This window comes from Marvinbryantia formatexigens DSM 14469 (genome assembly GCF_025148285.1).
Classification (GTDB): domain Bacteria; phylum Bacillota; class Clostridia; order Lachnospirales; family Lachnospiraceae; genus Marvinbryantia; species Marvinbryantia formatexigens.
In genome coordinates, this window is the sequence record NZ_CP102268.1 from 509,647 (window position 1) to 624,989 (window position 115,343).

101 protein-coding genes and 2 pseudogenes (2 of these 103 only partly in view) are annotated in these 115,343 nt (G+C 48.8%); 10 read left to right on the top strand and 93 right to left on the bottom strand.

Annotated features, from left to right (window positions below; translation table 11 throughout):
* The 31 genes from NQ534_RS02770 to NQ534_RS02920 all read right to left on the bottom strand — a co-directional run.
* Positions 1 to 316, bottom strand: the 5' end (the start) of a protein-coding gene (locus tag NQ534_RS02770) for a sensor histidine kinase (RefSeq protein ID WP_040784678.1). Its footprint begins 1,070 nt before the window's first position; the window shows 316 of its 1,386 coding nt (coding positions 1–316); it begins with the start codon at positions 314 to 316; its stop codon lies beyond the left edge, outside the window.
* Between the two features lies 1 nt (position 317).
* The gene (locus tag NQ534_RS02775) at positions 318 to 1,010 is read right to left on the bottom strand and encodes a response regulator transcription factor (protein WP_040784676.1); all 693 of its coding nucleotides are present in this window, start codon (positions 1,008 to 1,010) and stop codon (positions 318 to 320) included.
* A gap of 35 nt (positions 1,011 to 1,045) precedes the next feature.
* Positions 1,046 to 1,708 carry a PepSY domain-containing protein gene (locus NQ534_RS02780; protein WP_006863517.1) on the bottom strand — a complete coding sequence of 221 codons (663 nt, stop codon included), beginning with the start codon at positions 1,706 to 1,708 and terminating at the stop codon, positions 1,046 to 1,048.
* 651 nt (positions 1,709 to 2,359) lie between these two features.
* Positions 2,360 to 2,794 (bottom strand): hypothetical protein, encoded by a 435-nt coding sequence (locus NQ534_RS02785; protein WP_006863516.1) that lies wholly within the window; start codon positions 2,792 to 2,794, stop codon positions 2,360 to 2,362.
* A gap of 17 nt (positions 2,795 to 2,811) precedes the next feature.
* On the bottom strand, positions 2,812 to 3,606 hold the full coding sequence (locus tag NQ534_RS02790; protein ID WP_006863515.1) for a hypothetical protein: 795 nt from the start codon (positions 3,604 to 3,606) through the stop codon (positions 2,812 to 2,814).
* Between the two features lie 11 nt (positions 3,607 to 3,617).
* Complete coding sequence (locus tag NQ534_RS02795) at positions 3,618 to 4,256, bottom strand: RpiB/LacA/LacB family sugar-phosphate isomerase (protein WP_040784674.1); 639 nt, start codon at positions 4,254 to 4,256, stop codon at positions 3,618 to 3,620.
* A gap of 57 nt (positions 4,257 to 4,313) precedes the next feature.
* A complete protein-coding gene (locus tag NQ534_RS02800) occupies positions 4,314 to 5,114 on the bottom strand; it encodes a gluconate 5-dehydrogenase (protein ID WP_006863513.1) in 801 nt (266 codons plus the stop codon).
* A gap of 11 nt (positions 5,115 to 5,125) precedes the next feature.
* On the bottom strand, positions 5,126 to 5,989 hold the full coding sequence (gene kduI, locus NQ534_RS02805; RefSeq protein ID WP_040784672.1) for a 5-dehydro-4-deoxy-D-glucuronate isomerase: 864 nt from the start codon (positions 5,987 to 5,989) through the stop codon (positions 5,126 to 5,128).
* A 26-nt stretch (positions 5,990 to 6,015) separates the two neighbouring features.
* The gene (locus tag NQ534_RS02810; protein ID WP_006863511.1) at positions 6,016 to 7,182 is read right to left on the bottom strand and encodes a glycoside hydrolase family 88 protein; all 1,167 of its coding nucleotides are present in this window, start codon (positions 7,180 to 7,182) and stop codon (positions 6,016 to 6,018) included.
* Positions 7,183 to 7,238: 56 nt separating this feature from the next.
* Positions 7,239 to 7,598 (bottom strand): hypothetical protein, encoded by a 360-nt coding sequence (locus tag NQ534_RS02815; protein WP_006863510.1) that lies wholly within the window; start codon positions 7,596 to 7,598, stop codon positions 7,239 to 7,241.
* A 158-nt stretch (positions 7,599 to 7,756) separates the two neighbouring features.
* Positions 7,757 to 10,054: a hypothetical protein gene (locus NQ534_RS02820; protein ID WP_006863509.1), complete on the bottom strand. Its 2,298-nt coding sequence runs from the start codon at positions 10,052 to 10,054 to the stop codon at positions 7,757 to 7,759.
* 2 nt (positions 10,055 to 10,056) lie between these two features.
* Positions 10,057 to 11,664 (bottom strand): glycoside hydrolase family 43 protein, encoded by a 1,608-nt coding sequence (locus tag NQ534_RS02825; protein WP_006863507.1) that lies wholly within the window; start codon positions 11,662 to 11,664, stop codon positions 10,057 to 10,059.
* 97 nt (positions 11,665 to 11,761) lie between these two features.
* Positions 11,762 to 13,351, bottom strand: a complete 1,590-nt coding sequence (locus tag NQ534_RS02830; RefSeq protein ID WP_143115840.1) for an extracellular solute-binding protein — start codon at positions 13,349 to 13,351, stop codon at positions 11,762 to 11,764.
* 55 nt (positions 13,352 to 13,406) lie between these two features.
* Positions 13,407 to 14,315: a carbohydrate ABC transporter permease gene (locus NQ534_RS02835; protein WP_006863505.1), complete on the bottom strand. Its 909-nt coding sequence runs from the start codon at positions 14,313 to 14,315 to the stop codon at positions 13,407 to 13,409.
* 9 nt (positions 14,316 to 14,324) lie between these two features.
* Complete coding sequence (locus NQ534_RS02840; protein WP_006863504.1) at positions 14,325 to 15,266, bottom strand: ABC transporter permease; 942 nt, start codon at positions 15,264 to 15,266, stop codon at positions 14,325 to 14,327.
* A gap of 170 nt (positions 15,267 to 15,436) precedes the next feature.
* A complete protein-coding gene (locus tag NQ534_RS02845) occupies positions 15,437 to 17,023 on the bottom strand; it encodes a response regulator transcription factor (protein WP_006863503.1) in 1,587 nt (528 codons plus the stop codon).
* A gap of 3 nt (positions 17,024 to 17,026) precedes the next feature.
* A complete protein-coding gene (locus NQ534_RS02850) occupies positions 17,027 to 18,835 on the bottom strand; it encodes a cache domain-containing sensor histidine kinase (RefSeq protein ID WP_006863502.1) in 1,809 nt (602 codons plus the stop codon).
* Positions 18,825 to 20,153, bottom strand: a complete 1,329-nt coding sequence (locus tag NQ534_RS02855) for an ABC transporter substrate-binding protein (RefSeq protein WP_006863501.1) — start codon at positions 20,151 to 20,153, stop codon at positions 18,825 to 18,827. The genes NQ534_RS02850 and NQ534_RS02855 overlap by 11 nt, the downstream gene beginning before the upstream one ends.
* 219 nt (positions 20,154 to 20,372) lie before the next feature.
* The gene (locus NQ534_RS02860) at positions 20,373 to 21,104 is read right to left on the bottom strand and encodes a carbon-nitrogen hydrolase family protein (RefSeq protein WP_157200754.1); all 732 of its coding nucleotides are present in this window, start codon (positions 21,102 to 21,104) and stop codon (positions 20,373 to 20,375) included.
* Positions 21,105 to 21,283: 179 nt separating this feature from the next.
* Positions 21,284 to 22,816, bottom strand: a complete 1,533-nt coding sequence (locus NQ534_RS02865; RefSeq protein WP_006863498.1) for an alpha-L-arabinofuranosidase family protein — start codon at positions 22,814 to 22,816, stop codon at positions 21,284 to 21,286.
* 23 nt (positions 22,817 to 22,839) lie between these two features.
* On the bottom strand, positions 22,840 to 24,462 hold the full coding sequence (locus NQ534_RS02870; protein ID WP_006863497.1) for a GH39 family glycosyl hydrolase: 1,623 nt from the start codon (positions 24,460 to 24,462) through the stop codon (positions 22,840 to 22,842).
* A gap of 406 nt (positions 24,463 to 24,868) precedes the next feature.
* The gene (locus tag NQ534_RS02875) at positions 24,869 to 25,579 is read right to left on the bottom strand and encodes an AAA family ATPase (RefSeq protein WP_157200753.1); all 711 of its coding nucleotides are present in this window, start codon (positions 25,577 to 25,579) and stop codon (positions 24,869 to 24,871) included.
* A gap of 379 nt (positions 25,580 to 25,958) precedes the next feature.
* Entirely contained in the window at positions 25,959 to 26,183 is a 225-nt protein-coding gene (locus tag NQ534_RS02880) for a hypothetical protein (RefSeq protein WP_143115841.1), read from the bottom strand.
* A gap of 9 nt (positions 26,184 to 26,192) precedes the next feature.
* Complete coding sequence (locus tag NQ534_RS02885) at positions 26,193 to 26,498, bottom strand: type II toxin-antitoxin system RelE/ParE family toxin (RefSeq protein ID WP_006863492.1); 306 nt, start codon at positions 26,496 to 26,498, stop codon at positions 26,193 to 26,195.
* Positions 26,488 to 26,754, bottom strand: coding sequence for a type II toxin-antitoxin system Phd/YefM family antitoxin (locus tag NQ534_RS02890; RefSeq protein ID WP_006863491.1), 267 nt, complete (start codon positions 26,752 to 26,754; stop codon positions 26,488 to 26,490). The genes NQ534_RS02885 and NQ534_RS02890 overlap by 11 nt, the downstream gene beginning before the upstream one ends.
* 134 nt (positions 26,755 to 26,888) lie before the next feature.
* Entirely contained in the window at positions 26,889 to 28,010 is a 1,122-nt protein-coding gene (locus tag NQ534_RS02895; protein ID WP_006860388.1) for an ISAs1 family transposase, read from the bottom strand.
* A gap of 369 nt (positions 28,011 to 28,379) precedes the next feature.
* Complete coding sequence (locus NQ534_RS02900) at positions 28,380 to 28,805, bottom strand: PIN domain-containing protein (RefSeq protein ID WP_006864694.1); 426 nt, start codon at positions 28,803 to 28,805, stop codon at positions 28,380 to 28,382.
* A complete protein-coding gene (locus tag NQ534_RS02905; protein WP_006864693.1) occupies positions 28,789 to 29,034 on the bottom strand; it encodes a hypothetical protein in 246 nt (81 codons plus the stop codon). Before NQ534_RS02905 ends, NQ534_RS02900 begins: the two co-directional genes overlap by 17 nt.
* Positions 29,035 to 29,353: 319 nt before the next feature.
* Positions 29,354 to 30,388 (bottom strand): transposase, encoded by a 1,035-nt coding sequence (locus NQ534_RS02910; protein ID WP_157200773.1) that lies wholly within the window; start codon positions 30,386 to 30,388, stop codon positions 29,354 to 29,356.
* Positions 30,389 to 30,499: 111 nt separating this feature from the next.
* Positions 30,500 to 32,227, bottom strand: a complete 1,728-nt coding sequence (locus tag NQ534_RS02915) for an IS1634 family transposase (protein WP_040785292.1) — start codon at positions 32,225 to 32,227, stop codon at positions 30,500 to 30,502.
* Between the two features lie 116 nt (positions 32,228 to 32,343).
* A complete protein-coding gene (locus tag NQ534_RS02920; RefSeq protein WP_006862782.1) occupies positions 32,344 to 32,673 on the bottom strand; it encodes a hypothetical protein in 330 nt (109 codons plus the stop codon).
* Positions 32,674 to 33,168: 495 nt separating this feature from the next.
* On the opposite strand from NQ534_RS02920, the gene NQ534_RS21835 reads away from it, so the two are divergent.
* The gene (locus NQ534_RS21835; RefSeq protein ID WP_416389150.1) at positions 33,169 to 33,399 is read left to right on the top strand and encodes a tyrosine-type recombinase/integrase; all 231 of its coding nucleotides are present in this window, start codon (positions 33,169 to 33,171) and stop codon (positions 33,397 to 33,399) included.
* Between the two features lie 240 nt (positions 33,400 to 33,639).
* Here the strand turns inward: NQ534_RS21835 and ltrA are convergent, their stop codons facing one another.
* The 4 genes from ltrA to NQ534_RS02940 form a co-directional block, all read right to left on the bottom strand.
* Positions 33,640 to 34,923 carry a group II intron reverse transcriptase/maturase gene (ltrA, locus tag NQ534_RS02925; protein WP_157200741.1) on the bottom strand — a complete coding sequence of 428 codons (1,284 nt, stop codon included), beginning with the start codon at positions 34,921 to 34,923 and terminating at the stop codon, positions 33,640 to 33,642.
* Between the two features lie 552 nt (positions 34,924 to 35,475).
* Positions 35,476 to 36,486 carry a GGGtGRT protein gene (locus NQ534_RS02930; RefSeq protein ID WP_006864698.1) on the bottom strand — a complete coding sequence of 337 codons (1,011 nt, stop codon included), beginning with the start codon at positions 36,484 to 36,486 and terminating at the stop codon, positions 35,476 to 35,478.
* A gap of 18 nt (positions 36,487 to 36,504) precedes the next feature.
* Positions 36,505 to 37,197: an iron-sulfur cluster assembly scaffold protein gene (locus NQ534_RS02935; RefSeq protein ID WP_040785740.1), complete on the bottom strand. Its 693-nt coding sequence runs from the start codon at positions 37,195 to 37,197 to the stop codon at positions 36,505 to 36,507.
* Positions 37,198 to 37,326: 129 nt separating this feature from the next.
* Positions 37,327 to 38,028 carry a 3D domain-containing protein gene (locus NQ534_RS02940; protein ID WP_083337312.1) on the bottom strand — a complete coding sequence of 234 codons (702 nt, stop codon included), beginning with the start codon at positions 38,026 to 38,028 and terminating at the stop codon, positions 37,327 to 37,329.
* Positions 38,029 to 38,324: 296 nt separating this feature from the next.
* Between NQ534_RS02940 and NQ534_RS02945 the strand changes: the two genes are divergently transcribed.
* Positions 38,325 to 39,386, top strand: coding sequence for a ribonuclease H-like domain-containing protein (locus tag NQ534_RS02945; RefSeq protein WP_006864641.1), 1,062 nt, complete (start codon positions 38,325 to 38,327; stop codon positions 39,384 to 39,386).
* A 59-nt stretch (positions 39,387 to 39,445) separates the two neighbouring features.
* Here NQ534_RS02945 and rpsA read toward each other — a convergent pair whose 3' ends face one another.
* From rpsA to NQ534_RS03100, 31 genes are all read right to left on the bottom strand, one after another.
* Entirely contained in the window at positions 39,446 to 40,540 is a 1,095-nt protein-coding gene (gene rpsA / locus NQ534_RS02950) for a 30S ribosomal protein S1 (protein ID WP_040785688.1), read from the bottom strand.
* Positions 40,521 to 41,372, bottom strand: coding sequence for a 4-hydroxy-3-methylbut-2-enyl diphosphate reductase (gene ispH, locus NQ534_RS02955; RefSeq protein WP_040785697.1), 852 nt, complete (start codon positions 41,370 to 41,372; stop codon positions 40,521 to 40,523). The genes rpsA and ispH overlap by 20 nt, the downstream gene beginning before the upstream one ends.
* Before the next feature lie 65 nt (positions 41,373 to 41,437).
* On the bottom strand, positions 41,438 to 42,097 hold the full coding sequence (cmk, locus tag NQ534_RS02960) for a (d)CMP kinase (RefSeq protein ID WP_006864638.1): 660 nt from the start codon (positions 42,095 to 42,097) through the stop codon (positions 41,438 to 41,440).
* A 102-nt stretch (positions 42,098 to 42,199) separates the two neighbouring features.
* On the bottom strand, positions 42,200 to 43,513 hold the full coding sequence (locus NQ534_RS02965; RefSeq protein ID WP_006864637.1) for a BaiN/RdsA family NAD(P)/FAD-dependent oxidoreductase: 1,314 nt from the start codon (positions 43,511 to 43,513) through the stop codon (positions 42,200 to 42,202).
* 54 nt (positions 43,514 to 43,567) lie between these two features.
* Positions 43,568 to 44,434, bottom strand: a complete 867-nt coding sequence (locus tag NQ534_RS02970) for an LCP family protein (protein ID WP_006864636.1) — start codon at positions 44,432 to 44,434, stop codon at positions 43,568 to 43,570.
* 79 nt (positions 44,435 to 44,513) lie between these two features.
* Positions 44,514 to 45,926, bottom strand: a complete 1,413-nt coding sequence (locus NQ534_RS02975) for an oxaloacetate decarboxylase subunit alpha (RefSeq protein ID WP_006864635.1) — start codon at positions 45,924 to 45,926, stop codon at positions 44,514 to 44,516.
* A gap of 314 nt (positions 45,927 to 46,240) precedes the next feature.
* On the bottom strand, positions 46,241 to 47,389 hold the full coding sequence (locus tag NQ534_RS02980; RefSeq protein WP_006864634.1) for a sodium ion-translocating decarboxylase subunit beta: 1,149 nt from the start codon (positions 47,387 to 47,389) through the stop codon (positions 46,241 to 46,243).
* Between the two features lie 43 nt (positions 47,390 to 47,432).
* Positions 47,433 to 47,819, bottom strand: a complete 387-nt coding sequence (locus tag NQ534_RS02985) for a biotin/lipoyl-binding carrier protein (RefSeq protein ID WP_074680184.1) — start codon at positions 47,817 to 47,819, stop codon at positions 47,433 to 47,435.
* A 24-nt stretch (positions 47,820 to 47,843) separates the two neighbouring features.
* Positions 47,844 to 48,683 carry an OadG family transporter subunit gene (locus NQ534_RS02990; RefSeq protein WP_006864586.1) on the bottom strand — a complete coding sequence of 280 codons (840 nt, stop codon included), beginning with the start codon at positions 48,681 to 48,683 and terminating at the stop codon, positions 47,844 to 47,846.
* A gap of 14 nt (positions 48,684 to 48,697) precedes the next feature.
* The gene (locus NQ534_RS02995; RefSeq protein WP_006864587.1) at positions 48,698 to 50,134 is read right to left on the bottom strand and encodes an acyl-CoA carboxylase subunit beta; all 1,437 of its coding nucleotides are present in this window, start codon (positions 50,132 to 50,134) and stop codon (positions 48,698 to 48,700) included.
* A 201-nt stretch (positions 50,135 to 50,335) separates the two neighbouring features.
* Positions 50,336 to 51,547 (bottom strand): D-alanyl-D-alanine carboxypeptidase family protein, encoded by a 1,212-nt coding sequence (locus NQ534_RS03000; RefSeq protein ID WP_006864589.1) that lies wholly within the window; start codon positions 51,545 to 51,547, stop codon positions 50,336 to 50,338.
* Between the two features lie 226 nt (positions 51,548 to 51,773).
* Positions 51,774 to 52,562, bottom strand: coding sequence for a zinc dependent phospholipase C family protein (locus NQ534_RS03005; protein ID WP_157200772.1), 789 nt, complete (start codon positions 52,560 to 52,562; stop codon positions 51,774 to 51,776).
* 136 nt (positions 52,563 to 52,698) lie between these two features.
* Complete coding sequence (gene scpB, locus NQ534_RS03010; protein ID WP_006864592.1) at positions 52,699 to 53,268, bottom strand: SMC-Scp complex subunit ScpB; 570 nt, start codon at positions 53,266 to 53,268, stop codon at positions 52,699 to 52,701.
* Positions 53,269 to 53,279: 11 nt separating this feature from the next.
* Complete coding sequence (locus NQ534_RS03015; protein ID WP_006864593.1) at positions 53,280 to 54,020, bottom strand: segregation and condensation protein A; 741 nt, start codon at positions 54,018 to 54,020, stop codon at positions 53,280 to 53,282.
* A gap of 145 nt (positions 54,021 to 54,165) precedes the next feature.
* Entirely contained in the window at positions 54,166 to 54,969 is an 804-nt protein-coding gene (locus NQ534_RS03020) for a metallophosphoesterase (RefSeq protein WP_143115859.1), read from the bottom strand.
* Entirely contained in the window at positions 54,869 to 56,395 is a 1,527-nt protein-coding gene (locus NQ534_RS03025; RefSeq protein ID WP_006864595.1) for a D-alanyl-D-alanine carboxypeptidase family protein, read from the bottom strand. Before NQ534_RS03025 ends, NQ534_RS03020 begins: the two co-directional genes overlap by 101 nt.
* 162 nt (positions 56,396 to 56,557) lie before the next feature.
* Entirely contained in the window at positions 56,558 to 58,645 is a 2,088-nt protein-coding gene (locus tag NQ534_RS03030; RefSeq protein ID WP_040785627.1) for a polyribonucleotide nucleotidyltransferase, read from the bottom strand.
* A gap of 157 nt (positions 58,646 to 58,802) precedes the next feature.
* On the bottom strand, positions 58,803 to 59,069 hold the full coding sequence (rpsO, locus tag NQ534_RS03035; protein WP_006864597.1) for a 30S ribosomal protein S15: 267 nt from the start codon (positions 59,067 to 59,069) through the stop codon (positions 58,803 to 58,805).
* A gap of 150 nt (positions 59,070 to 59,219) precedes the next feature.
* Positions 59,220 to 60,173 carry a riboflavin biosynthesis protein RibF gene (ribF, locus tag NQ534_RS03040; RefSeq protein ID WP_006864598.1) on the bottom strand — a complete coding sequence of 318 codons (954 nt, stop codon included), beginning with the start codon at positions 60,171 to 60,173 and terminating at the stop codon, positions 59,220 to 59,222.
* A gap of 279 nt (positions 60,174 to 60,452) precedes the next feature.
* Positions 60,453 to 61,451: a tRNA pseudouridine(55) synthase TruB gene (truB, locus tag NQ534_RS03045; RefSeq protein WP_006864600.1), complete on the bottom strand. Its 999-nt coding sequence runs from the start codon at positions 61,449 to 61,451 to the stop codon at positions 60,453 to 60,455.
* Positions 61,448 to 62,425 (bottom strand): DHH family phosphoesterase, encoded by a 978-nt coding sequence (locus tag NQ534_RS03050; RefSeq protein WP_006864601.1) that lies wholly within the window; start codon positions 62,423 to 62,425, stop codon positions 61,448 to 61,450. The genes truB and NQ534_RS03050 overlap by 4 nt, the downstream gene beginning before the upstream one ends.
* Positions 62,400 to 62,792, bottom strand: coding sequence for a 30S ribosome-binding factor RbfA (gene rbfA, locus NQ534_RS03055; RefSeq protein WP_006864602.1), 393 nt, complete (start codon positions 62,790 to 62,792; stop codon positions 62,400 to 62,402). The genes NQ534_RS03050 and rbfA overlap by 26 nt, the downstream gene beginning before the upstream one ends.
* Positions 62,793 to 62,805: 13 nt before the next feature.
* Positions 62,806 to 66,177 (bottom strand): translation initiation factor IF-2, encoded by a 3,372-nt coding sequence (infB, locus tag NQ534_RS03060; protein ID WP_260043154.1) that lies wholly within the window; start codon positions 66,175 to 66,177, stop codon positions 62,806 to 62,808.
* A gap of 5 nt (positions 66,178 to 66,182) precedes the next feature.
* Positions 66,183 to 66,503: a L7Ae/L30e/S12e/Gadd45 family ribosomal protein gene (locus NQ534_RS03065; protein WP_006864215.1), complete on the bottom strand. Its 321-nt coding sequence runs from the start codon at positions 66,501 to 66,503 to the stop codon at positions 66,183 to 66,185.
* Positions 66,490 to 66,768, bottom strand: coding sequence for an RNase P modulator RnpM (gene rnpM / locus NQ534_RS03070; RefSeq protein WP_006864214.1), 279 nt, complete (start codon positions 66,766 to 66,768; stop codon positions 66,490 to 66,492). Before rnpM ends, NQ534_RS03065 begins: the two co-directional genes overlap by 14 nt.
* A gap of 14 nt (positions 66,769 to 66,782) precedes the next feature.
* Entirely contained in the window at positions 66,783 to 68,066 is a 1,284-nt protein-coding gene (nusA, locus tag NQ534_RS03075) for a transcription termination factor NusA (RefSeq protein WP_006864213.1), read from the bottom strand.
* A 16-nt stretch (positions 68,067 to 68,082) separates the two neighbouring features.
* A complete protein-coding gene (gene rimP / locus NQ534_RS03080; RefSeq protein ID WP_040785287.1) occupies positions 68,083 to 68,550 on the bottom strand; it encodes a ribosome maturation factor RimP in 468 nt (155 codons plus the stop codon).
* Positions 68,551 to 68,794: 244 nt separating this feature from the next.
* Positions 68,795 to 71,041 (bottom strand): DNA gyrase/topoisomerase IV subunit A, encoded by a 2,247-nt coding sequence (locus NQ534_RS03085; RefSeq protein ID WP_006864211.1) that lies wholly within the window; start codon positions 71,039 to 71,041, stop codon positions 68,795 to 68,797.
* A gap of 41 nt (positions 71,042 to 71,082) precedes the next feature.
* A complete protein-coding gene (locus tag NQ534_RS03090; protein ID WP_006864210.1) occupies positions 71,083 to 73,002 on the bottom strand; it encodes a DNA gyrase/topoisomerase IV subunit B in 1,920 nt (639 codons plus the stop codon).
* 135 nt (positions 73,003 to 73,137) lie between these two features.
* The gene (locus NQ534_RS03095) at positions 73,138 to 73,689 is read right to left on the bottom strand and encodes a DUF2812 domain-containing protein (RefSeq protein ID WP_006864208.1); all 552 of its coding nucleotides are present in this window, start codon (positions 73,687 to 73,689) and stop codon (positions 73,138 to 73,140) included.
* Positions 73,682 to 74,005, bottom strand: coding sequence for a PadR family transcriptional regulator (locus NQ534_RS03100; RefSeq protein ID WP_040785256.1), 324 nt, complete (start codon positions 74,003 to 74,005; stop codon positions 73,682 to 73,684). The genes NQ534_RS03095 and NQ534_RS03100 overlap by 8 nt, the downstream gene beginning before the upstream one ends.
* Positions 74,006 to 74,286: 281 nt before the next feature.
* Between NQ534_RS03100 and NQ534_RS03105 the strand changes: the two genes are divergently transcribed.
* A complete protein-coding gene (locus NQ534_RS03105) occupies positions 74,287 to 74,679 on the top strand; it encodes a hypothetical protein (protein ID WP_040785255.1) in 393 nt (130 codons plus the stop codon).
* A gap of 218 nt (positions 74,680 to 74,897) precedes the next feature.
* Here the strand turns inward: NQ534_RS03105 and NQ534_RS03110 are convergent, their stop codons facing one another.
* The 12 genes from NQ534_RS03110 to NQ534_RS03165 form a co-directional block, all read right to left on the bottom strand.
* Entirely contained in the window at positions 74,898 to 76,253 is a 1,356-nt protein-coding gene (locus NQ534_RS03110; RefSeq protein ID WP_006864204.1) for a sensor histidine kinase, read from the bottom strand.
* A complete protein-coding gene (locus tag NQ534_RS03115; RefSeq protein WP_006864203.1) occupies positions 76,243 to 76,950 on the bottom strand; it encodes a response regulator transcription factor in 708 nt (235 codons plus the stop codon). The genes NQ534_RS03110 and NQ534_RS03115 overlap by 11 nt, the downstream gene beginning before the upstream one ends.
* Positions 76,940 to 77,821, bottom strand: coding sequence for a CPBP family intramembrane glutamic endopeptidase (locus NQ534_RS03120; RefSeq protein ID WP_006864202.1), 882 nt, complete (start codon positions 77,819 to 77,821; stop codon positions 76,940 to 76,942). Before NQ534_RS03120 ends, NQ534_RS03115 begins: the two co-directional genes overlap by 11 nt.
* A gap of 172 nt (positions 77,822 to 77,993) precedes the next feature.
* On the bottom strand, positions 77,994 to 78,398 hold the full coding sequence (locus tag NQ534_RS03125; protein ID WP_143115861.1) for a hypothetical protein: 405 nt from the start codon (positions 78,396 to 78,398) through the stop codon (positions 77,994 to 77,996).
* A gap of 381 nt (positions 78,399 to 78,779) precedes the next feature.
* On the bottom strand, positions 78,780 to 79,964 hold the full coding sequence (locus NQ534_RS03130) for a serine hydrolase domain-containing protein (protein ID WP_040785251.1): 1,185 nt from the start codon (positions 79,962 to 79,964) through the stop codon (positions 78,780 to 78,782).
* A 178-nt stretch (positions 79,965 to 80,142) separates the two neighbouring features.
* Positions 80,143 to 82,245: a glycoside hydrolase family 3 C-terminal domain-containing protein gene (locus tag NQ534_RS03135; protein WP_006864198.1), complete on the bottom strand. Its 2,103-nt coding sequence runs from the start codon at positions 82,243 to 82,245 to the stop codon at positions 80,143 to 80,145.
* A gap of 223 nt (positions 82,246 to 82,468) precedes the next feature.
* Complete coding sequence (locus tag NQ534_RS03140) at positions 82,469 to 85,396, bottom strand: glycosyl hydrolase 115 family protein (protein ID WP_006864196.1); 2,928 nt, start codon at positions 85,394 to 85,396, stop codon at positions 82,469 to 82,471.
* 120 nt (positions 85,397 to 85,516) lie between these two features.
* A complete protein-coding gene (locus NQ534_RS03145) occupies positions 85,517 to 87,160 on the bottom strand; it encodes an extracellular solute-binding protein (protein WP_006864195.1) in 1,644 nt (547 codons plus the stop codon).
* A gap of 56 nt (positions 87,161 to 87,216) precedes the next feature.
* A complete protein-coding gene (locus NQ534_RS03150; RefSeq protein ID WP_006864194.1) occupies positions 87,217 to 88,098 on the bottom strand; it encodes a carbohydrate ABC transporter permease in 882 nt (293 codons plus the stop codon).
* Positions 88,099 to 88,114: 16 nt separating this feature from the next.
* Positions 88,115 to 89,059: an ABC transporter permease gene (locus tag NQ534_RS03155; protein WP_006864193.1), complete on the bottom strand. Its 945-nt coding sequence runs from the start codon at positions 89,057 to 89,059 to the stop codon at positions 88,115 to 88,117.
* A 331-nt stretch (positions 89,060 to 89,390) separates the two neighbouring features.
* Positions 89,391 to 93,011, bottom strand: a complete 3,621-nt coding sequence (locus NQ534_RS03160; RefSeq protein ID WP_006864191.1) for a glycoside hydrolase family 2 TIM barrel-domain containing protein — start codon at positions 93,009 to 93,011, stop codon at positions 89,391 to 89,393.
* 16 nt (positions 93,012 to 93,027) lie between these two features.
* On the bottom strand, positions 93,028 to 95,505 hold the full coding sequence (locus NQ534_RS03165; RefSeq protein WP_176944213.1) for a sialate O-acetylesterase: 2,478 nt from the start codon (positions 95,503 to 95,505) through the stop codon (positions 93,028 to 93,030).
* 191 nt (positions 95,506 to 95,696) lie between these two features.
* Between NQ534_RS03165 and NQ534_RS03170 the strand changes: the two genes are divergently transcribed.
* Positions 95,697 to 97,277, top strand: a complete 1,581-nt coding sequence (locus NQ534_RS03170; RefSeq protein WP_040785248.1) for a glycoside hydrolase family 43 protein — start codon at positions 95,697 to 95,699, stop codon at positions 97,275 to 97,277.
* 108 nt (positions 97,278 to 97,385) lie between these two features.
* Here NQ534_RS03170 and NQ534_RS03175 read toward each other — a convergent pair whose 3' ends face one another.
* Positions 97,386 to 98,297, bottom strand: a complete 912-nt coding sequence (locus tag NQ534_RS03175; RefSeq protein WP_006864187.1) for an AraC family transcriptional regulator — start codon at positions 98,295 to 98,297, stop codon at positions 97,386 to 97,388.
* A 281-nt stretch (positions 98,298 to 98,578) separates the two neighbouring features.
* Between NQ534_RS03175 and NQ534_RS03180 the strand changes: the two genes are divergently transcribed.
* Complete coding sequence (locus NQ534_RS03180) at positions 98,579 to 99,442, top strand: helix-turn-helix transcriptional regulator (RefSeq protein WP_006864186.1); 864 nt, start codon at positions 98,579 to 98,581, stop codon at positions 99,440 to 99,442.
* Positions 99,443 to 99,623: 181 nt separating this feature from the next.
* Here NQ534_RS03180 and spoIIID read toward each other — a convergent pair whose 3' ends face one another.
* From spoIIID to NQ534_RS03210, 6 genes and pseudogenes are all read right to left on the bottom strand, one after another.
* Complete coding sequence (gene spoIIID, locus NQ534_RS03185) at positions 99,624 to 99,884, bottom strand: sporulation transcriptional regulator SpoIIID (protein WP_040785245.1); 261 nt, start codon at positions 99,882 to 99,884, stop codon at positions 99,624 to 99,626.
* Between the two features lie 210 nt (positions 99,885 to 100,094).
* Positions 100,095 to 100,400 (bottom strand): annotated as a pseudogene (locus NQ534_RS21845) (transposase); the annotation flags it as partial.
* Between the two features lie 48 nt (positions 100,401 to 100,448).
* On the bottom strand, positions 100,449 to 101,321 hold the full coding sequence (locus NQ534_RS03195; protein ID WP_040785241.1) for a hypothetical protein: 873 nt from the start codon (positions 101,319 to 101,321) through the stop codon (positions 100,449 to 100,451).
* A gap of 90 nt (positions 101,322 to 101,411) precedes the next feature.
* Positions 101,412 to 102,533: a radical SAM protein gene (locus tag NQ534_RS03200; RefSeq protein ID WP_006864182.1), complete on the bottom strand. Its 1,122-nt coding sequence runs from the start codon at positions 102,531 to 102,533 to the stop codon at positions 101,412 to 101,414.
* Positions 102,534 to 102,547: 14 nt separating this feature from the next.
* A complete protein-coding gene (locus NQ534_RS03205) occupies positions 102,548 to 102,814 on the bottom strand; it encodes a PqqD family protein (RefSeq protein WP_006864181.1) in 267 nt (88 codons plus the stop codon).
* Between the two features lie 81 nt (positions 102,815 to 102,895).
* Positions 102,896 to 103,024 (bottom strand): hypothetical protein, encoded by a 129-nt coding sequence (locus NQ534_RS03210; RefSeq protein WP_006864180.1) that lies wholly within the window; start codon positions 103,022 to 103,024, stop codon positions 102,896 to 102,898.
* A gap of 313 nt (positions 103,025 to 103,337) precedes the next feature.
* Between NQ534_RS03210 and NQ534_RS03215 the strand changes: the two genes are divergently transcribed.
* Positions 103,338 to 103,523 carry a hypothetical protein gene (locus NQ534_RS03215; protein ID WP_006864179.1) on the top strand — a complete coding sequence of 62 codons (186 nt, stop codon included), beginning with the start codon at positions 103,338 to 103,340 and terminating at the stop codon, positions 103,521 to 103,523.
* A gap of 347 nt (positions 103,524 to 103,870) precedes the next feature.
* Here NQ534_RS03215 and NQ534_RS03220 read toward each other — a convergent pair whose 3' ends face one another.
* The 3 genes from NQ534_RS03220 to NQ534_RS03230 all read right to left on the bottom strand — a co-directional run bounded on the left by NQ534_RS03220 (position 103,871) and on the right by NQ534_RS03230 (position 109,673).
* Complete coding sequence (locus tag NQ534_RS03220; protein WP_006864178.1) at positions 103,871 to 106,600, bottom strand: S8 family serine peptidase; 2,730 nt, start codon at positions 106,598 to 106,600, stop codon at positions 103,871 to 103,873.
* Between the two features lie 170 nt (positions 106,601 to 106,770).
* Positions 106,771 to 109,188 (bottom strand): Ig-like domain-containing protein, encoded by a 2,418-nt coding sequence (locus NQ534_RS03225; RefSeq protein WP_006864176.1) that lies wholly within the window; start codon positions 109,186 to 109,188, stop codon positions 106,771 to 106,773.
* A gap of 140 nt (positions 109,189 to 109,328) precedes the next feature.
* The gene (locus NQ534_RS03230; protein WP_006864175.1) at positions 109,329 to 109,673 is read right to left on the bottom strand and encodes a hypothetical protein; all 345 of its coding nucleotides are present in this window, start codon (positions 109,671 to 109,673) and stop codon (positions 109,329 to 109,331) included.
* Between the two features lie 351 nt (positions 109,674 to 110,024).
* Here NQ534_RS03230 and NQ534_RS03235 point away from each other — a divergent pair, with 351 nt between their 5' ends.
* The gene (locus NQ534_RS03235) at positions 110,025 to 110,330 is read left to right on the top strand and encodes a helix-turn-helix domain-containing protein (RefSeq protein ID WP_176944214.1); all 306 of its coding nucleotides are present in this window, start codon (positions 110,025 to 110,027) and stop codon (positions 110,328 to 110,330) included.
* A gap of 125 nt (positions 110,331 to 110,455) precedes the next feature.
* Here NQ534_RS03235 and NQ534_RS03240 read toward each other — a convergent pair.
* The 3 genes and pseudogenes from NQ534_RS03240 to NQ534_RS03250 form a co-directional block, all read right to left on the bottom strand.
* Positions 110,456 to 110,560 (bottom strand): annotated as a pseudogene (locus tag NQ534_RS03240) (sporulation transcriptional regulator SpoIIID); the annotation flags it as partial.
* A 75-nt stretch (positions 110,561 to 110,635) separates the two neighbouring features.
* Positions 110,636 to 111,145 (bottom strand): YkgJ family cysteine cluster protein, encoded by a 510-nt coding sequence (locus tag NQ534_RS03245; RefSeq protein ID WP_006864171.1) that lies wholly within the window; start codon positions 111,143 to 111,145, stop codon positions 110,636 to 110,638.
* A 117-nt stretch (positions 111,146 to 111,262) separates the two neighbouring features.
* Positions 111,263 to 111,451 carry a hypothetical protein gene (locus NQ534_RS03250; protein WP_006864170.1) on the bottom strand — a complete coding sequence of 63 codons (189 nt, stop codon included), beginning with the start codon at positions 111,449 to 111,451 and terminating at the stop codon, positions 111,263 to 111,265.
* A 323-nt stretch (positions 111,452 to 111,774) separates the two neighbouring features.
* On the opposite strand from NQ534_RS03250, the gene NQ534_RS03255 reads away from it, so the two are divergent.
* Entirely contained in the window at positions 111,775 to 113,037 is a 1,263-nt protein-coding gene (locus NQ534_RS03255) for an IS110 family RNA-guided transposase (RefSeq protein ID WP_260043174.1), read from the top strand.
* Between the two features lie 85 nt (positions 113,038 to 113,122).
* Here the strand turns inward: NQ534_RS03255 and NQ534_RS03260 are convergent, their stop codons facing one another.
* Both NQ534_RS03260 and NQ534_RS03265 read right to left on the bottom strand, forming a co-directional pair.
* Positions 113,123 to 113,341 (bottom strand): hypothetical protein, encoded by a 219-nt coding sequence (locus NQ534_RS03260; protein WP_006862121.1) that lies wholly within the window; start codon positions 113,339 to 113,341, stop codon positions 113,123 to 113,125.
* The gene (locus tag NQ534_RS03265; RefSeq protein WP_006862122.1) at positions 113,331 to 113,552 is read right to left on the bottom strand and encodes a hypothetical protein; all 222 of its coding nucleotides are present in this window, start codon (positions 113,550 to 113,552) and stop codon (positions 113,331 to 113,333) included. Before NQ534_RS03265 ends, NQ534_RS03260 begins: the two co-directional genes overlap by 11 nt.
* 317 nt (positions 113,553 to 113,869) lie before the next feature.
* On the opposite strand from NQ534_RS03265, the gene NQ534_RS03270 reads away from it, so the two are divergent.
* Together NQ534_RS03270 and dapA are read left to right on the top strand one after the other, a co-directional pair.
* Complete coding sequence (locus NQ534_RS03270) at positions 113,870 to 114,127, top strand: hypothetical protein (RefSeq protein ID WP_006862123.1); 258 nt, start codon at positions 113,870 to 113,872, stop codon at positions 114,125 to 114,127.
* Positions 114,128 to 114,458: 331 nt separating this feature from the next.
* Positions 114,459 to 115,343 carry the 5' portion of a 4-hydroxy-tetrahydrodipicolinate synthase gene (gene dapA / locus NQ534_RS03275; protein ID WP_040783443.1) on the top strand. Its footprint extends 78 nt past the window's final position, so only the first 885 of its 963 coding nucleotides appear in the window; it begins with the start codon at positions 114,459 to 114,461; the stop codon falls past the right edge of the window.

Below are 115,343 nucleotides of genomic sequence, written 5' to 3' on the forward strand. Positions count from 1 at the left end.
TGCCATCCTCAAACAGCGCGGAATTGTCGAAATCATACGGCACTCTTCCGTACAGAAGCCTTCCGTCCGCATCGTAAATGGACAGATAGACGCCGTATTCCAGATCCATAATATCCGAATCAAAGGTAAGCTCCCCGTCATCGTACCGGATGTCGTCCGCCGCCCCGGCAACCTTCTGCTCCAGCCTGCTCTGGACCCCCGCGAGCAGCTCCTGCCCGCTCAGCGAAAACAGGATGCCAAGGATTCCGCAGACCACCGCCGTCATCAGAATCGTATATAAAAGCGTCAGTTTTATTTTCAGAGATAACCTTTTCACTTCATCCCTCCAGCGCCGCTCCCGGCGTATCCTTCAGGACATATCCGGCGCCGCGCACCGTATGAATCAGCTTCTTTTCATATCCGTCATCGATTTTCTTTCTCAGATAGCGGATGTACACGTCTATCACATTGGAGCTGCCCGTGTAATCGTAATTCCAGATGTGCTGCTCCAGCTTTTCTCTTGAGAGCACGATTCCCGCATTCTGCACCATGTAGCGCAGAATGGAAAATTCCTTTCCGGAAAGCTTTATTTCCTTTCCGCCGCGCAGCACCTGCTGCGTATCCATATGTACCTCCAGATCCCCCACCGTACAGATATTGGTTTTTACTGCCGCCGGTTTTCTGAGCATCACACGCAGTCTTGCAAGCAGCTCCTCAAACGCAAAGGGCTTCACAAGATAATCGTCCGCCCCCGCATCCAGACCGGTTACGCGGTCCTCAATGCTGTCCATAGCCGTCAGCAGCAGAACCGGAACATGTTCCTTTCTCTGTCTGAGCTTTCTGAGAACCTGAAGTCCGTCCATCACTGGCATCATAATATCCAGGATGACGGCGTCGTATTCCGTACACTCCAGATAATCCAGCGCTTCCTGCCCGTCAAAGCAGGAATCCACGCTGTAATGCTCCGCAGCCAGCCGGTTTGAAATCAGCCGGTTCATATCCCTCTGGTCCTCCGCCACTAAAATTCTCACGTCCGTTTTCCTCCCTGCCGCCGCAGCTTCTGTAATCAGTATTTTTCCTCGCTCCACTCCAGAAGCTCGCCGGTTTTCGCATTCAGTTCAAATTCATATTCCCGCTGCTCATATACGATGTCACCCTCATAAATCTCTCTTCCGTCATCCAGCTCATATTTTATCCGGAGATCTTTTTCGGTAGCGCCCTCCACCTTTTCCAGAACGATTGCCGACGCTTCCTCTTTTGTCAGTGCATCCGGGTCTGACGGCACATTATCATACTCTCTGTCGACCTCATAGTCGCTCTCCAGAATTGCTCCGGAAGCGGCATCCAGCTCGTAGCTGTACTCCTCGGCATCCACATACATATCCACTTCGTAAATCAGCCTTCCATCATCCCAGTCCAGCTTTACGCGGATTCCGGTCAGCTCATCCTCTGTAAGATCCGCATCCGCAAGCGCAATTTCCTTCGCCTGCTCCTCCGTAAGCTCCGCCGTCTGCTTTGCTGCACCTCCCCGGCTCTGCCCGTTTTCCGTTTCTGTCCCACCGCTGCCCGCATCTGCATCTGACGTGGTACTCTGCTGCGGCGCTTTCGCCCGGATGCCGCTCTCTGCCGCGGACTGCTCTGCCATCACGGCAACTGCGCCACTCTGAAACGCACCTGCAAAAATCATTCCTGCTGCTACTGCACTTAATATCATCTGTCTTCTCTTCATTGAAAAATCCTCCTTTTTCTGAACAATACTCTTTTAATATCTCTTCCTAAACAATGTCTCTTTGTTTCTGATGACTATACTATATATGGTCCAGATTAAAGAAAGATTAAAAATTAGATTTAAAACGCCATAATTCATTTGAATCATGGCGTTTATTCTGATTTTATATGGTATTTTATAATTCAGTTAGAATTTACCTGCTTTGCTGGCCTCTTCGATGCTAACCGCAACAGCCACAGTCATACCAACCATCGGGTTGTTTCCTACATCTGGCATGTAACCTTATTCCTCTGTGATTTAACTTTATCATTTGCAAATTATTCCCATTTTCCTGCACTTTACACGCACTGCACATTCCAATCTGATAAGATAAATCTCTTGTAAAACCTGTGCAGATTCCTGCGAATGTTGACCAAATGTTGACTTTTTTTCGTGTTAGAAATGTTGACTTGTCTTTTTAAGTATCTATCGACATTATTCTACACCAATATATACAAACAATCAATACTCCTATAATAAAAATTAATCTGCATCAAATTCGAACTCTTTGTTATCTCATTTAGACTTATCAAACCACTTCTATCTATCGTATACTGCCATTAAAAAACGGCATTTAAGGATATATGGATTATCACTTAAATGCCGTCCCTTCTATTCTATATTCTCTGTATCCAATTTCTTTACATTCGTCAGATCAGTCAAATCAAATCCCTCATATTCTTTAAGGAATTTGCATAAAGTCTCTTTTCTTACTTTGAGCCCTCCTAGTTTCAATGCCGGCAGAAATCCTCCCTTAATCAATTCATATACTCTGTTATGTCCAAGCAGATTCCTATACAGTACCATTCCTTCAGAATCCAGATGCACATTGATGAATCTCTGGATTTCTTCCAACAATTCTTCTTTATCAAGGCTATCTGGTTTTTCTAAAAAATCCATAATGTCTTCCGCAATTGAGTCCTTCTGGAATTCCTGCAGTACTAATTTTGGCACCATAGATTCACACCCCATTGCGTCAGGCAATTCGCTCTTTAGTTTTTCAAGTTGGAATAAATCAAAATCCTTTACTTCATCCCGGTCAAACACAATCCAAATCTATTTTTCTATTCCCCTTCCATTATTTCTTTCCCATAGACCTCAAGCTGCGTCAGTGCCGGAAACGGCGAGGGATCGCAGGAAGCAATCAGGTGTGACAATTCCAGCCAGCTTATTTTCTTTGCGTCAAAAACAAATTCCTGCGCCTCATCTGTCTTTCTGAACGTAAGTTCCATATTTTCTCCGTTTGAAAAAGTTACTGTGGCTTTTTCCCACCAGTTATCATGTGGGAAATCCGCCCGAAGGTAAACAATAAGTCTGTCAACCTTCACTTCTCTTCCAAATTCAAGCTTCATTCTGGCATCCGGGTTCCGGTTAATGCCCCAGGACTCAAAAGGCCATTCTCCATGGCAGTGATTGGCTGTAACTCCGTCAATGGCATTTTGGGCAGCAAAAACCGCCTCACCTCTTGTTTCCACATTTGCAGAAGCATGGGGGAACGACATGGTATTTCCGTGCTGGTCATTCACATTCAATGCCAGATTTCTATAGGTATTGATTTCAAAATCTCTTGCTTCCCTGACACTGACCAGATGGCGTTTCCCAGAAAAAGCCTTAGGGGACAGGTTCATTCTCTGCTCCCCAAAAGGCACTGTATACTGGATATCCTCCTTAACATACACAAGAGATTTTCCCAATGCGTCATCAATCTGAAGCCATACATAACAGGGCTTTTCAGAGACTTCCAGAGAAATCCTGTCACCCTCCTCATATTCCCGTGATACAGCCAGATTTACCTCATGCTCACCCCTGCTGACTGCTGCGGTAATCTGATTTTTGTCAATGATTTTCAGACAAAACATTTATTTTCCCCCTAGTCTATGATCTCTTTTACACAGTCTGCCAGACTCTCATTTTTACAATCATGGAAGAAATATTCTCTGAAATGTTCGCCGGATAAGGCGCCCCTCACCAGTTCCCGGTCAAGTTCTTTCAGGATATCTGTAAGGTTTTTATATGTGACTTTTTTTACCTCATCAAGGATCTTCTTGTTTCTCTGTTCTGGTACCGCGCGCTCTCTCGGATATCCCTGCCCGCTTTTTTCACAAAACAGTTTTTCAAAAATATATTCCAGATTCAGGTCTCCGCCCCAGCCAAATCCTTTGGCAAACGGAATGGCTATCGCGTTTCCATCATTGATCTGGGCAAATGTATAAGCATCTAATGCATCCTCCACATGACCGCAGATCACACCCGGGAAAGAATTGCAGGCAAGCATTGCCCCTTCTCCCGTACCGCATCCCGTGATCACATAGTCTGCCGCTCCGGAATTCAAAAGAACTGCCGTCAGGATCCCAACCTGAACATAGGTAAGCTGACAATCATCTTCTGCTGTATACATTCCATAGTTTTTCACCTCAAATCCCATTGGCTCTGCTACTTTTCTCAGGGCCTTTTCAATCACAGGATTTTTTGCAGCCTGGCTGTTTTCATTAATCAATGCGATTCTCATCTTTATTTTCCTCCATCTGATAACAAACATTCTCCAATTAATATAACATTTTCCGCCTTACGGCTGTTTACCAATATATGCCAGAATGCCGCCGTCTACATACAAAATATGTCCGTTTACAAAATCAGAAGCGTCCGAGGCAAGAAATACTGCCGGTCCCATCAGGTCCTCCGGATTCCCCCAGCGCGCCGCGGGAGTTTTCCCGATAATGAAACGGTCAAATGGATGGCGGGAACCATCCGCCTGAATCTCACGGAGAGGCGCTGTCTGCGGTGTGGCAATATATCCGGGACCGATGCCATTGCACTGGATATTGTACGAACCGTATTCGGAAGCAATATTTTTGGTCAGCATTTTCAGTCCGCCTTTCGCCGCTGCATATGCTGATACAGTTTCACGCCCAAGCTCACTCATCATAGAACAAATATTAATGATCTTTCCATGGCCTTTTTTAATCATTCCCGGAATGACTGCTTTGGATACTATAAAAGGGGCGTTTAGGTCAATGTCCACAACCTGCCGGAACTCTTCCACGCTCATTTCATGCATGGGTATTCTCTTGATGATGCCCGCGTTATTTACCAGAATATCAATGGTCCCAAGCTCCCTCTCAATATCCGCAACCATCTGTACTACCTGCTGCTCATCCGTCACATCACAGATATACCCTTTCGCGTCAATTCCTTTTTCCCTGTATGCCTCAAGGGCTTTTTCCAGATGCTCCTGCCCTCTGCAGTTAAAGGCAATCCTTGCCCCCGCTCCCGCAAGCGCTTCCGCGATTGCAAAGCCGATCCCATATGCCGCGCCTGTTACCAGTGCTGTTTTCCCCGTCAATGAAAACATTTTGTTCATATCCATTTTTCCTCTCCTTATCTTAAATCCCGGTTGTCAATGCTGTCCATATCATCAAAATCCTGGTTTTCTCCGACCATTCCCCAGATAAATGTATATGCCTGGGACCCACAGCCGGAATGGATGGACCAGCTCGGTGAAATGACGGCTTCTTCGTTTCGTACAATAATATGACGGGTTTCCGTCGGTTCTCCCATATAATGCATCACGAATCCATCCTCCGGAATGTCAAAATACAGATAAACCTCCATCCTCCGGTCGTGGGTATGGCATGGCATAGTATTCCACACGCTCCCCGGTTCAAGATGTGTCATGCCCATTTCAAGCTGGCAGCTTTCCACCTGACCCGGAAGGATATATTTGCAGATGGTTCTGTGGTTGGATGTTTCCAGGCTTCCAAGCTCCACCTTATTTTCAGGGTGAACGATCACTACCCCTTTCCCCGGTTCTCCCTCCGGCCTGATCAGCTTTGTGGGATAGGACATATGGGCAGGCGCGCTGTTCAGATAAAATTTTGCAGGATTCCCGCTGTCTTCGCTTTCAAAGATAATCTCCTTCGCGCCCATGCCGATGTACATTCCGTCCCTGCTCCCTACGTTCCATGTCTTTCCATCAGTCAGGATCCTTCCCGGGCCGCCGATGTTGATCACCCCAAGCTCTCTCCTTTGTAGGAAATATTCAGCCCGAAGCTCCTGGCCTGCTGTCAGCACCAGGCTTTTTTCTGCCGGCATGGCGCTTCCTGTAATAATACGGTCAATATGGCTGTATACCAGCTTGATCTCATCCCTGCAGAATACAGGCGAAATCAGGAATTCCTCCCGGAGTCTTTCTGTTGTATAATGCTTCACATCTCTCGGTGATGCTGCTGTTCTTAATTCCATAATCCTTCTCCTTTTTTCCATTACTTTTACCAGAGAAATATTCCGGTTCCTTTTAGTTTATAGATTGCCTCCGCAAAGAAATAATCTGCATAAGTCATGGTAAAGTGATGTTCCGGGCTGTGATATGCCCCTGTACAGTTCTGTACGACCGCATCACAGTCTCTGCCCCAATCCGAACGGGTTTCGTCGATTGCCCTCAGAATTTTTACCGCAGAGTTCACATACATCTCTTTTTCCTGTTCCGGCACATACTTCGCAATCTCCAGAAGCCCGCCGGCAATGACGCAGGCTCCGCAGGAATCCTCATACGCCGGTTCCTTTGGCTGCCTGAAATCCACCGGAATAATTCCATTTTCCGGGATATTGGCCATACAATAATGGGCTACTCTTTTTGCGGTATCCAGATATTCCTGCTTTCCGGTGTGGCGATAGCTGATCATAAACCCATAAACTGCCCATCCCTGGCCTCTTGTCCACGATGAATCCTCTTCATATCCCTGTCCTCCAAGGCTTCGCACCACTTCTCCTGTTTCCGGGTTAAACTCCACGATGTGGTTCACAGAACCGTCCGGTCTTACAAAATGCTTCATCACGGTATCCGCATGAGCCATGGCAATATGACGGAATCTCGGGTCCTTTGTCTCTTCCCACGCCCAGTACAGCAGGGAAATATTCATCATGCAGTCAATAATCGCCCAGCCGATAGTATCCTCATTGGAAACCTCATTCCATGCACGGATGAAATTTCCAGCAGGATTAAACCTTCCGGCAAGAAGATTCGCCGCATGTAGCCCGATCTTTCTGGATCTCTCATTCTTTGTCAGGCGATAATCTGCGACTGCGGAAAGCTGGAACATGAATCCCACATCATGATGCAGCCCGTAAAAGCCTTCAAAGCATTTCTCCATCCTGTATTCAGAAAGTCTTGCAATCTCTGCATACCGCCCATCTTTCGTGTCCTGGTAGAGCAGCCACATAAGACCGCCCCAAAATCCGTTTGTCCACCAGTTAAGGCCATCATCCAAAGCCCATTTTTTGTTTGTATCGGAGCGGTCATCGTAATCTCCCGCCTCATTGGTCGTATAGGGAATCTTATCTTTATTCTTTTCACTTACCCATTCCATCTTTTTACGGATTTTTGAAGCGATTCCTTCCGCCCATTCCTCATATCCTGTCAATCTGTTTTCTTCCATGATATTTCCTTTCCTGCCGTTTTGGCTTTTATTGCGCCTGTTCCAGGCAACGATTCTTACGGTATACTGCCGAAGCAACCGACACGTCTGTCCTGCGTTTCCATAGAATCCTTCGCTTTTTCGGACCAGTAGCGGTACCATTTTCCATCATTTCCCTTTTGATCCATGACAGACTCCCCGTAAACCGGCGGACTGAAACGGATATTCGGATAGAGATTATCCCCATTCATATAGAGTGCCATAAACTCATGCGACATTCCATTCTCTTTGATCTCCTGCTGCATATATTCCAGCATAGAGACATACGGACTTGCTTCCTTTCCCTGACACCGTTCTTCCAGATCCTCCCATGCTTTCGCATCCTGAAGGACACTGTTGAATCCCAGTCTCCTGAGAAGCCGGACGCTTTCTTTCACAAATTCCCTGTCATCATATGCCGGACGGTAAAAATTGCCGAACCAGATATTGATATAGGGTTCGCCTGTTTTTTTTATCTATCATCGTATTGATCCTGGCTCCTTTCTTTTTGTTACATTCCATTTCCTGTTCACAAATGTATCACTCATAATCAAAACTACTGTATACCAAATTTCACAAAATGCCATTCGTCTGTATGAGTTTCCTCCGGTGCATTCGGCGCATCAGCAAAATTTTTCTTTCCCTCATACTGCGCGGGACTGATGGTATGATAGTCTCCCTTGTAATAATGATGAGGTCCGTAAGTATTGTAGGTACTCGGGATTAAATCCACAGTAATCGTATGTAGTCCAGGCTCCGGGATGTCTACACGCCACTCTTCTCCCCATGTATACCCTGCTTCGCGTCCGTCCACATAGATTTTTGCTGCTTCCGCATGAATGTGTTCAACCGCGCCAAGCTTGCAGTTTTGACCAGTGCCGATATAAAATTCGCTTTCCAGCGTAATACATTCTCTCATAAACGGGAATCCAGACTCTATCAGATGTGCACAGTCTACCAGTGTCAGATCATAGTCCTCCAGGAAAAATGAGCCTCCAGTTACCAACTGTCTCTGGCCATACGGTTGAAACCTCTCCGTACTCTTTACCAGAAATTCTCCCTGAAGAAATACCAGAGGCTCCGGTTGTTCTGCTGTTCCTTCATAGTGAATAACTGCAAATCCATTTCTTTTGATCCGCCGCCGGATCTGCTTTGGTATCTCATACCAATATTCCCCTGACTCTTTCTTTTTCGGGATAAGTTCTTCTCCCATAACCTCCAGTTTTGACAATACGTCCAACGCCAAAATGTTCCATGGCTCTGATTTCCGGTCATTCCCGCCGTGATACTCGATCTTTGTATCGTAGTCCTTTAGCAGAATCTGGTTATTTCCTGCATTTTTTACAGTCCACTGAAATACCTCGGACGATCGGAACAGATCTGACCGTAGATATTCTGCCACTTTTTTTGTCTCTTCCCACAGACATTCTTCACTGTATATTACCAGATCATACGCCTGTGAATTCAGATAGAATTTCCCGTTCCTTATCGTTCCGCATCTCTCGATCATCCATTCTTCTGCTACATCAAACTGCATGCCGCGCCGATACATCTGCTCTATAAATTCACTGAACCGATTGCTGCATCCGCCGCTTTTCGTGTCCGGCACCCCTGCTCCGTTATGTTCATTTACCACCATAGCGTCTGCCGGATCATATGTGGACATCACTCTTCTTGCGGGTGCGATTATAAGAACCGGCCTTTCCTGTTCCGCCTGATCATCCCAGCGCTTATGTAATTTTTCAAACAACGCAGGAAACACATCGCGCCAGTTTACTCCGAACGGAATATCCGGCGGCCAGTCCCCGCGTATCGACGCCGTATTCTTCTGATACTGGCTGATATGAAAGACATACGTTGTAATTCCACACTCTGCCAGCCAGTCAATATTGTGTTCCACATCCTCCGGCGACAGTCCCCAGCCGCTTCCTCCCAGAATCTCCGCCATCGAATTCCCATCTCCAAACTGTCTGCCGATGGAAGCAGCGATTCTTGGATAATAATGGTTTCCCGGATCACGCCCAAGCGCATCCACTGCCGGATTATTGACCCGGATCAGATTGCGGAACGCCGAGCCGCCGGGCGATATCTGAAAAAAGAGATTTTCTTCTCCTTTTAGATGTGCTGCGTATCTTTTTCCATATGTCCTGCACCAGGTGTTGATTCTTCCGTAATAATTCTCTGCCAGAATGTCCGCCAGCAGTTCCCAGAAACGAACCCTCATTTTCTCATATCCCGGTTTTTCTACAAACAGATATTCCAGATGCTCCGGCATCGTTTCACCGTATTTTTCCGTATATTTTTCCGGCAGGTCATCTGTCCACGGAATGCCGCCTGTCTGCATGGATATTCCGTGCCCGTCCAAAAATCCCACTTCGTCGCTGAAAAACCCGGTCACATATTCAAATGCCTCCTGATCCAGGCCGTTTCGGTATCCGTCATACGTAATCCTCACAAAACATTCCATTGCCTTTTCAGACAAAGTATTCACCTGATGGAATTCTCTTTTACACACTCTGCCATCCTGATATACCAACCACTGACAGATGCAGTCTCCCAGTTCTTCCATTACCTTCCCGTCAGCGCGTCCCGACGGCCAGCCGTTCTCATCGTAAATCCAGAACTCCATTCCCAGTTCCTTCGCATACAAGATCAATTCGGACAAAACTCCCAAATATCCGGAACCAAGATATGGAGGATCATTCGGATAATATCTCGGATGAAATACTGTTCCCTGAAAACCGTAATCTTTCATCGCCTTTAACTGCTGTTTTAACCTACCGATTTCCAGAGAATCGTTGATTGCCCAGAAAGTCAGAAACCTGATAGATGTCTTTGTCCTCTTTGTTCCCATATTTACTCCCCTTTTTCCTGATATGTAAACCAGTCAAAATCCGCGTAAGCTCCGCTGCCCGTCAGATCCTGACAGCAAATCCCTACCATTGCCCCGGTAAACCAGCCCTCCAGGCACGCTTCATCCGATAAGATGCTTGCATCAAATACCGGTCCGATCTGTTCGTATACTTCTTCTCCCAGTCCATAATAGAACTGTAATTTATCGTGATCCACGGATACTTTCAAATACACCGGTTTTCCTTCTTTGATCGGAACAAATCCAACCGGATATGTGTAGGTTTTGTTTTCTGCTTTCAGGATACTGATGCATTTTCCCAAATCTTCATCACAGGTAACGTGCAGGTAAAAATAATTATCCGTATCGTACATGCAGATCAGTCCCGCCATCTGTTTAAATACATTTGGTTCAAATTCCAGTTTTGTATCCGCTTCAAACTGAAATTCCGTCCACCGTCTGGCAATCAGGCTCTGATCAAACTTCGAAGACAGTCCTTCCCGTCCGTACATGCGCAGATATCCAGGCCGTTCTTTCAGGGAAAGAAACCTTTCGTCCATTGGGATACGCAAAGACTGATATTCCAGATCCAGTGTTTCTTCTTTAAAATCGTCTCTACATGTTTTTTCCCCAAACACATACGGTTCCAGACCAGTGACTTCTATTTTCTCATCCGGAAGCTTTGTTCCATTCGCCAGACGTAGCCAGCCGTCGCTCGTCCATTCCATTTTCTGAATAGCAGTCTCCCTTCCCAGCGGATATCTGCGCTCTCCCGAAAATCTGGGAGCGTCTTTGGCATTCCTGTTTTCCAGCGGACGCCCGCACAGATGCACGGCATACCATTCTCCTTCCGGTGTTTCCACCAGATCACAATGCCCCGCTTTCTGTAATGGGAAATCCGGTGTATCCCGGGTTGTGAGGATCGAGTTATTCTCATTCCATTCATACGGTCCCCAGATATTTTTCGCGCGAAGAATAGATTGTCCGTGTGCCTCTCCCGTTCCTGTATCTGCACAGAACAGATAATACCAACCATCTCGTTTCACAATATGCGGGCCTTCCAGATAAATCCGGTCGCCGGTATAGATATACCGAACCGGACCGTACATATTCTTTGCTTTCGCGTCATACTCCTGCAAAATAATCCTGCCCTTATATTTTTTCGGGATACGGTGGTCTGTCACCATACTGACCATATATTTTTTTCCGTCATCGTCATGGAACAGCGACGGATCAAATCCGAAATTATTTAACGCAGTCGGCTCGGACCACGGTCCGTGGATATTCTCAGCCGTCACCAGATAATTGGCGGTATCATACATATTACAATAAAAAGACTTCACCACGGTATAAACCAGATAAAAGATTCCCTTATCATAAGTCAGGCATGGGGCCCAGATCCCCTGAGATGCCCCCACCCCTTTCAGATCTAACTGCGATACCCGATTCAGCGGATACTCGATCATTTCCCAGTGTACCAGATCTCTGGAATGATGGAGCCGGACGCCCGGCCACCATTCAAACGTTGAGTTCGCCATATAATAATCTTCTCCAACCCGTATGATGGAGGGATCCGGATGGAAGCCTCGTAAAATTGGATTCTCTGCTTTCATATTTCTCCTTTCCCCATCAGCCAAAAGGCTGCCATGCCGAAACCTCCCGCATGGCAGCCTGCCATCCAATCACATGCGGTTCATTACATCCCGCTTCTTATTTTCCGTCCAGAAATTCCTGAAGCTGTTTTTCTACTTCCGCTCTGACGATCTCAATATCATTCTTTGCTTTTTCGTAAAACTCGTCGATTTTTGCCTGTGTATCCGCTCCGAACAGGCCGCTCTGAAGCTGTGCCCTATAATCTCCGCCTGTCTGTTTCAGGGCTGCATATGCTATTTTTACTTCTGTCGATACGTTCGGATCGAATACAAAGCCGCTGATCGGATTCAGTTCAAAATTTTCCTTATCAGTTGCGTAAGCTTTATATTCCCGCATCTCCTCCGGCCATGTTACGTTGACTCTTGTGTATTCCGGATTCCAGCACAGCTCATATCCCGGAAATACATATTTGTTATTCGGTGTCAGATCTTCCATTGTCTTGTCGCCTGCGTCTTCCCAGTCCTCACCCTCGATTCCGTAGCAGAAAAGGTCGTGGTTTTCCTGGCTCTGGAAAATCCAGTCAAGGAATTCCATCGTTGCGTCAATATTTTCAGAATAATACGGTACTGCCACATAGTTTGCCGACAATGCCTGATTGGTAAAGGTTGCCTCTTTGTTGTTGATCTGATCCTCATAGAACCATACGCCAAGTTCGCTGTCCGGTGCGTTTTGTTTCAGGTTGGTGGCAATGTTATTATATCCGTCCAGATTTCCTTCAATGGCACCATATTTTCCTACATAGAACTTTTCTTCCGAGTTCGTCACTGTCGCTGAATCTGCGTTTCCGAAATCACCGTATTCATCTGCGATTTTCAGAAAGCGCTTTGTCATAAAGTTTTCCTGATACCCTTCGGGATAGTCTGCAAACCGTTCGTCCGGATCGCCAAAGATGCTTACGTCCTCTACCGTCTTCCCGTCATCTGACAGAAGCGCCCGGAAATTCAAGTTCGCAGTAACTCCGGTGTTATCCACTTCTACAATATTATTTTCCACCGCCGTATACCAGTCAGAAAGATAGTAGAAGTATCCGCGGTCTTTCAATCCCATTGCAGACTCAATACCAAGGGAATCCTTATTCTCATTTACCGCCTGCAGATACGCATGGAATGTTTCTTCGCTGGTGACTGGCTCACAGCCAAGCTGCTCTCTCCAGTCTTCACGATAGAAGATGCACCGCATGTCCGCATACTGTTCAAAAAACGGGATCGCATAGATCGCGCCGTCATCGCTCACCATCGTTTCCAGAATCTCCGGTGTAAATGCCTTCTTCAGCCCCGGATACTCGTCATTATCAAAATATTCCGAAAGATCTGCATACAGACCATTGCTGATATTGGATGCCAGATTTACCCAGTAGGCGTCAAAGGTCAGGTCGCATGCTTCCTGATTCATCAGCTTCAATGGCATCTCTTCCACATGCTTTGTTGTCCAGTTTACCTTGATGTCAATTCCCATGTCCTCGCCTGCACGCTTTTCAAATTCATCGAATACCTTTTCATAGTTTTCCCCTTCATTTGTGAGCCAGAATGTAAGCTCTGTCTTTTCTCCAGACGTCTCTTTTGCCTCTGATCTGCATGGCGCCATGGATACCGCCATCACAGCCGCAAGTGCGGACACCGCTGTTCTCTTCCAGATTTTTGTTGTCATAATTCCTCCTTCTCTGCTTTTACAGATGATATATATTTTTTGTTGCATTACTGCCTTATCCTTTGACGGAACCTACCATAATTCCGCCTGTGAAATATTTCTGCGCGATGGGATATACCAGTATAATCGGCCCGATCGTACAGAGCGCTGTCGCCATTTTCATGGTCGTGCTTGGCAAGGTCGCCGTATTAACCGCAGCTCCCTGTGACGCCATGTTTGCCAATGTTTCAGTTTTTCTGATCAACTGCATGATCAGATACTGTAGCGGCCATGTATTTTTGTCTCCCGCATTATAGAGCATTGCCTTGAACCATTCGTTCCAGTACCCCAGCGCATAAAACAGGCTAACGGTAGCAAGCGCTGGTTTTGAGCATGGGAGGATAATACGGAACAAAATCGTCATATCATTGGCACCGTCCAGCTTTGCCGATTCTGCTAACGAGCTCGGTATCGCCGTAAAAAAGTTCCGCAGTAGGAATACATTCCATGGAATAACCATGCTCGGCAGGATCAGCGCCCAAACCGTATTGGTAAGATGCAGATATCTGGATATCAACATATACGTGGGGACAAGACCTCCGTTGAATATCATGGTAAAGTAAATATACAGGTTGATTCTGGAACCGTATTTGATTCCTGCCGCCAACGGATATGCCAACATAGAACTTACAAGCATACTCAAAAGCGTACCAGCTACCGTGACAAAGATAGATACTCCGTAAGAGATCCAGATTTGTTTTCCTCCAAATACCACCTCATACGCCGCCGTGGTAAACCCCTGCGGAATCAGTTTAAATCCATTCTTTAGTATCAAAGCTTCTTCCGAAAATGAGCAGGCTATGATGTAAACGAATGGCACAATACAAAAGAATGCAAAGACTCCTGCAATCAGATAACACGCGATCTTGAGCGCCTGCTCGCTTTTACTTAACTTTCTGTGATTCTTAACTGCCCTTTCTTTCATAATGCCCTCCTAAAAAATAGCTGAATCCGGTTCGTATTTTCTTGCCAGCTTATTTGCCGTTACCACCATGATGAATCCAAGAACTGATTGTACCATACCGATCGCCGTGCTCAATCCATATTCATTCAGCGTCCGCATCGCCCTGTATGTATACGTATCAATGACGTCCACCGTAGAATAAAGCATGGAGTTGTCCCCGATCAACGCATAGAACATTCCAAAATCTCCGTAGAAAATTCTTCCTATGTTAAATAATGTCATCAAGATAACCGTCGGACGCAGGATCGGCAGCGTCATATATCTGATCTTCTGCCACTTTGTAGCTCCGTCAATCTCAGCCGCCTCCATGATTCCAGGATCAATCCCTGTAATTGTAGCCAGATAGACTATTGCGCCGTACCCCGACGCCTGCCATACCTTTAAAACTACCATAATGATCGGCCATACCCATGCCTCCTGATAAAAATTGATCTGAATCCCCATGCCTTCCAGCAAATTCGTCAGGATGCCGTTATCCGTACTGATTACTGCATTGTTCAAAAACAAAGACACAATCGTCCATGATATGAAGTAAGGAAGCAGTGACAGCGTCTGTGTGATCTTCTTATACTTTTTGGCTGTAATCTCACTGAACACCACTGCAAGGACTACGGATACAAATGTCGATGCTATAATAAAGATTACATTCAGCCACAGCGTATTGACTGCCGCCTTGCTTAATCCAGGCCAGATACTGCCATTAAAGAAAAACCTGAAATTATTCAATCCGCAGAAGCTGCTCCCGAATATTCCGTCTTTTACATTAAAATTCTGAAATGCGATAACCAGCCCCAGCATCGGTATGTAGGAAAAAATAAAAATCTGAAGGATTCCCGGAACCGTCATTCCATATAGGAAGCCATGCTTTTTAATTTCCTGAAAGAAACCGTTCTTTTTCTTTACCCGTTGCATTTTATTACCTCTCTTCCTCTTTCTTTATACTTATCATAGCAGTTTCAGATTTTTTTCAAATGCTGCTTTTCAAGAAAAAAGTGCAGGTTTTCAAGACGTTTTTTGCCCGTACATAAAAGGAGCCGGATATCCGACTCCCATAAATGTCCTGTATTATTTTGTATTTCCTGTTACTTTTCTGTCAGTTTTCTTTTATACTCTGCCGGGCTGCAGCCGTAATATTCTCTGAATTTCTCCGTAAACTGCCTTGTATTCTGATAGCCGACCTTTTCCGCAATTTCATAGGTTCTGAGATCTGTCGTAATCACAAGCCGTTTTGCCTCATCCATACGGAGACCTGTCAAAAAGCTTTTGAAATTCCGGCCCGTTGTTTTCTTAAACAATGCCCCGAAATATACCGAATTTACACAGGCCATTTCCGCCATTTTCCGCATATTGATATCTTCCTCAAAATGTGCCTTCATATAATTGACTACCTGTGCAATGGCCGGATTCTCCCAAAGAACCGCACGGCTGGCAATCTGATTGGTAAGCAAACCGTAATAGTCCAGAAACTCCTGCTTCAGTTCATCATAAGTAATGGAAGCACGCATTTTTTCCATAAATTCAATCTGCCTTTTTTCATCTTCTCCAAAAGCGGCGCCATATGCCTTTAGGTCGTCATTGAGTGTTCCAGAAAAAAGAATACAACGGTTAATCACAGCATAGCGGTTTCCGTAATGAAGATTTTTGATTAATTCAATACATTCTTCAAACTTCTCCGTTACTTCCGGCCTCCGGGTTACAAGCATTTCCCGGATCTCTTTTTTCAACCGTTCGTAATCTTCAAAGGAATCTGTGAATTTCTTATGGATATCGTCTGCGCAGATCACTTTCCTGTCTAAAAAATACCGCATCTCATATGCAAATTTTGCCGATTTATACATATAACCCAAATCGGACGCTTTTTCCGAAAACGATCCCACGCCGGATCGAAGTTCTGTTTTCATCTCCTGCTCCACCAAATCCAACACCGGCAGCACGTAGTCTGAGAGCAATGTTCCCTTCTCTTTTGGCTCAATCATGCAAAGAATATAAAGGCAGTCCTCTTCCCTTTTCATCGGAACTCCCTTCTTATTATCCCGGAAAAAGTTCTGGATACGGTTAAACACAGAGAATTTAATCAATTCTGCTTTTTTATAATTCTCCACTTCTAGCCGCTTTTTCCGCTTGTCATCAAGATAGAAGCAGATGCCAACAAAGGTTTTCCCTTTGTAATCGATCCCCATATTACAGAAGCTTTCATACAGTTCCTCCGGCGCATATCCATTATCACTGTTCAGTCTTGCAAGCAGTTCCTGAAGTTCATTCTTTTCTTCCCGGAATATTTCCAGCCTTTCCTGATTGCGGAGACGCAGCAGCGCTTTTTTCACGGCTCCCTCCATCGCTTCCCTTAACACCGGCTTCAGAATATAATCCACTGCGCCCAATTGGATCGCTTCCTGCACATATTCAAATTTCTGATATCCACTGATAAAAATCACCTGAGGCTCTATCTGCTCCTGCTTTAAGCGTGCCATGAATTCCAGGCCAGTCATTTCTGGCATACAGATATCTGAAACGACAATGTCCGGCTTTTTCTCTGTCACTTTCTTCCACAGTTCCTTTCCGTCCATCGCTTCATCTATGATGGACAGACCGTATTCTTCCCACGGGATCAGCTTTTTCAATCCTTTTACGATGACAGGCTCATCATCGGCTATGATTACTTTTAACATTTCTCATTCCTCCAGCACCGGCAGTGTATATTCCACAATTGTTCCCAGGTTCTCGCAGCTTGTAATCTGAAATCCGTAGCTATTTCCGTAATTCTTTACAATCCGGTCATACGTATTTTTAATGCCGATTGAGATTGTTTCCCCTTTCCTGCTCCCGATAGTGTCCTTCCCCAGCAGATCTGTGATTTCCTGCACCTTCTCCTCCGGCATCCCCACACCATCATCCATAACAGTGATGCACAGGCATCCGGATCTTCTCAGCACACTGATCCGAACCTTTCCGGCTCCTTTTTTCGGACGCAGCCCATGTTTTACCGCATTTTCAATTGCAGGCTGCAGAATCAGCTTCAACACTTTCAGGTGCAGGCAATCCGCCGGAACATCCATCTCAAGATCATAAAGATTTTCATACCTCACTTTTACAATATAAAAATACTCCCGAATGTTTTCCAGTTCCTCTTTCAGCGTTACCTGATCCGATTCATTTCCAATCAGATACCTGAGCTGTTTGGAAAGACTGTCAATCAATCTGGAGGCTTTTTCCGCGTTTTCTGAAATTGCCGTCATGCGGATTACCTCCAGTGTATTGTACAGATAATGAGGCTTGATCGTGGATTTCAACGCGGCAAGCTCCGCGTCCTTCTGCCGCAGTTCAGCCACATACACCTGATCAATGTACTGCTGCAGATGATCCGCCATCTCGTTAAATCCCTCCCCCAGAACCTGTATTTCATCATGGCTGCGGATGTCTACCCGGGTATCCAGTTCGCCTTTTTGCATCTTTTCCATCGCGTCTTTCAACGTCCTGACCGGACGGCTGGTATAACGGGAAAATCCGTAAAACGCCACAAGAATCAGCACAGCGGCTCCCAGCATCCCGAGAACAAACCTGCCGCTGTCCATATACATTCCTTCGATATTTTGCCTGCTGATACTTGCCAGTACTTTCCAATCGGTATTTTCTACACTGCAATATGCATAAATGCTGTCTTCTGTCCGATATACCCCGCTCTCGCCTTCCAAGGCTTCCAGAATGCCGCTGATGCTCTGGTTTTTCTGTGTCACCTTCTCCGAATCCCTGCTGTATATGACCGTACCGTCTTTTGCGTCTGCCACAACGACCTCGCTGTCCTCCCCCATATCCATTCCCTCTTCCAGAATCTCCAGCTCCGATGGATCGAAATCAACATACAAAGTTCCCATGCGCCTGCTCCCTGCCGTGCGCATCGTTGACACATCCATATAATTCCGCGCCATAGTAAACACCTTTTCTTCGGAATTATAATAATAGTTGCTTTCCGAATGAGTCGGCATGATATAAAGGCTGTTTAAATCTTCCTCCCGCGGTTTCCACTGCGCGTCCAGCACTTTGCGGATATCCATATTCTTTGTGGAATCCCGGCTCACATTATAAATCTTATCATAGATAAACCGGACATTTTGAATGGACCGATCCATATTCATTATGTTGTAAAGAATATTGGTAATCTGGCGTTCCCGTTCTTCTTCCTCCAGCTCTGTATCATCCAACAGCTCATAAAAGTACAGATAATCATCGGAAGTATAATCGTACAAAGACTGCGTAATATCATCATATTTTCCAATCAGGTCGGATACGTTTTTTCCCATGTTCACCGCCATCTGTGACGCGTTGCTTATCATAACCTCCTCCACACTGGATGAAAGCCGCATATAAAGGATCTGTCCGGTCAGCAAAAGCGGAATCAGGCCAATCAGAATAAAAGCAATAAACATTTTTACAAACATGCTGCTATAAATGCGCTTCTTCTCTTCCGGTTTCTTATCCTGCATCCGCAACCGCCCTTTCCCATTCCTGCTGGTATTCTTTTAACATCTCTTCTTTTGTTTTTTCCCCGTCAAGCACTTTCTTCAAACCTGCGCACAAAAAATTCCGGAAACCTTCCGGCGTATCTTCATCCCCGATTTGCATCTCAGGCTTCAGTACTCCACTGCCGACCTCTTCGCTGATTGCTTTTAGCTGCTCATTTTCTACCGGAATTTCCTGTTTTGTCACCGGAAGCGCATTCATCAGGCTGCAGATTTCTCCGTAAATTTCTTCGGAATAAAAAAACTTCAGAAAATTCACTGCAGCGTCATATTTTTTCTCATCGTTTCCGCACTCCGCTGAAATACCCCACCCGGACTGATTGTCGGTAAAGGAATATTTCCGGCCTTCATCATCCGGCATAAAGAACCAGCCAAGCCGTATCTCCGGATTCAGGCTCTGTATCTTCGGGATCTGGTTGCACAGAGAATACAGCATAACGGCATTGCCGTTAGCGATGTACTCGCAGGTCTCAGCATCGCCAGTCATGGCATAGCCGCGGCTGACGTATCCTTTTTCAAACAGTCCAGCGAACCGATCCAGCATTTCCGCCGGTTCCTCTTCCGTCCACGACACCTTCCCCAGTGTGCAATCCTTCTGCCACGATGGGTTCGATGACGTTACACAGGAATTAAAAAAATACCTGCACCAGAACATCAGATGCCAGCTATCGCCTCCCCCTACCACCAGGGGTGTATACTGCCGTTCCTTCAGCGTCTCGCACAGGACTTCAAATTCCTCCCAGGTGGAAGGCGGCGTCAGCCCCAGCGCGTCAAACACATCTTTGTTATAAATCATCCCCTGCTCCAGCCTGACGCCGGGCAGCGTATACACACAGCCGTCAGGAGCCATCCACGTATCTTGCAGAAGGTCTGTCAGCTCATCCGGAAGCGGGCAGAACATACCTTCCTCATATGCCATCCTGATATCCTTTACCTCCACCACATCCCCAAGTTCGCCAACGGCAGTCTGCCGCTTTAAATAGTCGTCGTAAAATCCGCTCTGCGTCCTTGTGGAAGGCTGCAGTCTCACCTCAATCTCCGGGTACTTTTCCATAAATGCGGCGCACACCAGACTCACTGATCTGTTCCATCCGTCGTCCCCCGACGCGAAGGTCACGATCAGTACGGTTTTCTCCTCCGTCTGCGTGTTTTCCACTTCGGCATGCCTATTATAAAAAGCAAAAATTAATGCGAACAAAGCGGCGGCTGTCAGGCATCCCACTGCAATTCTCCTGATACCACGGTTCTTTTTGATGATCCTCCGTAATTTCTCTTTTCCCATTGTCCCACTCCGAATGTTTCATTTACTCTTCTTTTACATCCTAATCTTCTTTTTGCGGTCGTAAGGCATCGTCTCCTGATGCATCGCCTCTTGTATTTCATGATAATTCCATTCTGCGGATTTTGCAATATTTTCTCATTATTCCGTAGAATTATTCGTAACGCAATTCAGCCATAACAGCCAATCCAAGCTGTTATGGCTAATCTATTTCTGATTGTACTATACTTGCAATAATTCTTGATACAATTCCGGCTTCCGTTCCAAAAGCCGCGATTCCCGGCAACGCTTTGCAGCTTTCAGATCCACCTCTCCGATAACCACGTCATCTCCTGTACAATTGCCGGACGACAGTATCCGTCCGTCCGGCGAGATGATCTGGCTCGGACTGCGGAGATCTTGAATATCCATCCAATATGGCACCCCCATCGCGGCGGCAGTATAGATTCCATTCTCATAAGCCCGTGCAGGCCCATAGATCCATTCCCATCCCCACGTTGGACAAAAAATAATATCCGCACCTTTGTGCGCCAGTATCCTTGCTGTCTCCGGAAACTGCATATCCCAGCAAATTGCAAAACCAAACTTTCCATATTCGGTATCTGTCACAGTGAAATCTTCTCCTGCCTTCAGATATGTCTTCTCGTCCCCCGCCAGATGAATTTTCTTGTAACACGCTTTCACCTCACCATCAGGATCAAGCAGAAAAGCACAATTAGAGAGTTCGTTCTCTCCATCTGCATAAAACATTCCCGCAATAAGATATGCCTTCGAATCTTTTGCCGTCTGTAAAAACTTCTCCAAAATATTGTCCTGCGTTTTTTTTATCAGCTTTTTGTAGTCACCCTGATATTGTTTTGGCTGTCCGGCAAAATTGATTGCTTCCGCAGTCACGATTACATCTGCTCCCAGACTCGCGGCCCGTTTCGCCAGCAACAGATTCTTCTCTGTCATCTCTTTTTGGCAGTCCAGAATTTCTGCTTCCGTCCATATATTTTCTCTGTGTTCAAAATCATACAACTTGTTTTGCTTTGTCTGCAGCAATGCGATCTTCATCATTCTTCCCTTTCCTCGAAATCTTTTTCACCAGTATTAATGCACAACAAGCCGTACAGGCAAAGGTATCCGAATATTCATATCAGTTCTACATTCAGGACTGCCGCGCTAAGCGGCGGAATTACAATTCCAGATGGTTCTGTACACCGGAATTCTTTGAGGGAAAGGCGGTTTGGATGTTCCAGATCATTTTCTGTATCCGGTTCTGTATTTCCAAAAAATTTCCCAGAAATCGCTCCTACCGTTTTTCCTTTTATTCCGAAACTTACCGTTACGTCTTCTTTTATATGTCTGTTTACCAGATTCAATACTAATCGTTTTTTTTCTCTGTCATAACTGCAGGAAGCATCCAGATAAGGAACTTCCTTATAATAAGCTCCCTCCCATGTCGGCGACTGTACCCAGATATCCACCGCCTCCAGTCCCTTATTGGGGAGAAATAATTCCTGTACATAAGATACCGCCGTCCGAAAGGACCTACCTCCGCCCGGTTCTACGATCACTGCCGGAAGTACGTTCACAAGCTGTGCCATGTTGCACAGCACCGCGACATCCGCATTTCGGATAAAGATGTTAAAATAGGCCGCCGCCAAAAGTCCGTCTGCTGCAGTATAGTTACAGCAGATGTTCTCATCGGCGCGATACCATGAATTATACTCGTCCAGCGCAATGCCGATGGGTTTCATGTTCCCATGCTTATGCCTGATCAGACGGATATCTTCCCGCATAATCCGGTAAGCGTCCTCTAAAATCTGCATCTGCTCATTCAGATAATAATGTACCTTTTCTGTTCCCATCTTTTCCCATGTCTGCATAATATCATCTTTGTAGTCATGTCCGATATAGTGATGCAGATCAATATAGTCCAGATATTCAAACATACGATCCAGTACTTCCCGGTTCCAATTATCAGACGGATTAGGGAAATATCCGGTTGGTGCGTCATAAATGCCATCCAGTACCGGAAAATGTGCACCACAGCCAATCAGTTTAATTGAGGGATCCGCCTCTTTCATCGCCATTGCAAATTCACGTGCCCGTCTCACATAATCTCCTGCATGATCGAAATATCCAAGCTCCCAGTTTCCGCCAACTTCATTTCCAATACCCCACAGCCTGACTCCATGAGGTTCTTTATGACCATTTTCCCATCGTTGATCCGCATAACGGCTTCCAACTGAACCGTTGCAGTATTCCACCCAGTTTCTTGCCTCTTCCGGGGTTCCGGTTCCCATATTGATACAGATAAACGGTTCGGCACCTATCTTTCTACACCACTTGATATATTCGTCTGTTCCAAACGAATTATCCGGATTATCATAATGCGTTCTGTATCGTGTCTTCGGCCGTTGTTTCTTCGGTCCGATTCCGTCTTCAAAATGATAATACGGCGCATAGCAGCCGCCGGGAAAGCGAACTGAAGTCACTCCCATTTTTTTCGCTGTTTCTATCACGTCCATCCGGAACCCATCCTCATCCGCCGCAGGACTTCCCGGATCATAAACCCCGCCATAGATACATGCGCCAAGATTTTCAATAAAACTCCCGAAAATACCGGCAGATACTTCCGATATCACCCTGTCCGGATTTACAAATACTTCTGCTCTCATCACTTTCCCTCTCCTGCTGTTTCCTACTGCTCTGAAATCAAAACAACACTCCACGGTTTCAGTGTCAGATCCAGATTCAGGATTCCCGTTTCATCCGCTTCCAGCATCTCTTCTTTCAGATTCTCCCCACAGGTTTTCAACGCCGTTTCCTGTTCCCGTGTAAGATTTGACGGACAGCCAAAAGACTCCCATAGTTTTACTACGTTTCCACTTTCCTGATCCAAAATCTCCATTCTGAAAGACGATGACGCTGCTAACTTGGTAATACACATAGAGAGCTCTGCCGTTTCTCCTTGTTTTTGGAATTCTTCAATCGTCCTTCTGTCGGGATATGCTGAGATTGGAACAGATTCTGCGACTTCTTTCGGATAATGATAAAAAAGCGCCCGAAGTTTCCCCTGTTGATTTTTTGTAATTATAGCTCCCTCTGTTTTCCAGATCACTTCTTCTCCCAATTGATTCAGAAAACGATATGCATGATATGCCGGTTTTTTAATCCCTTGCATATTGAGCAGGCCGAATCCTCCGTGAAATGGTTCCGGGCCTGGTCCTTGTTCTTCAAAGATATCGGTAAACACCCAGTAGGAGAGGGAATCTGCCAACCCTTCTGAATCCAGATTGCATTTTATAATGTATACCGCTTCGGCAAGAGAATCATGGCTACAGTCTCTTGACGTCGGACTGGAACTCCATTCCGTCAGATGGATCTCCGCATCTTTATATACACTGGCGTCTAACGTGTTCCTAAGCCATGTCAGGTCATCCTGCAGAGCATTCACATACCGCGACCTGCCTTTCAATCCGGTTCCTTCTCTTTGGTTGTCTACTGCAAAATCTGTCGGATACGGATGTGTGGACACAAAATCAACCGACAAATGCTCTGTCTCACAAAAGCGCAGAAAATCCTCAATCCATGTGCCTTTCCATTCCAGACTCTGCAGATTCTCCACCTGATTCGTCTTATGAGCGCTTACGTCTTCCACTTCTCCGTCAAATCTGGAATCCGGCACAAAATTACTGGTCGCCGGCCCGCCGACACGCAGTCTTTCGCAGATACCTTTTATTGCATTTACCGAAGTCTGATAGAGACGGAAATACTGGGATTTTGTCCCATACCAGAAAGCATGGAGATCCGCTTCGTTCCAGATTTCAAAATACCACTGCTCCACTTCCTCCAGCCCATATCTCTCGATCCAGTGTCTGACCAGATCGGCAAGCAGCCTCCCCCACGCTTCATAATCAACAGGCGGCGTTACATTCGCTCTCCACCAGAATTGGGTTCCGTCTCCGCTTGCCATCGCTTCCGGCATAAATCCGAATTCTACAAATGGCCGGATCTTCATCCCCAACAGCGCATCGAACAGCATATCTATATAGGCGAAATTATAAAATTCCTTTTCCCCTTCTTTTCGATATACGCCCATCTCATCACACAGAAGTCCGTGAAAACGGATATATCGAAATCCACAGTCTCTTACCGTCATTTGCAGCTGTTTCTGCCACACTGCCCTTAATCCCTCACCGGCTCTTCCTGCTCCGATACAGGTATTCCAGTATTTTTTTATCTTCTTTCCATTTTCTTTTGCATTTACTCTGATCGTTTCCATCGTTGATGCCTTCTTTCTATTCTGATCTTTTCTTATCATAGCATTTCCTCACCAGCAGAAAAGTCAGAAATTCAAGAAAAATCTGCTGAAAATCGTGTTTTTCCTGCACAGCAGCTCAAATTGGCAAAATCTGAATCCGGTAATATATAAGTGGCCTAATGTGAGAAAGAACCTTATGGATATTGGCGCTTTTATAATTCTGATTATTGTTTCTTTACTTCAGGAAAAATGGAGAAAATAGATAATGACTATATATATTGTTTTTGAAAACTGAATTATAGAATAAAATCACCTAAACGGACGATAACCCAGAATGCTACCGTCCGTTTTTGCCTTTTGCAAATGTACAACTACCTCACAGCGGCAGGCATGAGCAGAAAGCAGGTTACAAGGCTTCCAACTCAATAACAGCAAAATATGCAAATCTTAAAAAATCTTAAAAAAATCAGTTTTTATTGTTTTGAAATAAAGCAACCGTTTTTTTCTCCCCTTCCGGTGCAAGAAGGCATTTTTCGTGAATCAGGCAGCTCTCCTTTGTCTCCATATCCGCCCTCTCCAGACAAAGCACGCTGCTGATTTTTTCTGCAAACTCATTTTTCCATATATTCCCGTTTTCACTTCCCAAGCCATCTGAATAGGCAATCAATATCATTGCACAACCGGTATGCTTCGCAATCCCCTCCAGCTTATGCAGGATCGGATAAATCAGCTCCGGTTCATCCCCATAAACCTCATATTCCAGATATTCCTGAATAGGATCAACAATCATCACATGAATATTAAAGTCTTCAATCAGTTTTTCTATACTTTCATCTGCCAGAGTAAAGGGAAGCATGTCATTGACAGCTAATATTCTGGACAGATCCGCGCCGGATTCTATAAGCCTGGGTCCTACCATGTCGGAAAGATCATCATCCGCACTGAAATAAAGCACATTTCCCGTTGGGTGTTCCTCCATCCCTTCCAGATTCTTCTGACTTGTAAATGCTGCCATGAGCTGACAGGCAAACATGGTTTTTCCGGAATCCGGCGCACCATGGATAACCGTAATCTTTCCAGACGGTATATACGGATACCAAAGCCTGTTTAAAGGCTGTTCTTTTACTTCACTCATATTTGTTACTTCCCTGCTCTTTTCTTTTAATTGAAACATCATAATCTCCCTTCTTTTAAATCCGCCGCTTTTCTGCGGTCTTTGTTCCGTTCCATATGTCCCCGCGGGAACCGTGTTCATCTCTCCTGCATCTAATAGCCCCGGCAAGCTTTTTAAAATTACATCTGTCTTTCCGGTCTGCGAAAAAAACGGGTGCCATCACAGCACCCGTAACTTCCCGATAATCTTATTTTTTAGATACCAGACCTTCCCTGCCTGGCCGCAGGGATCTGTCTGGTATCTGTTTCTATCTTTAGAATAATCTTCTCTTTGTTTTTCTCGCCCTGTTTCTTCTCCTGTGTCTGCTTCTGATGTATTCCGTCTGTTTCGGCTGCTGCAGAAGTTCCTGCCAGAATGAGCGCAGTGCTGCACAAAGCAAAAGTCAGCGAACTCGCAACGCGCCCTTTTCTATGATTCTTTTCCCAACTATCTTTCCCCCTTCATGACCTGATATATGTTCTGGTTTCCATAGAAAACTGTCTTTTCCAACCACGCCGCATCCTTGCTTTCTGCGGCTGATCCCGGACAGACAAAAAGGAACCTGCAATGCAGATTCCTTTTTGTCCGGCCACAACCATCCTGTGACAGATAAATCTCTTTCATTCATTCCGTTTTCTTAATAAAACAGTTTTGTATACTCTGTCTGAGTATCCGCAATATGGTATACATATACTGTTTTATCAATTTTCCTGTAAATGGCAACATGTTTTTTACAAATTACCATGCGGTATCCCTGTTCATTCAGCCACGTATCTGGTATCATTGATCCAAAATCCAGGAACTGCTCCAAGCGTTCAATAACATCCAGGATATGATCGCTGACTTTAACCGCAGTTTCTACATCAAACTGTACCGCATACCAATCCTCAATCCTTTTTAAATCTTCCCACGCGGTCGGAAGAATCTCTACCCTATATGCCATTTAGTCTTTCCCTCAGTTTTTCCCTCGCTTCGGAAACAGTTAACGTCGGCTCCCCGGCAATGCGTTCCTGTTCTGCCTGCAATACTTTTGCCCGCAGTTCCAATATCTGCTCCCGCTTTTCAAAAGCTTCTATACTCATGACTACTACATCACCTTCTCCGTTCTTGGTAATGTAAATAGGTTCCTTGGTTTCTTTGGCAAGGTTAGAGATTGCTGTATAGTCATTTCTTAAAGCTGCAGATGCTTTTATAATCATCTCGTCACCTCCATATATCTTTTTTTTGATATAATTATATCATTATTCATCTATATTGTAAAGGCAATAGAATCACGCAGCACGACAAACGCATGAATGATTCCTATCGTCCAATTTCTGTTTTTCTTATTTTTTTAAGATTCCAATACTTCTTCCAAATGCTTGATTGGACGCAATCCAATTACATATCTCTTTTTTCTCATGGATAATTTATGTCTTGACACCTCTGCTGTCTTCAGTATACTTAAACTCCATTTCCTGATAATATTCAGGTTCTGTGCCGCCATCTTATCAATCGTTGTGTTTGCATCTTCCCGGAATGTCACATCCAAATGCCAGTGCATACTCTCTATACTCCAATGACCTCTTACCGCCCGGCTTACTGTTTCTATTTCTTCCTTCAGACTGCTGATAAAATACCGGTATTCTATCAGCCGCTTCCCTTCTTTTTCCAATGTCTTCCGTTCCATTATGATACTTTTCAGACCTTTCCAGGCTTTCTTCTGGCTTAGCCATTTTATTTTTTCCGTCTGGTAATACTCCCTTGTTTCAATCTGTCCATGTGCTTTTTCCTGTGTTTTCTTATAAATTCCCCTTTCCTTTATCTCCTTCCGGAACTCCGGGTCTTCAAAATATTCTCTTACATCCTCATATAATGTTCCCTGGTTTGCTTTTAACGAAAGAACATAATCTGCCCTCTTATTCCTTATCTTTTCTGCTATCGCTGTCTGGGTCCCCATTGCATCTATGGTTACAATCTGCCCTTTTACCTGTATTTTCTCCAGTAACTCAGGAATGGCTGTTATCTCATTGCTCTTTTCCCCGACAGCCTTCTGCCCAAGGCAGTACCCGTCTTCCTTACTCCACGCGGAAACAATATGGCCGGGTTTCTCTCCATTCCTCTTATTGGAACGCATGGTTTTACCATCAATACATATGATTTTTTTCAGCAGTTCCCCTTCGTTCCTGTTTAACCGCTCCTGCCATTTCCCATAAAGCTGCTGCAGAATCTCCGGTGACACCATTCCCATAACCCGCCGCAGGGTATCATGCGATGGCGGACCATTTTTCAGTTCAATGTACTTACGCAAATAATCCTGATAATCCTCAGCAAACAGGGCCATTTCTACCCAGTCATCTGCATTTGCAAGAGTCGCAAACAGCACAATTACCAGGATATCCTTTAACGTATGCCGGACTTTGCTTTGTTGGCGGCTGTCTTCAATATATTCCATCCATTCTAATAATTCCTGCATATCTTCACTCCCCTTTTCTTTTATTTTAACAGAAAAGAGGCGTGTTCACAATTTGTTTACTCATGCGTTTGTCGTGATCACGCAGCTTTCCGTTTCTTTTCCATAGTATCTCTTAAGATCCAATCATCAATCCCTTTATAGGCTCCATTCCACAATCCATCTTCTCCCACATCCCACGTCATGCGGCAGCATCGAAGGTCTAGCTCCCGGCAGATTTCATAAAGCTTCAGGCATCTCTGGCGTATCGAATCCCGTTTCTGCTGCTGTCATAATGTGAAACAACTTCAAATACATAATTTGAGTTAAAAAACCCCCTCTTTCAGCAAATCTGCTTCCAGAGGGGAATCTCAGACTTCTATCAATAACCACTTAACCTAAAATATCCTGGAACATTTCACACATCTGTTCCGGCTCTACACATGGAATATCGCTTTCTGAAAAATCTGCAACATTGCGTGTTACAATATAATCTGCATGATATTCTTTTGCACACTCCATTTGCAGGCAATCTTCGAAATCATCAAATTCATCATTTTTCAATGCATTTTGAATTTTGCCTGTATCCACGCACTCTACATCAAATAATGTACATACGGCAAACAGTATTTCTTTTCTCTCTGCTATGGTATATACCTTGCGTAAGATAAAAAACATATTAGAAACTGTATGTGCCGCAATGCACCCGGATATCTTCCGCTTTTCACAGGCTGCCACAATCTTTCTTGCTGACTCAGAATATGGCTCGCGGTTTAGTATATAATCTAAAACAACATTTGTATCAATCAACACCCGCATTCCCATATTTCTCCTCACGATAAGATGCTAACTCCTCCTTGTAATCTAAATCAACCACATCCGTTTTTCTTAGCCGCTCTAATGTTTGAAAGGCCTTTGTTCTCCGCTCATCATCCTGCCCATACAGCCCGGCTACTCCTTCCATGATCTGTATAATAAATACTAATTTGTCTTCTGGAATTTCATTTAATAGTGTTATTGCATCCTGTCTCAGCTTTGTCATTATCATCGCCCCTTCCTCTGACTTAATATTGACTATGCTTCTTTATTTTATCATACTCTGCGGCTAAAGTCATTTTCTTTTTTCTCAATATCAGCTTTGACGAGCAAAATATATTTTGTTTATATAAAGAGCGTCTTTTTGGCTTTTTTACTCATTGCATCTGGCTGTTCGTTCTCAAAAAGCCGAAACTTCCCCTCTTTTTCCCTTTATGCACCCTTCTTTTCCCCTTATCTTCCCTCATCACTTCCTTTCGTTAGTTGTACACAAATCTCACTTGTATTTTTTTCTCCAATTCTGATTCATCCTCTTTTATCCGTCTGTTTTTTCACGCATTGAGCAGGAGCCGGTGCTTTTGCTTCCTGCTCTGCTTTACTTTTTCCCACAACATCTCCCAGGCTTCTATGATTTGTGCAATCATGTGCCCAATCTGTATCAGATAATAATGGTTCTTCATCCCCTGGTAATCATGGCTGAACCGGTGTTCCAGATAATACCCTTGTTTTTTCTGTGCGTTGAATCCTTCATTTTCTATTTTCCATCTCCATCTTCCTCGTTCCGCTGTTTCTTTTACATTTCTCCCCGTGATACTCAGATCCGTTACAAACAAAAACTTCTTTTTCTCTTCCACGGTCTCGTATTCCACTACGTTGATGCTTTCTCCTCGGTAATCAATCCCTGTAACATAGTCATATACTCCTTCCGGCTTTTCCTGCAGGTTCTTTTCCTGCTTTTTTAATACCTGATACTCCTGGTTAATACTGGGGATGCTCCCTTCCTTATATCGTAAAATATATTTCCATTTCTTCCTGCGGCATTCTTTAAAAAATCCTTCACTCGCATACAAGCTGTCCCCGCAGATACAGATCTGCAGCATCGGGAATTCCTGTTTCAAACGCTCCATCAGCCGTTTTGCACCTTCCTGCTCACAGTCCTGCTTCTCCACTTCCCGCTTTTCATTCTCGATAAACCCTGTCAGAATGCTCACCTGAATCTTTTCGTGAAGAATGACCTTTGCTTCCAATACATAATAGTAATACTCCGTATATTCTCCCTCAGTTCCTTTCTTCTTTCGACAGAACAAGCTGTGTTCTCCCAGATCTTTTCTGCTCCGATACAACTGTGTCCCATCTATAATAATCTGCCAGTATTTTCCTCGAAGCCGCGCATCCTCGAAAGCTCTGCTCCGGATCAGCCTGTATACCAGCCGACATACAACTTTCTGTAATTCATCCGATGAAAACCGTTTCAGATAATTGTTGATCGTTTCCCAATAAGGCAGCTCCTTTAGTTCTTCTCCGCACAACACCCCAATATTTTCAATTACAGTTTCATCATTAAATTCTCCGCTTGTACTCCTCATGCTGTTGATATAAAATCCCATCTTTGACAGTTGAGAAGGCTAAAACACCTCGCAAACCCAGTGTTTATGCTGGTTGCAAGGTGTTTTGCTCTTGTTTTGAAGTATGGTATTTTATTTTCTCCCTTTACTTTTTTTCTGGATTGTTTTCATTTGGCTTTTTGTAATGAATTGAAAGTCTGTTTCAAAACCACATGCTTCGTGTAAGGCATCGGTTAGTTTGTCCCGTGTATAAAGTGGCATGAACCCCTGTTCCTGTACATCAGCAAAATTCATGGATTTCAGTTTGTCCAGGATTGTTTCACAGGTATAGGCATTTCCCAAACTTTTTTCAAGGTAACGGTATATGACTAATGCAAGAAAACAGATCAGGAAATGTGCTTTGATACGCACATCGTCATGAAGAAATACAGGTCTTGCTTCAAAATCTGTTTTCATGATGCGGAAACATTCTTCGATTTCCCAACGGCCCTCGCTTACTTTTAAAATATCTTTTACGTCATCATCTAACAAATCTGTAGTTACAGCGTACATTCCATCATAGAGCGCTTCGGTTTCTATTTTATCTGTATCCAGATAATTCTTGATTTTAGCAGCTTCTCCTTCTTCTGTAACTGCAATCTTACCTATAAATCGTGCGGGATCGTTCGGGTTTCTGCGTTCTTTTTTTACTTTCCCGGAATGGAGCATTTTTTCGGCACGCTCTACCTGTGCGTCACGTATTGCTTTCTGATATTTTGCATATTTAGGAGAGTAAGTGACAATGAGACGCTGGTGCAGTGAATGAGGGGTATATGGTTCATCCTTATAATACAGGCCGGCATCATCCTCTGTAAGTCTGGAAAGATCTGCCGGAGAATCATCGGAAACACGTTTAAAGCCAGTTTTGTCCAGTGCCCATTTCCTGTCATCTTTATTCAGCTTTTTGATGGACTGGGTAACAATAAAAGCTCTCTGGCCTGCATGGTTTATTCTTTTAATGGCTTCTGAACCAAGTCCGGCATCACTGCAGTAAATAAATTTTGTACAACCAAAGTCCTGGAGGACTTTTTCTTCCAGAGGTTTTAGTGATGTTTGTTCATTCGCATTTCCGGGAAAAAGGGAAAAAGCAAGAGGAATTCCAGCTCCGTCCATAAACATCCCCATTTGAATGATTGGATTAGGCCGGTGTTCTTTTCCTTTCCCGTATTTTCTCTCCCCATCTTCCTGCTCGATCTCAAAGAAATAGTTTGTACAGTCATAATAAAGTATCTTATCATCTCGTTTTCCGAGAAGATGACTGTTTTTATAAACTTCAGACTGGATGAAATCGCATTCATTTCCCAGGACATCAAGAGCCCGGTATATATCATGTAATTGATAAGAAGGTTTTTCCAGGAATTCAGAAGCTATCTTAAAAGAAGAACGCTTACTTGCTGGTTCCAGAACCCTGGCATAGATCAGATCGGAAAGGATGGCATTGATATCATACTTAAATTTATATTTATCTCTGAGCTTTCGGCAAGTCTTATCAAGCTGGATACGATAGTAAAAGGCTTGTGGAAAAAGATATCCTCCGCGGTAAAAGACCTGCTGACTATAATCCAGCTTCTGGTCAGAGTGAAAAGTTATCTGAACCGACTTGGCCTGCTGTTCTTCTTTGTATCTGAGTGTTTCCAGTCTGGCTTCCTCTCTGGCCCATTTCATGACATCATCGCGGGTAGGACCGTGTTCTGGAAGAAGTTCTTTCAAGGTTCCGAGTTTTCGAATAATAACAGAAGTGCTAACACCTTTGTTATTGACGTAACCTTTCGTAATATAAAATGATTCCGAATTTTTTGATTTTGATGTTGTAACTCTCATATAAAAACCCTCCTGGCCCTTATTATACAATACATTGCAATAAAATACAATATAATAAAACAAAAAAGTTGACACAAAAAACGCAGGCTTTATGCGGCCTGCAGAGGATTTTTCGATTATTCAATTGTCAAACTCCCGTAATTGTTGATCGTTTCCCAATAAGGCAGCTCCTTTAGTTCTTCTCCGCACAACACCCCAATATTTTCAATTACAGTTTCATCATTAAATTCTCCGCTTGTACTCCTCATGCTGTTGATATAAAATATAGATGACAGGATCCGTGTCATCAGTAAGACATGGTTGCTATAGATAATATAGCTTTGGTGCCTTGGATCCTCCACCTGCTTTAACAAGGATAAAAGTTCCGGGAAAAAGTGGCGGATCACCTTTACCAATTCACAGGCAAGGTTAAACCGTGCCAGGTGTTCCCTTGATTCTTTTCTCATGATTTTTTCTTTTGTTTTTGCTGGAAAAACCTCCCTTCTTTCGGGCTTGCGAAGAAAAAAGTTTTCGAGCTAACTTTATTATCTCGCAATTCTCCTGAAAAAGGGAGGTTTTTATTAATAATTATTTTTGCTCGTCAGAGCTGGTATCAAGATAAAACTCGTTCTGTAAAACAAAAACAATTAGATAATGGAAGCTCAAGAGCCGGTAACGGCTACTGGTACTTTTCAGAACCTAAATTCCGTTCTTATCGAGTAATTGATATTGACAATGAATTAACGGAACTGTTAGGAAAAGAAATTGAAAAACAAGATAGAGCACGTACTTATTATGGTAATTTTTATAAACACTATTACGTTGAAGTACCATTGATATATGGAGGAAAAAGACCAGAAAAGTTTCCGCCTGCCATGAACCGACTCTCGGACAATTTAGGGAGCGTAGAAATACAGCCGTTACTGGTTAGAGAAAATGGAGAATATATTGCGCCACGTACTATGCAACATACTTCATCTGTAATCCATCATAAAATGAATTTCCCTGAGTTTGATTTCCATAGTCTACGCCATACGCACGCTACAATGTTACAAGAAAACGGAGCTGATATGGTTTACATACAAAGACGATTAGGACATGTAAATCTTTCTACTACAAATATATACACGGATCATTTAACAGAAACAATTCAAACACGCAGCTTTGCAATTTTAAATAGCATGTATGACTAATATACTAAAATATTCTGCCTGCCGCAAAGCCAAATCATATCAAAAAAGTCAACATATTTTTGGTCAACATTGAAAATGAATGTTGACCAAATGTTGACTTTTTTCAAATCTAACCCAATTTTCCATTGAAAATCGCGATTATCAGCTGAAAAATCGAGTAGGAGGAATTTCTCTTAAATGAGAAATTCCGACCTCTCACACCACCGTGCGTACCGTTCGGTACACGGCGGTTCAATCAACTTAACAAGTGACACACCTCTCGGTGTAGTAATCCAGCATTGAGACTAATCCAAATGAGGTTAGTCTCTTTGTACTTATAGCTTTCTGTATCCAGCCATTGTGTGCGAGACGAGCGTATTTATCGCCACAATAAGCGATATTGTATGCCGCCCATCTTGGTACATCAAGTTTCATCAGATTCTTTGCTCTGTTCTGGGGAGTTTTCCAGTGTTTCCATATACACATGCGCAATCTATATCTGATGTTTCCGTCCAGTTCTCTACAGAGCGTTTTCATGCTTCCTATCCTGAAGTAGTTTATCCATCCTCTGATGAGTTGGTTGAGTTTCTCCACCTTATAGCTGTTGCTAACGCCCCAGCTACGGCAGGTGAGTTCTTTCATCTTCTTCTTAAATTTCTCAGCTGATTTTGCATGTGGTTTAGCCTTGTATTGGTGTGCCATTGGGTCATAGTAGAATCCGAATCCAAGGTATTTTAACCCTTGTGGTCTGTCTGCTTTGCTCTTGGTCATGTTGACCTTGAGTCCCAGTTTCTCTTCGATGAAACGTGATATATTTCTCATCACCCGCTTTGCAGACATTTCGCTTCCTACCATGATAATGCAGTCATCCGCATATCTTACAAAGTTCAACCCTCGCTTTTCCATTTCCTTATCGAGTTCATTGAGCATGATGTTTGCTAACAGCGGAGAAAGATTTCCTCCTTGTGGTGTTCCCACAACTGATTCCCTGTACTCATCATCTATCATGATTCCGCTTACAAGATATTTCCTTACAATAGAGATAACATCTCCATCTTTGATTGTTCTGCCAATTAAAGTCATTAACTTGTCATGGTTTACTGTGTCAAAGAACTTTTCCAGGTCAATATCTACAATCCAGTCATTTCCGTCATTCATCATGTCGAGTGCCGCAAGGATTGCCTGCTGTGCACATCTGTTTGGTCTAAATCCATAACTGTGGTCATGAAACTGTTCTTCATAGATTGGTGTTAACACTTGTGCTATGGCTTGTTGTACAAATCTGTCTGTTACTGTTGGTACTCCCAGATTTCTGACACCGCCATCCGTCTTTGGTATCTCCACTCTTCGTACTGGCTGAGGCTTATATTTCCTTGTCCTCAGCTGTTCCTTGATGATTTCGCCGTTCTTTGCAAGGTGCTCCTTAAGTTCCGTGTACTTCATTCCGTCCACTCCCTCTGCACCTTTGTTTCGTACGACTTGCAGGTACGCTCTGTTGAGATTATCTCTGGATAATATCTGCTCCATTAGACTACTTGTGTCCATGCGTTCTTTCCTTTCCGTCTCGCTTGATTTGACCATCTTTTCCCCGATTGGTTACGGCGGATGTCTGTCTCTTCTGCAACACGAGACCTACTCAAACTGATTGATTGTTCGCCCCTTCGCTCCATCTCCATTACTGAGACTTCCTCACTACTATGGACTCTGCTGACTTCTCACAGTTCGTTGTTACTAGGCTGATGGAACCTCTGTGAGACCTCCACGCTTAAGGTGCACGCTCTTTCTCTCCATATATCCGCCGCATTTACTCTGCTACTACTAACGTGATAGTTATTAGACTTCGTTGCTTTCTGCCAGCTTATCTCTCGTAGCCTAGCCTTATATGCGATTTCTGTCCGTCGGACCAGAGATTTGCCTACAGCTTCCTTCAGATTCCACCTCACGATGGACACCCTTGCTGTTCAGCTATACATTTTCCACTATCCGGGCATGTTCGGGACTTGCACCCGTTAGAGCGCGCCCATGACGCGCAAACAGAAAGGAGCCTTCGGGACCTGCCCGAAAGCTCCAAACCCTTGATTTTAAAGGATTTTTTAATTAAAATTTGCCTGCTTTTGCAGCTTCCTCAATGCTTACCGCAACCGCAACCGTCATACCAACCATCGGGTTGTTTCCTGCGCCGATCAGACCCATCATTTCTACGTGAGCCGGTACGGAGGAAGAACCTGCAAACTGTGCGTCGGAGTGCATACGCCCAAGGGTATCTGTCATACCGTAGGAAGCCGGACCTGCTGCCATGTTATCCGGGTGGAGGGTACGTCCTGTGCCGCCGCCGGATGCTACGGAGAAGTATTTCTTGCCTTTTTCGTTGCATTCCTTCTTGTAGGTACCTGCAACCGGATGCTGGAAACGTGTCGGGTTGGTGGAATTTCCGGTGATGGAAACGTCAACGCCCTCTTTCCACATGATGGCAACGCCTTCCGGAACGCTGTTAGCGCCGTAGCAGTTTACCTTTGCGCGGAGACCATCGGAATAGGACTTGCGGAATACTTCCTTTACTTCGTTGGTATACGGGTCGTACTCTGTCTCAACATAGGTAAAGCCGTTGATACGGGAGATGATCTGTGCAGCGTCTTTTCCAAGACCGTTCAGGATAACGCGGAGCGGTTTCTGGCGAACCTTGTTTGCCTTCTCAGCGATACCGATTGCACCCTCTGCCGCTGCGAAGGACTCGTGGCCTGCCAGGAATGCGAAGCACTCGGTCTCTTCTTCCAGAAGCATCTTGCCCAGGTTTCCATGACCAAGACCTACCTTACGGGTATCTGCAACAGAGCCCGGAATACAGAAAGCCTGCAGACCTTCTCCGATTGCTGCTGCCGCATCCGCCGCTTTTCTGCAGCCCTTCTTGATTGCGATCGCAGCGCCTACCGTGTATGCCCAGCATGCATTTTCAAAACAGATCGGCTGGATGCCTTTAATCTGGTCGTAAACGTTCAGACCGGCATCCTTTGTGATTTTTTCCGCCTCTTCGATAGAAGCAATTCCATAACTGTTCAGAACGGAATTGATTTTGTCAATTCGTCTCTCATATGATTCAAATAAAGCCATTTCCTGTTACCTCCTCTATTATTCTTTTCTCGGATCAATGATTTTAACTGCATCCGCCACACGGCCATACTGACCTTTTGCTTTTTCCCATGCAGTATTCGGGTCGTCGCCTTTTTTGATGAAGTCTGTCATCTTGCCAAGGCTCACGAACTGATAACCGATAATCTCGTCATCAGCATCGAGTGCAATACCCGTAACATAACCCTCTGCCATTTCCAGGTAACGGGGACCTTTTTTCAATGTTCCATACATGGTACCAACCTGGGAGCGCAGACCCTTTCCAAGGTCCTCCAGACCAGCGCCTACTGCAAGACCATCCTCGGAGAATGCGGACTGGGAACGTCCGTACACGATCTGCAGGAACAGCTCTCTCATTGCAGTGTTGATTGCATCACATACAAGGTCTGTGTTCAGTGCTTCCAGAACGGTAAGACCCGGCAGGATCTCGGCTGCCATAGCCGCAGAGTGTGTCATACCGGAACATCCGATCGTCTCAACCAGTGCTTCCTGGATAACGCCCTCTTTTACATTCAGGGAAAGCTTGCATGCACCCTGCTGCGGTGCACACCAGCCTACACCATGTGTAAAGCCGGAAATATCCTTAATTTCTTTTGCCTGTACCCATTTTGCTTCTTCCGGAATGGGCGCCGCACCGTGATGAACGCCCTGTGCAACTGGACACATTTCTTCTACTTCGCGTGAATAAATCATTTTTAGACTCCTTTCAATAATAAATGTCTTTCTATGTACACCGGCTATCTGCTGTATCCGGTTTGTACCTCGTTCATATTTTCTCATAAAACGCCAAAATAGTCTAGCATTTTTTACGAAAATACCAGACTATTTACTTGCAAAAACTTCCACCGACCCCACTCCGTTATTTACCGCGACGGAATGATTGTTTACATAAATATCAATATGCTTTCCGTCCACGCCGCTTCCCGTGTCTTCCACACAGTATTCGTGGCCATTGATATAGATGTGGGTGCCAAGCGGAAGGACCTCCGGGTCTGCGGCAACCGTCCAGTCCGCTACCGGATAAGCCCCGCTCGCCGTCGGTCCGCCGGACCACCAGCCGCAGCAAAGCTCGCACGCGCAGTAATAAGTGACGGTAAACACACCCAGCGATTCTCCGATATTCTGTGCTCCCTCCGGCACGATATCGGAAAGATATTCGTTGCTCACAAAGCCTGATATCCCGCTCTCCATCTGCACACGGCTCCAGCCATTGTCGCAGACGCCGGTCACCTGCACCTTTGTATACTGCGCAAGCTTGCCCACTTCCTCATATTCCGTGCCCGGCAGCGCCCGCACGGTCAGTACATCCGTGGTGTAGGACAGCTTCTGAATGGCAATCTCCTGCACGTTCTGCTGCTCCAGCTCCTCCACCGGTTCCTCCAGCGGCTCTTCCCCTTCGCTCATAATACTGAGCATCGCCGCACTGTAATCCGCATCAATAATCTCCTGCCCGCTTACCGGCACCGCCGTGATAAGACAGACCAGAGCGCAGAGCCCTGCCATTTTTTGTTTTGCTCTCATCATAAACTCCTCCCAAAATACATTTTTCTATCCATGCATCCCGCAATTACGATGACAGTCCCGCCTTTTCCCGCACCCGCGCGCATCCCGCCGGAGCAGTTTCGCCTGCCCTTTGGAATTTCCCGCGCAGAAAAAGACGGAGTACCCCTTTGAATACTCCGCCCCTTTGATGTACCTATCATACCATAATCTTCCAGTTTTGACAAGTACGACTTTTTGTATTACAGTTAACACCTAAACAGTAACACTTGATTTATTCTGTTGCCTGTTTCAGAAAAATGCGCTATAATCATCCTGTTATGATTACGAAAATATATCCCATTGAACTAAATTTAAACGGCACGGCGTTCCAGGATTACAATAAATCCGGTCTGCTCTTTTTTGATATCGAAACTACCGGGCTTTCCGCGCGCAGCTCCTCCCTGTATCTGATCGGGGCTGTCAGCTTCGCGTCGGATGGCTGGCAGCTTATCCAGTGGTTTGCCGAAACTCCGGCGGAGGAGGAGCAGGTTCTGACTGCGTTTCTTACCTTTGCGCGGAAATTTTCCCAGGTAATCCATTTTAACGGCGACCGCTTCGATATCCCCTATCTGCAGGAGAAATGCCGCGCCTACCAGCTCGCGGACACCTTTTCCACGCTTGTCAGCCGCGACCTTTACCGCATGATGCGCCCGCTGAAAAACCTGCTGTCCCTGTCCTCCCTGAAGCAGAAAAACCTGGAGGAATTTCTGGATATCCGCCGTGAGGACCGCTACAGCGGCGGCGAGCTGATCGACGTCTACTATCAGTATGCCGCTGCCCCCTCGCAGGATTTTCTGAAGCTGCTCCTGCTGCATAATTATGAGGATCTGCTCGGTATGCTCTCTATTCTTCCGCTGCTTTCCTATCTGCCGGTCCTAAGCGGCAGCTTCGGCATCGCGGGCGGACATATCGAGGACAGCACTCTGATTGTGGAAACCTGGTACCCGGTCGAGCTGCCAAAGCCGTTCTCTTACCGGGGCGAGCTTTTTTACATAAGCGGCGCCCATTCCCGCCTCGCCTTTCAGATACAGGGCGTGCAGGGCTCCCTGAAGCACTTTTTTGCGGACTACAAGAATTACTATTATCTTCCGCTGGAGGATACCGCCGTCCACAAAAGCATTGCCGCTTACGTAGACAAAGATTACCGCCAGCCCGCCACCGCCGCAACCTGCTTTACAAAAAAAGAAGGCTTCTTTCTGCCACAGCGCACCGCTCTGTTTACGCCGGTATTTAAAGAAACCTACAAAGACACGATATCTTATTTTCAGTGTACGGAAAAATTTCTGCAAGACAAAGATCAGATGCTCGATTATCTGCGGCATCTGATTGCGGATATCTGAATCTCACGTCTAAAAAAATCCCCCGCAGTTTCGCTGCAGGGGATTTTATCTGACTGTTTTTATTCTGCGTCTTCTTCTGCCGGTGCTTCCTCTTTTGCGGAAGTATTCTCCAGCGCCTTCATGCTGAGGCTGATTTTCTTCTCTTCTTCATTGAAGTCCACAACCTTCGCCTCAATCTGCTGTCCAACCTTCAGAACATCCGACGGCTTGTCTACATGCTCGTGAGAAATCTGGGATACGTGAAGCAGCGCGTCCACGCCCGGCTCCAGCTCTACGAAAGCACCGAAGTCTGTCATTCTCGCCACACGGCCTGTGACAATGTTTCCAGCCGCATATTTTTCTGCTGCGGTCAGCCACGGATTCTCATCCTCAAATTTCAGACTGAGCGCAATCTTGTTTCCATTAATATCCTTCAGAAGGACCTTCAGCTTATCGCCTACGTTGAAGAGCTTTCTCGGATTGTCAACTCTTCCCCAGGACATTTCGGAAATATGAAGCAGACCGTCTGCTCCGCCAAGGTCTACGAACGCACCAAAATCTGTGATGTTCTTTACAACACCCTCTACCACGTCTCCGACATGGATTCTCTCGAACAGCGCTTTCTGCATTTCTTCTTTTCTTGCGACAAGAAGCTGCTTGCGGTCACCAATGATTCTGCGTCTGCGCGGATTGAATTCCGTAATCACAAACTCAATCTCCTGGTCAGCAAACTTTTCCAGGTTCTTCTCGTAAGTGTCGGATACCAGGCTTGCCGGGATAAATACCCTTGCCTCGTCAACCACAACACTCAGACCACCGGAGAGTACCTGTGTAACCGGCGCTTTCAGCACCTCATGGTTATTAAATGCCTCTTCCAGTCTCTTGTTTCCTTTTTCAGCGGCAAGCTTCTTGTAGGTGAGAGCCACCTGTCCATCCCCGTCGTTTACCTTTAATACCTTTGCTTCCATTGTATCCCCGACTTTTACAACGTCTCTGAGGTCAATGCCCGCATCGTTTGTATATTCATTCTTTGATATAATGCCATCTGCTTTGTAGCCGATGTTCAGAACAATCTCGTCTTCCTTTACGTCGATGACTGTTCCTTCAACGATTTCTCCATTGTGAATTGTTTTCAGTGATTCCTCCAGCATTTGTTCAAAGCTCATTTCTGACATATGTGTAAACCTCCTTAATAATATGATTGGGGGTAGATGCCCCTGCAGTAATACCTACGCAATCGACAGGAGGTAATAATATTGGCTCCAAGTCTACAAGTGTCTGTACATAGTAAGTATTTTCGCATTCTTTTTTACATATTTCAAATAGCTTTTGTGTATTTGAACTGTGCCTGCCGCCAATGACAATCATGGCGTCCACCTGCTTTGCAATCTCTGCCGCCTCGCGCTGTCGTTCCTCTGTTGCATTGCAGATTGTATTTATAACAGTACTATCATAACCCTTTTTAGAAATAATTTCAACTAAATTTTTAAATTTATTGTTGTTAAATGTCGTCTGTGATACGACACATAGTTTCTTTCCCTCTTTCGGTATAAATGCCTCTGCTTCTTCTTCCGTGGCAATGACCGTTGCCTGCCCCGTGCACCAGCCTTTTATACCCTCCACCTCCGGATGACTGTCGCTTCCTATAATTACAATCTGTCTTCCTTCTGCGCTTTCTCTTTCCACGATCCGGTGTATCTTTTTGACATAGGGACAGGTCGCGTCCACCAGCCCCAGCCCTCTCTCCCGTATCAGGCTGTATATGTCCCTACCCACTCCATGTGAGCGTATTACAATGGTGCCGCAGATGAGCTGCTCCAGCTCCCCGCGCGTTCCGATGACCCGCACGCCCCGCGCCTCCAGGTCCTTCACCACTTCTTCGTTGTGGATAATCGGACCGTAGGTGTAAATGGGCGCCGCGCCTTTTTCTGTCTGCTCGTACACCTTGTTTACCGCCCGGTGCACGCCAAAGCAGAACCCTGCCGTTTTTGCAACGATTACTTCCATATTCATTCCTTTTCCTGTCTGAAGGATTTTTTTGCAGCCCCTGCCGCCGGGATTTCCAGACCCGGTCAGACATTTACAAGGGACTTTATTTTTTCTGTCACCTCGTCGATCGTCATGTCGGAGGAATCCAGATACACGGCGTCCGCCGCCTGCATCAGCGGAGCGATTTCGCGGTGCATATCCTGGTCGTCCCTTTTGATGATATCGTCCCGGATTTTCTCAAAGCTGCACGGGATTCCCTTTTCCTGCAGTTCCTTCTGCCGCCGCGCCGCTCTTGTATCGGCGCTCGCCGTCAGATAAATCTTCAGCTGCGCCTCCGGAAGGATGTTGGTGCCGATATCTCTTCCATCCATCACGACATTGTGCGTGCGCGCCAGCTCCTTCTGCAAATCCAGCAGCTTCTCCCGCACACAGGGAAGCGCCGCCGCCCGCGATGCCATGTTGCCCACTTCCTCTGTCCGGATAAGCCCGGAAACATTTTCACCGTTCAGAAGCATCTGCTGCTCCCCGTCCCGGTAGGCAATGGATACCTGTATCTGAGGCAGCGCCGCCTCCACCTGCGCCCCGTTTCCGGCGTCTATCCCCTCACGGAGCAGACCAAGCGCGATTGTGCGGTACATCGCTCCGGTATCCACATAAATAAAAGAAAGTTCTCCGGCGACCCGCCGGGCAATGGTGCTTTTTCCTGCGCCCGCCGGACCGTCTATTGCTATATTGTATGTCATATTCCCTCCTGTGCCGCCTTATCTGCCGCAAAGCTCTTTATTTCCGCGGGCAACGAGCCAGGCAGTCGCACTTGTGCGGATATTTGGCGACTGCCGCGAGAGTCAAATGCCCCGCTGCTCTGCAGCGCTACAAGCCTGATCCCCCGTTGCCTGCAGCGGGGGATTTGATTTCAGCGTTTCTGTATCGTCCGCCGCCAGATGTACGCCCGCCGCATAGCCGGTCGCCCATGCAATCTGCAGATTAAAGCCGCCTGTCAGCGCGTCGACGTCCAGCACCTCGCCTGCAAAATACAGCCCGTGCACCAGCTTCGACTCCATCGTTGCCGGCTGGATTTCTTTCACCGCAACGCCGCCTTTTGTAATAATAGCTTCATTATAATCTCGCAGCCCCGTCGCCGTCAACTCCAAATGTTTTATCTGATGCACAAAAAAACTGCGCTCCGCGCGTGTGATTTCATTTACCTTTTTCTCCGGATTAATCCGGGAGAGCTGTATCATCACCGGCGTAAGCTTCGCCGGAAAGAGCTTTGATGCCGCATTTTTAAACTGCTTATTTTTTCCCTCTTCAAATTCGCGCAGCAGCCTGGCATCGAGCTGTTCCTCACTGAGCGCCGGTTTTAAGTCTATTTCTAGCTTCAGCTCCTTCTGCCGCAGCCTTTTCTGTACCGATGCGCTCGCCGTCAGCACCAGCGGACCCGTCACGCCGAAATGCGTGAACATCATTTCCCCGAATGCTTCATAAAGCCGCTTTTTCCCGTCAAATACAGAAAGCTTGACGTTTTTCAGAGACAGACCCTGCAGCTCTTTCACAAACGCTTCCTTTGTATTAAACGGCACCAGGGAAGGATACTGCTCCGTCACCGTGTGCCCGCACGCCTCCGCAAAGAGATAGCCATCCCCGGTAGAGCCGGTGGACGGGTAGGAACGCCCGCCGGTCGCCACGATGACGGCGTCCCCGTTTATCCGGCTGCCGTCGGCAAGGCGGATTCCCGCGGCTGCCCCGTCTGAGACGAGCACCTCCTTCACCTGCGCATTCAGATGGATATGCACACCGGCGGCGCGCAGAGCCCGCCGCAGTGCGTCGATTACATCCGCCGATTTGTCGGAAACCGGGAAAACGCGCTGTCCGCGCTCTGTCTTGGTTTTACAGCCATGCCCCTCGAAAAAATGAATCGCGTCCTGGTTCGTAAAGCCATACAGCGCGCTGTACAGGAATTTGCGGTTGGTACACACCGCCTCAAACAGCTCTTCCATATCGCAGGCATTTGTCAGGTTGCATCTGCCCTTTCCGGTGATGTACAGCTTCTTCCCCAGCCGCTCATTTTTTTCGTAAATGTGGACCTCATTTCCCGGCGCCGCCGCGATTGCCGCAAACATGCCCGCCGCCCCGCCGCCGATTACCAGTATCTTCTTCATATACTGTCTGCCTTTCTGTTAGTGCGTTTTTATTTGTTCCCGGTTTCTGCCAGACTATTCTATTCCCAGCGCTTCATGCAGGCGGGAAATGGTCGCCTCGAAATCCGGCACCAGCATTTCGTCCTGTGAATGGTAGAGGTCGTCGTACGGAACGCGCTGCTCCGACAAATCATATGTTAAATATTTCGGCAGCATGGCGGCAAGCTCCGCCATTTCTGTCAGCCCGATATCGTGCTCCACATGCAGCGCCGCCTCTGTGGAAAATGTCAGCAGCTCCGCCGCGTTCATGTCGCGCACGGACGCGAACAGCTCCTTCAGCACGTCACGCTGGCGCTGTGTTCTCTGATAGTCACTGTTGCCGACATAGCGGATTCTCATATACGCAACCGCCTGGTTCCCGTTCAGCAGATAAGTGCCGCCCGTATAAATATAGTCCTCCTCCGGCGCACCCATGCTTTCCAGATACTGGTTGAGCACGGTGCATTCCGCATCGGAGGCCGTGATTTCCACGCCTCCCGCCAGATCAACGATATCCTCCATATCCTCGAAATCCACGATAGCATAATTATCAATGGAAATCCGGTAGTTGTCCTCCAGTGTCTCCACCAGCTTCTCCGCGCCGCCGACGGCAAACGCATAATTCAGTTTGTGCACGCCATAGCCCGGAATATCCGCGTACAGATCTCTCATAAAGGAGGTTAGCATGATTTCCTCCGTTTCCGGATTCAGCGTTACCAGTATCATGACGTCAGAATTTCCGTTCCAGCTGTCGTCCCGCTTATCTGTCCCTATCAGAAGAAGATTGTATATTTCCTGCTTTCCGTCTGTCTCCTCCTGCGCCTGCGCGCAAATGCCGCATGTTCCCAGAACCGCAAGCAGCAGTAAGAAAACCGCTATATTTTTTCTGATGACCGCTCTCATATTCTCTCCTTATACTGCTGAAAATGGGACGCTGCATCGCGCCGCGCCCCATCCTTTTTCAGATGAAATCTTTCTTAATTTATACCGGATATGCTCCGTCTTTTGTATCAGCTACCGTAGCATCCACCTTTGTCTGCTGTGCTTCTCTGTACTTGAAGAACTCAACTGCTACCTGCGGGAACAGTGCATATGTCAGCACATCCTCATCCTGCTGGGACCACTGAGCCATTTCTCCTCTTAAGGTATCCAGCTCGTCCGGGATAAGGTCCGCCGGACGGCAGGTGATGATTTCCGCATCACCGATGCACTTCTTCTGTACTTCCGGATTGAACGGTTTTACGGTTGCGCCGTATTTTCCGCTCAGCACATCTTTTGTCTGCTGCGGAACCATCTTGTAGCGCTCGCCGCTGATGACGTTCATAACCGCCTGTGTTCCGACGATCTGGGAGGACGGTGTTACCAGCGGGCACTCACCGAGGTCCTTACGCACACGCGGAACCTCTTCCAGAACCTCGTAGTATTTGTCCTCTGCGTGAAGGTCTTTGAGCTGGGAGGTAAGGTTGGAAAGCATACCGCCCGGTACCTGGTAAAGCAGTGTCTTGATGTTTACGCCAAGGTTCTTCGGGTTCAGCAGACCGCTCTCCAGCGCCTCGTCGCGGATCGGACGGAAGTAATCTGCGATTTCCGCCAGAAGCTTCTGATCCAGACCGGTATCGTACGGAGTACCCTTGAAGGTCTCTACCATAACCTCGGTCGCCGGCTGGGAGGTTCCCAGAGCGAACGGGGACATTGCCGTATCGATTACGTCAACGCCCGCTTCCACTGCCTTTAAGTAAGTCATGGAAGCTACGCCGGAGGTGTAGTGTGTGTGAAGCTGGATCGGAATGCTTACGGTTTCCTTCAGCGCTGTTACCAGCTCAGTTGCCGTGTACGGAAGCAGAAGACCCGCCATATCCTTGATACAGATGGAGTTTGCGCCCATATCCTCGATACGCTTCGCCATTTCTTTCCAGTAATCCAGTGTGTAAGCCTCACCCAGTGTATAGGAGAGCGCTACCTGCGCATGTCCTTTTTCTTTGTTTGCCGCGGTAACGGCTGTCTGCAGGTTGCGCAAATCGTTCAGACAGTCGAAAATACGGATGATATCAATACCGTTTGCGATGGATTTCTGTACAAAATATTCTACTACATCATCTGCATACGGACGATATCCAAGGATATTCTGTCCGCGGAACAGCATCTGCAGCTTTGTGTTCTTGAAGCCGTCGCGGAATTTACGAAGTCTGTCCCACGGGTCTTCTTTTAAGAAGCGCAGGGATGCGTCAAATGTTGCGCCGCCCCAGCACTCTACAGAATGATAACCTACTTTATCCATTTTATCAACAATCGGAAGCATCTGTTCCGTTGTCATTCTGGTGGCAATCAGAGACTGATGTGCGTCACGCAGAATCGTCTCGGTGATTTTAATCGGCTTTTTAACCTGTTTTGCCATTTTCTATTCCTCCTATCAAGTATTAAAAGGTTGTTCTGCACACCTACAGGACCTGCCACCGGCAGCTCCCTTCGGATGCATGGCAACTAAACCTCAAGCTTCGCCTGGCGGCTCGCCTTCGCCAAGTTGTGCAGAACGGGGTTCGCACTAAATTCAAGCGGCGGCTGACGCCTTGCTTTCATTAAGTGCTCTTCCAAGGTTGTTCTGCACACTAAACCTCAGGCTTCGCCTGGCGGCTCGCCTTCGCCAAGTTGTGCAGAACGGGGTTCGCACTAAATTCAAGCGGCGGCTAACGCCTTGCTTTCATTAAGTGCTCACACCCCGAAGATAGCCATGAATGTACCTGCCGCTACGGCGGTACCGATAACACCTGCTACGTTCGGTCCCATTGCGTGCATCAGCAGGAAGTTGGTCGGGTCTGCCTCAGCACCCACCTTCTGGGATACACGGGCTGCCATCGGCACCGCGGATACACCGGCGGAACCGATCAGCGGATTTATCTTGCCGCCGGACATCTTGCACATCAGCTTACCGAACATAACGCCGCCGAAGGTACCGAACGCGAACGCTACCAGACCAAGCACAACGATTTTCAGTGTGTCCACGTTCAGGAATGCTTCTGCACTGGTGGAAGCACCTACAGAAGTACCGAGCAGGATAACTACGATATACATCAGCGCGTTGGAAGCGGTCTCTGTGAGCTGCTTAACAACGCCGGACTCACGGAACAGGTTTCCGAGCATCAGCATACCAACAAGCGGAGCTGTGGTCGGCAGAAGCAGACACACAACGATCGTGATGATGATCGGGAAGAGGATCTTCTCCAGCTTGGATACCGGACGAAGCTGTTCCATCTTAATTTTACGTTCTTCCTCTGTGGTAAACGCCTTCATGATAGGCGGCTGAATGATCGGAACGAGAGACATATAAGAATATGCCGCTACCGCGATCGGTCCCATAAGGGATGTCTGTCCCAGCTTACCAGCAAGGAAAATAGAGGTCGGGCCGTCCGCTCCACCGATGATGGAGATTGCCGCTGCCGCTTTTCCGTTGAAGCCCAGGAAAATGGCAAGGAAATATGCCATGTAAATACCGAGCTGTGCAGCGGCGCCGAGCAGGAAGCTCTTGGGATTCGCTATCAGCGGACCGAAGTCCGTCATCGCTCCGACACCCATGAAAATAAGTGACGGCAGGATACTCCATTCATCCAGTATGTAGAAATAATGAAGCAGTCCGCCTACGCCGTTGGACGTTTCCTCCGGGCTTGCCATAATGTCCGGATAAATGTTTACCAACAGCATACCAAATGCAATCGGAACCAGCAGAAGCGGCTCAAAACCATGTTTGATAGCAAGGTACAAAAATACACATGCCACCGCTATCATCAGGTAATTGCCCCAGGTCAGATTGAAAAACGCTGTCTGATGGAGCAGATTGCCTAATGTACTTGTAATGTATGACATTATCTTACCTCCTGTTTTGTAGTGTTACGCAAGCGCTTTGCAATTAGTTCAGAGATGCCAGTACGTCGCCGTTTTCTACAGCCGCGCCCACTGCCACGTCGATGCTTGCAACTGTGCCGTCCTGCGGAGCTACAACAGGGATTTCCATCTTCATTGCTTCCAGGATAACGATGGCATCGCCGGCTTTTACAGCCTGTCCAACGCTTGCCTCTACCTTAAATACCTTGCCCGGTACGGAAGCTGTTACCTTAACAGCGCCTGCTGCACCGCCTGCAGCCGGAGCTGCTGCCGGAGCCGGAGCCGCTTTCGGAGCCGGAGCTGCCTTCGGTGCCGCTGCCGGTCTTGCCGCCGGAGCCGCTGCGCCGCCTGCGCCCTCTTCTACGGTTACGTCATATGCTACGCCATTTACGGTAATTGTATAACTCTTCATCTTCTTTTCCTCCTGTTTTCGATGTTAGGCTCTCTGCCATTTATTTCGATTACTCTTTTTAATAGAACGCACTACAAATCCGTCTGTCGTTGTGCCTTCCGCCGCCGCGATCGCCGCTGCAATAACTGCAACCAGCTCGCCGTCGTCCGCGACCTCTTCCTCCACCGGAGCCGGTGCCGCTACGGGCGCTGCCGGTGCCGGAGCCGCCTTGGGCGCCTGCGGGGCATTCTTCTTCGTCATTTTCTCTTCCAGCTTTGCGATATGCTTAAACTGGCTGATAAGGAAGCTCAGGAACAGCAGTACAAGGAATACGATACCGATACCCATCACAGTATTCAGAGCCGCCTCCTGCATCGTTTTGCCGAGTGAACTGTTCTGCTCTGCAAAGGTAATGGAATCCGGAGTGAGTGTCTCTCTGTCCAGTATAATCGTTACCAGACCCTCTCCGTTTTCAAAATCGCAGGTGGATTCAATGGTAATCGTGGTGCTATCCGCCGAAATATCGTGCTCCTTTGCCGCGACATAGGCACCGAGCTCATCTCTTACCTCCAGCCAGGACTCTACAGCCGCCACGGAATATTTCGGTGGTACGCTCAGGAGAGAGGGCGGATTTACGATCTCATCCAGCTCCGCGTCGGACATCGTCGTAATCAGACTGATGGTCTCGGACGCATAATCCGCCAGCGTCTCGCTGTCGCTGCTGCTTATGCTGTCGTCCGCATTCACAACGGCAGTGGATGTACTTTCCTCTGCAGCCTGCGCTTCCGTCACTGTTTCTGTCTCCTCCGCGTAAACCGGGGCTGCCGCAAGTGCAAGCATCGCTGCCGCAGACAGCGAAACAACTAATCCTTTAAATTTTCTCATATCATTCACCTCGCTTAAACCGTGCCGTGTTTTTTCGCCGGGCGGTCTTCTCTTTTTGTGAATAACATTTCAAATGCTCCAATCACATATTTTCTGGTGTCGCACGCATCAATAACTGCGTCAACATAGCCTCTCTTTGCCGCGGAAGCCGCACTCGTCTGCAGCGCAGCGTACTCGGCAGCCTTCTCATTGATAGTCGCCGCATCCGCGTCCGCATACATAATCTTTGCCGCAAGCTTCGCGTCCATTGTTCCGATTTCCGCCGTCGGCCATGCATAGGTCATGTCCGCGCCGATTGCCTTGCTGTTCATTGCAGTGTAAGCGCTGCCGTAAGCCGCTCCGATGATAACGTTTACCTTCGGAACCGTTGCTTCCGCAAACGCATATGTAAGACGCGCAACCGCTTTTGCAATGCCTCTCTCAGAGTGCATATCCGCCTTGAAGCCCTTCACATTGGTGAGGGAAAGCACCGGGATACTGAACGCATCACAGAACTGTACGAATTCTGCCGCCTTTGTAGCGCCTCTCTTTGTCAGAACTGCATCGTAGGTGGCTGTCTTCTTTCCTTCTGCATCATATACCTCTGTGCGGTTTGCAACAGCGCCGACCGTCTGACCGTTCAGGCGCAGGAAGCCCGTCACCATTTCTTTTGCATACGCCGCTTTTGTCTCAACGAAAACATTGTCGTCTGCGATCTGTCCAAGAAGAATCGAAGTATCTCCCACACAATTTGCCAGGTCTGCACAAACACGGTTGAGGTCGTCGGCACATTCTTCGTAGGACATATCATCCTCGTTGTTTGCCGGAAGCAGACCGACAAGCTGACGGATACCCGCAAGAACCTCGCTCTCGCTGCCGGTAAAGTCCACAAGACCTGCCTCTTCACTCTGGAATTTTGCAGCCGCCGTATCGCATTTTTCTTTCGTATTGCCATCCAGCGCATTCGGAGAATTTACAAATAATTTTGCATTTTTCTCTTCCATAAAGGTAAAATCAGTAAGCCCCGGAACGATTGCAAGACCGCCGCCGCAGGTACCGAATATTGCTGTAATCTGCGGAATCACGCCGGAAGCAAGCGCCTGCTTTGCGTAAATCTCACCGAAAGCATTCAGCGCGTCTGTCGCCTCCTGAAGACGAAGTCCCGCGCAGTCGATCAGTCCGATGACCGGCGCTCCCATCTTCATTGCAAGGTCGTAGATGCCTGTGATTTTCTTTGCGTGCATCTCTCCGATTGTGCCGCCGAGAACAGAAGCATCCTGGCTGTATACATATACCAGACTGCCGTCGATCACACCGTATCCGGTAATAACGCCGTCCGCCGGAGTGTCTGCTTTTGCCATGTTGAAATCTGTGTTTCTGGCAGTGATACTTCCACCGATTTCAACAAAACTGTTCTCATCAAGCAAAGCTGCGATTCTTTTGCCTGCTAAGGTTTGTGCTGTGTTACTCATTTTTCAGCCCTCCATTTTCTATATTAGATAAATTGAAACCAATTATCTGCCGTTTATCATTGTACTTGATTTCAAACATAAAGGCAAGACTTTTGTCGCCATTTTGACAAACTTTTTTGTAACAATTCGTGCAATCTGTCTTTCCCTGTTTTTTTCTGCCGGGCAGACCGCCCGATGCCGGGCGCTTCCTTTTTCCCCGGCTCACATCGTGTAGGCTTTCCACAGCCAGGAAAGCCAGTCTGTAAAGGATTTTTCCGGAACAGATGCCGTTGTGACAAACGGATATTCCTCCAGCAGATTATCGTCCAGATAATAGCTGATGCGTCCGACCACCTCGCCCTTTTCAACCGGCGCCTGCAGTCCCTTGCGGATGGTCAGCCTGCTGCGGATCTGCTCGCCGTCCCGCAGCAGATACTGTTTTCCCGACGCCGCCGCTGTATCCGGCACCGCCTCCACGACCGCCTCCCGCCAGGGATTTTTATCGCCGGAAAGACCGCCCTCCACCGTCAGCGTCCGCGGTTTTTCCGTGCAGTTTATTGTCTGGTTATGGTAGTTTTCCTTTCCATAGCCCAAAAGAGCCGCCGCATCCCGCCATTTCCAGGTACGGTTATCCGGCCACCCGCAGGCAAGCAGCGCCACGATAAACAGCCGCCCGTCGTCCTCCAGCGCGCAGACATAGCAGTAGCCCGCCGCCGATGTAAAGCCGGTCTTCCCGGAAATCACGCCCTCCATCATATCCATAAACGCATTGTGATTCTGGCAGGAGAAGCTGCGGCTCTGCTCCACATTGGAAAAGCTGTAGCTGCGCGTCTGCGTAATCTGAAGGAAGGCTTCCCGCTGCGGTGATATGCTCACGCAGTAGCGCATGATTTCTGCAAGGTCCGCCGCCGTTGTGGAGTGTGTTCCGCTGCCGTCCGTGGCATCCAGACCGTTAGGCGTGACAAAATGCGTGCTCACGCAGCCAAGCTGCGCCGCTTTTTCATTCATCATGGCGGCAAAACCCTCCACGCTGCCGCCGATATGCTCCGCAATCATCACGGCGCTGTCGTTATGCGATTCCAGCATCAGAGAGTACAGCAGATCCTCCACGTAAAATTCCTCTCCCGTCCGCACGCCCAGATGAACCTTCGGCTGCGCCGCCGCATTGGCGGAGGCGACGGCGATCTCCCCCTGGCGTCCGCTCTCCAGCGTCAGAATGCAGGTCATGATTTTTGTCGTGCTCGCCATCGGCAGCACTTCCTCTTCGTTTTTCCCAAAAAGAATACGCCCGCTGCCGCCATCCATCAGCACGGCACTATGGGCGTATAGATTCTTTAATTCCTCCGGTACCTCCTCCGTTGCCGCCGCGCTGCCGGACATCATCACCAGCAGCGCAGACAGGCAGGCAAGGAACCGGCGCCATTTCTTTTTCATACGGCACACCCTCCTGTTTCTGCTTTTTCCGGCGCAGAGCAGCTTCTGCGTCCGGACCTTCTATGATAACAGGATATGTCCGTATTACTTCTTTTATGACGGGCGTCCGCAAAGCCCCATTTAAGCGCGCCCGATGGCTTCTCCGGCAGGCTTTAATTATAATTCCGTTTAAAGCGCGCCTCCTGTTTTTCCGGGCGGCATGTCCCGCCCCGGTATCCGGCAGGCTTTAATTGTAATTCCGGTTAAAGCGCGCCTCCGGCTCTTCCCCGGACAGTACGCAGCGGTAATAGCGCTCCAGCACCGTTACCGTTTCCGGCACCGCCAGACCAAACAGCCGCTTCAGCTCCTTCGTGCTCTCCTGGCAGATGGGACGCGGCTCTTTGCGCATGATACGCCCCTGTACCAGCCCATACGCCCCCAGCGCCTTCGAGGCACCCAGCAGAAACTTCCGCTTCAGCGCGGACGAGCAGACCGTGAAGCCCGTATAAAATTTCATGGCGCGCAGCATATGACGCACCTCTTTTTCCGTAACCTCCGGCAGCACCGCCGCAATGCTGTGCACACAGTCCGCCGTCGGATGAATGACGCACGCCGGATGATAATAGAAGGGATTTTTCCCCTGCTCCTCCATCAGCGCGCGGTCCAGCTCCGTTTCGATTTCATCATGCCCCGCTCCGGTTTTCTTCATGTATTCCCCGATATAGGGATGGCAGGTGCTGTCCAGCATAAAGTGGCAGACAAAGCCCAGCAGATAGGCGAGAACGCCCTCATCCTTTGTCTCCCGGTACAGTACGCCGCCCCGCGCAAAAAATCCGGCAGCCTCCTCCTGGTGCAGCTTCTGCCCCAGCTCGTTGATACGGTTTTTCTGGAACGGACGCACGTAGAACAAAATGTCCGGTCCGTGCAGACCGACCGTGTACGCCATCGAATGGCGCGCAATCAGCTCCTTTATTTCGCTGTCCAGCTTTTTGTATACTGTTTTTCCAAATAAATCATGTGCATAAGTGGTAGGCATTGCCTCATCTCCCATCTCTTTTCCTGTCTGTGCCCCGGCGCCGTCCGCGCCCTCTCTGGCTGCCCTGTCCGCGCCGCCGGTACCCTCATCCGCCCTGTCCGTGCCGCAGCCGGTATTTTTATCTGCGCCGGATACCCTATACCTGCAGGGTGAGCCGTACTTCCTCCTCCGCTTCCGCCTTGAAATCCTCCACCTTCATCAGGTTTACCGGCGGAAGGTCCGTAAGGGACTGTATGCCGAAGCTGCGCAGAAATTCCTCTGTCGTCCCAAAAAGAAGCGGGCGTCCTGGCGCGTCCAGCCTGCCCAGCTCCTTCACCAGATTGTACTCGATCAGCTTGTTTACGGCATGGTCGCATTTCACTCCGCGGATTTTCTCCAGCTCCAGCTTTGTAATCGGCTGCTTGTAGGCAATAATTGCCAGCGTCTCCAGAACAACGTCCGTCAGCTCCGCCCTGCGCGGCTGCTTTGCGATGCGCACCAGATAGTCGAACATTTCCGGCTTCGTACACATCTGAAAAGACCCTTCCAGCTCCACGATCCGGATGCCCCGGTCTTCCTCCTCATAGCGGTCCATCATCGCCCGGACAAGCTTTTTCGTCGTCTCTACATCCTGTTCAATCGCTTTCGCCAGCTTCGACGCCTCGACGGATTCCCCGCTGGCAAAAAGAATCGCCTCCACTGCCGCTTCCAGTTTTTTTCTTTCCACGTTTTCCTCACCTACTTTGCGGTAATCAGAATGTCCGCAAAAATATCGTCCTGCTCTATCTCGATTTTTCCTGTTTTCATCATTTCCAGAATCGTCAGGAACGTAATTATCACCTGCATTTTGCTTTTCCGGTTCCGCAGAAGGCTGCGGAAGCTGCATTTTTTATGTCCGGCAATATAGCTTTCCACATGAGCGATGGTTTCATCCAGGTCAACCTCTTCTTTTTCCATTGTGCCGAACTGGCTGCGCACCGGGTCCATCCGCGCGTCCCGGCGCTTCATCACATCCTGGAAAATCTCGTTCAGCCGCGCAAGCGTCACCCCGGAAAGCAGCGCCTGCACATCCACCGGCTCGCGGTACTTCAGTACCTCCTCAGGCATGTCCATCTGGCGGTAAGCCGCCTTTGCCGCATCGCCCTGACGGTCGCGCAGTTCGTAGGACATGTACTTATAAAGCTTATGCTCCAGCAGGCGCTCCACCAGCTCCTGGCGCGGGTCCTGCGGCTCGCCCTCCTCGTCCTTCTCCGGCGGGAGCAGCATTCTCGATTTAATATCCAGCAGCGTTGCCGCCATCACCAGAAATTCGCTCATCACGCCCATGTCGGCAGTCTCCATCGCCTGGATGTATTCCATATACTGATTGGTGATCTCGACAATCGGGATGTCGAAAATGCTCACCTTGTTTTTATCTATCAGATGCAGGAGCAAATCGAGCGGTCCCTCGAATTCCTGCAGCTTTACCGGGATTCCCATACATACCTCCTGCCGTCCTCTCCTGTCATTGCTGCCTGGACGCGCCGCGCCCGTCTTTGACTGATGTGCACCACACGTTGCTGTTCACGTCTGCCTCAGACACCTGCTGCGACGCGAAGAAAATTGCTGTGAGCGTAGTGAACCGTCACACAATTTCCAGTACCACGATTTCCGGCGGATTGTTGACGCGCAGCGCCAGGGAGTGCGAGCCAAGCCCCGCCGTCACCACCATTTTGTGCCGGTATTTTTCAAACATCCCCTGCGCATACCGTGGAAACAGCTTCACCTGCGGGCTGATGACGCCGCCGATAAAGGGCAGCCGCACAAGACCGCCGTGCAGATGACCGGAGAGCGTCAGATTTGCGCCCCAGAGCGCATAGCTCTCAAAAAAGACCGGGTTGTGCGCCAGCAGAATGTTATAGCGCTCCTCGTCCGGCTCGCCGATCAGCGCACGTATCTCCTCCGCCGGCATATAGGCGCTGCCAAATCGTTTGTAATACTTTTCCGGAATTTCCAGCCCGTGAATCATAAGGCGCGCCCCGTTCACCTCCACCGGCACGCGCGCATTTTCCAGAAGCGTAATGCCGCCCTTGTGCAGCTCGGCGGTTATCTTCTGATAAACACCGCCGTAGACTTTCGGATACTGCTTGGCACGGTATTCATGATTGCCGTTCACGCAGTATACCGGGCAGTCGCAGGCAAGCCTTTTCAGCAGCGCCAGCCCGATATCGGGATTTACCTCCTGCCCCGCATGGCATACGGTCAGATCACCCACGGAAAAAATTAAGTCCGGGTACTGCTTCCTTATTATTTCCACAAGCTGGCTGTTGCCCTCCCCGAACACGCGGTTATGCAGATCCCCCAGCATAACGGCGCAGATTGGCTTCTTCGGTCTGTTCTCCCCTCCCGGCATCACTATCCGGTAGTGTCTCTCTCTGATTCTGCTCATTCTCTCTCCCGCCCGAATCCAGGGCTTTCATGATAAAAGTTTCCCACGCCTGCCGCAGATAATGCAGGTAGCCTGCTTTTGCGATGTCCCTGTCCGGCAGGATATCCACGCTGCCGATTTCTCTGCCGTCCAGCAGATAGACCATCCGTCCGGCGGCGCTCTCTTTTGAGACCGGCGCGGACAGCTCCTCCGGAAGCTCCAGCTTCCGCTCGATGTCATCCAGATTGCGCCCCTGGGCATCCAGATAGCGGAATTCCTCCGCATAATGGCAGGAGACCGTATCCTCCACTCCCCTTTTTACAGACAGGTGCGGAAGCTCTGGCGGCTCGTCATCGATGTACAGGCGGCATTTTCCAAAGCCGTAATTCAGCATCGCGGCGGCGTCGGCAAAGCGTGTTTTTGAATCCGGTCCCGCCATCACGACGCTGATAAGCTCGATGTCGTTTCTCACCGCTGTCGCCGAGACACAGAAAAGCGCCTTGCTGGTGCTGCCCGTTTTCAGTCCCATACAGCCGTCGTAGCTGCGCAGAAGCTTGTTGGTGTTCGCCAGCCCGAACTCGCTGCTGCCGCGCCGCGTCACATGGGTAATCGTGTCCATCCAGATGGTTGTGTAATCGTAGACCTGTGGAAACCGGGTAATCAGCTCGCGCGACATCAGCGCGATATCGTAGGCAGTCGTATAGTGATTGTCGGAATCCGTCAGACCGCAACAGTCCTCGAAATGCGTGTCCGCCATGCCAAGCTCTGCCGCCTTTTCGTTCATCCGGCTGACAAATTCTGCCTCCGTCCCACCGATATGCTCCGCCATCGCCACCGAGGCGTCGTTCCCGGAGGATACCAGGATGCATTTAAGCAGCGTGTCGACCGTCTGCTTTTCTCCTTCCTCCAGAAATACCTGCGAGCCTCCCATTGATTTTGCATGGGCGCTGGTGACCACCTCGTCGTCCAGCTTCAGCGTGCCCTTCTCCAGCTCCTCGAAAATCAGCAGCGTCGTCATGATTTTCGTCACGCTCGCCGGACTGCGTCTGGTGTGAGCATCCTTTTCATAAAGCACCGTCCCGGACGAAGCCTCCATCAGAAGCGCGGACGGCGATGTGAGGGCGAGCGTATCCTCCGCCCCGCCGCTCTGCGCCTCCTGCGTCTGCGCCGTATCCGCCGTCGCCTGCATATCCTGTTCCTGCGCTGTGTCCGCCGTCACCTGCACGCCCTGTTCCTGCGCTGTGTCCGCCGTCACCGGCACGCCCTGTTCCTGCGACGTGTCTGTCGCCACCGGCATATCCTGTTCCTGCGACGTATCCGCCGTCACCGGCATATCCTGCGTGATATCTGTCTGCGCCCGCACCGGTGCCTCCTGCTGCAAAAGCAGCGGCAGCAGAAGGATACTGCAGGCAAGCGCCGCCCTCTGTTTCCATTTTCTTTTCCTCATGGTACCACTCCTGTTTTTCCGTTATGGTACAGCATATGAAAAAGAAGGGCAGGCTATGCGCGGTTTGTACAAATGCCCCGCTCCCGCCTGAGATCAGATAAACCGGAAGCGGGTCGAAAAACGCGCCCAATTCCAATGTGGAACCGGGCGCATGTATCTTTTTTACTGCTCGACATCCTTCATGCTGAAGCTGACTCTTCCCATTTTGTCCTTGCCGAGGCATACAACCTTCACAACATCGCCGAGTTTCAGGACATCCTCCACCTTGTCGATTCTGCCTTTGGAAATCTTGGAAATGTGGACCATGCCTTCCTTGCCCGGAGCAAACTCCAGGAAAGCGCCAAATTCCTTGATGCTGACTACCGTTCCGGTGAGAATCTGTCCCGCCTCAAACTCTGTGGTAATGATGCGGACCATATCCATTGCCCGCGCCATCTGCTCTTTATCCGTACCGCAGATGGAAACCGCGCCGTCGTCTGTGATGTCGATCTTCACGCCGGTGCGCTCGATAATGGTGTTGATGGTCTTACCTCTCTGGCCAACCACATCGCCAATCTTCTGCGGGTCGATGTTGATCTGGATAATCTTCGGCGCATACTCGGAAAGCTCCATTCTCGGCTCTGCGATGGTCTTCGCCATCACCTCGTCCAGAATGTAGAGACGCGCTTCTCTCGTTCTTGCAATCGCTTCCTCGATAATCGGGCGTGTCAGACCGTGAATCTTGATATCCATCTGGATCGCGGTGATACCCTTATGCGTACCTGCCACCTTGAAGTCCATATCGCCGAAGAAGTCCTCCAGCCCCTGGATATCCGTCAGCACGATATAATCGTCGTCCGTCTCGCCTGTCACCAGACCGCAGGAAATACCGGCAACCGCCGTTTTAATCGGAACGCCCGCCGCCATCAGGGACATAGTCGACGCGCAGATGCTCGCCTGGGAGGTGGAACCGTTTGATTCAAAGGTCTCGGATACCGTGCGGATGGCATACGGGAATTCTTCCTCGCTGGGAAGTACCGGAACGAGCGCGCGCTCTGCCAGTGCGCCATGACCGATTTCACGGCGTCCCGGTCCTCTGGACGGCTTTGTCTCGCCCACGGAGTAGCTGGGGAAGTTGTAGTGATGCATATAGCGCTTGCTGGTCTCAGACGCATCCAGCCCGTCAATCTTCTGGGCTTCGGAAAGCGGCGCCAGCGTCGTGATGGTGCAGATCTGTGTCTGTCCTCTGGTGAACATGGCGGAACCATGCACGCGCGGAATCAGGTCGACCTCCGCCGCCAGCGGACGGATTTCGTTGATTGCACGGCCGTCCGGACGCTTGTGGTCTTTTAAGATCATCTTGCGGACCGTCTTTTTCTGGTACTGGTAAACCGCCTCGTCAATCAGCGCCAGCCACTCTTCGTTATCTGCGAATTTCTCCGCCAGCTTATCCTTAATCTCGCGGATGTTCGCCTCGCGCTTCTGTTTTTCGTCAGTAAATACGGCAACCTCCATCTCCTCCGGAGAGATTACCTCGCGGATAGCTGCAAACAGCTCTTCGGGAACCGCACAGCTTGTGTAGGTGTGCTTTTCTTTTCCGCACTCCGCCACGATGGTGTCGATAAACTTAATAACCTCCTGGTTTACCTCGTGTGCAGCGAAGATAGCCTCAATCATCTTATCCTCCGGCACCTCGTTTGCGCCCGCCTCAATCATGATGACCTTGTCGCGCGTGGAGGCAACGGTGAGCTGCAGATCGGAAACTGCCTTCTGGGCAGCATTCGGGTTGAATACAAATTCACCGTTCACCAGTCCCACCTGTGTGGTGGAGGTCGGTCCGTCAAACGGGATATCGGAAATCACCGTCGCAATGGCGGAACCAAGCATGGCTGTCAGCTCCGGTGAGCAGTCCGGGTCTACGGAAAGCACCAGATTGTCCAGTGTCACGTCGTTGCGGTAGTCCTTCGGGAACAGCGGACGCATCGGACGGTCGATTACACGCGCCGTCAGAACAGCGTTCTCGGAAGCCTTGCCCTCTCTCTTGTTGAAGCCGCCCGGAATTTTTCCGACCGCATACATTTTTTCCTCATATTCCACGCTGAGCGGGAAGAAATCGATTCCCTCACGCGGTTTTTCCGATGCCGTAGCCGTAGATAATACGGTGGTATCTCCATAGTGCATCAGTACAGCACCATTCGCCTGTTTTGCAACTCTGCCAACATCCACCCGGAGTGTTCTGCCGGCGAGCTCCATTGAATAACTCTTATACATAAATTTTCTCCTTTTCCCCGGCTGCTTTCATGCGGCGGCGGCATATGTCCGAAACAACTGAAAAAACAACCGCGCCCGATTGGCTTTTCAGTGGTCCCGGCTCCTATGCCTTCTGCACATGAAAGGGACGGCAGAACCGTCCCTTTTGATAGCCAGATTATTTTCTGATTCCCAGTTTTTCGATTAAAGTACGGTATCCTTCAATATCAGTTTTCTTTAAATATGCAAGTAAGCCACGTCTCTGACCTACCATTTTCAGAAGACCTCTTCTTGAATGATGATCCTTCGGATGATTCTGAAGGTGAGCTGTCAGCTCCTGGATTCTTGCGGTAAGCACCGCGATCTGTACCTCCGGTGAACCGGTGTCGCCCTCTCTGCGTCCGTACTCGGCAATAATTGCCTGTTTCTTCTCTTTCGAAATCATGATGTTTCCTCCTTATTTTTTTACCGCCTGGCACTAAGGAATGGTCGGAGTTTCCGAATCCTGGGTACCGGCTGAATTCATGTTACTGCCCGCTGTAGTCGCCGCGGCAGATTCACACCGGGAAAAGTATAGCATACCCGGCTGTTTCCGTCAACCATGAATTATCGGGAATCGTTCAGAGAAATATTCCTTCCCGAATTCTATATCGCGTTGCATCTGCGCCTTCAGCGATTCCATATCGGGGAATTTCTGCTCCGGACGCTCGTACGCATGAAGCTGCACCTCAATCATCCTGCCGTAGAGGTCGCCCTCATAATCAAACAGGTACGTCTCCACGCCGCGGAAGTATTCTCCCACGGTCGGCTTGTAGCCGATGTTGGTGATGCCGCAGAGCGTCTCCGGCTCTTCCTCTGCTGCCTCTGTGCCGTATGCCTGCGGCTGTATTACGGTTCTGGAGGCGTAGACGCCGTTCGGGGGCAGCAGCTTCCCGACGGAGGGGATGATGTTGGTGGTCGGCATTCCAAGCGTGCGCCCGATCCTGCGCCCGTGCAGCACCTCGCCCTGCACTGTATAGGGGTAGCCGAGCAGGTTGTTCACCAGCTCCATATCTCCCCGCTCCAGAGCTTCCTTTACATAGCTGCTGCTGATTTCGCGCTCTCCGTAGCACTCCTTCGGCACGACCTCCAGCTCGTAGCCGCACTCCGCCTGCATCTGCAAAAGCAGCGCGCAGTCGCCCCTTCTCTGATAGCCGAAGCGGAAGTCGCTGCCGACCGCGATATATTTTGCCCGCAGCCGCTTCGTCAGAATCTCCCGGACAAATTCCTCCGGCTCCATGTGGGAAATCTGCGGGAGAAACGGACAATCGATCCACCACTGCACGCCGAGCCTTTTAAGGAGCGCTTTTTTCTCTCCCTTTGTCAGCAGCGCAGGCGCTTTCGGATTGGGCCAGATGGTCACCGCCGCGCTCTCCAGACCCTGCGCCTTTTTTGCGCAGATGCGGCGGACCAGCTCCTGGTGCCCGCGGTGCAGACCGTCAAATTTGCCCAGCGTGACCGCCGTATCCCGGTCCATCGTATAATCCATAAAGCCTTCAATATACTTCATATTTCCTCCAAAATGTGAAACCCACCCGCTTCGCCCGCATGGCTTTTTTGCTCATTCGGGGTAGCGTCTCCAGTGTCCCCTCAGCCTTGCATGCCTCTCTGTTTATGAAAGCCCACGGATTGCTCCGTGCTGCGCACTCCCGCAATCCTTCCCCGCATTCGCAAATCGCCCCGCTCTCTTCGTTCGCATGGCTTTTTTGCTCATTCGGGGTAGCGTCTCTCATGCATAACCGCTCATGGGAACAAGTTCCCACCGCGGCTGTGCATGGAGACTGGGCTTTCATAGGAACATCTTTACCGGCTGATAGCGCCTTTTTTCCGGGACATACCGGTAGATGCCGCAGAAGCGCCCGGCGGAATCGCTGATGCGCACCCATTCCTCCGGAGGCAGGGTGCCGCCGGATTCCGGCGTGCACTTTTCTTCTGCCGTCCTGCGGACAGCGCCCGCCGCTTTTGTTAAAGCCGCTTTGGACAAAGCATCGGAAGCGTTTTCTTCCGGCGCCTTCTGCAGATTCTGCGCCTCCAGCGGATTTCCGTTATAGAGCAGCCTGTCTGCCGCCGCCTTTGTCCTGAGCGCCGGATACTGCGCAAACATCGCCTCCACCGGCACGATGCTGTTTTCCAGATTTCCATCGCTCTGCAGCTTTTCTATCTCTGAGAGCCGCAGGCTGTCCGCAAGTACAAAAGCGCCGACACGCGTGCGCAGAAGCGCTTCCATGCAGCCGCCGCAGCCCAGTCTCTCCCCAATGTCGTGACAGAGCGTGCGGATATAGGTTCCCTTTGAGCAGGAGACTGTCATGGTGACGCGCGGAAGCTGAATATCCTCAATCGTAATCCCGTAAATCTGCACCGTGCGCGCCTGGCGCTCCACCGTCTTTCCCTCGCGCGCCAGCTCGTACAGCTTTTTTCCGCCCACCTTCAGTGCGGAATACATCGGCGGAACCTGCTCATACGGTCCGATAAAGCCTGTAACTGCACTTCGCACCGCTTCCTCTGACGGAATCTCAGCGCATGTGGAGAGCACGGTTCCGGTCGTATCCTGCGTGTCGGTCGTCTGTCCGAGCAGCAGCACGGCGCGGTAGGTTTTATCCTTATCCGTCAGCATATCGCACAGCCGGGTGGCATTGCCCAGGCAGACCGGAAGCACGCCTTCCGCCTCCGGGTCGAGCGTGCCTGTGTGGCCGATTTTTTTCTGGTGCAGAATGCCGCGCAGCTTTGCCACCACGTCGTGTGAGGTAAAGCCCTTTTCCTTGTAAACATTCACGATTCCGTTTATCATTCCGTCTCTTCCGCTTTCATCTGCTTTTCAATATGCTCTGTCAGATTGTTTACCACGTCGTAAAAGGAGCCCTGCATCGTGCACCCGGCAGCGCGCACATGACCGCCGCCGCCAAAATAGGAGGCAATCACGCTGACGTCCACCTTCGACTTGGAACGCATACTGACCTTGAACTCCTGGTTCGCCGTCTCGTACAGGAAAATCGCCGTCTCCACGCCCTTTGTGAGGCGGAGCTGGCTGACGATTCCGTCCAGGTCGGACGGCTTTACGCCGTAAAACTCCATGTCCTTGCGCTTGATGCCGCTGATAATGCAGGCGCCGTCCAATACCATAATGCTCTCCAGAAGCGCTCTTCCGAGAATCTGATTCTGCACATATGTTTTTTCCAGAAAGGTGGTGTCAATGATGTAGTTGCCGTTTACGCCCTTGCGCAGCAGATTCGCCGCAATCTCCAGCGTCTCCGGCGCCGTGCAGGAATACTGGAAAGCGCCGGTGTCGTGCACCAGCCCCATGTACAGCGCTTCCGCCACCGCCTTCGATATCTTTTCATCCTCCATCACATGATAAATCACCTCTGAAGTGGAGCTGCTGTCCGGAAAAATCTCATTTTCCTGCGCAAAGCCCTTGTTGCTGATATGGTGGTCATAGCAGATGCTCCGCTTCGCCGTATCCAGATACTTTGCCGCCGCTCCGAGGCGCTGCTTATCCGCGCAGTCGAGCGCGATAAACAAATCGTACTCCTTATCCTCCGCGCAGCTGTGACGGATCGTATCCGTTCCCTGCAGGATATGGTAGCTCGCCGGAATTTCCTCCAGATAGACATCCACCGTCTGAAGCTCTGGAAAATTTTCTTCCAGATAAAGCTTCAGCCCCATGCAGGAGCCGACGCAGTCGCCATCCGGGCGGATATGCCCGGCAATGGCAACGGTCTGCGCATTCTGCAGCACCTCACTGATTTTCTTCATATTCTCCATTCTCATCCTCCGATTCCTCTACATGATTTTCCTCAATCAGTTTCGACATACGAACGCCATATTCTATCGACTGGTCTAAAATGAATCGAATTTCGGGGGTATTGCGCAGATTCAGATTGTGGGCGAGCTGCCGGCGGATGAAGCCGACAGCGGAGCGCAGCCCTTCCAGTGTGCTCTGCTGCGCCTGCTCATCACCCAGAACGCTGATATACGCCTTGCAGGTCTTCAGGTCCGGCGCTACTTCCACCAGCACCACCGACGTCAGCGGATGGATTCTCGGATCCTTGATCTCGCTGCGGATGATGCCGGCAAGCTCTCTTTGCACCTCGCTGTTTACCCGCGTATTCTTTATGCTGTTTTTTCTCATATTTTATTTCCCTCTATCGCGGAACCTCTACCATAATATACGCTTCTACCTGGTCGAATTCCTGAATATCATTGAATTTTTCAAAGACAAGACCGCATTCGTAGCCTGCCCTTACTTCTTTTACGTCATCCTTGAAGCGCTTCAGCGACGCCAGCTTTCCTTCAAAGATCTGCGTACCCTCGCGCGTAATACGCACGGAGCAGCCTCTCTGGATTATGCCATCCAGAACATAGGAACCGGCGATATTGCCGACACCGGACGCCTTGAATATCTGGCGCACCTCGGCGTGACCAATGACTTTTTCCTCATATACCGGGTCCAGCATACCCTTCATGGCAGCTTCCACATCCGCAATCGCATCATAGATGACGCGGTACAGACGCACATCCACGTTCTCACGCTCCGCGCTCGCCTTCGCCATCGCGTCCGGTCTGACATTAAAGCCGATGATAATCGCATTGGATGCGGATGCCAGGCTGACATCGGATTCGTTGATGGCACCAACGCCGCCGTGGATAATCTTTACGGCAACCTCTTCATTGGACAGCTTTAAGAGGCTCTGCTTCACCGCCTCCACGGAGCCCTGTACATCGGCTTTTACGATGATGCCAAGCTCCTTCAGATTGCCCGCCTGAATCTGGCTGAACAGATCGTCAAGCGACATTCTGGATTTTGTCTCCTCCAGCAGCTTTTCCTTGCTCTGGCTGATGAAGGTCTCCGCAAAGCTTCTCGCTTCTTTATCATTTTCGCAGGCAACAAATACCTCGCCCGCATTCGGCACGTCAGAAAGACCAAGGATTTCCACCGGAGTGGACGGTCCCGCCTCTTTCACTCTTCTGCCCTTATCGTCCATCATTGCGCGCACCTTGCCGTGGCATGATCCCGCCGCAACCGCGTCGCCCACGTGCAGGGTGCCTTTCTGTACCAGCACCGTCGCCACCGGACCTTTTCCTTTATCCAGCTCCGCCTCGATGACAAGGCCTCTCGCCTTACGGTTCGGATTCGCTTTCAGCTCCGCCACCTCTGCCGTCAGAAGAATCATTTCCAGCAGGTTGTCAAGACCTTCGTGCGTGTGTGCGGAAACCGGCACAAATATCGTACTTCCGCCCCAGTCCTCCGGAATCAGTCCGTACTCGGACAGCTCCTGCTTCACACGGTCCACATTGGCGCTCGGCTTATCAATCTTGTTGATCGCCACGATGATTTCGGTTCCCGCCGCCTTCGCATGGCTGATTGCCTCAACCGTCTGCGGCATCACGCCGTCGTCCGCCGCCACTACAAGGATAGCGATATCCGTCGCGTTGGCGCCGCGCATACGCATTGCGGTAAACGCCTCATGTCCCGGCGTATCCAGGAAAGTAATCTTCTGTCCGTTGATGGATACCGTGTAGGCACCGATGTGCTGTGTAATACCGCCCGCCTCTTTTGCGATCACGTGCGTATTCCGGATAGCGTCCAGAAGAGAGGTTTTTCCGTGGTCTACGTGACCCATGACGCAGACAACCGGCGGTCTTGCAACCATCGTTTCCTCCGCCTCTTCTTCCTCCTTCAGAAGCTCTTCAATTACATCGACCTTTACCTCATGCTCCGCGATGCAGTTGTATTCCATAGCGATTTCTTCCGCCATGTCATATTCAATCTCATGATTTACCGTCACCATCGTTCCCTGCAGGAACAGCTTCTTCACGATTGCCGCAGCCTGCACCTTCAGGATATCCGCCAGCTCGCGGATCGTCATGCGGTCCGGAAGCGTAACAGTTCTGATTTCGTCTTCCTTCTTCTCTGCCGGAGGCGGTGTGACCGGTTTGATGAACTTACCGGCAGTTTTCCCGTTTTTGCCGGAATTATTATTTTTCTGTCCCGGACGTCCCTTGCCGTTGCCGCCCTCCTGGCGGTCAAAACGGTCGCGCTTGTTGTATTTTTCTTTATCCTTTTCCTTATCGGCGCGGATTCTGGATTCCTTTGTCACCGGCTTGCTGCCAAGATCCGGCTGCGGAATCGACAGATTTCTGCCGCCCTGTCCGCGGCTCTGGCTGCGCCCGTCGCGGTTGTTGTCGCGGTCGCCGAAGCTGCGGGAGCGTCCCTGTCCGTCGCGGCTGTCGCGGTCACCGAAGCGTCCGCCCTGTCCTGTGCGGTTATCCGCTGTGCGTCCGCCGCGGTTATCTCTGCTGCCGCCCTGGTCGCCACGGTTGTTGCGGTCGCCAAAGCTGCGTCCTGTGCGGTTGTCTCTGTTGTTATCGCGGTCGCCGCGTCCGTCACGGTTATCTCTTCCGCCGCCCTGGTCGCCGCGGTTGTTGCGGTCGCCAAAGCTGCGCCCTCCGCGGTTGTCTCTGTTGTTATCGCGGTCGCCGCGTCCGTCACGGTTATCTCTTCCGCCCTGTCCATCGCGGTTATTGCGCTCTCCTGTGCCGCGTCCTCCGCGGTTATCTCTGTTGTTATCGCGGTCGCCGCGTCCGTCACGGTTATCTCTTCCGCCCTGCGCGCGGGACTGTCCTCTGGCTTCCGCCTTCTCCGGCGCCGCCGCCTTTTCCGGCTGACGCTGCTGCTTCGCTTCTGTCTGGGGCGCCTTCGCCTCCGCCGGTGCTTCCTTCGCTTCCGCCGCCGGAGCCGCCTTCTGCGCCGCTTTTGTCTCTGCTGCCTGCGCCGGCTTTGTCTCCGCCGCTGTGTTCGCCGTCTGCGCCGCCTTTACCTCTGCCGCCGCACCTGCCGTCTGCGCCGCTTTTGTCTCCGCCGCATTTACTGTCTGCGCCGCCTTTGTCTCTGCCGCTGCATTTGCTGTCTGCGCCGCCTTTATCTCTGCCGCTGCATTTGCTGTCTGCGCCACCTTTGTCTCCGCCGCCGCATTTGCTGCCTGTGCCGGCTTTGCTTCAGCCGCTGCGCCTGCCGCCTGCTGCCGTACCTTTGCCTCAGCCGCGCCTGCCGCCTGCTGTCTGCCGCGCACCTCCGCGCCTCTGCCGTTCGCCGGCTTTCCTGCTTCCGCGCCTCTGCCGCCCGCCGGGCGTGCTCCGGCAGCTTTTCTGCCCGCCGGTTTATCCTCCGCAGTTCTCATACCCGCCGGTTTCTGGATTCCCGTCCGGCTGTTCTGGGAACGGAAAATTCTGGTAATATTTTTCTTTTTCGGAGCGCCTGCCGCTTTCGCGCCATTCTCCGCCGTTTTTTCTCCGGTCTGCGCCGTCTTCTCCCCCGCCGCGGCGCTCTGCTGCGCTTCCCGTTTTGCGGGAGCCGGTCTGCTGCCCACGTCTTTGCGTACCATTTCTACCTGTTCATCTTCCAGCATACTCATATAACTCTTTACTTCAATTCCTTTCTCTTTCAGATAATCTATCACTTCTCTGTTTGCTCTGCCCAGCTCTTTTGCGATTTCATGCACTCTCATTCTGGCCATACCCACTACCTCCGTTCGTCTCTGTTTGCCAGTTCCTTCATTATAGCATCGGAAAGCCCCGCATCTGTCACCGCCAGCGACGAACGCATTTCTTTTCCAATCGCCGTGCCCAGTTCCTGCTTCGTTCCGTAAAGATAAAACGGTACCTCATAGAATGTGCACATGTTCTGAAACTTTTTCCGGGTGTTCTCTGAGGCGTCCCCGGATATAAGCACCAGATGGGCAGTTCCTGCCTTCACTGCTTTTTCCGTAGAAAATTCACCGCTTCTGATTCTGCCTGCCTTCGCAGCAAGCCCGACCAGGGAGAGTATTCTATTTGGTCTCAATCTGCTCTATCTCCTTTTTCAAACTATCATATACCGCAGGGGAAATGCCCGTCTTCAGCGAGCGCTCCAGCCCTTTGCTCTTCACCGCCTTCTCAAAGCATTCCATCGAAAAGCACAGGTACGCGCCTCTTCCGTTTTTTCTGCCTGTTGTATCAATCACAAGCTCCTCCTCCGGCGTGCGCAGGATACGAATCATATCTTTTTTGTTTTTCATTTCCTGGCACCCGATGCATTTGCGCTGCGGAATCTTCTTTGTCTGACCCATTTTCTATCTCCCGCTTATTCTTCCGTCTCCGGATCCGCCGGGCTTTCGGAATCTCCCGTCGTTTCCGCTTCTTCTGCGTCCTCCGGCACCTCCGTCAGCTCCGGTTCTTCCATGTCCTCCGGCACTTCCGTCATTTCCGGCTCCTCCTCATACAGCTCTCCTTCCTCATACTGTCCGCTGTAATCGTCAGCATAGGTATCACTGTACTCGTCGTAGTCGTCCTCGTAATATTCCTCTTCCTCCATCTCATCAAAATCGCCCGCCTCGATCGCCTGCGTCTCGCTCTTGATGTCGATCTTGAAACCGGTAAGCCTTGCGGCAAGCCGCGCGTTCTGTCCTTCTTTTCCGATTGCCAGGGAAAGCTGGTAATCCGGCACGACCACCTTCGCGGTCTTTTCATCGTTGTCCGCCGCAACATAGATAACCTTTGCCGGACTGAGGGCATTCTCAATCAGCAGCGCCGGGTTTTCATCCCAGTTGATGATATCGATTTTCTCCCCGCGCAGCTCCTCCACGATGGTGTTGACGCGGGAGCCGTTGATGCCGACACAGGCGCCCACCGCATCGACGTCCGGGTCGTTGGACCAGACAGCCATCTTGGTGCGGTTGCCCGCCTCTCTGGCGATACATTTGATTTCCACGGTGCCGTCGCGCACCTCTGTCACTTCGCTCTCAAACAGGCGCTTTACCAGCTCCGGATGCGTGCGGGAAACCAGTACCTTCGGTCCCTTCGGCGTATCCTTTACCTCCAGCACGTATACCTTTATGCGCTCGGTCGGGCGGAAGGTCTCGCCCTTTACCATTTCGTTTTCATTCAGAATCGCATCCACCTTGCCGAGGTTAATGCTGACGTTTCTGCCGAGGTATCTCTGCACGATACCGGTCACAACTTCGCGCTCCTTGCTGTAATATTCGTTGTACAGCACCTTGCGCTCCTCCTCGCGGATTTTCTGGAGAATGACGTTTTTCGCGTTCTGGGTGGCGATACGTCCGAATTCCTTTGATTTGATCTCCACATTTACCACATCGCCCACCTCGTAGCGGGAATCCTTCATCTTTGCGTCAACCAGGCTGATTTCCGTTACCGGGTCCTCCACCTCTTCCACAACGGTCTTCTCCGCGTGAACGGAAAATTCGCAGGTGTCCGGATTGATATCCACCTTCACATTGTCCGCCTTGCCAAAGTGGTTTTTGCACGCCTGGAGCAGCGACTGTTCAATCGCTTCCAAAAGCACTTCTTTGCTGATGTTTTTCTCCTTCTCCAGCACGTCCAGTGCTTCCATTAATTCGTTATTCATTTTCCCTTTTTCCTCCTTAAAAATCGAAAGCCAGCCTGATCAGCGCGATATCCGCTCTCGCAATCTGCATTTCGCTTTCATCTTCCAATACTATCGTAACCGATTCTTTATCAAACGCCTTTAAGATACCGTAAAATTCCTTCTGTTTTTCTATCGCGCGGAACGTGCGGATCTCCACCTCTTCCCCGATGCTGCGCACAAAATCCTTTTCTTTTTTCAGCGGTCTCCCAAGACCCGGAGAGCTGACCTCAAAGATATAGGATTCCTCCACAAAGTCCTGTTCATCCAGGATATCGTTTGCCGCCCGGCTTACCAGCTCGCAGTCGTCCACCGTAATGCCGCCCGGCTTGTCGATGTACGCGCGCAGGTACCAGCTTCCGCCTTCCTTTACATACTCCACATCCACCAGCTCAAATCCGTTTGCATCCACGATCGGCTGCAGAATCGCCTCCGTTTTCTGCTCATACATTTCTCTTTTTGTCATACGCCCCGCATTCCTCCAGATATGCCGGTCTCCGCTGCGCTTCCGCCCGGTGACAGCCGCCCCGGTTTCCACTTTTTCCGCGCGCCCGGCAACATAAGATTGAGCGGGTTTTTCAACCCGCTCACACTCTAGTAACATATTCTTATCATCTTCATTATAGCACTCTTATCTGGAAAAACAAGTGTTTTTTTCAGCTTTTTCCTTTAATTTACTTGTTTTTTCCATATTTTTTACCGGACACCGGTTATCCGCGAAGCTTCGTGCCCTTTGTATCGCGCCCGGCCACCTTCAGGCGGTCCAGGCGGATTTCTTTTTCTTTATAAAGGATGGTTTTGTCTTTTTCGCCGTCCGGATAATACATTGCCTCCACCCGGTCGCCCTCTCCAAGGCGGATGCCGCGCACGCCGATGGCGCCCTTTTTCTTGAGTGGGATGTCCCCGATACGGATGCGCAGGCAGATATCGTGCTCTGTCTTAAATACCGCCGTCTCCGCCTCGTCCATCCGGTGGACGCTGATGAGCCGGTCACCCTCCTGCAGCTTTGTCGCCGCAATCGTGCGTTTTGCCACGTCAAACTCGCTGCCCTCCACCTGCTTCACCATTCCCTGCGCCGTCCCGAAGACAAACAGGGACATTTTCACCCGCTGCAGGCTTTCCACATAGACAATCGCCTCCCGCGCGCTGCTGTAATTACAGAAGTTGTCAATCGGCTTGCCCTTGTCGCGGAATTTTCCGAAGGGCACATCCAGTACCCTGATGAGATGCTGGCTGCCCGTATCCGTAAACAGGCAGATTTTGTCGGTGTTCATGCAGGGGATGACGTAGCGGCTTTCCGCGTCCGCCGTCTCCTTATTTCGCTCGTAGGTCTGCGCATCCACGGTGCGCGCATAACCGAAGCGGTCCATCAGAAAGACGACCTCCATCTCCTCCAGCTTCTTTTCCTCGTAGACTGCTTCCTCTCCGTTTTCCACCACAGTTTTCCGCGGCACGGCATATTCCTTTTTCAGGCTCTGCAGCTCTTTGATGATCTGCTTTGCCATAGAGCCGTAATTGTTTAAGAGGTCCTCGTAGCGGGCGATGTTTTTTACCGTCTCATCATGTTCTTTCTGGAGGGCGGCAATTTCCAGCCCGATCAGCTTGTAGAGCCGCATTTCCAGAATCGCCGTCGCCTGCGCGTCAGTGAAATGAAGCTGCTCGGCCTGCTTTTTCGAGGTTCTGGATTTGAACCGGATTCCCTCTGTGACGCCGTTTACCAGACATTCCTTTGCCTGCTCGCGGCTTTTGCTGCCGCGCAGGATCTCGATAATCAGGTCGATGACGTCGCACGCTTTTATCAGCCCCTCCTGAATCTCCCGCTTCGCCTGCTCTTTTTCAAGTAATGTCTGATATTTGCGCGTGTTTACCTCAAACTGGAAGTCGATGTGATGCTCGATGATTTTTTTCAGCCCCAGGGTTTCCGGTCTGCCGTCCGAGACCGCCAGCATATTCACGCTGAAGGTATCTTCCAGACGCGTTTTTTTATAAAGCATGTTAATCAGATTGTTGGTGTCGGCATTTTTGCGCAGCTCCAGCACGATGCGAATGCCGTCCTTGGACGACTGATTGGAAATGTCCACGATGTCCGTGGTTTTTTTCGTCTCCACCAGAGCCGCCACGTCGTTTAAAAACTTGCCGATGTTTGCGCCGATCATGGTATACGGAATCTCGCTGATCACAAGGCTTTCTTTTCCGTTTTTTCCTTTCTCCACGTCAACCTTTCCACGGATGCGGATTTTGCCCATGCCAGTCTTGTAGATATCCGTCAGCTCATCCTTGTTTACCACGATGCCCCCTGTCGGGAAATCCGGTCCCTGGATGTACTGCATCAGTTCTTCCGTGGTGATGTTACTGTTTTTGATGGTGGCAATGACCGCGTCAATTACTTCGCCGAGGTTGTGCGGCGGAATACTGGTCACCATGCCGACCGCAATGCCGTCCGCCCCGTTTACCAGAAGGTTTGGCAGGCGCACCGGCAGGACTTCCGGCTCCTTTTCCGTCTCGTCAAAGTTGGGCACGAACGGGACAACGTTTTTGTCGAGGTCGGCAAGGAACGCCTCCTGCGTGACTTTCTGCAGCCGCGCCTCCGTGTAACGCATTGCCGCGGCGCCGTCCCCCTCGATGGACCCGAAGTTTCCGTGTCCGTCCACCAGGGGAAGCCCTTTTTTGAATTCCTGCGCCATCACTACCAGCGCCTCGTAGATGGAGCTGTCGCCGTGCGGGTGATATTTACCCATTGTGTCGCCGACGATACGCGCGCATTTGCGGTACGGGCGGTCGTAGCGGATGCCCAGCTCGTACATGTCGTAGAGCGTCCGGCGCTGCACCGGCTTCAGCCCGTCGCGCACATCCGGGAGCGCGCGGGATACGATAACGCTCATTGCGTAGTCTATATAAGATTTCTGCATGATTTCCGAATATTCGGTACGGATAATCTGCTGCTGTGTGTTTTCCATATATTTGTATTACCTCAAATTTCCTTTTTGTTTCTAATAGCTTATACGTCCAGCTCGGCGTCTTTCGCGTGCTCGTAGATGAATGCCTTGCGCGGCGGCACTTCGGTGCCCATCAGCATTTCCGTGACACTGGAGGCCATGCGCGCATCCTCGATTTCTACGCGCCTTAGCACACGCGTTTCCGGGTTCAGGGTCGTCTCCCAGAGCTGCTGCGCGTCCATTTCACCGAGACCCTTGTAGCGCTGCAGCGTGAAGTTCTTATGTGTCTTCCGGTATTTTTCCAGCGCCTTGTCGTCGTACAGATATTCCTCCGGTCCGCGCGCCGGCATCGCCTTGTAAAGCGGCGGCATCGCGATGTAGATGTGCCCCTCGTAAATCAGCTCCGGCATGAAGCGGTAGAACAGCGTCAGCAGCAGCGTGCTGATATGCGCGCCGTCCACGTCGGCATCCGCCATGATAATGATTTTATCGTATCGCAGCTTCGAGATATCGAAGTCGTTTCCATAGCCCTCCGAGAATCCGCAGCCGAAAGCATTTATCATCGTCTTGATTTCCGCGTTTGCCAGCACCTTGTCGATGCTTGCCTTTTCCACGTTGAGAATTTTTCCGCGGATAGGCATGATTGCCTGGAAGCTGCGGTTGCGCGCCATTTTTGCCGAACCGCCCGCGGAATCTCCCTCCACGATAAATATCTCGCACAGCTCCGGCTTTCTGCTCTCGCAGTTTGCCAGCTTGCCGTTGGAATCAAAGGAGTATTTCTGCTTCGTCAGAAGGTTTGTCTTTGCTTTCTCTTCTGTCCGGCGGATTTTTGCCGCCCGCTCCGCGCAGGATAGCACCTTTTTCAGGGTTTCCAGATTGCGGTCGAAATACAGCACCGCCTCGTCGCCAACCACCTTGGCGACCGCCTTTGCAGCGTCCTGGTTGTCCAGCTTCGTCTTTGTCTGACCCTCGAAGCGCGGCGCCGGGTGCTTCACGGACACTACCGCCGTCATGCCGTTGCGGATATCCGCGCCAGTAAAGTTTGCGTCCTTTTCTTTTAAAATGCCAAGTTCTCTGGCGTAATTGTTCATGATGGCGGTAAACGCCGTCTTAAAACCGGTCAGATGCGTGCCGCCCTCCGCGTTGTAAATGTTGTTGCAGAAGCCGAGCACGTTTTCGTGAAATTCATTCACATACTGGAACGCGCACTCCACCGTGATGCCGTCCAGTTCGCCCTTTAAATATACCGGCGGATCCTGCACCGTCTCTTTGTTGCGGTTTAAATCCTTCACAAAACCGATGATGCCGTCCGGCTCGTGGTATTCCAGATGCTCCGTCTCGGCGCCGCGGCGGTCCTCAAAAATAATCGTCAGCGCCGGATTCAGGTAAGCAGTCTCATGCAGACGGCTTTTGATTTCCTCTGCCGCGAACTGCGTTTTTTCAAATATTTCCGGATCCGGCAGAAAGTTGATGCAGGTTCCGGTCTTTTTTGTCTTTCCCGTCACCGGAAGCAGACCTTTTTCCAGCTCCACCACCGGCACCCCCCGCTCGAATCGGTCATGATGAATCTGTCCGCCGAGGCTCACCTGCACGTCCAGATACGTCGACAGTGCGTTTACCACCGAAGAACCGACGCCGTGCAGACCGCCGCTGGTCTTGTAGCTGTCATTGTCAAATTTTCCGCCCGCGTGCAGTGTCGTAAACACCAGTCGCTCCGCCGGGACGCCTTTTTCATGCATATCCACCGGCACGCCGCGCCCGTTATCGTTTACAGTGGCAGAGCCGTCTTTTTCCAGATACACCTCTATCTGGCTGCAATAGCCCGCCAGATGCTCATCCACCGCATTATCTACAATTTCATATACCAGATGGTTCAATCCCTTCCGGGACACGCTGCCGATATACATACCCGGTCGTTTGCGGACCGCCTCCAGTCCCTCCAGCACAGATATACTCGCCGCGTCATATGTCTTTTTTGCCATAAATCACTCTATCCTTTATCTAAATCATTTCCTGCTTATTTCCTTATGCATTATAACAACATCCTGCAAAAAAATGCAAGCAGAATTGAAAAGCCGTCGCCTGGCGGGGTGACGGTCTTTCCAAAAGCAAGTGTTTCAGTCATTTCTGTATTTTTCTCTCAGTTTTCGCAGTTTCAGCCCGCAATAAGCAAGCAGATAAAGATATAGCAGCGTCAGGACAGCAAACAAAACCGTGAACACGACTGCAAGGGAGTCGCTGGTCTCTATGCTTCTGATAAAATTCGGAAACACGCAGCAGAGGAAGATTATCATAAGCGGAAGCAGCCGGGTTTTCATTACATGGTTGATCAATTCCACTCTTGATTCGTTGTCGGAGAAAATTTCTCCATCCTGTTCGGAATTTGTTTCTGATAACGGTTTCCGGAAATATAGCCATCCAACGCATCGCCCGATATATTCCCAGCCATAATCCCGAAACATCTGAAAATAGTGACTGTTTTCTGTGTTATTTTTATAGTCCAGCCGGTACGCCACATCCTCCGGCGTGCATTGCTCGAAGATGAAGAAGCACGGCGGAATCATTTTCGATAGTTTCCATCCGTTTTTATGCTGCTCATGCAGCCAGGCTTCTTCCTCCTCGTAATCCGCGATGGTAAAAAAGCGTATTACCGTTTTTCTGTTACTCATTTACTCCCTCTCCTTTGCTATTTTTATACAAACGTTCTATACGTTTCAGTTCAAGATTTAAGACTTCTTTTCCAAGCTCTGTAATCTGATAAATTTTTCTTTTTTCTTCTTCCCTTTGAAAGGCAAGCAGCCCGTCTTTTTCCATTTTCGAAAGCGTTCCGTACATCGTACCCGCACTGATGATCAGCTCTCCTCCTGTCATCTGCCTGACCTGCTGGCTGATTCCGTAACCATGCTGCGGCTGCTGGAGACAGAACAAAATATAAAAACCGCTTTCCGTCATCGGTACATAAATCCGTTTGATTTTACTATCCATATACATCCTCACTATTTCACTTCGATATATCGAGGTTCTATCTATAATATATCGAAGTCCGATGTAATTGTCAAGAAGTTTCACTCAAAAACGACAGAGATTTTGTTTCAGTAAAATTTTTATCTAAAAACAGCCCGAATCGCGCCCTGATATTCATGATTATTAAGAATTTGTAAGCTAATATTAAGCTTTTCCCGTGATACAATAAATGTAAGCCACTCCCGTGCTTCAAGGTAGGGTGCTGGAAATCTTGCAGAAATGAATTGAAGGAGGACGTGAATATGAAAAAGAGAAGATTTGCAGGAATCTGTATAGCGGTTTTGCTTGCCGGGATGACCGGCTGTGCAAACGAAGCGCCCGCCGCGCAGACGGAAACGGAGCTCAGCACACAGGCGGAAAGCCGGACAGCGGCAAAAGAAACAGGAAATGTTTCCGCCACTGCTGCAGATGATTCGTCAGACAGCGTGGAAGATGTCGCCGGGCAGGGCTTTGTTCCGCCAAAGGGTTCCCGTGTTGACAGCAACGGAAATATTGCCACTCCCAGCGGAGAAACCTTTTCAAAAGACGGCGGCTGGGCTGTGCCGGAGGGCGGGCACGTCGATTCCCAGGGGCGCATCATCGACAAAAACGGAAATGTCATGGGCGGCGGCGCCCCGGTCGGTTCCAAAGGATAACGGCAAAAAAATCAAGTTTTTGCATTTCAGTGCACAAACTTGATTTTTTTCATAAGTTTATGCTATGCTCGTACCAAAAAGCGTTATGGCAAATCCAGTCTGTTGAAGCTAATAATTCTCTGCCAACCTGATTGACTGGTTGATTTCTGCCTAAAGATTTACCCCCTGCTATGCAGGGGGAATTTTTACTGTGGCACAGGAGAAGTCCCATCTCTGCATCAGCAGCGGTGGGATTTTGTTGTATCTTCACATATCGGGAAGCGCAGCTCTATCCAGTAGGTATCCTCCAGGATTCCGACTCTGGCAGAGCCGCCCATTTTTTCCATCATCATAGAGACGTTTTTCACGCCGATGCCGGTTCCGGCAACGTAGCTGTCCGGCATGGCTCTTCCGTTTGCGATAAGAACCTCCACCTGGTCCGCCCCGCAGGTAAGCTCTATCTGCACCGCGCGCTCCCGGTCGCCGTATTTTTCGATATTGGAAATGATGTTGTTCAGGATACGCCCCATATAATCGGTATTTACCTGTATGCTGACGTTTCTCCACTCCAGCCCGTCCGCGTTTACCGAAAAGCCGTCGTCCGCTAAAAGGGCGCACAGCTCCGAGAGGTAATCCCCCAGCACGCTGCGGATATCCTCCGGCGGCTCCAACTCTGTCTCTTTCTGGGAATCGATAAAAAAGAATTCAAACATCCGGTCAGACATCGATTTTATCTGCAGGATGCGGCTGTACGCTTTCTCAATGTATTCCCCGCTGACATTTCCCTCACGCTCCTGCTTTCTTAAAATCTCCATATACGTCAGCAGCCCTGTCAGCGGCGTGCGCAGGTCATGCGACATGCCGACCACCAGCTTTTCCTGCGCCGCGCGCAGTTCCTTCTCCGTCTGCTCATGCTCCTTTAATTCCTGCCGCATACTGTCCAGTCCGCGTGCGAGCTGCGCCAGCTCATCCTCTCCCTGTATCGTCACCTTCTCCTCCAGATTTCCCCGGCTGATTACCGCCACCTCGCGCTGCAGACACCGGATATACCGCACATCCTCCTGCATCCCCTGGATAAAGACGCCCAGACAGGCTGCAAAGCCCAGCATCACCGTGATACCAAAAATCAGATGAAAATATTTTTCTGCCAGACCACTGTACAGATAAACAAAAGCGTCTCCATCTGCAAAGTGAACGACCTCCGTATATTTTCTTGCATACTGGCTTATGCCGCTCGCCCAGACGCCTGACCCTTCCTCCGTGCCGCGGCTGTCCCTGTCCTTTACTTTGCTGTCAAATAAAATTTCATCCTCCCGGTAAATTTTCAGCTCCGCAAACCCGTTTTCTTCTGCCCATTTCCGGATTTTTGCGGCATCTGTCGCCGCCAGGTGATTCTTGTCTGCATAAATCTGGAGCGCTTCCAGCCCTTTCTCCTCCTCATGATAGAGCAGAAAGCTCCACTGCGTATCATACTGCAGAATATTCACGCTCCCAAAATAAAGCACAACAAAAACAAACAGACCAACGTCCAGCCCACGCAGCAGGCGCGTTACCATCTTTCCTGTCAGGCTGTCCACACGTATTTTATCTGCCAAGGCGGTATCCCTTTCCCCATACGGTTTCGATAAGCTTCGGATTCTGCGCATCCTCCTCCACTTTTTTTCTGAGCCTGCGGATATGCACCATCACTGTGTTTGCAGAGCCGAGGTCAAACGGCTCCTCCCATGCGCTCTCATAGAGATTGCGCGCGGAAAATATTTTCTGCGGATATTCCATGAAAAGAAGCAGCAGCCGGTATTCCAGTTCTGTGAGATTCACTTCCTCTCCCCGCACAAACACACTGTTCTGTATGGTGCAGATACGGATGTCGCCCTTCTTTAACCATTCGGGCAGATTGCTCTTTTCCTCCTGTGCTGCTTTGTCGTAAACGTTGCGCCTGCGCAGCAGCGCCTTTACCCTGGCAAGCAGCTCCGCATAAGAAAACGGCTTTACCAGATAATCGTCCCCGCCCGCCGTCAGACCGATTACCTTATCGGATTCCTGCTCTTTTGCCGTCAGAAACAGCACCGGCACATTCGATACCTTGCGGATTTCCTCACAGGTCCTGATTCCGGAGATTCCCGGCATCATAATGTCCAGTATTACAAGATGAGTATTCTCCGTCAGTTTTTCCAGCCCCATCCTGCCGTTTTCCGCTTCCTCCACGTGATACCCCTCTCCCTCCAGCAGAATGCGCACACCCTCCCGGATTGCCGGGTCGTCTTCAATCATCAGTATGTTGTTATGCTCCATCCGGACCGCCTCTCTTTCCTGTGACCGCTCCCGTCCTGCCTGCCTTTCTCATCCAGCATACCGCCAGTATCCCTGTCAGCAAAAAGCCAAGCATGGAAGGCAGCGCCCTGTATATGGTATTCATTCCGGGCATACCTATAAGCAGCCAGTTGTCCGTTTCCAGGGTATAAGTCCAGATAGCCGGAAAGCTCTGGTTTGTATCAATATGCAAAATTTGTCCGTCTCCCGCAAAAATGCTATACAGCGCATGAATCAGCACCGCCGACCAGATAGAACCGCTCTCACAGACAACCAGCGTCAGCGCCGTCCCCATCAGAAATGTTCCCAGTATCGTCAGAAGCGCGTCTTTCACATTCAAAAATGACATTGCCATACACTGGATCAGGGTATATGTGAAAACAGATGCCGCTGCCGCGCCTTTTTTTCCGAAACCAGTCTGCAACGCGCGAAAGGCAAGCCCCCGGTAAAGCAGTTCCTCCGTCACAGCCGCCCGGATCCCCTGTCCCAAAACATTCGATACGAAAATCCTGAGCAAATCCTGCAGCGTGGGATTTTCGAATGCCAGCGTCCCCTTCACGCAAAACAGGTAGAACATATCCACCACAGCAGGAAGAAGCACGGCAACAATGCACCAGCGCCGCAGAAACAGTGGTTTTCTGCAATAGACATCTGCCAGAGAAATCTTCATAACATACTTCGTATAAAGATAAACTGCCGTAAATACGCTCCACAAATTCAGACAATTACCCGCAAGTTCTTTCACAACAAGAGACGTATCCATTCTCCATGCCACTCTGCTGAAAGAAACTGTAAAAATATGAATCAGGAACACTGCCGCCGCATGCAGAATCGCTTTTGCTTTTCTTTGCATAACTCATCCCCGTTTTCGGGCAGATGCAAAAAGCTCCGCCCTTTTTCTTTCTTTATTCCGATTTTACTATTGCTGCTTCCGGCTGTCAATCTAATGAGCCGTCTGTAAATTCCGTTTCATCTGTTATGGCAGTCATCCAGCCTGATATTTCACCGGTCTGCTCTTCCATTATTCACGGTGCATCAACTGCGGGAAGAAGTGCATTTACATTGACGGTTGTTTCTGTTCTGGTTGTAAAGCTTCCATCGATTTCTACTCTTTCCACAGTTTCTCTTTCTGTATCTGATACTGCTATCACGTCACCTGCTTTCACAAGGCAGGTAAAGTCAACGTATGATGCATCCTCGTTATAGTAGTACGCGTCATCCACGCGCTCCTGCCGGAAGCTGTAAAACTCTTCTTTCAGATAACCACCCTCTTCCCGCAGAAGGGAAATATCATAAATGCCGGTATCACGCAGCCAGACACCCAGATCTTCCGCCTGGAATGTGCCGTCCCCGTTTATCTCTGTAACAATCTTTTTCGCATTCCGGTTTTCATAATCCGTGAAAACATCGTTGCGGCACATTTTGTACACATTTCCCCCCAATGTTGCGTGCCTTTACCGGCACCGTCAGCACAGCCGCCAGTGCCAGAGCCAGACATATCCTCCTTGCCATCATACTTTTGAAAACTGCTGTTTTTTTCATTTTTCCTTCCCCCTTCCTGTTCTGCTTTCAGCATACCAGAAAATTCTTACTTTTCAGATGAAGATTTCTTACAAATTCTTAACCCGTCTGCTCCTCATGTAAACTACCTGCATAAATCCTCTGTTACAGCATGCCTTATACACATGTTTCTCATGCACTAAAAAACGTCCACTGGACGTTTTTGTCGTATGCATGGCAACACAAAAACCGGGCATCCTGCCCGGTTCATATAATTATCTGTTTATATACCGCATATCTCTATACAACCGCTATCCAATTTCCGTATCCGCCAGCAGAATGTTGCGGATTTTTCTGGTCATGGTGATGGTTCCGGCGTCTTTTTTCTGCTGCATCAGCAGCAGGCACATGTTTTCCTTCGGGAAGTTTGCAAAGTAACAGCCAAGCCAGCCATCCCAGCCGTATTCTCCTTCGCGCGCCAGCCCGGACGCCATCTGCGGGTATTCCATGATACGCATGAGGTGTGAGTAAGTAAAGCCCTCCAGCCCCACCCAGCTCCGGTGCGCCGCCTGCTGCGCGTCCGTCAGCTTTCCGGTCGTAAGATAGTGCACTGTCTGCGGAGCGAGAATCTGCCTGCCGCCCAGTCTTCCGCCGTTTAGCAGCATCTGCGCAAACCTTGCGTAATCGTCGATGGTCGATACCAGCCCCGCGCCGCCCGCCTCGTATGCCGGGCGTTTATCCTTCCGGTTCGGCACCGCCAGATGACTGTCCGTATAAAGCCGCATCGTCCCGTCCTCCAATGTCTCATAAACAGACGCGAGGCGCGCCTGCTTTTCCGCGGGCACCCAGAAATCCGTATCCCGCATCTGCAGCGGCTCAAATAAATTCTCCTTCAGGAAATCCCCGAAGCGCATCCCGGAAATCTGTTCGATCACCGCTCCCAGAACATCCGCCGAAAGTCCGTACCGCCAGGAAGAATCCGGCTCGAAGGCGAGCGGCAGCGTTCCCACATGATTGGCAAACTCCATCGTCGTCACTTCTCTGTCTGTAAACAGGCGCTGCGTGCATTCCTCAATGTACGCGCCGGTCTGCCTTCCCGCCACAGTCTCATTGTCCCCGTAAGTAAGCCCGGAGGTCATGTTCAGCAGATGCAGTACGTTCATCTGCGTCTTTGCCGGTTCAATTTTTCCGTCCTTCTCAACCGTAAGATGACGAAAGCCCGGCAGAATCTCCGCCACCGGCTGCGCCAGGTCCAGCTTTCCGCGCTCCATCAGAAGCATCGCCGCAGCCGCAGTAACTGGCTTTGTCATGGAATACAGCCGGAAAATGGTGTTCCGCTTTACTGGCATTTCCTGCTCTATATCGGCATACCCCTGCTCATCATAAAAGATTTCCGCCCCATCCTTTAAAACCAGCAGATTTACGCCCGCTGTCGTCCCATCCGCAATCGCCTCCGCGATGGTATTCTTTATTCTCTGCTTTGTAATTTCTTTCATTTTCTCTGCGTCTCCCTCCCGGTGACATGGCATTTTTATTTTTCACCCGATACTCTACATCTTACCAGAATTTCCGTGATTTTACCACCGGTAAATGAATGCTTCAAAATCTGCGCGGCGCCGGACTTTTACATCCGGCGCCGCCTTTTCCCGCTCTCTACATATCGCGGGATATACATCATATAATATGATACGTTATCTCCACCGGAGCCTTTCCGGTCAGCTCCCGGCTGCGCGCATCAGGCTGGCTGACGCCCGCATATATCACAAACTGTTTTCCGTCCCGGCTGCGCACGCCCGCTTCGTCCACCACCGTGAACGCCCGCGCGGGCACCGTCATTTCGATTGTTTTTTTCTCGCCCGCCTCCAGATGGATGCGTCCGAAAGCCGCCAGCGCCGGATTCGGAACTGCATTGGCGCTGTCCGTGCACTTCACATAAATCTGAAGCACCTCGTCGGTTACGGCATTTCCGGCATTTTCCGCCGTCACCGCCAGCGTCAGGTCGCCCTCCGCAGAAGCGCCCCGGATGTTGGCATCCGTCACACGCACGTCCCCGTAGGTCAGCCCGAAGCCGAACGGATACTGCGCCGGATGCCCCATGTAGCGGTAGGTTCTGCCCTTCATGGAGTAATCCTCAAACGCCGGGAGCTCCTCCAGTGTCTCATAGAAGGTTACCGGAAGCTTTCCGGAAGGAGATACCTCGCCGAACAGCAGCTTCGCCGCCGCGCTTCCGCCCTGGCTGCCCGGATACCAGAGCTGCAGGATCGCATCAAAATGCTCCGCTGCATAGCTCATATCCAGGTCGCTGCCGCTCATCATGCAGAGCACCACCGGTTTTCCGGTCGCCGCCACCGCCTCCATCAGATCACGCTGCGCCTCCGGGAGCAGAAGCGTTTCCTTGTCGCCGGAAGCATAGCTGTTTCCGGTATCTCCCTCTTCGCCCTCCAGCGTCTCATCCAGACCGAGACAGAGGATCACCACGTCACTGTTCTCCGCAACAATCTGCGCCTCCGCCAGACGGTCGCCCGCCAGGGCAAGCTTCTCGGTGCGGTCCTCCGACAGCGCACAGCCGACGCTCGTCAGCACACGCACATCCTCCCCAAGATAGTCCTGCAGACCCTGCTGAATCGTCTCGTAGCGCGACGCCGTTCCGTGATAATTTCCCGCCAGCGCCGCGCGGCTGTCCGCATTCGGTCCAATTACGCCCACCGTCCTCAGGCGCTCCTTTTTCAGCGGCAGGATCCCGTTGTTTTTCAGAAGCACCGCGCTCTCCAGCGCCGCCTTCTCCGCCAGCGCCAGATGCTCTTTCGATTCCACCACCGTATACGGAATATCGTCATACTCGCTGCCGTCAAAAAGACCGAGCAGGAAGCGCGTCGTAAACAAGCGCACCGCCGCCTCCGTGATGGTCTCCTCGGATACCAGCCCGTCCCGGTAAGCGTGCAAAATATGCAGATACGTATTTCCGCAGTTTAAATCGCAGCCGCTGTTGATTGCCATCGCCGCCGATTCCTTCGCCGTCGCCGTCAGCATATGGTGCTCGTGGAAATCACGGATAGCCCAGCAGTCCGAAACAAAATGTCCCTCAAAGCCCCAGTCTTCGCGAAGGATTTTCTGCAGCACCGGGCTGGCGCAGCACGCCTCGCCGTTCGTGCGGTTGTAGGCGCCCATGACCGCTTCCACATCCGCTTCCTTCACCAATGCCTCAAACGCCGGAAGATAGGTCTCCTCCATATCCTTTGCCGACGCCTCCGCATTGAACTCGTGGCGCACCGCCTCCGGTCCGGAGTGCACCGCGAAGTGCTTCGCGCACGCCGCCGCCTTCATTGTTTCCCCGTCGCCCTGCAGCCCTTTCACAAACGCCACGCCGAGGCGGCTGGTAAGACAGGGGTCCTCCCCGTAGGTCTCATGTCCGCGTCCCCAGCGGGGGTCCCGGAAAATGTTCACATTCGGGGACCAGAATGTCAGCCCCTTGTAAATATCCCGGTCCTCCTTCGCCGCATAGGCGTTGTATTTCGCACGTCCCTCAGTCGCAATCACATCGGCAATCTCACCGAGCAGCGCCTCGTCAAACGTTGCGCCAAGTCCGATAGCCTGCGGGAATACCGTCGCCTGACCGGCTCTCGCCACGCCGTGGAGCGCCTCGTTCCACCAGTTATACGCCGGTATTCCCAGCCTTTTAATTGCCGGGGCGTCATATTTGAGCTGGCTCGCCTTCTCCTCTACCGTCATCTGCGCGACCAGCGCCTCCGCCCTTTTTCTTGCCTCTTCTCTTTTCATACTTTCCTGCTGTTTCCTTTCTTATGTCTAGTCCCATTTTGCCGTGATGCCTCCGGCGGGGCGCCTGCCGGCATTCCCACTCTGCTTTGTCCTCCGGCGGGGCGCCTGCCGGCATCCCCACCCTGCTTTGTCCTCCGGCGGGGCGCCTGCCGGCATTCCCGCTCTGTTTTGTCCTCCGGCAGGGCGCCCTCTCTCCGGCACCGGTCTGCCCGTCAGATAAGCGTCATTGCTTCCGGAAGCTCGTCTCCGGTCCCATATAGGAGGGCAGCGGCTTTTTATCCGGCGCATAGACCAGCAGCCGCTCCAGCACCACGCCCGCGTCACCCGCATACAGCGTGATTTTGTTTACGCCCTTCCGGATATGCACCGGCAGCTCTGCGCGATGCTCCTGGTCGAGCACGGCGGTGCACCACGCCTCGCAGTCCGGGTCGCCGCCGCGATAATCAGGTCCTGTCAGCGTCAGGGTCTGTATCTCTTCTTCATTGACGCGCACGCCGGTCTGCAGAAGTCCTCCGTTTACCAGCGGATTCGCCGGGGAGGTGCGCAGCTCCAGAATACAGTCCTGCTCCTCCTCTGCCCAGATTTCGTAGAGAAGCGACGGTGCGCTGCCGTCCTCCCAGTCTGCCTTTTTGTAGACCGCCGTCGTCGGGAATACCTTCATGCCGCTTCCATATTTTCCATAATCCTCCAGCTTTTCAAACGCCGCTCTGCCGTCAGCGCACATGCCGCCAAATTTCACGGAAAAGCCCGCCGCGTCCGCCGCGCAGAGCCCGTTCTGCATCACATATGCGCCGAACGGAACCGCCGCCAGGCTTTCATTTCTGCAAAGAATGCGCAGCGGCACATATTCCGTCTCCGTGCTGATGCGGCATTCGCACTCTGCCGACTGTCCCACCGGCAGCTTCTCGCGCAGGAAGGTGATCTCCACCTCGTCAAGCAGCTCTGTGCTGCCCTCGCGCGCGGAAAATTCCAGACAGTCGCACGCTCCGGATATCTTCCACTCTACGCTGCCCGTGCCGCCGTTTGCAATCTGTATCGTCACCTTCTCCTTCCCCGCATAGCAGAAATCGTCGATAACGAGCGGCTTCGGGAAATACTGGTTCGTGTAGCTCCCTGTACCGTCCGCGCGCGATACTGTCAGTCGCGGCTTCTGCGGAAGCGTCAGAACATGCTGCACCGGATAGCGCCAGTCCTCGTCGTTCCAGTTTACGAAGCCGATGTGCTGCTCCAGCTCCATGCCGCTCCATTTTCCGCCGTTAAACTCCCGCATCCGCGCCGCCAGCGCTGCATCCTTTTCGATGCACGCCTGCATCTGCTGTCCGTATACATTGGCGACTGCCCTGCCCTGCGACGCATACAGATGGTTCATGCCGGAGGTCAGATGCATCTTCAGAAGGTTGGCAATGCCCGCCGCCGGGTAGTAAATCATGCTGAAATACCCTTTCTCTGCCGGTGTGCCGGAAAGCTCCGCCAGAAGCTGCTCTGTCTTCTGCTCCAGCGCCTCGCAGCGCTTCAGCATCCTTCTGCCCTCATTGTAATGGGCGGGATGATAAACCGTATCATTCAGCGCCTCCGGACGGCGATAGCCTGCCAGCCGCACCGCCTCCTCCAGCACCCAGGTGATGTCCCGGCACTGCTCTTCGGAAGCATAAGCGCCGAACTGCTTCTGTATCCACTGCGCGGTGTATTCCCTCACCTTTTCAGAGGAACCGCCGCCCCAGGTCTCAAAATCATAGGCAAGCTCCATAAAATATCCCAGCGGGTATTCCTGGAACTTTACATCTCCCACATTCACAATCCAGAGATTGCGGACGCCGTACTCATACGCCTCCGACATCTGCTCCCAGATTCTTACAAGCGGCGTGGAATTTACCCACTCAAAGGAGATTGGCGAACCGTGGTAATCCACATGGTAATACATGCCGAAGCCGCCCGGATGCTGCCGCTCCGCCCCCTGCGGAAGCGCGCGCATACTGCCGAAATTATCCTCACAGAACAGAAGCGTCACATCCTCCAGCTCCTCAAAGCCGCGGATACCGGCGATTCTGCCGTCCCCGAAGTAATAATCCTCCACTTCCTTATAAATGGCAAAAAGCTGCGGCACCTTCTTCAAATCGGGATTTACATGCTGCGCAATCAGCTTGCGCTGGTTCGTGATAATTTCCTTTAGCTGACGGACATTCTCCGCAATCGTCGCGTCATCGCCCAGCAGCTTGCTGTCGCGCTCGCCGCGCATTCCGACGGTCGGGAAAATCTGCTCGTCCTTCACGCGCGTCAGACCGTCCTCCCAGAATTTCAGCAGTCCCTCTTTATTTACATCATAATTCCATTCCGTTCCGTAGGGAGAATTTTCCCCCTTGAAAATGGAAAATTCCTCTCCGGAGCGCATACAGGGCTCGTGGTGCGACATACCGATATAGATACCGTACTCTGTTGCAAGCTGCATGGAGGAAAGCCCCGGTCCGTCCAGCAAAAAGGACGAGGTCCACATCGCCGGCCAGAGATAGTTGCCTTTCATGCGCAGAAGGTACTCAAACACATGGTCGTACATTTCCGCCGTAAAGCCCTGGTAATGTGAAAACGTCCAGTTTCCGTAGCAGGGCCACTCATCGTTGATAAAGAAGCCGCGGAACTTTACGGAGGGTTCCTTCGAGATACCGCCCGTCACACGCTTTACAAGATGACCGTCCTGTGCTCCTTCCGTCTCCGTTTCGTCTGTGAGAAGCGCGCTCTCCCAGGCAGGCGGCGTGACATCTCCCCAGAAGCCGGTCGCCGTCACGCCGAGCAGCTCGGAAAGATGGAACATTCCGTAGATGGTGCCAGTGCGGTCGCTGCCCACGATCACCAGCGCACGCTCCACGCCCTCCAGCGGCTGCTCCGCCAGATAGAAGCCGTAGCTTTCCCATCTTCCGGCAAGCGTCTTCAGCTCCGGTATACGCTCCGTCAGTGTATCCGCCAGCGTACCCTCTCCCAGCGTCGCCGCCAGCACCGCCTGATTACTGCCGCCTTCCGCGCCGCACTGCACGCAGGCGCCTGTCGTTTCCCGGATATCCTTTGCAACCTTTTCGCGGATTCTGCAAATTCCGGGGCCTGCCTGCGCATCCAGAATGATATTGATTGTCGTATCCTTGCTAAATTTTAAATAAGCCATAATGTTCTCCAGAAAATTTTTTGTGATAATCTATTAACGTACTTACTTAAGATGCAAAAGGCCGCCGCAGTCTCCCGCGGCAGCCCCTGCTTTAATGGCTCAGCATCCTACTGCTATTGCTTAGTATCCAAGCACATCCTTTGTATCATTGAAAATTTCATTAACCATCTCTACATACTCAGATGCTTTCAGATTGTCCATGCACTCTGTTACATAAGCATCCCAGTCAGCATCGAGGTCCTTCTTGCCGGTGATGAATTCCAGCGCAGAAGTATTTACATAATCCATCAGCGGAACCTTGATAAGGTTCAGGTCTTCCTTCTGAAGCTCGTCTGCCAGTACCGGCGGCATAAGCTGAACCGGCTCCTTATTCGCGTTGATTCTCTCGTTCCACTCTTTTTCACCCTCGGTAAACTTGGAGAGCTGGATGAAGGTATTTCCGCCGTATGCGAATACACCGCCGCCGAAGCCATAGTCTACGTTGAGCTGCTTCTCTGCGCCTGCATTGAAGCCGTTATAGTAGATGTCCTCGTTCAGTACGATATTTCCGTCAGCATCCTTTGTATAGGTCTCGCCCTCAACGCCCCACTGGCTCAGCTCATGACCTTCATCAGAGTACCACAGCCAGTCGATGAAACGGAGCATCTTGATGAACTCTTCTTCACCAAGCTCATCCAGTGCGTTCTGGCTGATCATGATACCGTTTTCCAGACGTCCTGCGCCGCTGGAAACCTTTACGTTACCCGCCGGACCTGACGGTGTGGTCATGAAGTACAGCTCTGCACCTTCATCTGTCACTTTGTTGTTTGCAATAATATCAGACAGGATCTGATAGTTTGCTGCCAGCACATAGGAATCGCCGCGGAAGAATTTCGCCTGTGCCTGTGTGGAATCCTGTGTAAAGGTTTCCGGGTCCAGGATGCCTTCCTCATACAGCTTGTGGAAGTATGTCAGGAACTCCTTGTACTCTTCTGTTGTATCTGCAAAGTAGAATTCGTTTGTATCAAAGTTGAACTTTGTACCATCCTTCAGACCCCAGTCGCCGCCGTCCTGGGAGTTACCGGCTGTTACATTGTAAGTAATCGCCGCAATGTTCATCGTGCAGCCAAACTGGAACTGGTCGGACCAGATGTTATCTTTTCCGGTGTATTCCTGCACCAGCTTCAGCGCCTCATAGAAATCCTCCCATGTCCAGGTCGGCTCTGTGCTCATGTCAACGCCTGCCGCCTCGAAGATATCCTTGCGGATGATAAGAGAGTAGCCGCCTGCCACTTCTTCCCACATACCCGGAAGACGGTAATATTTACCATCGGCTGCGTAAATCTGCTTCAGATCCTCTTCCATGCCCCACTCCTCTACCTGCTTGGAGTAGTTCGGCATATACTGTACCCAGTCGCTGATTGCAACTACCTGGCCGCTGTCCTCGTAGGGTGAAGAATCATAGATCTTCGGAATGATGTACGGAGCGCTTCCGCTGTTTACCATAGCGGATACCTTATCGTTGTAGTCTGTTCTTGCTACGGAAGTAAGGTCGAAAGTAACATTTGTTCTCTCCTCAATCGCGCTCCAGAGACGCCAGTTCTCATCCAGCGGATAGTTCTCGTGGTCGGAGAACATCATGGAATACGTTACCGGTTCGTCGGAATGGAAGGTCGTGTCCACACCATAGGTGTAGCCCTCTGCTTCCTCTGCGGATGCCGTTACACATCCCACCGCGCCAACCATAGCCGCCGCCATTGTCAGTGCCATTAATTTTTTGTTCATACTTCTTTCCTCCTTGTTTTATTTATAAAAGCATTTCTGTGCTTTGTATAACATGTTTAACCTTTTACCGCACCCATCGTCATACCCTGTACGAAGTATTTCTGTACAAACGGATATACGCAGATGATCGGCAGGGATGTCAGTACCATTGTTGCGGATTTCAGCGTTGCCTGCACGCTGCTTGCCTCGCCGCTGGAACCGATATCCACGTTGTTTGCACCCTCTACGAGCTGACGTACCCACAGCGAAATCGGCTTTAAAGCATCGTCGTCCAAATACAGGAACGGACCGAACCATTCATTCCACAGACCAACCAGATAAAACAGCGTCATCGTTGCAAGGATCGGTTTGGAGAGCGGCAGGATGATCTTTATGAAGATTCCGTAAACGCCCATGCCGTCGATGGAGGCCGCCTCCTCCAGCTCCTCCGGCAGTCCGGCGAAGAAGGATTTCATAAGCAGCAGGTTGAAGGTGCTGATCGCGCCCGGAAGTACCACTGCCCAGATAGTATTGCCAAGATGCAGCCACTGTGTAACAAGAATATAGTTCGGAATCAGACCGCCGCTGAAATACATCGTAAATACAACGAACGGTGTGAAGAACTTATTCAGGCGGAGCCTTGATTTCGAAAGCGGGTAGGCGAGCAGCGCCGTACCGAATACGGAAATCAATGTGCCGACTACGGAATATATGATGGTGTTTCCGTAGTAGCGGAAGAACCGGCTGTCACTGAGCAGATATTTGTAAGTTGCGGTCGTAAAGCCTACCGGGAAAAACGTAACCCCTCCGGCGGCAACTGCCGTGTCACTGCTGAAGGACTGCGCTACCAGATATATGAACGGATATAAGGTAACGAACACGACCAGAATCATGATGATGGTATTAATCACCTGGAATACGCGGTATCCCGTTGAAACCTTGATTTTTGAATTTTCCATCTGTCCTTTCTCCCTTCTACCACAGTGATGTTTCTGTAAATTTCTTCGACAGGTAGTTCGCCGATGTTACCAGAATCAGACCGATAACTGCGGAGAACAGACCAACCGCCGACGCATAGCTGAAGTTTCCTCCCGAAATACCCATGCGGTATACCAGCGTGTCGATGATGTCCGCGCGGGACTGTGTAAGCGGGTTGTACAAAAGCAGGATTTTCTGCATGTTGTTCGAACCAAGGATGTTTCCGATATCCATGATGAGCAGCGTCATGATCGTCGGAAGGATGCCCGGAATCGTCACATGGATGGTCTGCTGGAACCGGTTTGCACCGTCCATTTCCGCCGCCTCGTAAAGTCCTGGGTCGATGTTTGTCATCGCAGTGAGGTAAAGGATCGTGCCCCATCCTAACGCCTGCCAGATGCCGGACCCTATGTACACGGTATCGAACCACGCCGGTTCTGACATGAACGCGATCTTGTCCAGTCCAAGGGACGCCAGCAGCGTGTTGATCGGACCGGTGGAGGAAAGAAGCTCTTTTACCATACCACAGACAACTACCAGAGAAATAAAGTGCGGCAGGTAGGAAATCGTCTGAACAAGCTTTTTCCACCATTTTGTTCTGATTTCATTGATTAACAAAGCGAAAATCAATGTTGCCGGAAAACGTACAAGCAGATATCCGATACTTAAGCGAAGGGTGTTCCGGAATGCCTGCCAGAAGTTACTGTCTGTCAGGAACTGTTCAAAATAACGGAACCCAACCCATCTTTCACCGAAGATGTTCGGTCCGCCTTTATAACGGCGGAAGGCTATGATATTTCCAAGCATCGGGATGTACTTGAAAATAACGTAGTACAGAATCGGAAGAATCAGAAATGTGTAGATTTTCCAATTCTTTTTCACATGACGAAGCAGCGATTCGTCATGCTTCAGCTTTTCTTTTTTTGCTTTTGTTTTTGCCATTTTGCTACATCACTCTCCTTTTTTTCTCTTTCAGACCCTTCTTTTTTCGTTAGATTGCACATTTTCCGCTTTTGCTGGATACATTATATGTCATTTTTATGGCGTTTGCATCAAATATATTGCCTTTTACTGCGCAGATATTGCTCCCATTTCTTCCCTCTGATATCCATTTTGTGCATTGATTACAAAAATCAGCCATTATTTTTGTGCAAAAATATATTTCCCACCCGGCGTTGCCGGATGGGAAAAAGCAAATTTCGCGTTATTTGGATGTTTTGTAAAGTGGACATTCGCATTTTACTCTGCTTCATGCTCATAAACGCCGACCGCTTCACGACTCGCGTTCAAATTGTATCCAGTCAAAATCAAAGCAGCTTCCGGGAAGGAATACAAATCGTACCGTCTGCCGTCCGCAGATCCGTTCAAAGGAGAAGGTCTGCACCGGCTCCCCGCGCATAAATTCCAGCATCCGCGTTTCCTCTCCCGCTTCGGAAGCAAAGCGCAGAACGATGGTGTTTTTCTCGTGCGGGGTGCTTCCGCAGATGGTAATCCGCGCGGCTCCCTCCTGCCCGAAATCCAGCCCGCCAAATTCCAGCGTCACGTTGTTGCCGATTTCCCGCACAACGCCGTCCGCGATCCGGAAGCTGTCGCCGTAAATGGCGTCGCACTGCACTGCCGCCAGCTTTTCAAAGGCGCGGTTTTTCTTCACGAATGAAAAGCCCTTCAGGTGAATCTTTTTCTGAAGCACAAAGCAGATGCCGGTGATTCCGCGCAGCCATTTGTTCAGACGGTAGGTTTCCTCCTGGTAGGTGTTCCAGATGGACGGTTTCTGGTAAATGACGTCGGCAATCAGCTCCGCTCCCGGCTCGCCCGGCATTCCCTCGTAAATTTTAATTTCGTAGGGCTCGTCCGTCAGCGCAAAGATGGGCAGACAGATTTCATCGGAACCGTCCGGACCAAAATCCAGCTCCCGGAAGCCCACCTGCGTCTCGCCGTCGCGCGCCGTGGCGACGCCATGCTCGTTGCCGTTGCCGACATCGCCCCGGCTGTAGTTGTAAAGACCGCCGCTGACGAAGGAATACGGGTCCAGAAATGCCTTTCCCAGCCCGGTAACGGTAAATTCCATCTGCGAAATGATGCGCACCTTTTCCGTGCCGCAGCGCGACATGCAGCGCAGCCGGAAGCAGCCGTCGCTCTTCGCCCGCACATGCGCCGTCCGCCCGTCCGCCTGCAGCTCTGCGAGCGGAGACGGAATGCCCGCGTCATCCACGATTCGCCAGATGACCTCCTTATCGTCCGCATTATCCGGGCAGAGCTGCGCCGTCACCGTCGTCTCCGGTACTTCCTCGGAGAGGTGGTTTCCCGCGCTGCTCATCAGGCGGATATTGCGCACGGGGATTTCCGTATTTTTCTGCTCTTCCGAGCCGTCTCTTTCTCCCGTCATTTTTGCGGCCGCCTCGCCCGCGGACGGGACTTCCGACGGCGTCGCGCCTGCATCCGCGGGCAGAGCATTCCGGAATGATGTCGCGTCTGCATCCGCGGGCAGGGAATTTTCCGCCGCTTTGCGCACCGGCATCTCTGCAAGATAAGCCTCCGGAGAACTTCCGCGCACCGCCGCGCTCTCCCTTACCTGAAGCGTCAGATGCGCCTCCGGCAGTCCCGGCGAGGATACCGTCACACACAGCTCTCCCGCCTGTGTCCCTGCCTTTATCACCGCCAGCAGCTTTCCGCCAAACAGTCTTCTGCTGCCCGTCTTATAGCCGTCCGTCTCCGTGCTGTCGCCGTTATCGCAGCCTGCCAGCGCCCCGGCACCCGTCACCGTCACCTGCACGCGGTTGTTGGCGTTTTCCACCGGATAACCGTCCGCGTCCGTCATGGAAATCTGCAGAAACAAAAGGTCGTGCCCGTCCGCCCGCAGCGTCTCTTGCTCCGGCGTCAGCATGATGTGCGCCGCCTCCCCGAAGGAATGGCGCGCATCTTCCGCCAGAACATTTCCGTTTTCATCGCGGGCGATTGCCCGGATTTCCCCTTTTTCATAAGGAACCTGCCAGTTGCCGGAGAGCGTCGTGCCGTGCGCATGGTCAATCCGGCAGACGCCGCAGCTTTTTCCGTTCAGAAACAGCTCCACCTCCGGAGCGTTTGTGTACGCCCGCACATCCACAAGCTGCCCCTCGTTGAAATCCCAGTACGGAAACAGATGCAGCACCGTTTTCTTCCGGAGGTCATTCCACTCCGCCTGGTAGAGGTAATAGGGGTCCTTCGGGAAGCCCGCCGTGTCTATCTGCCCGAAATACGAATTCCGTGTGTGATACGGCGTCGGCTCGCCGATATAGTCAAAGCCGCTCCACAAAAACTGTCCGCAGGAATACGGGCGGTCGCGCTCCGCGATCACGCATGCCTCCGCCGATTTTGCGCCCCAGCTCGTCGTGGAATTTCCCAGCGCCGAGCACTGCTCATCGTCATCGGCAAGCACAGACTGCTTATACGGGAAATGATAAATCCCGCGGCTCTGCACCACCGAGGAGGTCTCGCTTCCGTAAATAATCCAGTCCGGATGCTGCGCATGATGGCTGTCGTAATATTTTTCGCCGTAATTGTAGCCGATCAGCTTTATCACATCGGCGCACTTCTGCGTATTTTCCCACGGCATGTAGTTTGAGGCAAGCGTCGGCGGCGCGTTGTGCTTTGCGTCATGCTTTTCCACCTCCGCCATCAGCCTTTCCATCCACAGCCTGCCCTTTTCTCCAGCGTGCGTGTCGTGGATTTCATTTCCCACGCACCACATGATCACGCTCGGATGATTGCGGTCACGGCGTATCCAGCTCGCCACGTCCCGCTGATACCACTGCTGGAAAAAGCGCGCATAGTCATACGGCGTTTTGGCGGATTCCCACATATCAAATGCCTCCGAGATTACCAGAAGCCCCATTTCGTCCGCCAGGTCCATCGCCTCTGCCGCCGGCATGTTGTGCGCAAAGCGCACAGCGTTCGCGCCCATGTTTTTGATGATTTCAAATTTCCGGCGCATCGCCTGCTCATGAAAAGCGCTTCCCAGACAGCCGAGGTCGTGATGCTCGCAGACGCCGTTCAGTTTTATGTGCCTGCCGTTCAGGAAAAATCCCCCGTCCGGCAGATAAGCGATGGCGCGGAAGCCTACCCGCTGCTCTTCCGTCTGCAGAAGCACACCATCCTTAAACAGGCGCACGCGCAAAGTGTAGAGATTCGGACTTTCGACATCCCAGAGCTTTGGTCGCTCCGCCAGCAGGCGGATGCTGTGAACCCAGACCCCAGTCTGTCCCTCCTTCGGCTGAATGCTCCATGTGCCCTGCTGCCCTTCTTTTTCTCCGGCATTTCCTGTGCCCTGCCGCACCGGCAGCAAAGTGCCATCCTCCGCCAGAAGATCCGCCGTCACAGTCAGATCGCATCCGGTGGTCTCCACCTCCAGATCAATATTCCAATCATTCTCCGGCGCCGCTTTCACCGGCTCCGCGTGAAAATAGATACCGTCTGATACGAGGTGCTCCCTGGGCACCTGCTTCAGCCACACATTCCGGTAAATCCCCGCGCCGGAATACCAGCGGCTGTTGGGCGCCTGGAAATCCACAGAAACCCGGATTTCATTCTCCCCGTCTTCCAGAAACGGCGTGATATCCAGCTCAAACGCGGAATAGCCGTACTTCCATTCCCCCGCCAGATGCCCGTTTACATACACCCGGCTGTCCATATAAATGCCGTCAAAACGCAGAAACACCAACTCCTGCTCCTTTTTTTCCAGAACAAAACGCTTCCGGTACCAGCCGGTGCCGTCCTCATAAAGATGATTGGTGTCATAAATCAGCCAGTCATGCGGCAGCCCGACCGGCGAAAACATCTGCTCCCGCTCCTTCATTTCAGAAAATGTCGTATGCAGAGGCTGTCTGCTAAATTCCCATCCGTCATTAAACAGCATCATCTCTCGTCTCCTTTGCTCATTTTATACGAAGCTTTATGCAAAACGGCGCTGCGCAGAGCCCGTTTTCGTCATACAAAAGTCTTTTTCCCGGCGCACAGTCCCATGCGTAGCGCACCGCGCACGGTTTTTTCACCTGCCCGCTTTGCAGGCACACTGTGTTTCCGGAAATCTTTGCCTGCGCCGGATAATAAATGCCATCTTCCCCGGCAAGCTCAAACAGCCGCGGATTTTCCTGCCCGCATGCACCACACTCTCTGAGAGCGATGCGACCGCCTGCCGGTACAGACGCATTTTCCGCTTTCTTTCCGGTTATGGGCAGAATTTCTGCCGCACTTTTGGTCTGCCCGGCGGTTCCCTGTCCGCCGTCCGTCCGGAAGGTAAGGCGCAGGCTGCTTCCCCACACGCTCACTGCCTCCAGACGCGGTCCCTGCCAGTGCACCGGCTCCTGATAGACCAGGCTGCGGACCGCCAGCGCCGCCCGCTGTGCCGCCGCCTTCTTGTTCAGCGGATGCAGGTCGTTGTCCTCACCGATATCCAGATTAACGGTTACTGCCACATATGGCAGACGCTCCGCCGAAAGCTGCGCCTCACGGATAAGCGGCCAGGCGTCGCCCGGCGCAATGTCCACACCGCAGTTGGGGAGCTGCACCACCACAAAGGGCAGGTCCTCCCGCCGGAAGCCGCGCCTCCAGTCCTGTATCAGCCCGGCAAGGAGCTGCGCATAATCCCCCGGATGGCTGTCATTCGATTCTCCCTGATACCAGACGACGGCGCTCACCGTATAAGGCTGGCAGGGAGCCACCATGCCGTTAAACAGACCTGTCGGCGTGCGGTTTAAAAATACCTGCTCCGGCGCCGGTCCGCATGCCGCAAGAATGCGGTACTCCCATGTGCCGCCAAGCGCAACCGGCGCGCTGTCCGCCAGGTCTGCGCCTTCCGCCGCACCCGGCTCTGCTTCCGATGTTGTCTGCCGCAGCTTTCTTCCGTCTTCCGGCTGCGCTTTCCTTCCGGAGGCATCCGCCTGCGATGCTGTTCCGGCATCCGTCCGTCCCGGCATCGCTCCGGCTTCCTTCTGCCCCGGCATCCAGTCATCGCTGCACACATCCTCCCAGATAATATCCAGCGCCTTACCCGGCGTCACCCTTCCATTTCCATAACGGCAGATGAGGCGGATTTCCAGCGTATTTTCTCCCTCGCGCAAAAGTCCCTCCGGCACCGGATAGCGTCTGGGCGGATACTGATAGCCTGTCTCTCCGATTTTCACGCCGTTCAGAAACATCTCATCGCTGTCCACCAGCGTGCCGAAGCGAAGCACGCCCGCTCTGCCCGCCTGCTGCTCCGATATCCTGAATTTCTTTCTGAGCAGAAGACTTCCGCAAAAATGTCCCAGTTCCGTATCCTTAAACTCACAGGGAAGCGTGATCTGATGCCACTGTTTATCCGGCTGACGCTCCGGCAGAAACGCAGACTGCCCTTCCGGGAGCCCGGTCCGTCCTCCCGCCGGTAAAGCCGCATCCCGTCCCGGCAAAGGCTCTGTCTGTCCTTCCGCTGACGAAGCCCCGTCCTGTCCCTCTGAGAGTTCTTCCTGCCTGCGCAGCGTATCATACCAATTCTGCTCCTGCCGCTCTTTTTTTGCAAGCAGATTTTTACAGAAATTTTTATCCCGGAACTGCTCCGTTATTCTCAGGTATTCCGGCTTATCCCGCAGTCCTTCCCGGCTTGTCCATGCTTCCGCCGGCGTCCCGCCAAGGCTCAGATTCAAAATACCGACCGGCACGCCCCGGAAAAGCGCAATTTCTTTTCCAAAGAAATAGGAAAAAGCGGACAGCTCTTCCAGATTTTCCCGCACAGCCGCCTGCCAGGAAGCCTGCACATGGTCATCAAGCGGCGCGTCAAAATCATAGTGCTCCGTCACCTTATAAATATGAAGCACAAAATCGTTCGCAGACGGGCGCCGCGCAAAATCCGCGCTGCCTTCGCTGTCGTTTTCCGGCAATGCACCGCCCGCCGCAGATTTTTTATCACTTCCCGACGATGCACCGCCCGCCGCAAATTCCTCCGGGAAGCGCACACGCACCCGGCACATTGGCAGCTCCATATTTGACTGCCCGGCGCAGACAAACACCTCTCCAACATACACATTCTGCACTCTGCATACCTGCCCGTTTTCTCCGGCAGCCTCCAGAACATACGGACCGCCCGCCGCAAGATGTGGGAAACAGGTTTCAAAACGCCCGTCCTTTTCGCAGCGCTCCTGCACGCAGATTGCTGTATCGCTCCATGAATTCCCGTTTTCTCCCGGTTCCTGTATCCGGTCTGGCTCCTGTACCTTCTCCATCTTCTCTGTCTGCCGGGGTTCTTCTTCGTCCCGGCTCTTCAGCCGGATCGTCACCATTTCTCCCGGCGCGCCCCAGCCCCATATTCTGGTATTTTCTCCCTGCTGCAGTACGCAGCCCTCCCCGAAAATTTTCGGAAGTCTCATATTATTTTCCATTACATCCTTCCCCTTTGCAAATCCCGCAATTATTCGCATGACCTTTCCGCGCTCCTGTGCTATACTGTCAAAAACGGCACCGGACGAACCGGCATTGGATTTTTCCTTCCACGGATTTTGTCCATACTGCCAAAGCGGCACCGTTGTGCCATATTCTAAAATACTTCAGCAGACAGGAGGCATCTTACATTATGAAACAAGCTACATTTGAAAACCCGATTCTCAGCGGATTCTATCCCGACCCGTCCATCTGCCGCGTGGGAGACGATTATTATATGGTAACTTCTTCCTTCGTCTATTTTCCCGGCATTCCGGTATTCCACAGCCGCGATTTGATTCACTGGGAACAGATTGGACACGGCATTTCCTCCCCGGACCAGCTCGATTACAAAAACTGCGAAACCTCGCTCGGTCTCTGGGCGCCGACCATCCGCTATCATGAGGGTACTTATTATATCATCAACACCTTCGTTTCCGAAGGGCGGGAAGCGCGCCGCGACAACTACATTATCACCGCAGAAAATCCCGCCGGTCCCTGGAGCAGGGCACATTTCATCGAAGGTGCGGACGGCATTGATTCCAGCATTTTCTTCGACGCCGACGGACGCATGTGGTACGCCGGCAACTATATCTGCCCGGAAGCCCTCTATGAGGGACATCACGGCATCTATCTGTGCGAGCTTGATACGGAAACCTTTCAATTTAAAGGTGAGCGCAAAACCATCTGGAACGGCATCACCTCCCGCAGCAAATGGATTGAAGCGCCGCACATCTACTTTGAAAACGGCTGGTATTACCTGATGGTCGCCGAGGGCGGCACCTTCACCAATCACTCTGTCATGATGGCGAGAAGCCGCAGCATCGACGGGGAATACGAAATCTGCCCCCGCAATCCCATTATAACACACCGGCACCTCTCTCTGGAACATGAGATTTCCGTTGTCGGTCACGCCGACATCGTGCAGACGCAGCGCGGCGAATGGTGGATGGTGCTGCTGGGCGTGCGCCCGTACAAAGACGCCCATTTCAATCTCGGCCGCGAAACCTTCCTCCTTCCCGTCATCTGGGATGCGGACGGCTGGCTGCGCGCCGACAACGAAAACGGTCTGGTAAACCGCACGGAACGGCGCCCGGATCTGCCGGTATTTCTGCCGAAGCCGGAATTTTTCAGCGACAACTTTGAATCGCCGCAGCTTTCCATGCGCTGGAACACCATCCACCCCGCTGCAGAGCCGTTTTATTCTCTGACGGAGCGTCCCGGCTGCCTGCGCCTGCATTTGCTGCCGGAGGTATTAAGCGAAATCTGCACGCCCGCCTTTGTCGGACGCCGTCAGCAGCACAAAGCTTTCCGTATGCAGACAGCCATTGATTTTCTGCCGCAGACTCCCGCGGAGAAAGCCGGGCTCGCCGCCGTCCAGGACGACCGTTATCACTACCGCTTCACCATCACGCTGGAAAACGGCGCGCGCGTTCTGAAGCTGGTATCCTGCAAAAACCATGCGGACACGGTTCTTGCAAAATGTGACCTTCCGGCGGACGGACGCCTCTACCTTACCATCACCGCCACAGAGGAAGGCTACCATTTTTATTATGGCTCTGACGACCAGACCTTCCTGCCGCTGTACGAAGACGCCGACCCGACGCTGCTCAGCTCGCTCGTAAATGAGGGCTTTACCGGCACCTATCTCGGTATGTACGCCTCCTCCAACGGGCAGCCCTCCAGCAATTACGCCGACTTTGACTGGGTACTCTACGAAAGCAGCCGCGCCTGAAGCGGATGCCCGCCATCCCGGAGCCCCGGAACGCGCCGCACAGGTCCATTTGCGCTCCGGGACAGGTGCGGACGGATGCCACGTGCGAAAGGGCACAGCCGTATGAAGTTACATATACGAGCTTGTGCCCTTTTCTCTGATTCTGTCCAGAATCGCGCCACGGAACTCGCTCGGCGAGCATTTGTTGAGCGCCTTAAAGGTCCGGTCGAAAGAGCTCATGGACGAAAAGCCGGAATTCATCGCCACATCGGTGATGCTCATTTCCGTGGAATAAAGCAGTCCTTCCGCACATTTCACTCTCTTCTTATTCAGATATTCGTAAAATGTCATATTCATATATTTCTTAAAGACCCGTGTAAAGTGATATTTGGAAAAGCCGACCATCTTCGCCGTTTCCTCCAGCGTAAGCTTTTCCTGGTAATGCTGGTTAATGTAATTGCACGCCTTCAGAGCCACCTCCTGGTATTCCCACTGCCGGTCCTGCTTGCTGCGCCGCATATCATGAAGTGCAGTCCCCTCTATGTTCCGCTCCCGCGTTATGCGTCCCACGCCGGCAAACAGCTCAATCAGAGAGGCGTAAACCAGCGCTCCGGCAAACGCCTGCTGCCCGTCATATTCGCGGATGATTTCCTCCATTTTCGCTTTGACAAGCGGATATAAATCCGGCTCATTTTCCGGCGTGATATAGAAAACCGGCGGAAACAAAAGCAATAGCGTCTCCATTTCCTTCAGAGAATACAAAAGCGCCGGGTCAAACTGCAGAATAATCCGCTCTCCGGTAGGCGGCGCTTCCAGCGCGTGCGGCACGCCCGAATTCACAATCAGAATATCTCCCTCCTGCAGGACATACTTCTTTTGATCCACAATTACTCCGTAAATCTCTGTCACCGGCATCAGAATCTCGATTCCCACATGCCAGTGCGTCGGATAATCCTCGTAATCCACATTGTGAAACAGCCGGAAATCCATCGAATTCCGGTAATTAATGGTTTCCGTCATGCCGTTCAGTATTTCAATCATGCCATAAGCATCCTTTCTCACAACCGCAGCGCCTCAGCCCCGCAAAATGCCTCACTGTTACAAATTTAGTACCAATATAACAGAGAAATACCGGCTTTTCTTGGTAATTATTGCGGAACAGCTATGAATTATTGCTTCTATATATTTGCTATGCTTATCAAATATGGTCATTTTATTCGGATTTTTTTCTTATTCAGTTGTCTTTTTCCCATTATTTTGCTATAGTAAAGTAATAATTGTCAGGATTATCCCGCAACTTCTCATACTAAGGATGTGATTTTATGATTGAAAACCTGGTCGGTCTCCACGAGACGGTAAATTACCGCAAAGATATGCAGATACGTCTGCATAATAACGATGTGTGTGAAAATTACCCGCCGCACTGGCATACGCCCTTTGAGCTGATTATGCCGACGGAAAGCGGTTATTCCGTGCACTGCGGCGAAAAAGAATATGTGCTGGATGAGGGCGATATTATCATTATCTGTCCCGGCGTCATCCACGAGCTGTTCTCCCCGCCCAAAGGCGTGCGGATTATTTTTCTGGTCAGCCTCGCCCAGATTGACCTGCAGGAGCTGGACCTCGTCATTTCCATGATCAGTCCCGCCATTTTAATCAGCCCGGAAAAATTTCCGCAGATTCACGCGCAGATTCACCGCCTTATGCTGGAAATCCGCGACGAGTATTTCCGCAACCTTCCCTATACGGAATCCTCGATTTACGCCAAATTTCTGGAAATCCTCGTGCTGGTCGGGCGCTGCTACGCCGAAATCGCGCAGCATAATTTTGAAGCGAAAAACAATAAACAACAGGAATACATGGAAAAATTTCTTTTTATCTGCAACTACATCAACGAGCATTATGCAGAGCCGCTCTCTCTTGAGGAGGTCGCCTCCCTCGCGGGCTTTTCCAAGTATCATTTTACGCGGCTTTTCAAGCAGTACGCCGATACTACCTTCTATAAATATTTAAACCAGAAGCGCATTGCCCACGCAAAGCATCTTCTGGTCGATAAAAATCTTTCGGTGCTGGATATTTCCCTGCAGTGCGGCTTCTCCAACCTCTCGTCCTTTCTCCGCATGTTCCGGAAGCTCACCGGCTTCACTCCCACCGAGCTGCGCAAAATGTATGATGGCGACTTCTGAGGCGGGACACCTGCCCCGCCCCGGACGCACGCCAGGGCAGATGCCAGCTTTTGCCGTTGTTCCGATGCCCCCGCAAAGCACCGGGGCGGGTGCCGCTTTTGCCGTTGTTCCATTTTCCCACATTGCCGGATTGGGTACCGCTTTTTCGGCTACCCTGGTTTTCCACATACCGCCGGGGCAGTTACCGCCTCTGCTCAATATGAAGATATTTTTCTCTTGTAGCCAGTCCACCACGAATGTGGCGCTCCGATTTGTTGACGTCCAGTACCTTCCGGGCGCTCTGCGCAAGCGCAAGGTTAAACTGCGGAAGACGTTCTACGACGTCTTTATGTACCGTTGATTTTGATACCCCGAATTTCTTCGCCGCCTGCCGCACGGTAGCGTTGGTATCAATAATATAGTGCGCAATTTCCATCGCGCGCTCTTCAATATATTCCTTCAAGGAAAATCCTCCGGGACACTGTTTTTACAATGTATGCGCGGAGGTATGCGGGTATGAATGGTTCAGATGAAGGCATAAAAAATCTTGCATCTTTGGAAATTAAATTTTACTGATAAGAAATAGATATATAAGAATTTACTGCTGAATTGTTAATTTTGTTGTTATCGAATATATCTTTCTACTTACAGTATAATCATTTAAGAAAAACACCTAATCCCAGTTCCGATATTCCTGCGCCCACTTTCTAAATTTACATTTTCACTGGCAAGGTACAGCATCTTTTCTAATACTGTATCACTTGGAAATACACTTTTGATTTTCATGACTCCCAGCACTGATTCCATTCTTCTAATAATGTTTGTCATATACATAATACGTCTAATATCCTTAGAAAACCGGAAAAAGAACTTACATCTCCCCAATTATTTTCCCCAGTTACTGATAGTATAAGAATATTTCTTTTTCCCATTTTTCCTTAATGCTCTCCATTTCTGATAAAGCTACTATTTCCTTCGGAGTCATTCATATAACTCTCATTTCTATAAGCCTCATACATAATGCTTTTTATTTCAAATCGTTGTTTCTCTGTTTGCTATAATATCTCTGTTCTGAAATTTTCCTCAATACCGAGGTGTTATACGCTGTAACCGAATTATAAAAAGTGTTCAGCTGGGCAGCTTTTTTCACACCCTTCATCTCTTTTTGCACCTCATCAATTCCTTTTGTAAGAAAATCCAGTTGTTTTGATATCTGTCTCTGTCCATCAATCAAAATACATTGATTGCTCAGAATGTTATCCAATTTATCAACAATAATTCCTCTATACAATTCATCTTCATATATATTGTAAGCTCCTGGATCACTCCCTTGCGCTTCCAGAGAATGTGTCCTCCCTGATATTAAATATTCCAAAAACATTCCACAAGCTTCCAGATAATGATATTTGTGATATATAATGTTCAAAGAATATAGTTTTTCTAATGTTTTTTTATTTATATCATATGCCTCTTTTATTATCTGGTAATTTGCTTCAAGAATGTGCATATCATTTTCGCCTTTTTCTCCTATCGTCTTGTTTAACGTATTTACAACCGTCTCATCATTTTTCATTTTCTTATATGAATTTACAAAAACACCACCAAAAATAACTGCGAGAAAAAGCATTATATAAACGTCTGTTTTATCAGCGGTAATATTCGGATTCGACAATGCCCAAATCCCGCCTCCTGCAACAAGCAGGCTGTACATACATATTCCCAAGCAAGCGAATTGACCCCCAGACATTTTTCTTTTGTATACGCTTTTTCCCCCTTCAAAATTGTTCTGCGCTATCTGATATTTCCTTTCTATATATTCTATCGTTTTCTCCGCGATTGTTTTTTGTTTTTCTAACTCGAAAACATCTTGCAGATATTCTATTAAATTCTTGTTTTTCATATTTCCCATCCTCACAATATGCCAATTTTATTCACAGCCCATTACTCCGAGCTGTAAAAGACATTTATCTTCTTTATTCTGGATATTCCACTATTTTTCTCTATCTAGCAGATTCTTAATTTCCTTCTCCACAAACTCTCTTCTTAATTCTGCTACCCTGCAGAAGAACGGATCTACATGTTCTTCGTCATCATAAGCTAATTTAAAATTAGCAACACAATGCTCACAAAACCGGATATTTTCACATTTATTGCACTTGTATCCAGCAGATGATTTCTTATTTATAAATTCATTTTGGAGATATTCCCAGCCTTCATCAAAACTTCCCTTACGCAAATCAAATTTCCTGTAGGAAGCACGAACACACCCCTGCATTTTTAAATCAGAAGTAATAAATACATGCTGATTAGCAATAGAGCATGGATAAAGGTATCCCTCATTAAACCGTTCCATTGTACGCTGCGGACGCATTTGAATTTCTCCTGTCAAAAGTTCTTTAGCAACACCTTTCCAAAACCGATTTCTTCCTTCATCCTTTACATCAAATTCAAAGGCTTGCTCTGGCGTTAATCGTAATGCAACCGGTTCCATAGAGCCATCACTCATCGGGTGTACATCCAATATTACAACCATCGGAACCCCAAGTTTATTTCCAAACTCCCTTACTTTATACAAATCATCAATATTTTGTTCCATTGCAACAAATTTCAGTTCATATTTAATATCATTTTTCTGTAATAGTTCCAAAGCATTCATAAATTTTTTGAAACTACCTCTTACTCCGGTCACTTTCTCATAAAGTTCTTCGTTGTATCCATACATGGACGTACTAATCACTTCTACCGGATATTCTTTAAATAAATCAATATGTTTCTGGGACAACAGAGTGATATTGGATAATAGAGATATTAACACTCCTCTTCTTTTCGCATGAATATACAATTCTTCGAAATCTGACCGAGCAAATATTTCCCCTCCTGTAAAATAGCAATCCAGAAGCCCTCGCTCCACCAAAGTATCAAAAATATTTTTAAATTCATTTGTAGTCATATCCTCATGTCCCCGTCCAGGTTTGGCATAACAATGAACACAATTCAAATTACATTTACATGTCAGTTCAAAACCTGCCGTAAATGGGGCCCTAATACCTTCAAAATTTTCATCTATAAAATCATTTATTAACTGATTATGTGCACAATATTGGTCCGTCATAATTAATACCTTCTTTAGTAAAAAATAATCTCATTTTCTATAAGTTGTGTTATAAATTTTTCAACTGAATATGCCTCAGTAGAATCCTCGTCTAATTCATATATTTCACATATGGATTTTTTCAATTCATATAGGTCATTTGAAGCAGCTACCTTCTTCCATATTAAAGCTGCAACATCATTCAGATAAATAGGGTCGTTACTGGCCTCATTGTATCTTATCGGCATCAAAATAGATTTCCCATATATCTCTCTTAAAATCAAATCCGGGTTTGTCTGCATCTGTTTTCCTTTCTTTCATCAGATCTCGCGTAAATTTGTTCAAACTTAACGCGAGACCTCAAATCACTTATTCTATTCCAACTATTTTCCCTGATAACAGCAAGCTTTAAATGTACAGTGATATGGATTTTCCGGACCATAAGCTGCAACTCTATTACTCTTTGTTAATACTATCATCTTCGGAAACTCAAATACTTTGCCCTTTTTCATATGACACACCTCCTCTCTTAAAAACCTTTTCATATACTTATTATACCATAGCCAATTCATTTGAACAACATTTTCCTTACATCTGAGCAATATTTTCTCATTCTTTTAAACACTATAATAATTACATAATGGAGATACTAAATTGATGTTATAAAATAATTGATAGCTCAATGCAAGAACGGCAATGGTTAGATTATAAGTTGGCGAAAAAATTAAAACATCTTATCAGCAATGTGCTTATATACTACAGAGACTTTATGATTTGAATATCATTTATAATGATTCCTCTTATCGAACATTAGAAGCATGCACTATGTTCTTACAGTATTTAGAATCAAGACGTACGCATTCTCCGCAAGCAGAAGGATTCGATAAAGGAGCCTATAACATATTTGAAGAAGAACGCAAAGCCAATATTATTATTGATAAACTGGATAAAATTTCATCCCAGCTTGACAAAGTAATAAAAAATCAAGAAAGACTTTACAGCGAATTATGAAGAAATCACCAACATACTCAATGCCTTGCATGATTTTGGTGATTTCTTTGCTTTTCAAAGCCAACCGGAACTTGTAACAATGTGCTCGATTTCATGCAAGATATGTAACATCATATTTGCAATATCTCAAAGATATCAAGTCTTCTGCCGAAAAATAGAAGCATGATTTGTATCCAGGCAACCCTATCCACCCAAAATACGAATCATGCTTTATTTTTTCTGAAGTCCATCAACGGAAAAATAACCTATCAATTCATCTTATATTACTTGCGCCTAATTTTATAAAACGGTCTGCTTTATCGCTATCATCAAAAAGCATCAAGTATTACTTGCATAACTTCAATAGCTCACTCTTCCTCCATTTTAAGAATCAACTTAATATTTTCCCACTCTATATCACTTAGAATATCATACTGAATATTATCAAATTCTTCCGGAGTATATCTTGGCACATACCACGATTTAGCATTAAAATATTGCTGAAGATCTGCGGAATTAAACATTCTTCCATGTCTTGCATAAATTTCATTTCTGGCAATCCTTAAATCTCCTTCGCTCAGTCCTTCCAGTTGTTCCCTGGATATTACTACAGAATCGCTGTCCGGCAAAACGTATTCGGACGTTTCTGCCATATCTTTATACTCATTTTGTTTAGGTGAAGCTTCGTCATCCTTTATATCCACTGATTCTTCCGGTATATTCAACCATATATCAGATGGATTCATATTTGCCCCACCATTTGAAACCTGCGTATAAGTTCCATTGTAAACAGGATGATCTGTCAATATTACTGTATTCAGCTGATACGACAGTCCATAGCTTTCTCCTTCATTTCGAATCTCATAGCCAATTCCCGCATCATAAATTTCCCCCAGCGTTTCCAGAATATCCGAAGTTACATATCCATTTTCATCTCTATAAGGCTTTGTTACACGATACGCAATTCCGACAGCCTCCCCACTCTCATGGGATGTGTATAATGGAAGGCTGATAAAGGTATCTCCATTCATAAAGATTCCTTGATAGGCTGTAGCAGAAGTACTGTCATGGTCTGTAATTATATGGATAGGAATTGTTAGATTACTCTGATCATTTTCGTCTTCTTTTTTAGTTTCCGGCATTACATAACTTTGGTGTGTCTGTCCATCATACAAAAGTATCCATTCCCCGCCATAATCTACATCCTCATCAGAAAATATTATTCTTTTTTCATCCTCTGAGACACTCTCAGACGAACCGGCAGCGTCTATATGCGTATAATGTTCTCCGTCCCAGCCATCATAGACATACTCGTCCTCTAATTCCGGAATAACGCTTCTTTCAGCCAGACCATAATACTTGATCCATACATTCAGTGCTCCGCCTGCACTCCTGTTTTTAATCCTATTATCTTTAGTAATGTAATATGTGGAACGATACCCCACAGACTCATTGCTCTCTATCAGCGCCAACGGCTTTCCCTTCTGAAGCCCAAAAATGTCCACAATATTAACCGGTTCTCCCTCCTCATTAATCGAAATTAAGAGCTCTGGTTCCCCATCTCCCGCAAGATCTATGAGTCTATAATAAACGTTGTAGTAAAATCCTTGAAGCTGAAAATTCATAACCCCTTCATTAGCATATTTTGCCTGTTCCCATGAATTACGTGAAAACTGATTTTCTGCCAACATTTGATATTCTTCCAGAACCTCTCTATAACCTTCCAGGGAATCGGTTTGTTCAGACTCTTCCGTTTGTTCCTGTTCTAATACTTCTGAATCCATTTCATCGGCAGGTTCTTCCTCTTCATTGGAAAAGACCGGCATTCCCCATCCATAATACGGATCCCATCCTGTTTCACCCAAATCAACACAGTGCTCTTTCATAACTTCTTGTATCTCATATGAAGTCATATCTGGATTTTCCAGTTTTATCATTGCTGCAAGTGCAGTAATATGCGGTGTCGCCATAGACGTTCCATCCTTGGCATAGGTCATATCTCCTATTGCCTTTCCTCCAAAAAATCTTGGCATGCAGCTTACGATATTAACTCCCGGTGCCGCAAAATCAATACTGCTTCCCCAGTTTGAATCCCAAGCTTTTTGCAAATTGCTGTCCACTGAAGATACTACAATACATTTATCTAAATTCACAATAGAACAATCCTCAACTTCCCAGTTATCATTTCCTGCCGCGGCGACTACCGTACATCCTCGATTAATCGCATACAAAACGGCATTATCCACCGTTCGGCTGATTCCTTTCTGTCCCTTGTTCCCCAGGCTCAGATTAATAACCTGTGCGCCTTGATTAACCGCATATCGAATACCAAGACTTATCCTTAGCCAACTTCCCTTCCCATCTGCACCAAGTACCTTAACTGGCAAAATCATTACATTTAATCCCGGCGTACAGTCCACTATTGTCCCAGCCACATGAGTGCCATGTCCATTTTGATCATCCGGTATCATATCATTATCAACATAATCCATGCCATATGCCTCTATTCTTCCCGCAAGAAAGGCATGCTCGTATATCCCAGTATCCACAACGGCTACTGTAATACCCTCATTTGTCACATTTTTTACATGCCTTGCATAGTTATCTGCACCTATTCTACTTACACCCCAAGACATTGCCTCATAATCCCCGGTACTTTCCGAACCTGCTGCGTATTGATCTAATTCACAATATTCAATATTTATCAGATTCTGCAGTTGATTGTATGCGGCTTCTGTTGCTTCTCTGGTGGTAAACTGCATAACATACATGTCATCAGGACCCTGCACAACTATTTTTGCCCCATATGTGGTAAGATCTAGTTTTTCTCCCGTTCCCTGCACAATAAGTCGTCTTGAATAATAGGGAATCGATAACGCATCCTTTTCCAACCTTTTTCCATCATATTTTTTGATAAGATTTGCAATCTCTGAAGAAAATTCATCAAACTCACTCCTTTCCAATACAGTAGTAGCCCCCATATAAGGTTCTTCTTCATATCGTCCACTTCCACTAAAGTGATTGAAAATGCCATATCCAATGCCTATAGCAAAAGCCATCAGCACTAACATTATCCATAATTTTTTTACCTTTTTCATTTTGCACCCACTCTCCCTATGTTAAATTTCCCCAAAAAACAATGTAGCAGCATTGTTTTTCGGGGAAAGCACTCCCAGTTGTCTCATATGATTGCATCTGAAGCTTTACTTTTTTCTTTATTTTTGCTCTTTCTTAGATTTTCCTGCACCATCAGATTTCTTGACCCGCATTAATATACCCTTACCTTACATTTCACCTTCTTATTTCCACAAGTTACGGTAATTACAGCACTTCCCTTCTTTTTAGCAGTGATTTTTCCTGTAGAAGAAACTGTCGCCACTTTTTTGTTTGATGTTTTATATGTAATCTTTTGAGTACAAGTAATAGGTGATATCACGGGTTTTAATGTCCGTGAGGTTCCCCGCTTCATTTCCAGTGCAGTTCCAATTCCCATAATTTTAGATGGATTTACCGCTGTTTTCTGCACTTTTACCTTAATCTGCACATTTTTACCGCTGGCCAGTGCAACTGTAACCGTCGCGGTTCCCGTTTTCTTTTGTGCTATAATTTTCCCACTATTTGTTACCTTTACAATTCCTAAATTACTGGATTTCCATGATGTCACATAATCTCCTTGAGCCAGACTACTAATCTTTACCTTTGAAGTAGATTGATTCACTTTCAACGTTATCTGCGATGCCGTCACCTTTACCGTAGGAGTTAATTTTGCAATATCAGCATATTCTTTTCTGTGACATCTTGTACATATACGATACTGGTTTCCTTTTTCAAGAACAGTAGCCTGTTTTGACGTTACCCACACTCCAATATGTCCATTTCTCTGACAGGTTATCTCTGGATCCTCTTGCACTTTCACAATACAATTCGCCTTTACCCCGCTTCCATCTGCCGCCGTCGCAGTAATTGTTGCTGTTCCTGCACTTTTAGCTGATACAAAACCGCCATCCGACACAGTGGCTACCAATGGATTAGACGATTTCCAAAGTACAGCTTGGTTAACAGCATCTGACGGCCATACGTACGCAGTCAAACGTGCCCCGCAATACATCCCCAAAGTAAGGGAACTCTTATTCATAGTGATATTGTTAACAGATATTATATCGTTGAACGTAAGTATGTACTTCCCAGCAGCACTGTATATACTTCTGTCAATTTTAAGATAATATACTCCATCCGGCACATCTATATCACAGACTTTTGTCTGAGGTGATGTCTCGCTGCCGCCTACCGAATTGCTTAACAACGTTTTTGACAAATCAGAATTATATAATTTAATATAGCAAGAAGAAAAATAACTTGTCAGACGAATCTTATATTTTCTAGAACCAGAAATATAAATGCGATACCAGTCCTCTAAATCAGTCTCTGTCAAAGCTCCATTTACTGTTGATTCTGCTGAAAGATTCTGCGGTGAATCGTATGATATTGCATTTTCATCATTTGTTGTATATTTCTGAAACAAAGCATTCAGTTTGTATCGTCCTTTATTTCCATTTGGAGAAACTTGAAAATAATATGTTCCTTTTGACAAAACATAATTACTTTCTACTGTATTCGGAGAATTTTCTGTCCCATTAGATAATGACCAGTGCATACCTCCCACTTGCTTTAAATCCTGCGTATACAATTTATAAAGTACACTTGCATAACTCATTGCTTTAAAAGTAAGTTTGCCGTCCGCCGGCAATACTATCTTATACCAATGTTCGTGATCAGAATCTGTATGCCAATAACTGTCACTCCAGCTGCCGTTTATTGGCAAAGTTGCTGCATTATCATAGCCTCCTCTATCTGATTTCCATTGTGCATACACAGTTACGTTCTTTTCTTTCATTTTTGTACTGGAAGAAACTTTACTTCCGCCACTCTTTTCAGTATACCAACCTGTAAATGTGTATCCTTTCCTTGTAGGTATTGGCAATATTCCATAGGAATCGCCAGATTTCAACGTATAATACCCTATGGTACACGTTCCGCCATTGGCATCAAAGTTCAACTTATAGCTAGCAAAAGTTTTTTCCTCTTCCCAATCAGCACACAACACATGGTCATATATATTAGCTAATGAACCGTAAGATTCCGCTCTGTACAAATGTAAATACCACCCTTTAAATATATATCCACTTTTCGAAGGCTGATATAATTTCGGATAACAGTTTCGGGCGTCATCTTTCCAATTATAGATAACAGGAAAGCAGTCATAAACCTTTGTTTTATTCTCGTCCATCAATGTAACTGTAATAATATGAGAAACATACGCCTCTCCTTTTTCCATCGCTATGTGCCGTTGAATATGCAGTAGATCTGTAATATCCACTTTGTTGTCTGCATTAACATCCGCTGCTTTAAATGTCTTACCTTTTAAATACCAGTCAGGATGCTTCGCGTGCACTTCATCGGATTTTGCAGCCGCAATATGCTGTTGCAGCAATTCTGAATCTTTTCCATTAATAATTCCATCAAAATTAATATCTCCGAATTTAATGTACGGAGCATCTGAAGATGCTTGCACAACATTACTGTCTTCATAAATAAATGACACCCCTCCCAACAATAAAACCGCCACTAAAAGTTGACGCAATAATTTCCTCACTATCTTTTCCTCTCTTTCCATCTTGAGCAACATAAAATTCTGTTCCTATGCAACGCTAATTCTATTTTTCCCCTTTACCCCACACAACAATCCGCTTTGAATATTAAGAAAGAACCTCTTCCGAAAAATTGCGATTTCAAAGCCATTCGACATCAAAAATATCATTTTTGCGTTTACTCTTTCTCAAATTCTCCTACACCATCAAGATTCAGTCTATTTCCATCAATAGAAAATTCGTGCACCCCTCCAACATGCCACATATCCTGCCCCAAGCCAGCTTGAGACGGCATCTGAATTTCATTTTTACCTTCTGTGATTATCCATGTCCCATTTGCCGGACAGTTAGCATCAAAAATCCATGTCCCATCCTCATTAAAAATGAATTTGCTCGACCCCTCAACACTACTCCATGTTCCTATTATTTCTGATTTCCCCGTAGTCTTTCCACACGCTGTGAACAAACATATTCCTAAAATCATACCACATACTATCCATATCTTATGTTTTCTCAATTTCATTTTTACCTCACCTCAATAACCAATGTTATATATAATGTGTATTATATACGTTTCTATTTTCCATCTTCTACTTTCACATGCTCTTGTTATTATGAAATCCAAATAATATCATCAGCCTATAAATTGATTTTTATAATAAAATATCGCCTGTTCCATTTAATGCTCCACTTTTTTACATTTAGTTTCTGATCTTCTTCCCCCTTCTTCTACTATTTTTTTAACTTTTATATATTAACTATTCTTTTTTGAATTATATCATAGAAATTTCATTTGAGCAATATTTTTATTACATCTGAGTTCTATTTTCTTATTCTTTTGAACACTATAATAATTACAAAACGGAGGTATACTATGGATGTAATTAAACGGATTGATGATTTAATGAAAGAACGGCAATGGTCAGATTATAAATTAGCAGTAGAATCCGGTTTATCCTCTTCTACTATTGCAAATATCCACCGTAGAAATACGGTTCCGTCAATCTCTACTCTAGAAGCTATTTGTTCTGCTTTCGGAATAACATTAGCACAATTTTTTTCTGATAACAGTTCCACTGTTCAACTGAACAGTGAACAGTTAGATTTATTTAGTCGCTGGATCAGTTTAACTGAGAACCAAAAAAGATTAATTTATGATTTGATTAAAGAAATGAAATAGACAAATAATTTTAACATATTAAAAGAAGGAGCCATCACTGATATGCCCCTTCTTGCTTTCATATTATTATCATCGTATTATTGTATTATTCACATACATCATTCTATTTTAACCTCATATTCCTTTGATTTTGATACCTCGAATTTCTTCGCTGCCTGCCGCACGGTAGCGTTGGTATCAATAATATAGTGCGCAATTTTTATCGCGCGCTCTTCAATATATTCCTTCAAGGAAAATTTTCCGGGACACTGTTTCTACAATTATCCTGCACTTTTTAAATTTTTCCTAAGGGTTTCACTTCGTACTTAACGTCTGTATCTCCACCCGTATTCCTTTTTCAGCCTCTCATAAATCTCAAACGCAACTGGACAGACTTCGATTACATCCAGCACGCTGTAAAGACTTGACCATCTGTCCGGCTGATCCGTATACGGATATTTCTTGCAACTGTCCGGTCGGCAATCACCTAACTGACAGTTTCCATCTGCTCCCAGAAAATCACAGGGTATATTTTTTGTCTGATAGCCGTTTTCTCCGTCATCTTCCCCCAGATATTTTTCAAGAAACTGCTCTTTCGTAAGTCCCATATGCCGCGCATCCTGCTCAAGGTCAGTTTCCGGTATGCTTCCATTATACATCTTACAACAATTTCTGCATCTGCTACAGTCATATCCGGCAAACAACTCATTGTGCAGCCTGTGGAATTGTTCATCCAATTCTTTTTCCTCTGCATTTCCTTTCAGATAAGTACGAAATTCATAATTTTCATTTCTTTTTTTCTTCGCTTCAAATTTTACTTTTCTTGGTGCAATCATTTTCGTTCCCCTTTATATATTAATTCTCTTATAAATAAAAATGTCTGTTCTGTCTATCAATCAGTGGTAATCCATTATCCTGCTACTTTTTATTCTATATGGCTTATTATGAACCATTTATATATACGGCTGAATCAAAAACTCCGTCTGCTCCCCCACCTTTTTACTCGCCAGTTCAAAGAGATTCTCTTTTGTTGCAAACAGGTTCTTCGGATTTCTTCCGATAAGCAGATACTGATTTTCATCATCCTGCGAAATATATTTTCTTGTATCATCATCTAATAAAATATCTGCATTATCAACCACTATCAGTTTCCCCTTTGTCTGGCATAAAAATCTCCATTCCGCCGCCTTTCAGTTGGCGGCACAAATAGTAATGAAAGTCTTCCAATTCCCCACGTTGCTGATAAAATAATTGTTAAAGAAGCTATACTACAAAGCACGGGGAGGTAAGTTGTAAAGGCTTTCTTCCGTTTTAGACAGCATAAAAATCAGTGTAAGTTTCATCTTTCAAGCACAAATAAGTGGCTCTGTCAGACCGTACAGTAAGAATTGTTTTAACTTCTCTGTTAAATGTGTGGTGGAACAGTCAATGGCTTCTTTATCTCATTCTGAAAGGAGTTCTGACCATGAAAGTTGTTTACCAAACCTGCTGTGGCGTCGATGTTCACAAATCTTTTCTCGTTGCCACAATCATCAAAACCTCTTCCGGTATAGAACCTTCTTATCAAAAGAAGCGTTTCTCTACCTTCAACAATTCTATCCTGCAATTCAAAGACTGGCTTATGAAAAACCAGTGCCGGGATGTCTGCATGGAATCTACCGGTAAATACTGGGTTCCTGTATTCAACCTTTTAGAGGACGAAATCAATGTCACCATTGCCAATCCCAAATGGGTAAAAGCAGTCAAAGGCAATAAGGATGATACAAAAGATTCCAGGTGGATTGGGGATTTATTCCGGTTAGGCCTGGTTCCGGGAAGCTATATCCCCTGTAAACCAATCCGTATCCTGCGTGAATTTACAAGATACCGTTACAAACTGACTTCCTGCCGTACCAGCGAAAAGAACAGATACCAGAATGCGCTTACTGTCTGCAATGTCGCATTAGATTCGGTTGTTTCCGATATCTTTGGGAAATCAGCTGCATCTGTTATTGATTACCTGATCGGGCAATCCGACAATTCCATCAACCACGAAGAAATCGCCTCCAGACTCCTCCGTTCCCTAAAGAAGAAGTCTGACAGTGTCATTGAATCCATCGAAGGGTACCAGATGACTGACTCCCAAAAATACCGCATGCGCCTCGTCCGCGCACATCTGGATTATATCACATCCACGATAAATGATATAGACACTATGCTTGATTCTTTGGTTACACCGTATGAAAATGCTGTCCAGTTACTGTGTACCATTCCGGGTGTTGACCGTAACAGTGCAGTCACTGTTATCTCCGAGACTGGTACCGATATGGCTCCGTTTTCCAGTTCCAAACGCTTATGCTGCTGGGCGGGATTAACTCCCGGAAGCAATGAATCTGCTGGTAAGAAGAAGTCTGTCAGAATAACACGTGCCGGTGTCTACCTCAAACCTGCATTGGTACAAGTTGCCCATGCAGCCGTGAAATCTGATAAATCTCCTTATTACAAACAGAAGTATGAACGCATCAGGAAGCGCCGTGGTAAAAAACGTGCCATCATTGCTATCGCCCGGATGATTCTCACTGCTGTCTACCAGATGCTGTCTACTGGTGAAGCGTGGAACCCGACCGACCTATACAAGGTTGATATGCCTGAACCTCTAAAAGAAAAACAGAAGGAAAAGGCTATCAAACAGGCTAAGAAACTACTTATCAGCGAAGGGATAATTTCCGAATCGCAATTAGCTTCTTAACACTTTATCTCAATACATTTTTTCAATTGCTGCCATAAGACAGCTTATTAAAGTGCGCCATTTATCGGCTGTCCTCTACTTTCTTTCACAGTATCTCCTTTATATTTTTCTGATAATCAAAATAATCCAGACAGAGAATTTCCGGATTTATTGCCATACATTCTTTTATAAAAGAAAACGCCGCAGTCTTCCCCGTCCCGGAATCTCCCATCAAAAGCGTTATATTATTGGTAAATGTAAAATTTACCACAAAAGAGGTATGCACTGTGGAAAAGTGCTCCATAACAACCGGTCTACTCTTCATTTTCCCACCATTCCTTTAACTTTTCATAATCATCAAATCTTGAACGGATTTTATATTTACCAAGAAGCTTCGAATCATCTATCTTCTCAATAAACTGTGCCGCTCTCTCATCCAGTTTTCCTGCTGTATTCTGGTTGAAAAATATATCATTTAATTCTATATACTCTTTATCCTGAGGTATATCCCTTTTGCTCTTGAAAATAGTAATCATGCCAATACCTCCAGTCCGGTTTTTCCTGTCAAATCAAACAATCATTTTACAGCCAGCTGTTCTATATTGTCCATAAAAATATTTTAGACAATATCCGTTCACCTGCCTTCTGTGTTACATTTTAACCGATTTTTATTTACAACTCAATAAGCAATAGAAAAAGACCGGAATCTCTGCCTTTGTTCTCTTCCGCTCTTCACATCTTTGCTTTTCAAATCTTAACGATATCTGAATGCACGCCGGCACTTCATTAACGCACTCTTTAAAATAAGTATGCTATAATTCGTCACAACAATTAAGGAGGAGGTATCAGAAGTATGGATACAACTGTTCCGGATGTCCATCCGGGCTTTAAAAGGAAGATTATCATTTACAAAAATACAAAGCCCTCCGAGCCGGAGGTATACGAAAGCATCCGCCATTATTGCCGGGAGCACGGGAAAAAATACCGGAAAATAAGCCGGAAAAATCCGCTGAAATATCAGATTGACGGCACCATATACAGTCTGGATATCCGTATGAATACCCCGGACGACCCGTCCGATGGATGGATGATTTGCTGTATAAGCAGCTAAGGCAGTTTCCGGGCAATAACTTCTTCCGCGGCTCGCGATGAATTTACTATATAAGCAGCGAAAACAGTTTCCGGGCAACAGCTTCTGCCGCGGCTCACGACGGATTTACTATATACGCAGCGAAAGCAGTTTCCAGGCAATAGCTTCTGCCGCGGCTCACGACAGATTTACTATATAAGCAGCTAAGGCAGTTTCCGGGCAATAACTTCTGCCGCGGCTCACGACAGATTTACCATATACGCAACTAATACAATTTGAGGCTAAGAACTTCTTCCGCCCCTTACGGCGGATGTCACATAAAAAAGCAGACATATCTGCAGAAAGGATTTTTATGAAAAAGGTTATTTTTAAGGGCGTCGGTACCGCCATGATTACACCCATGCACGAGGATGGGAGCATCAATTATCCGATGTTCCGGGAATTATTGAATATGCAGGTCAGCAACCATGCCGACGCGGTTATCATCGCCGGAACTACCGGCGAGGGTTCTACACTTACCGATGAAGAGCACATAGAGCTTGTGAGATATGCGGTAAAAGAAATCAACGGTCAAATTCCGGTTATCGCCGGAGCCGGAAGCAATAATACCGCTCACGCAGTCCGGCTTTCCAGAGAATGTGAGCGTGCAGGCGCAGACGGGCTGCTCCATGTGACGCCATACTACAACAAAGCGTCGCAGGAGGGGCTTTACCTCCATTTTAAGGCATGCGCCGAAGCCACCAGTCTGCCGGTTATTTTATACAACGTTCCTTCCCGGACCGGTGTAAACATCTATCCCGCCACCTACAAGCGTCTGAGCGCGATAGACAACATCGTAGCCTGCAAAGAAGCAAGCGGAAATTTTTCCCAGATCGCAAAAATTGCAGCACTCTGCAAGGATGATTTAACCATTTATTCCGGCAATGACGACCAGATTACTTCTGCCCTGGCGCTTGGCGGAAAGGGTGTGATATCCGTTTTGGCGAATATCTGTCCAAAGGAAACACACGATATCTGTCAATCCTACTTTGACGGAAATTCCGAAAGAAGCGACAGTCTGCAGCTTAAATATCTGAATCTGATTGAAGCACTGTTTCTGGACGTCAATCCCATTCCCGTAAAACAGGCGATGCGGGTTATGGGCTATGAGGTCGGACATTGCCGTCTGCCATTATGTGACATGGACCCCGTAAATGCAGAAAAGCTTTACCGCACTTTGAAGCATTACAGACTGGTG

Coding starts and splice junctions, on each gene's coding strand:
- NQ534_RS02780 (WP_006863517.1), bottom strand. CDS start 1,708: ATGAAGAGAAGACAGATGATATTAAGTGCAGTAGCAGCAGGAATGATT.
- NQ534_RS02790 (WP_006863515.1), bottom strand. CDS start 3,606: ATGTTTTGTCTGAAAATCATTGACAAAAATCAGATTACCGCAGCAGTC.
- NQ534_RS02795 (WP_040784674.1), bottom strand. CDS start 4,256: ATGAGAATCGCATTGATTAATGAAAACAGCCAGGCTGCAAAAAATCCT.
- NQ534_RS02800 (WP_006863513.1), bottom strand. CDS start 5,114: ATGGATATGAACAAAATGTTTTCATTGACGGGGAAAACAGCACTGGTA.
- kduI (WP_040784672.1), bottom strand. CDS start 5,989: ATGGAATTAAGAACAGCAGCATCACCGAGAGATGTGAAGCATTATACA.
- NQ534_RS02810 (WP_006863511.1), bottom strand. CDS start 7,182: ATGGAAGAAAACAGATTGACAGGATATGAGGAATGGGCGGAAGGAATC.
- NQ534_RS02820 (WP_006863509.1), bottom strand. CDS start 10,054: ATGGGAACAAAGAGGACAAAGACATCTATCAGGTTTCTGACTTTCTGG.
- NQ534_RS02825 (WP_006863507.1), bottom strand. CDS start 11,664: ATGAAAGCAGAGAATCCAATTTTACGAGGCTTCCATCCGGATCCCTCC.
- NQ534_RS02830 (WP_143115840.1), bottom strand. CDS start 13,351: ATGACAACAAAAATCTGGAAGAGAACAGCGGTGTCCGCACTTGCGGCT.
- NQ534_RS02835 (WP_006863505.1), bottom strand. CDS start 14,315: ATGAAAGAAAGGGCAGTTAAGAATCACAGAAAGTTAAGTAAAAGCGAG.
- NQ534_RS02840 (WP_006863504.1), bottom strand. CDS start 15,266: ATGCAACGGGTAAAGAAAAAGAACGGTTTCTTTCAGGAAATTAAAAAG.
- NQ534_RS02845 (WP_006863503.1), bottom strand. CDS start 17,023: ATGTTAAAAGTAATCATAGCCGATGATGAGCCTGTCATCGTAAAAGGA.
- NQ534_RS02850 (WP_006863502.1), bottom strand. CDS start 18,835: ATGCAGGATAAGAAACCGGAAGAGAAGAAGCGCATTTATAGCAGCATG.
- NQ534_RS02855 (WP_006863501.1), bottom strand. CDS start 20,153: ATGGGAAAAGAGAAATTACGGAGGATCATCAAAAAGAACCGTGGTATC.
- NQ534_RS02860 (WP_157200754.1), bottom strand. CDS start 21,104: ATGACAGAGAAGAATCTGTTGCTGGCGAAACGGGCCGCGAGTCTGGGA.
- NQ534_RS02865 (WP_006863498.1), bottom strand. CDS start 22,816: ATGAGAGCAGAAGTATTTGTAAATCCGGACAGGGTGATATCGGAAGTA.
- NQ534_RS02870 (WP_006863497.1), bottom strand. CDS start 24,462: ATGATAAGAAAAGATCAGAATAGAAAGAAGGCATCAACGATGGAAACG.
- NQ534_RS02875 (WP_157200753.1), bottom strand. CDS start 25,579: ATGATGTTTCAATTAAAAGAAAAGAGCAGGGAAGTAACAAATATGAGT.
- NQ534_RS02880 (WP_143115841.1), bottom strand. CDS start 26,183: ATGAATGAAAGAGATTTATCTGTCACAGGATGGTTGTGGCCGGACAAA.
- NQ534_RS02885 (WP_006863492.1), bottom strand. CDS start 26,498: ATGGCATATAGGGTAGAGATTCTTCCGACCGCGTGGGAAGATTTAAAA.
- NQ534_RS02890 (WP_006863491.1), bottom strand. CDS start 26,754: ATGATTATAAAAGCATCTGCAGCTTTAAGAAATGACTATACAGCAATC.
- NQ534_RS02895 (WP_006860388.1), bottom strand. CDS start 28,010: ATGCAGGAATTATTAGAATGGATGGAATATATTGAAGACAGCCGCCAA.
- NQ534_RS02900 (WP_006864694.1), bottom strand. CDS start 28,805: ATGCGGGTGTTGATTGATACAAATGTTGTTTTAGATTATATACTAAAC.
- NQ534_RS02905 (WP_006864693.1), bottom strand. CDS start 29,034: ATGATAATGACAAAGCTGAGACAGGATGCAATAACACTATTAAATGAA.
- NQ534_RS02910 (WP_157200773.1), bottom strand. CDS start 30,388: ATGAGGAGTACAAGCGGAGAATTTAATGATGAAACTGTAATTGAAAAT.
- NQ534_RS02915 (WP_040785292.1), bottom strand. CDS start 32,227: ATGAGAGTTACAACATCAAAATCAAAAAATTCGGAATCATTTTATATT.
- NQ534_RS02920 (WP_006862782.1), bottom strand. CDS start 32,673: ATGAGAAAAGAATCAAGGGAACACCTGGCACGGTTTAACCTTGCCTGT.
- NQ534_RS21835 (WP_416389150.1), top strand. CDS start 33,169: ATGCAACATACTTCATCTGTAATCCATCATAAAATGAATTTCCCTGAG.
- ltrA (WP_157200741.1), bottom strand. CDS start 34,923: ATGGACACAAGTAGTCTAATGGAGCAGATATTATCCAGAGATAATCTC.
- NQ534_RS02930 (WP_006864698.1), bottom strand. CDS start 36,486: ATGGCTTTATTTGAATCATATGAGAGACGAATTGACAAAATCAATTCC.
- NQ534_RS02935 (WP_040785740.1), bottom strand. CDS start 37,197: ATGATTTATTCACGCGAAGTAGAAGAAATGTGTCCAGTTGCACAGGGC.
- NQ534_RS02940 (WP_083337312.1), bottom strand. CDS start 38,028: ATGATGAGAGCAAAACAAAAAATGGCAGGGCTCTGCGCTCTGGTCTGT.
- NQ534_RS02945 (WP_006864641.1), top strand. CDS start 38,325: ATGATTACGAAAATATATCCCATTGAACTAAATTTAAACGGCACGGCG.
- rpsA (WP_040785688.1), bottom strand. CDS start 40,540: ATGTCAGAAATGAGCTTTGAACAAATGCTGGAGGAATCACTGAAAACA.
- ispH (WP_040785697.1), bottom strand. CDS start 41,372: ATGGAAGTAATCGTTGCAAAAACGGCAGGGTTCTGCTTTGGCGTGCAC.
- cmk (WP_006864638.1), bottom strand. CDS start 42,097: ATGACATACAATATAGCAATAGACGGTCCGGCGGGCGCAGGAAAAAGC.
- NQ534_RS02965 (WP_006864637.1), bottom strand. CDS start 43,513: ATGAAGAAGATACTGGTAATCGGCGGCGGGGCGGCGGGCATGTTTGCG.
- NQ534_RS02970 (WP_006864636.1), bottom strand. CDS start 44,434: ATGAGAGCGGTCATCAGAAAAAATATAGCGGTTTTCTTACTGCTGCTT.
- NQ534_RS02975 (WP_006864635.1), bottom strand. CDS start 45,926: ATGGCAAAACAGGTTAAAAAGCCGATTAAAATCACCGAGACGATTCTG.
- NQ534_RS02980 (WP_006864634.1), bottom strand. CDS start 47,389: ATGTCATACATTACAAGTACATTAGGCAATCTGCTCCATCAGACAGCG.
- NQ534_RS02985 (WP_074680184.1), bottom strand. CDS start 47,819: ATGAAGAGTTATACAATTACCGTAAATGGCGTAGCATATGACGTAACC.
- NQ534_RS02990 (WP_006864586.1), bottom strand. CDS start 48,683: ATGAGAAAATTTAAAGGATTAGTTGTTTCGCTGTCTGCGGCAGCGATG.
- NQ534_RS02995 (WP_006864587.1), bottom strand. CDS start 50,134: ATGAGTAACACAGCACAAACCTTAGCAGGCAAAAGAATCGCAGCTTTG.
- NQ534_RS03000 (WP_006864589.1), bottom strand. CDS start 51,547: ATGAAAAAGAAATGGCGCCGGTTCCTTGCCTGCCTGTCTGCGCTGCTG.
- NQ534_RS03005 (WP_157200772.1), bottom strand. CDS start 52,562: ATGCCTACCACTTATGCACATGATTTATTTGGAAAAACAGTATACAAA.
- NQ534_RS03015 (WP_006864593.1), bottom strand. CDS start 54,020: ATGGGAATCCCGGTAAAGCTGCAGGAATTCGAGGGACCGCTCGATTTG.
- NQ534_RS03020 (WP_143115859.1), bottom strand. CDS start 54,969: ATGAGCAGAATCAGAGAGAGACACTACCGGATAGTGATGCCGGGAGGG.
- NQ534_RS03025 (WP_006864595.1), bottom strand. CDS start 56,395: ATGAGGAAAAGAAAATGGAAACAGAGGGCGGCGCTTGCCTGCAGTATC.
- NQ534_RS03030 (WP_040785627.1), bottom strand. CDS start 58,645: ATGTATAAGAGTTATTCAATGGAGCTCGCCGGCAGAACACTCCGGGTG.
- rpsO (WP_006864597.1), bottom strand. CDS start 59,069: ATGATTTCGAAAGAGAAGAAACAGGCAATTATTGCCGAGTACGGACGC.
- ribF (WP_006864598.1), bottom strand. CDS start 60,173: ATGAAGTATATTGAAGGCTTTATGGATTATACGATGGACCGGGATACG.
- truB (WP_006864600.1), bottom strand. CDS start 61,451: ATGATAAACGGAATCGTGAATGTTTACAAGGAAAAGGGCTTTACCTCA.
- NQ534_RS03050 (WP_006864601.1), bottom strand. CDS start 62,425: ATGGAGAATATGAAGAAAATCAGTGAGGTGCTGCAGAATGCGCAGACC.
- rbfA (WP_006864602.1), bottom strand. CDS start 62,792: ATGAGAAAAAACAGCATAAAGAATACGCGGGTAAACAGCGAGGTGCAA.
- infB (WP_260043154.1), bottom strand. CDS start 66,177: ATGGCCAGAATGAGAGTGCATGAAATCGCAAAAGAGCTGGGCAGAGCA.
- rnpM (WP_006864214.1), bottom strand. CDS start 66,768: ATGGGTCAGACAAAGAAGATTCCGCAGCGCAAATGCATCGGGTGCCAG.
- nusA (WP_006864213.1), bottom strand. CDS start 68,066: ATGAATAACGAATTAATGGAAGCACTGGACGTGCTGGAGAAGGAGAAA.
- rimP (WP_040785287.1), bottom strand. CDS start 68,550: ATGACAAAAAGAGAAATGTATGAGCAGAAAACGGAGGCGATTCTGCAG.
- NQ534_RS03085 (WP_006864211.1), bottom strand. CDS start 71,041: ATGGAAAACACACAGCAGCAGATTATCCGTACCGAATATTCGGAAATC.
- NQ534_RS03090 (WP_006864210.1), bottom strand. CDS start 73,002: ATGGCAAAAAAGACATATGACGCGGCGAGTATATCTGTGCTGGAGGGA.
- NQ534_RS03095 (WP_006864208.1), bottom strand. CDS start 73,689: ATGAGTAACAGAAAAACGGTAATACGCTTTTTTACCATCGCGGATTAC.
- NQ534_RS03100 (WP_040785256.1), bottom strand. CDS start 74,005: ATGGATAGTAAAATCAAACGGATTTATGTACCGATGACGGAAAGCGGT.
- NQ534_RS03105 (WP_040785255.1), top strand. CDS start 74,287: ATGAAAAAGAGAAGATTTGCAGGAATCTGTATAGCGGTTTTGCTTGCC.
- NQ534_RS03115 (WP_006864203.1), bottom strand. CDS start 76,950: ATGGAGCATAACAACATACTGATGATTGAAGACGACCCGGCAATCCGG.
- NQ534_RS03120 (WP_006864202.1), bottom strand. CDS start 77,821: ATGCAAAGAAAAGCAAAAGCGATTCTGCATGCGGCGGCAGTGTTCCTG.
- NQ534_RS03130 (WP_040785251.1), bottom strand. CDS start 79,964: ATGAAAGAAATTACAAAGCAGAGAATAAAGAATACCATCGCGGAGGCG.
- NQ534_RS03135 (WP_006864198.1), bottom strand. CDS start 82,245: ATGAAAAGAGAAGAGGCAAGAAAAAGGGCGGAGGCGCTGGTCGCGCAG.
- NQ534_RS03140 (WP_006864196.1), bottom strand. CDS start 85,396: ATGGCTTATTTAAAATTTAGCAAGGATACGACAATCAATATCATTCTG.
- NQ534_RS03145 (WP_006864195.1), bottom strand. CDS start 87,160: ATGAACAAAAAATTAATGGCACTGACAATGGCGGCGGCTATGGTTGGC.
- NQ534_RS03150 (WP_006864194.1), bottom strand. CDS start 88,098: ATGGAAAATTCAAAAATCAAGGTTTCAACGGGATACCGCGTATTCCAG.
- NQ534_RS03155 (WP_006864193.1), bottom strand. CDS start 89,059: ATGGCAAAAACAAAAGCAAAAAAAGAAAAGCTGAAGCATGACGAATCG.
- NQ534_RS03160 (WP_006864191.1), bottom strand. CDS start 93,011: ATGATGCTGTTTAATGACGGATGGGAATTTAGCAGACAGCCTCTGCAT.
- NQ534_RS03165 (WP_176944213.1), bottom strand. CDS start 95,505: ATGGAAAATAATATGAGACTTCCGAAAATTTTCGGGGAGGGCTGCGTA.
- NQ534_RS03170 (WP_040785248.1), top strand. CDS start 95,697: ATGAAACAAGCTACATTTGAAAACCCGATTCTCAGCGGATTCTATCCC.
- NQ534_RS03175 (WP_006864187.1), bottom strand. CDS start 98,297: ATGATTGAAATACTGAACGGCATGACGGAAACCATTAATTACCGGAAT.
- NQ534_RS03180 (WP_006864186.1), top strand. CDS start 98,579: ATGATTGAAAACCTGGTCGGTCTCCACGAGACGGTAAATTACCGCAAA.
- NQ534_RS03195 (WP_040785241.1), bottom strand. CDS start 101,321: ATGAAAAACAAGAATTTAATAGAATATCTGCAAGATGTTTTCGAGTTA.
- NQ534_RS03200 (WP_006864182.1), bottom strand. CDS start 102,533: ATGACGGACCAATATTGTGCACATAATCAGTTAATAAATGATTTTATA.
- NQ534_RS03205 (WP_006864181.1), bottom strand. CDS start 102,814: ATGCAGACAAACCCGGATTTGATTTTAAGAGAGATATATGGGAAATCT.
- NQ534_RS03210 (WP_006864180.1), bottom strand. CDS start 103,024: ATGAAAAAGGGCAAAGTATTTGAGTTTCCGAAGATGATAGTATTAACA.
- NQ534_RS03215 (WP_006864179.1), top strand. CDS start 103,338: ATGTTCTTACAGTATTTAGAATCAAGACGTACGCATTCTCCGCAAGCA.
- NQ534_RS03220 (WP_006864178.1), bottom strand. CDS start 106,600: ATGAAAAAGGTAAAAAAATTATGGATAATGTTAGTGCTGATGGCTTTT.
- NQ534_RS03225 (WP_006864176.1), bottom strand. CDS start 109,188: ATGTTGCTCAAGATGGAAAGAGAGGAAAAGATAGTGAGGAAATTATTG.
- NQ534_RS03230 (WP_006864175.1), bottom strand. CDS start 109,673: ATGAAATTGAGAAAACATAAGATATGGATAGTATGTGGTATGATTTTA.
- NQ534_RS03235 (WP_176944214.1), top strand. CDS start 110,025: ATGGATGTAATTAAACGGATTGATGATTTAATGAAAGAACGGCAATGG.
- NQ534_RS03245 (WP_006864171.1), bottom strand. CDS start 111,145: ATGATTGCACCAAGAAAAGTAAAATTTGAAGCGAAGAAAAAAAGAAAT.
- NQ534_RS03255 (WP_260043174.1), top strand. CDS start 111,775: ATGAAAGTTGTTTACCAAACCTGCTGTGGCGTCGATGTTCACAAATCT.
- NQ534_RS03260 (WP_006862121.1), bottom strand. CDS start 113,341: ATGAAGAGTAGACCGGTTGTTATGGAGCACTTTTCCACAGTGCATACC.
- NQ534_RS03265 (WP_006862122.1), bottom strand. CDS start 113,552: ATGATTACTATTTTCAAGAGCAAAAGGGATATACCTCAGGATAAAGAG.
- NQ534_RS03270 (WP_006862123.1), top strand. CDS start 113,870: ATGGATACAACTGTTCCGGATGTCCATCCGGGCTTTAAAAGGAAGATT.